The organism is Enterobacter wuhouensis, assembly GCF_004331265.1.
GTDB lineage: Bacteria > Pseudomonadota > Gammaproteobacteria > Enterobacterales > Enterobacteriaceae > Enterobacter > Enterobacter wuhouensis.
Genome location: NZ_SJOO01000005.1, coordinates 55603 through 170945, shown reverse-complemented (window position 1 = coordinate 170945; position 115343 = coordinate 55603). Strand labels below are relative to the sequence as shown.

Annotated in this window: 110 protein-coding genes and 2 pseudogenes (2 of these 112 only partly in view); 53 read left to right on the top strand and 59 right to left on the bottom strand. The window is 55.7% G+C overall.

Annotated features, from left to right (window positions below):
* Window positions 1-532: the 3' portion of a fructosamine kinase family protein gene (locus E0L20_RS13510; RefSeq protein WP_131634389.1), read on the top strand. 329 nt of this gene lie to the left of the window's left edge; 532 of the gene's 861 nt are visible here — the last part of the coding sequence; its start codon lies off the left edge, out of view; its stop codon occupies window positions 530-532.
* A gap of 36 nt (window positions 533-568) precedes the next feature.
* Here E0L20_RS13510 and E0L20_RS13505 read toward each other — a convergent pair whose 3' ends face one another.
* Entirely contained in the window at window positions 569-1105 is a 537-nt protein-coding gene (locus tag E0L20_RS13505; RefSeq protein WP_131634388.1) for a YniB family protein, read from the bottom strand.
* Window positions 1106-1253: 148 nt separating this feature from the next.
* On the opposite strand from E0L20_RS13505, the gene hxpB reads away from it, so the two are divergent.
* The 4 genes from hxpB (at window position 1254) to E0L20_RS13485 (ending at window position 5020) form a co-directional block, all read left to right on the top strand.
* A complete protein-coding gene (gene hxpB / locus E0L20_RS13500; protein WP_131634387.1) occupies window positions 1254-1925 on the top strand; it encodes a hexitol phosphatase HxpB in 672 nt (223 codons plus the stop codon).
* Window positions 1926-2054: 129 nt separating this feature from the next.
* Window positions 2055-2816, top strand: a complete 762-nt coding sequence (gene kduD, locus E0L20_RS13495; RefSeq protein WP_131634386.1) for a 2-dehydro-3-deoxy-D-gluconate 5-dehydrogenase KduD — start codon at window positions 2055-2057, stop codon at window positions 2814-2816.
* Window positions 2817-2910: 94 nt separating this feature from the next.
* A complete protein-coding gene (locus E0L20_RS13490; protein ID WP_131634385.1) occupies window positions 2911-3501 on the top strand; it encodes a metal-dependent hydrolase in 591 nt (196 codons plus the stop codon).
* A gap of 127 nt (window positions 3502-3628) precedes the next feature.
* On the top strand, window positions 3629-5020 hold the full coding sequence (locus tag E0L20_RS13485; RefSeq protein ID WP_131634384.1) for an L-cystine transporter: 1392 nt from the start codon (window positions 3629-3631) through the stop codon (window positions 5018-5020).
* A gap of 59 nt (window positions 5021-5079) precedes the next feature.
* On the opposite strand, the pseudogene E0L20_RS13480 reads toward E0L20_RS13485, so the two are convergent.
* Window positions 5080-6436: pseudogene (locus E0L20_RS13480) on the bottom strand (IS3 family transposase).
* A gap of 76 nt (window positions 6437-6512) precedes the next feature.
* The gene (gene cedA, locus E0L20_RS13475; RefSeq protein WP_131634383.1) at window positions 6513-6836 is read right to left on the bottom strand and encodes a cell division activator CedA; all 324 of its coding nucleotides are present in this window, start codon (window positions 6834-6836) and stop codon (window positions 6513-6515) included.
* Between the two features lie 119 nt (window positions 6837-6955).
* Here cedA and katE point away from each other — a divergent pair, with 119 nt between their 5' ends.
* Window positions 6956-9205 carry a catalase HPII gene (gene katE, locus E0L20_RS13470; RefSeq protein ID WP_131634382.1) on the top strand — a complete coding sequence of 750 codons (2250 nt, stop codon included), beginning with the start codon at window positions 6956-6958 and terminating at the stop codon, window positions 9203-9205.
* 90 nt (window positions 9206-9295) lie between these two features.
* On the opposite strand, the gene chbG is transcribed toward katE, so the two are convergent.
* The 7 genes from chbG to osmE all read right to left on the bottom strand — a co-directional run bounded on the left by chbG (window position 9296) and on the right by osmE (window position 15147).
* Complete coding sequence (gene chbG, locus E0L20_RS13465) at window positions 9296-10045, bottom strand: chitin disaccharide deacetylase (RefSeq protein WP_131634381.1); 750 nt, start codon at window positions 10043-10045, stop codon at window positions 9296-9298.
* Between the two features lie 11 nt (window positions 10046-10056).
* Window positions 10057-11412, bottom strand: coding sequence for a 6-phospho-beta-glucosidase (locus E0L20_RS13460; protein ID WP_131634380.1), 1356 nt, complete (start codon window positions 11410-11412; stop codon window positions 10057-10059).
* A 110-nt stretch (window positions 11413-11522) separates the two neighbouring features.
* Window positions 11523-12365, bottom strand: a complete 843-nt coding sequence (chbR, locus tag E0L20_RS13455; RefSeq protein WP_131634379.1) for a transcriptional regulator ChbR — start codon at window positions 12363-12365, stop codon at window positions 11523-11525.
* A 5-nt stretch (window positions 12366-12370) separates the two neighbouring features.
* Window positions 12371-12718, bottom strand: coding sequence for a PTS N,N'-diacetylchitobiose transporter subunit IIA (gene chbA, locus E0L20_RS13450; protein WP_131634378.1), 348 nt, complete (start codon window positions 12716-12718; stop codon window positions 12371-12373).
* Window positions 12719-12764: 46 nt separating this feature from the next.
* On the bottom strand, window positions 12765-14123 hold the full coding sequence (chbC, locus tag E0L20_RS13445) for a PTS N,N'-diacetylchitobiose transporter subunit IIC (protein WP_010430146.1): 1359 nt from the start codon (window positions 14121-14123) through the stop codon (window positions 12765-12767).
* Window positions 14124-14203: 80 nt separating this feature from the next.
* The gene (gene chbB / locus E0L20_RS13440; RefSeq protein ID WP_032677965.1) at window positions 14204-14521 is read right to left on the bottom strand and encodes a PTS N,N'-diacetylchitobiose transporter subunit IIB; all 318 of its coding nucleotides are present in this window, start codon (window positions 14519-14521) and stop codon (window positions 14204-14206) included.
* Between the two features lie 281 nt (window positions 14522-14802).
* A complete protein-coding gene (gene osmE / locus E0L20_RS13435) occupies window positions 14803-15147 on the bottom strand; it encodes an osmotically-inducible lipoprotein OsmE (RefSeq protein ID WP_010430142.1) in 345 nt (114 codons plus the stop codon).
* A 231-nt stretch (window positions 15148-15378) separates the two neighbouring features.
* On the opposite strand from osmE, the gene nadE reads away from it, so the two are divergent.
* Both nadE and cho read left to right on the top strand, forming a co-directional pair.
* Complete coding sequence (gene nadE / locus E0L20_RS13430; protein ID WP_131634377.1) at window positions 15379-16203, top strand: ammonia-dependent NAD(+) synthetase; 825 nt, start codon at window positions 15379-15381, stop codon at window positions 16201-16203.
* Between the two features lie 148 nt (window positions 16204-16351).
* Window positions 16352-17230: an excinuclease Cho gene (gene cho / locus E0L20_RS13425; RefSeq protein ID WP_207389450.1), complete on the top strand. Its 879-nt coding sequence runs from the start codon at window positions 16352-16354 to the stop codon at window positions 17228-17230.
* Here the strand turns inward: cho and ves are convergent.
* The 7 genes from ves to astC form a co-directional block, all read right to left on the bottom strand.
* Complete coding sequence (gene ves, locus E0L20_RS13420) at window positions 17208-17765, bottom strand: environmental stress-induced protein Ves (protein ID WP_131634516.1); 558 nt, start codon at window positions 17763-17765, stop codon at window positions 17208-17210. The genes cho and ves overlap by 23 nt on opposite strands.
* 296 nt (window positions 17766-18061) lie before the next feature.
* Complete coding sequence (spy, locus tag E0L20_RS13415) at window positions 18062-18553, bottom strand: ATP-independent periplasmic protein-refolding chaperone Spy (RefSeq protein ID WP_131634375.1); 492 nt, start codon at window positions 18551-18553, stop codon at window positions 18062-18064.
* A gap of 342 nt (window positions 18554-18895) precedes the next feature.
* A complete protein-coding gene (gene astE, locus E0L20_RS13410) occupies window positions 18896-19858 on the bottom strand; it encodes a succinylglutamate desuccinylase (protein ID WP_131634374.1) in 963 nt (320 codons plus the stop codon).
* A gap of 9 nt (window positions 19859-19867) precedes the next feature.
* Window positions 19868-21193 carry an N-succinylarginine dihydrolase gene (gene astB / locus E0L20_RS13405; RefSeq protein WP_131634373.1) on the bottom strand — a complete coding sequence of 442 codons (1326 nt, stop codon included), beginning with the start codon at window positions 21191-21193 and terminating at the stop codon, window positions 19868-19870.
* Window positions 21180-22667: a succinylglutamate-semialdehyde dehydrogenase gene (gene astD, locus E0L20_RS13400; RefSeq protein WP_131634372.1), complete on the bottom strand. Its 1488-nt coding sequence runs from the start codon at window positions 22665-22667 to the stop codon at window positions 21180-21182. Before astD ends, astB begins: the two co-directional genes overlap by 14 nt.
* A complete protein-coding gene (gene astA / locus E0L20_RS13395; protein ID WP_131634371.1) occupies window positions 22664-23698 on the bottom strand; it encodes an arginine N-succinyltransferase in 1035 nt (344 codons plus the stop codon). The genes astD and astA overlap by 4 nt, the downstream gene beginning before the upstream one ends.
* On the bottom strand, window positions 23695-24915 hold the full coding sequence (gene astC / locus E0L20_RS13390; RefSeq protein ID WP_131634370.1) for a succinylornithine/acetylornithine transaminase: 1221 nt from the start codon (window positions 24913-24915) through the stop codon (window positions 23695-23697). Before astC ends, astA begins: the two co-directional genes overlap by 4 nt.
* A 433-nt stretch (window positions 24916-25348) precedes the next feature.
* On the opposite strand from astC, the gene xthA reads away from it, so the two are divergent.
* The 6 genes from xthA to E0L20_RS13360 all read left to right on the top strand — a co-directional run bounded on the left by xthA (window position 25349) and on the right by E0L20_RS13360 (window position 31530).
* Window positions 25349-26155, top strand: a complete 807-nt coding sequence (gene xthA, locus E0L20_RS13385; RefSeq protein ID WP_131634369.1) for an exodeoxyribonuclease III — start codon at window positions 25349-25351, stop codon at window positions 26153-26155.
* Between the two features lie 6 nt (window positions 26156-26161).
* A complete protein-coding gene (locus E0L20_RS13380; protein WP_131634368.1) occupies window positions 26162-26845 on the top strand; it encodes a TVP38/TMEM64 family protein in 684 nt (227 codons plus the stop codon).
* A gap of 27 nt (window positions 26846-26872) precedes the next feature.
* On the top strand, window positions 26873-28021 hold the full coding sequence (locus tag E0L20_RS13375; protein ID WP_427854508.1) for an ABC transporter substrate-binding protein: 1149 nt from the start codon (window positions 26873-26875) through the stop codon (window positions 28019-28021).
* Window positions 27994-29529 carry an ABC transporter permease family protein gene (locus E0L20_RS13370; protein ID WP_131634366.1) on the top strand — a complete coding sequence of 512 codons (1536 nt, stop codon included), beginning with the start codon at window positions 27994-27996 and terminating at the stop codon, window positions 29527-29529. The genes E0L20_RS13375 and E0L20_RS13370 overlap by 28 nt, the downstream gene beginning before the upstream one ends.
* Entirely contained in the window at window positions 29529-30149 is a 621-nt protein-coding gene (locus E0L20_RS13365) for an ATP-binding cassette domain-containing protein (RefSeq protein WP_131634365.1), read from the top strand. Before E0L20_RS13370 ends, E0L20_RS13365 begins: the two co-directional genes overlap by 1 nt.
* Before the next feature lie 73 nt (window positions 30150-30222).
* Complete coding sequence (locus E0L20_RS13360) at window positions 30223-31530, top strand: sulfurtransferase (RefSeq protein WP_131634364.1); 1308 nt, start codon at window positions 30223-30225, stop codon at window positions 31528-31530.
* Here E0L20_RS13360 and E0L20_RS13355 read toward each other — a convergent pair.
* Both E0L20_RS13355 and E0L20_RS13350 read right to left on the bottom strand, forming a co-directional pair.
* Window positions 31527-32144: a CDP-alcohol phosphatidyltransferase family protein gene (locus tag E0L20_RS13355; RefSeq protein WP_131634363.1), complete on the bottom strand. Its 618-nt coding sequence runs from the start codon at window positions 32142-32144 to the stop codon at window positions 31527-31529. The two genes, E0L20_RS13360 and E0L20_RS13355, sit on opposite strands and share 4 nt — an antisense overlap.
* Entirely contained in the window at window positions 32137-32706 is a 570-nt protein-coding gene (locus E0L20_RS13350; protein ID WP_131634362.1) for a carboxymuconolactone decarboxylase family protein, read from the bottom strand. Before E0L20_RS13350 ends, E0L20_RS13355 begins: the two co-directional genes overlap by 8 nt.
* A 75-nt stretch (window positions 32707-32781) precedes the next feature.
* Here E0L20_RS13350 and E0L20_RS13345 point away from each other — a divergent pair, with 75 nt between their 5' ends.
* Window positions 32782-33198 (top strand): pyrimidine (deoxy)nucleoside triphosphate diphosphatase, encoded by a 417-nt coding sequence (locus E0L20_RS13345; protein WP_131634361.1) that lies wholly within the window; start codon window positions 32782-32784, stop codon window positions 33196-33198.
* Here the strand turns inward: E0L20_RS13345 and E0L20_RS13340 are convergent.
* The gene (locus E0L20_RS13340) at window positions 33158-33430 is read right to left on the bottom strand and encodes a YnjH family protein (RefSeq protein WP_131634360.1); all 273 of its coding nucleotides are present in this window, start codon (window positions 33428-33430) and stop codon (window positions 33158-33160) included. The two genes, E0L20_RS13345 and E0L20_RS13340, sit on opposite strands and share 41 nt — an antisense overlap.
* Before the next feature lie 214 nt (window positions 33431-33644).
* On the opposite strand from E0L20_RS13340, the gene gdhA reads away from it, so the two are divergent.
* The gene (gene gdhA / locus E0L20_RS13335) at window positions 33645-34988 is read left to right on the top strand and encodes an NADP-specific glutamate dehydrogenase (protein ID WP_131634359.1); all 1344 of its coding nucleotides are present in this window, start codon (window positions 33645-33647) and stop codon (window positions 34986-34988) included.
* Window positions 34989-35059: 71 nt separating this feature from the next.
* Here the strand turns inward: gdhA and E0L20_RS13330 are convergent, their stop codons facing one another.
* The 3 genes from E0L20_RS13330 to E0L20_RS13320 all read right to left on the bottom strand — a co-directional run bounded on the left by E0L20_RS13330 (window position 35060) and on the right by E0L20_RS13320 (window position 38683).
* Entirely contained in the window at window positions 35060-36967 is a 1908-nt protein-coding gene (locus tag E0L20_RS13330) for a DNA topoisomerase III (protein WP_131634358.1), read from the bottom strand.
* 4 nt (window positions 36968-36971) lie between these two features.
* Entirely contained in the window at window positions 36972-38015 is a 1044-nt protein-coding gene (selD, locus tag E0L20_RS13325; RefSeq protein ID WP_131634357.1) for a selenide, water dikinase SelD, read from the bottom strand.
* A 116-nt stretch (window positions 38016-38131) separates the two neighbouring features.
* Entirely contained in the window at window positions 38132-38683 is a 552-nt protein-coding gene (locus E0L20_RS13320; RefSeq protein WP_131634356.1) for an NAD(P)H nitroreductase, read from the bottom strand.
* 166 nt (window positions 38684-38849) lie between these two features.
* On the opposite strand from E0L20_RS13320, the gene sppA reads away from it, so the two are divergent.
* From sppA to chiD, 4 genes are all read left to right on the top strand, one after another.
* Window positions 38850-40706 (top strand): signal peptide peptidase SppA, encoded by a 1857-nt coding sequence (sppA, locus tag E0L20_RS13315; protein ID WP_131634355.1) that lies wholly within the window; start codon window positions 38850-38852, stop codon window positions 40704-40706.
* Between the two features lie 61 nt (window positions 40707-40767).
* The gene (gene ansA, locus E0L20_RS13310) at window positions 40768-41784 is read left to right on the top strand and encodes an asparaginase (RefSeq protein ID WP_131634354.1); all 1017 of its coding nucleotides are present in this window, start codon (window positions 40768-40770) and stop codon (window positions 41782-41784) included.
* Between the two features lie 9 nt (window positions 41785-41793).
* Window positions 41794-42435, top strand: a complete 642-nt coding sequence (pncA, locus tag E0L20_RS13305; RefSeq protein ID WP_131634353.1) for a bifunctional nicotinamidase/pyrazinamidase — start codon at window positions 41794-41796, stop codon at window positions 42433-42435.
* Between the two features lie 218 nt (window positions 42436-42653).
* The gene (gene chiD, locus E0L20_RS13300; protein WP_131634352.1) at window positions 42654-43910 is read left to right on the top strand and encodes a chitinase ChiD; all 1257 of its coding nucleotides are present in this window, start codon (window positions 42654-42656) and stop codon (window positions 43908-43910) included.
* A gap of 60 nt (window positions 43911-43970) precedes the next feature.
* On the opposite strand, the gene E0L20_RS13295 is transcribed toward chiD, so the two are convergent.
* Both E0L20_RS13295 and msrB read right to left on the bottom strand, forming a co-directional pair.
* On the bottom strand, window positions 43971-44249 hold the full coding sequence (locus E0L20_RS13295; RefSeq protein ID WP_131634351.1) for a YeaC family protein: 279 nt from the start codon (window positions 44247-44249) through the stop codon (window positions 43971-43973).
* Between the two features lie 41 nt (window positions 44250-44290).
* Window positions 44291-44704: a peptide-methionine (R)-S-oxide reductase MsrB gene (gene msrB / locus E0L20_RS13290; RefSeq protein WP_131634350.1), complete on the bottom strand. Its 414-nt coding sequence runs from the start codon at window positions 44702-44704 to the stop codon at window positions 44291-44293.
* A gap of 341 nt (window positions 44705-45045) precedes the next feature.
* Between msrB and gapA the strand changes: the two genes are divergently transcribed.
* Window positions 45046-46041, top strand: coding sequence for a glyceraldehyde-3-phosphate dehydrogenase (gapA, locus tag E0L20_RS13285; RefSeq protein ID WP_006174810.1), 996 nt, complete (start codon window positions 45046-45048; stop codon window positions 46039-46041).
* A gap of 74 nt (window positions 46042-46115) precedes the next feature.
* On the top strand, window positions 46116-47000 hold the full coding sequence (locus tag E0L20_RS13280; protein ID WP_131634349.1) for a D-hexose-6-phosphate mutarotase: 885 nt from the start codon (window positions 46116-46118) through the stop codon (window positions 46998-47000).
* Window positions 47001-47062: 62 nt separating this feature from the next.
* On the opposite strand, the gene E0L20_RS13275 is transcribed toward E0L20_RS13280, so the two are convergent.
* Both E0L20_RS13275 and E0L20_RS13270 read right to left on the bottom strand, forming a co-directional pair.
* Window positions 47063-47917, bottom strand: a complete 855-nt coding sequence (locus E0L20_RS13275; protein WP_131634348.1) for an aldo/keto reductase — start codon at window positions 47915-47917, stop codon at window positions 47063-47065.
* Window positions 47918-48007: 90 nt separating this feature from the next.
* Entirely contained in the window at window positions 48008-48754 is a 747-nt protein-coding gene (locus tag E0L20_RS13270) for a MipA/OmpV family protein (protein ID WP_131634347.1), read from the bottom strand.
* 432 nt (window positions 48755-49186) lie between these two features.
* Between E0L20_RS13270 and yeaG the strand changes: the two genes are divergently transcribed.
* The 3 genes from yeaG to E0L20_RS13250 all read left to right on the top strand — a co-directional run bounded on the left by yeaG (window position 49187) and on the right by E0L20_RS13250 (window position 53099).
* Complete coding sequence (yeaG, locus tag E0L20_RS13265; protein WP_131634346.1) at window positions 49187-51121, top strand: protein kinase YeaG; 1935 nt, start codon at window positions 49187-49189, stop codon at window positions 51119-51121.
* 93 nt (window positions 51122-51214) lie between these two features.
* Window positions 51215-52498 carry a YeaH/YhbH family protein gene (locus tag E0L20_RS13255; protein ID WP_131634345.1) on the top strand — a complete coding sequence of 428 codons (1284 nt, stop codon included), beginning with the start codon at window positions 51215-51217 and terminating at the stop codon, window positions 52496-52498.
* Between the two features lie 100 nt (window positions 52499-52598).
* Window positions 52599-53099, top strand: a complete 501-nt coding sequence (locus E0L20_RS13250) for a YbaK/prolyl-tRNA synthetase associated domain-containing protein (protein ID WP_131634344.1) — start codon at window positions 52599-52601, stop codon at window positions 53097-53099.
* 20 nt (window positions 53100-53119) lie between these two features.
* Here E0L20_RS13250 and yoaI read toward each other — a convergent pair whose 3' ends face one another.
* A complete protein-coding gene (yoaI, locus tag E0L20_RS24085) occupies window positions 53120-53224 on the bottom strand; it encodes a small membrane protein YoaI (RefSeq protein WP_242673404.1) in 105 nt (34 codons plus the stop codon).
* A 286-nt stretch (window positions 53225-53510) separates the two neighbouring features.
* Between yoaI and E0L20_RS13245 the strand changes: the two genes are divergently transcribed.
* The 3 genes from E0L20_RS13245 to E0L20_RS13235 all read left to right on the top strand — a co-directional run bounded on the left by E0L20_RS13245 (window position 53511) and on the right by E0L20_RS13235 (window position 57449).
* Entirely contained in the window at window positions 53511-54842 is a 1332-nt protein-coding gene (locus tag E0L20_RS13245) for a glycoside-pentoside-hexuronide (GPH):cation symporter (protein WP_131634343.1), read from the top strand.
* 16 nt (window positions 54843-54858) lie between these two features.
* Window positions 54859-56895 (top strand): glycoside hydrolase family 31 protein, encoded by a 2037-nt coding sequence (locus tag E0L20_RS13240; protein ID WP_131634342.1) that lies wholly within the window; start codon window positions 54859-54861, stop codon window positions 56893-56895.
* 107 nt (window positions 56896-57002) lie between these two features.
* Window positions 57003-57449, top strand: a complete 447-nt coding sequence (locus E0L20_RS13235; protein ID WP_131634341.1) for a DUF441 domain-containing protein — start codon at window positions 57003-57005, stop codon at window positions 57447-57449.
* Here E0L20_RS13235 and E0L20_RS13230 read toward each other — a convergent pair.
* Entirely contained in the window at window positions 57433-58224 is a 792-nt protein-coding gene (locus E0L20_RS13230) for an AraC family transcriptional regulator (protein WP_131634340.1), read from the bottom strand. The two genes, E0L20_RS13235 and E0L20_RS13230, sit on opposite strands and share 17 nt — an antisense overlap.
* A gap of 99 nt (window positions 58225-58323) precedes the next feature.
* On the opposite strand from E0L20_RS13230, the gene E0L20_RS13225 reads away from it, so the two are divergent.
* Window positions 58324-59511, top strand: coding sequence for a CynX/NimT family MFS transporter (locus E0L20_RS13225; protein ID WP_131634339.1), 1188 nt, complete (start codon window positions 58324-58326; stop codon window positions 59509-59511).
* A 32-nt stretch (window positions 59512-59543) separates the two neighbouring features.
* On the opposite strand, the gene E0L20_RS13220 is transcribed toward E0L20_RS13225, so the two are convergent.
* Complete coding sequence (locus tag E0L20_RS13220; RefSeq protein WP_131634338.1) at window positions 59544-60251, bottom strand: CTP synthase C-terminal region-related (seleno)protein; 708 nt, start codon at window positions 60249-60251, stop codon at window positions 59544-59546.
* A 103-nt stretch (window positions 60252-60354) separates the two neighbouring features.
* Here E0L20_RS13220 and E0L20_RS13215 point away from each other — a divergent pair, with 103 nt between their 5' ends.
* Window positions 60355-60699, top strand: a complete 345-nt coding sequence (locus tag E0L20_RS13215; RefSeq protein ID WP_131634337.1) for a DUF488 domain-containing protein — start codon at window positions 60355-60357, stop codon at window positions 60697-60699.
* On the opposite strand, the gene E0L20_RS13210 is transcribed toward E0L20_RS13215, so the two are convergent.
* Complete coding sequence (locus E0L20_RS13210) at window positions 60700-61005, bottom strand: hypothetical protein (protein WP_131634336.1); 306 nt, start codon at window positions 61003-61005, stop codon at window positions 60700-60702.
* Window positions 61006-61085: 80 nt separating this feature from the next.
* Window positions 61086-61340: a putative hemolysin gene (locus E0L20_RS13205; protein ID WP_131634515.1), complete on the bottom strand. Its 255-nt coding sequence runs from the start codon at window positions 61338-61340 to the stop codon at window positions 61086-61088.
* Window positions 61341-61648: 308 nt separating this feature from the next.
* Here E0L20_RS13205 and E0L20_RS13200 point away from each other — a divergent pair, with 308 nt between their 5' ends.
* Both E0L20_RS13200 and E0L20_RS13195 read left to right on the top strand, forming a co-directional pair.
* Window positions 61649-62677 (top strand): sensor domain-containing diguanylate cyclase, encoded by a 1029-nt coding sequence (locus tag E0L20_RS13200; protein WP_131634514.1) that lies wholly within the window; start codon window positions 61649-61651, stop codon window positions 62675-62677.
* Between the two features lie 45 nt (window positions 62678-62722).
* Complete coding sequence (locus E0L20_RS13195) at window positions 62723-62821, top strand: YoaK family small membrane protein (RefSeq protein WP_049003319.1); 99 nt, start codon at window positions 62723-62725, stop codon at window positions 62819-62821.
* Between the two features lie 127 nt (window positions 62822-62948).
* Here the strand turns inward: E0L20_RS13195 and E0L20_RS13185 are convergent, their stop codons facing one another.
* Window positions 62949-63197, bottom strand: a complete 249-nt coding sequence (locus E0L20_RS13185; RefSeq protein WP_006174788.1) for a GlsB/YeaQ/YmgE family stress response membrane protein — start codon at window positions 63195-63197, stop codon at window positions 62949-62951.
* Between the two features lie 281 nt (window positions 63198-63478).
* Complete coding sequence (locus E0L20_RS13180; RefSeq protein WP_131634335.1) at window positions 63479-65005, bottom strand: EAL domain-containing protein; 1527 nt, start codon at window positions 65003-65005, stop codon at window positions 63479-63481.
* Window positions 65006-65219: 214 nt separating this feature from the next.
* On the opposite strand from E0L20_RS13180, the gene E0L20_RS13175 reads away from it, so the two are divergent.
* Window positions 65220-66743 (top strand): EAL domain-containing protein, encoded by a 1524-nt coding sequence (locus E0L20_RS13175; protein ID WP_131634334.1) that lies wholly within the window; start codon window positions 65220-65222, stop codon window positions 66741-66743.
* On the opposite strand, the gene E0L20_RS13170 is transcribed toward E0L20_RS13175, so the two are convergent.
* Window positions 66712-66957, bottom strand: coding sequence for a DUF2543 family protein (locus E0L20_RS13170; RefSeq protein WP_131634333.1), 246 nt, complete (start codon window positions 66955-66957; stop codon window positions 66712-66714). The genes E0L20_RS13175 and E0L20_RS13170 overlap by 32 nt on opposite strands.
* An 800-nt stretch (window positions 66958-67757) precedes the next feature.
* Between E0L20_RS13170 and E0L20_RS13160 the strand changes: the two genes are divergently transcribed.
* Entirely contained in the window at window positions 67758-68870 is a 1113-nt protein-coding gene (locus E0L20_RS13160; RefSeq protein ID WP_131634331.1) for a colicin-like pore-forming protein, read from the top strand.
* Between the two features lie 552 nt (window positions 68871-69422).
* Window positions 69423-69521 (top strand): annotated as a pseudogene (locus E0L20_RS24075) (SOS response-associated peptidase); the annotation flags it as partial.
* Between the two features lie 188 nt (window positions 69522-69709).
* Here the strand turns inward: E0L20_RS24075 and icd are convergent.
* Window positions 69710-70960 carry an NADP-dependent isocitrate dehydrogenase gene (icd, locus tag E0L20_RS13150; protein WP_131634330.1) on the bottom strand — a complete coding sequence of 417 codons (1251 nt, stop codon included), beginning with the start codon at window positions 70958-70960 and terminating at the stop codon, window positions 69710-69712.
* 117 nt (window positions 70961-71077) lie between these two features.
* On the opposite strand from icd, the gene rluE reads away from it, so the two are divergent.
* From rluE to E0L20_RS13110, 8 genes are all read left to right on the top strand, one after another.
* Window positions 71078-71731, top strand: coding sequence for a 23S rRNA pseudouridine(2457) synthase RluE (rluE, locus tag E0L20_RS13145; protein WP_131634329.1), 654 nt, complete (start codon window positions 71078-71080; stop codon window positions 71729-71731).
* Window positions 71732-71740: 9 nt separating this feature from the next.
* Window positions 71741-72214 (top strand): NUDIX hydrolase, encoded by a 474-nt coding sequence (locus tag E0L20_RS13140; RefSeq protein ID WP_131634328.1) that lies wholly within the window; start codon window positions 71741-71743, stop codon window positions 72212-72214.
* A gap of 40 nt (window positions 72215-72254) precedes the next feature.
* Window positions 72255-73367, top strand: a complete 1113-nt coding sequence (mnmA, locus tag E0L20_RS13135) for a tRNA 2-thiouridine(34) synthase MnmA (RefSeq protein WP_131634327.1) — start codon at window positions 72255-72257, stop codon at window positions 73365-73367.
* Window positions 73368-73394: 27 nt separating this feature from the next.
* Window positions 73395-74024: a high frequency lysogenization protein HflD gene (gene hflD, locus E0L20_RS13130; protein WP_119934635.1), complete on the top strand. Its 630-nt coding sequence runs from the start codon at window positions 73395-73397 to the stop codon at window positions 74022-74024.
* A gap of 19 nt (window positions 74025-74043) precedes the next feature.
* Window positions 74044-75414 (top strand): adenylosuccinate lyase, encoded by a 1371-nt coding sequence (purB, locus tag E0L20_RS13125; protein ID WP_131634326.1) that lies wholly within the window; start codon window positions 74044-74046, stop codon window positions 75412-75414.
* Between the two features lie 123 nt (window positions 75415-75537).
* Window positions 75538-76209, top strand: a complete 672-nt coding sequence (gene phoP, locus E0L20_RS13120) for a two-component system response regulator PhoP (RefSeq protein ID WP_131634512.1) — start codon at window positions 75538-75540, stop codon at window positions 76207-76209.
* Window positions 76210-77673, top strand: a complete 1464-nt coding sequence (gene phoQ, locus E0L20_RS13115; RefSeq protein WP_131634325.1) for a two-component system sensor histidine kinase PhoQ — start codon at window positions 76210-76212, stop codon at window positions 77671-77673.
* Window positions 77674-77764: 91 nt separating this feature from the next.
* On the top strand, window positions 77765-78886 hold the full coding sequence (locus E0L20_RS13110; protein WP_131634324.1) for a ribosomal protein uL16 3-hydroxylase: 1122 nt from the start codon (window positions 77765-77767) through the stop codon (window positions 78884-78886).
* Between the two features lie 85 nt (window positions 78887-78971).
* Here E0L20_RS13110 and E0L20_RS13105 read toward each other — a convergent pair whose 3' ends face one another.
* Window positions 78972-79463: an REP-associated tyrosine transposase gene (locus E0L20_RS13105; RefSeq protein ID WP_131634323.1), complete on the bottom strand. Its 492-nt coding sequence runs from the start codon at window positions 79461-79463 to the stop codon at window positions 78972-78974.
* A 98-nt stretch (window positions 79464-79561) separates the two neighbouring features.
* A complete protein-coding gene (gene pepT / locus E0L20_RS13100) occupies window positions 79562-80785 on the bottom strand; it encodes a peptidase T (protein ID WP_131634322.1) in 1224 nt (407 codons plus the stop codon).
* Window positions 80786-81022: 237 nt separating this feature from the next.
* On the opposite strand from pepT, the gene potA reads away from it, so the two are divergent.
* Genes potA through potD form a run of 4 tightly spaced genes read left to right on the top strand, consistent with a single transcriptional unit; the run spans window position 81023 to window position 84831 of the window.
* Window positions 81023-82171: a spermidine/putrescine ABC transporter ATP-binding protein PotA gene (gene potA / locus E0L20_RS13095; protein WP_207389452.1), complete on the top strand. Its 1149-nt coding sequence runs from the start codon at window positions 81023-81025 to the stop codon at window positions 82169-82171.
* Entirely contained in the window at window positions 82155-83012 is an 858-nt protein-coding gene (potB, locus tag E0L20_RS13090; RefSeq protein WP_131634320.1) for a spermidine/putrescine ABC transporter permease PotB, read from the top strand. Before potA ends, potB begins: the two co-directional genes overlap by 17 nt.
* Window positions 83009-83800 (top strand): spermidine/putrescine ABC transporter permease PotC, encoded by a 792-nt coding sequence (potC, locus tag E0L20_RS13085; protein WP_131634319.1) that lies wholly within the window; start codon window positions 83009-83011, stop codon window positions 83798-83800. The genes potB and potC overlap by 4 nt, the downstream gene beginning before the upstream one ends.
* Window positions 83797-84831, top strand: a complete 1035-nt coding sequence (potD, locus tag E0L20_RS13080; protein WP_131634318.1) for a spermidine/putrescine ABC transporter substrate-binding protein PotD — start codon at window positions 83797-83799, stop codon at window positions 84829-84831. The genes potC and potD overlap by 4 nt, the downstream gene beginning before the upstream one ends.
* A gap of 38 nt (window positions 84832-84869) precedes the next feature.
* On the opposite strand, the gene E0L20_RS13075 is transcribed toward potD, so the two are convergent.
* The 6 genes from E0L20_RS13075 to lolC all read right to left on the bottom strand — a co-directional run bounded on the left by E0L20_RS13075 (window position 84870) and on the right by lolC (window position 91255).
* Complete coding sequence (locus tag E0L20_RS13075; RefSeq protein WP_131634317.1) at window positions 84870-86099, bottom strand: EAL and HDOD domain-containing protein; 1230 nt, start codon at window positions 86097-86099, stop codon at window positions 84870-84872.
* Window positions 86100-86314: 215 nt separating this feature from the next.
* Window positions 86315-87136, bottom strand: a complete 822-nt coding sequence (gene cobB, locus E0L20_RS13070; RefSeq protein WP_131634316.1) for a Sir2 family NAD+-dependent deacetylase — start codon at window positions 87134-87136, stop codon at window positions 86315-86317.
* Between the two features lie 15 nt (window positions 87137-87151).
* Entirely contained in the window at window positions 87152-88063 is a 912-nt protein-coding gene (nagK, locus tag E0L20_RS13065) for an N-acetylglucosamine kinase (RefSeq protein WP_131634315.1), read from the bottom strand.
* A 54-nt stretch (window positions 88064-88117) separates the two neighbouring features.
* The gene (gene lolE / locus E0L20_RS13060; protein WP_131634314.1) at window positions 88118-89362 is read right to left on the bottom strand and encodes a lipoprotein-releasing ABC transporter permease subunit LolE; all 1245 of its coding nucleotides are present in this window, start codon (window positions 89360-89362) and stop codon (window positions 88118-88120) included.
* Complete coding sequence (gene lolD / locus E0L20_RS13055) at window positions 89362-90063, bottom strand: lipoprotein-releasing ABC transporter ATP-binding protein LolD (protein ID WP_131634313.1); 702 nt, start codon at window positions 90061-90063, stop codon at window positions 89362-89364. The genes lolE and lolD overlap by 1 nt, the downstream gene beginning before the upstream one ends.
* Complete coding sequence (lolC, locus tag E0L20_RS13050) at window positions 90056-91255, bottom strand: lipoprotein-releasing ABC transporter permease subunit LolC (protein ID WP_131634312.1); 1200 nt, start codon at window positions 91253-91255, stop codon at window positions 90056-90058. Before lolC ends, lolD begins: the two co-directional genes overlap by 8 nt.
* Window positions 91256-91512: 257 nt before the next feature.
* Here lolC and E0L20_RS13045 point away from each other — a divergent pair, with 257 nt between their 5' ends.
* From E0L20_RS13045 to ldtC, 3 genes are all read left to right on the top strand, one after another.
* On the top strand, window positions 91513-92586 hold the full coding sequence (locus E0L20_RS13045; protein ID WP_131634311.1) for an acyltransferase family protein: 1074 nt from the start codon (window positions 91513-91515) through the stop codon (window positions 92584-92586).
* A 148-nt stretch (window positions 92587-92734) separates the two neighbouring features.
* Window positions 92735-96181 (top strand): transcription-repair coupling factor, encoded by a 3447-nt coding sequence (gene mfd, locus E0L20_RS13040; RefSeq protein WP_131634310.1) that lies wholly within the window; start codon window positions 92735-92737, stop codon window positions 96179-96181.
* Window positions 96182-96332: 151 nt separating this feature from the next.
* Window positions 96333-97298 carry a L,D-transpeptidase LdtC gene (gene ldtC, locus E0L20_RS13035; RefSeq protein WP_131634309.1) on the top strand — a complete coding sequence of 322 codons (966 nt, stop codon included), beginning with the start codon at window positions 96333-96335 and terminating at the stop codon, window positions 97296-97298.
* An 80-nt stretch (window positions 97299-97378) separates the two neighbouring features.
* On the opposite strand, the gene bhsA is transcribed toward ldtC, so the two are convergent.
* Entirely contained in the window at window positions 97379-97636 is a 258-nt protein-coding gene (gene bhsA, locus E0L20_RS13030; RefSeq protein ID WP_119934653.1) for a multiple stress resistance protein BhsA, read from the bottom strand.
* Between the two features lie 245 nt (window positions 97637-97881).
* On the opposite strand from bhsA, the gene comR reads away from it, so the two are divergent.
* The gene (comR, locus tag E0L20_RS13025) at window positions 97882-98517 is read left to right on the top strand and encodes a TetR family copper-responsive transcriptional repressor ComR (protein WP_131634308.1); all 636 of its coding nucleotides are present in this window, start codon (window positions 97882-97884) and stop codon (window positions 98515-98517) included.
* A 174-nt stretch (window positions 98518-98691) separates the two neighbouring features.
* A complete protein-coding gene (locus E0L20_RS13020) occupies window positions 98692-100890 on the top strand; it encodes a TonB-dependent siderophore receptor (protein WP_131634307.1) in 2199 nt (732 codons plus the stop codon).
* Window positions 100891-100952: 62 nt separating this feature from the next.
* Here E0L20_RS13020 and E0L20_RS13015 read toward each other — a convergent pair whose 3' ends face one another.
* From E0L20_RS13015 to hinT, 8 genes are all read right to left on the bottom strand, one after another.
* Window positions 100953-101492, bottom strand: coding sequence for a glycine zipper 2TM domain-containing protein (locus E0L20_RS13015; RefSeq protein ID WP_131634306.1), 540 nt, complete (start codon window positions 101490-101492; stop codon window positions 100953-100955).
* Window positions 101493-101671: 179 nt separating this feature from the next.
* Window positions 101672-102976, bottom strand: a complete 1305-nt coding sequence (locus tag E0L20_RS13010) for an NAD(P)/FAD-dependent oxidoreductase (protein ID WP_131634305.1) — start codon at window positions 102974-102976, stop codon at window positions 101672-101674.
* 238 nt (window positions 102977-103214) lie between these two features.
* Window positions 103215-103757, bottom strand: a complete 543-nt coding sequence (ycfP, locus tag E0L20_RS13005; RefSeq protein ID WP_131634304.1) for an alpha/beta hydrolase YcfP — start codon at window positions 103755-103757, stop codon at window positions 103215-103217.
* 32 nt (window positions 103758-103789) lie between these two features.
* Window positions 103790-104815 carry a beta-N-acetylhexosaminidase gene (nagZ, locus tag E0L20_RS13000; RefSeq protein ID WP_131634303.1) on the bottom strand — a complete coding sequence of 342 codons (1026 nt, stop codon included), beginning with the start codon at window positions 104813-104815 and terminating at the stop codon, window positions 103790-103792.
* A gap of 11 nt (window positions 104816-104826) precedes the next feature.
* Entirely contained in the window at window positions 104827-105651 is an 825-nt protein-coding gene (gene thiK, locus E0L20_RS12995) for a thiamine kinase (RefSeq protein ID WP_131634302.1), read from the bottom strand.
* Window positions 105632-106279, bottom strand: coding sequence for a penicillin-binding protein activator LpoB (gene lpoB / locus E0L20_RS12990; protein WP_131634301.1), 648 nt, complete (start codon window positions 106277-106279; stop codon window positions 105632-105634). Before lpoB ends, thiK begins: the two co-directional genes overlap by 20 nt.
* Before the next feature lie 10 nt (window positions 106280-106289).
* Entirely contained in the window at window positions 106290-106664 is a 375-nt protein-coding gene (locus tag E0L20_RS12985) for a YcfL family putative periplasmic lipoprotein (RefSeq protein WP_131634300.1), read from the bottom strand.
* 1 nt (window position 106665) lies between these two features.
* Window positions 106666-107025 carry a purine nucleoside phosphoramidase gene (hinT, locus tag E0L20_RS12980; RefSeq protein ID WP_006809243.1) on the bottom strand — a complete coding sequence of 120 codons (360 nt, stop codon included), beginning with the start codon at window positions 107023-107025 and terminating at the stop codon, window positions 106666-106668.
* Window positions 107026-107377: 352 nt separating this feature from the next.
* Between hinT and fhuE the strand changes: the two genes are divergently transcribed.
* A complete protein-coding gene (gene fhuE / locus E0L20_RS12975) occupies window positions 107378-109594 on the top strand; it encodes a ferric-rhodotorulic acid/ferric-coprogen receptor FhuE (RefSeq protein ID WP_131634299.1) in 2217 nt (738 codons plus the stop codon).
* Between the two features lie 166 nt (window positions 109595-109760).
* On the opposite strand, the gene ptsG is transcribed toward fhuE, so the two are convergent.
* From ptsG to pabC, 6 genes are all read right to left on the bottom strand, one after another.
* Complete coding sequence (gene ptsG / locus E0L20_RS12970) at window positions 109761-111194, bottom strand: PTS glucose transporter subunit IIBC (protein WP_131634298.1); 1434 nt, start codon at window positions 111192-111194, stop codon at window positions 109761-109763.
* A 299-nt stretch (window positions 111195-111493) separates the two neighbouring features.
* Entirely contained in the window at window positions 111494-112288 is a 795-nt protein-coding gene (locus E0L20_RS12965; RefSeq protein ID WP_131634297.1) for a metal-dependent hydrolase, read from the bottom strand.
* A gap of 10 nt (window positions 112289-112298) precedes the next feature.
* Window positions 112299-113303, bottom strand: coding sequence for a DNA polymerase III subunit delta' (gene holB / locus E0L20_RS12960; RefSeq protein ID WP_131634296.1), 1005 nt, complete (start codon window positions 113301-113303; stop codon window positions 112299-112301).
* On the bottom strand, window positions 113300-113941 hold the full coding sequence (gene tmk, locus E0L20_RS12955; protein WP_131634295.1) for a dTMP kinase: 642 nt from the start codon (window positions 113939-113941) through the stop codon (window positions 113300-113302). The genes holB and tmk overlap by 4 nt, the downstream gene beginning before the upstream one ends.
* Window positions 113931-114953: a cell division protein YceG gene (gene yceG, locus E0L20_RS12950; protein ID WP_131634294.1), complete on the bottom strand. Its 1023-nt coding sequence runs from the start codon at window positions 114951-114953 to the stop codon at window positions 113931-113933. The genes tmk and yceG overlap by 11 nt, the downstream gene beginning before the upstream one ends.
* 2 nt (window positions 114954-114955) lie before the next feature.
* Window positions 114956-115343: the 3' end of an aminodeoxychorismate lyase gene (gene pabC / locus E0L20_RS12945; RefSeq protein WP_131634293.1), read on the bottom strand. Its footprint extends 422 nt past the window's final position; 388 of the gene's 810 nt are visible here — the last part of the coding sequence; its start codon lies beyond the right edge, outside the window — the gene reads right to left on this strand; it ends in the stop codon at window positions 114956-114958.

Below are 115343 nucleotides of genomic sequence, written 5' to 3'. Positions count from 1 at the left end.
CGCGCATTTGCACCAGTGGAGCGATCAGCCACAGTTTGGTTTAGATTTCGATAACGATCTGTCGACTACTCCGCAACCCAATACCTGGCAGCGCCGCTGGTCGACGTTTTTCTCTGAACAACGTATTGGCTGGCAGCTGGAGCTGGCTGCCGAGAAAGGCCTGCAGTTTGGCAATATCGATGCGATTGTTGAACATGTTCAGCGGCGTCTAAGCTCGCATCAGCCTCAGCCTTCGCTGCTGCACGGCGACCTATGGTCCGACAACTGCGCACTGGGGCCAAACGGCCCTTACATCTTTGACCCGGCCTGTTACTGGGGCGACAGGGAGTGCGATCTTGCGATGCTGCCCCTGCACCCTGAACAGCTGCCGCAGATTTACGACGGCTATCAGTCGGTTTCACCCCTGCCGGCGGATTTCCTTGAACGCCAGCCGTTGTATCAGCTCTACACGCTGATTAACCGGGCCATCCTGTTTGGCGGCAATCATCTGGTCCAGGCGCAACGCGCGCTCGATCGCATTCTTGCGGCGTAACGGCGAAACGGGTGGCGGCTTGCCACCCGTTTCTCATCACAAAAAACCCAGCAGTGAAAAGAAGAAGTATCCGGCGACAATGATGATAATCGGCAGGATATACAGCGGGAATATCTGCAGGAAAATGGTATGGCGAGGAACCACAATGCGGGATTCAATCTGCTCCCGGGTCAACCCTTCCGCCCCTTTGGCCTTCTCAAGAATCAGCTGATCCTCAACCCCCTCACGCAGGAAGCGCGTCTGGCGGCTCATGCGCGCACCGGACGCCTGCAGCGCCATCGCAATAAAGATCAGCGCATAAATCACCCAAAAGCCAATATTCATCTGCTGATGGAAGTCCGGCGTGGGTGAGTTGAACCAGAAAAAATTCAGGAAGGGTGTGTTAAAACGCATCATCTCGATCATGACATGTGCAAAATCAAGCATTACCGCATTGATACCCGGCTGCTTTTCGCTGTGATCGTACATAAATTTGAGCACAGAAATCAGCGTAGAAATGATGGCTGGAATAAAAATCACCCAACCGGCAATACGTTTCAAGACTGCAATGCGTCCAGCTTGTTGATACGTCATCAGTTCCCCTTCGAATAGACGCGTTATTTGTGCCTAAGTCTACCTGCTGCTCATGATTTTCGCCCGATCTTTGAAGGCAATATGCTAAATTGCAGTCAGTGCTTAGCACTTATCGTCTGTCGTACACCTTAGATAAGGAGACGTTGTGATGTCGACACCGCGCCAGATACTTGCCGCTATTTTTGACATGGATGGATTGCTGATCGATTCCGAACCGCTATGGGATCGCGCCGAACTGGACGTCATGGCCAGCCTGGGCGTGGATATCAGCCGCCGTAATGAGCTTCCGGATACGCTTGGCCTGCGTATCGATATGGTCGTAGAGCTGTGGTATGCCCACCAGCCCTGGGTCGGCCCGGACCGCGATGAAGTGACCGCGCGTATTATCAACCGCGCCATTTCACTGGTTGAAGAGAACAAGCCGCTGCTGCCCGGCGTACGCGAGGCTATCGCCCTGTGTAAAGCGCAAGGCTTAAAAGTCGGGCTCGCCTCCGCCTCACCGCTGCATATGCTGGAAAAAGTGCTAACCATGTTCGATCTGCGCGAGAGCTTCGACGCGCTGGCCTCGGCGGAAAAGCTGCCGTACAGCAAGCCGCACCCGCAGGTTTATATGGACTGCGCGGCCAGGCTGGGTCTTGATCCGCTCACCTGCGTGGCGCTGGAAGATTCCGTTAACGGCATGGTGGCCTCTAAGGCCGCACGCATGCGCTCCATTGTTGTCCCTGCCGAAGAGGGGCGTGACGATCCCCGTTTCGCGCTGGCGGACGTAAAGCTGACGTCACTGTCTGCGCTGACGGCAGAGCACCTTCGCGGCGAATAAACTTCTCCTCAGGCAGCCTCCCGCTGCCTGGCTTTAAAAATAAAACATCATTTCATTTTATTTGCTTTTCTGAAGTTCGCCTCCTATCCTTAGCGTCAGAATGACAATAACCCTACTTCTGAGGCGCGTATGATACTGGATGCTTTCACTCTTTCAGGAAAAGTGGCCGTCGTTACCGGCTGTGATACCGGTCTGGGGCAAGGAATGGCCGTGGCGCTGGCACAGGCCGGGTGCGATATCGTTGGCGTAAACCGCAAGGTGCCTGAAGAAACGGCGCGCCGCGTCACCGCGCTCGGAAGGCGATTTATGGCGATTCGCGCCGATCTCGGTCTGCAGGATAGCCTTCAGAGCGTTGTGGACAGCGCCGTTGCCGAAATGGGCCGCATTGATATTCTGGTGAATAACGCCGGAACCATCCGTCGGGAGGATGCCCTGACGTTCAGCGAAAAAGACTGGGATGACGTCGTTAACCTGAACCTCAAGTCGGTCTTTTTTCTTTCGCAGGCGGTAGCGAAACAGTTTATTCGTCAGGGTCGGGGCGGCAAAATTATCAATATTGCCTCAATGCTCTCTTTTCAGGGCGGCATCCGCGTGCCCTCTTACACGGCGTCCAAAAGCGGCGTTTTGGGCATCACCCGCCTGCTGGCAAACGAGTGGGCGACGCACGGCATCAACGTCAATGCCATCGCGCCGGGTTACATGGCGACAAATAATACCCAGCAGCTGCGCGATGACGAGCAGCGCAGCCGGGAGATCCTTGACCGTATTCCCGCCGGGCGCTGGGGTCTGCCGGAAGATTTGCAGGGTCCGATTGTATTTTTGGCCTCTCAGGCCTCGGACTATGTCAATGGCCATACGCTCGCCGTAGACGGCGGCTGGCTGGCGCGCTAGCGCCGCGCTGTGACAAAGAGTTACACCGTCACCTCTTCCGTGCACTGTATAAAAACCCTATACTGTATGAATCGACAGTTTTGTAGGTTTAATCATGACGGCGGAAGGTCACCTGCTTTTTTCCATTGCCTGTGCAGTGTTTGCTAAAAACGCTGAGCTGACCCCTGTGCTGGCGCAGGGGGATTGGTGGCATATTGTCCCCTCCGCCGTACTGACCTGCCTGCTTCCAGATATCGATCACCCCAAGTCCTTTCTGGGGCAGCGGCTGAAGTGGATATCTAAACCTATCGCCCGGGCGTTTGGGCATCGCGGATTTACCCACAGCCTGCTGGCCGTCTTTGGCCTGCTCACGCTTTTCTATTTGAAAGTGCCTGAAAGCTGGATAGTCCCGGCCGATGCCATTCAGGGAATGGTGCTCGGCTATTTGAGCCATATCCTGGCCGATATGCTGACGCCTGCGGGCGTGCCGCTGCTGTGGCCCTGCCGCTGGCGCTTTCGCTTCCCTATTCTTGCCCCGCAAAAAGGCAACCAGCTGGAGCGCGTATTGTGTATGGCGCTTTTCGCCTATGCCGTCTGGATGCCGCAGACGCTGCCCGAAAACAGTGCAGTGCGCTGGTCATCGCAGATGATAAATTCGCTGCAGTTTCAGTTTAATCGTTTTATTAATCACCAGATTGAACAGTAAACCGACAAAATCATTCCGTTTGTCATAAACCATTCCATTTGGATATAAGCGCTACATCACACTTCTGCTAATCTTGCGCCAACAGGATCGGTAAAAACCGACCGTATAATAAATCAGGAGAACGGGGATGAATTTTCCACTCATCGCGAACATTGTCGTGTTCGTCGTATTGCTATTGCTTCTCGCGCAGGCGCGCCACAAACAGTGGAGCCTGGCGAAAAAAGTACTCGTCGGTCTGGGAATGGGTGTTGTATTTGGTCTGGCATTGCAGGCTATTTACGGCTCAGATAACCCGGTCCTGAAAGACTCTATTCAGTGGTTTAACATCGTCGGTAACGGCTATGTTCAGCTGCTGCAGATGATCGTTATGCCGCTGGTGTTTGCCTCTATCCTGAGCGCCGTCGCCCGTCTGCATAATGCGACCCAACTGGGTAAAATCAGCTTCCTGACCATCGGGACCCTGCTATTCACCACGCTGATTGCGGCGCTGGTGGGCGTGCTGGTAACCAACCTGTTTGGCCTGACCGCAGAAGGTCTGGTTCAGGGGACCGCTGAAACGGCGCGTCTCACCGCGATTCAGACCAACTACGTGGGTAAACTTGCTGACCTGACCGTTCCGCAGATGGTTCTGTCCTTCATTCCGAAGAACCCGTTTGCTGACCTGACCGGTGCAAGCCCAACCTCCATCATCAGCGTAGTGATCTTCGCGGCCTTCCTGGGCGTAGCCGCGCTGAAGCTGCTGAAAGACGACGCGCCGAAAGGTGAACGCGTTCTCACCGCTATCGATACCCTGCAGAGCTGGGTAATGAAGCTGGTCCGTCTGGTGATGCAGCTGACGCCATACGGCGTGCTGGCGCTGATGACCAAAGTGGTTGCCGGTTCTAACCTGCAGGACATCATTAAGCTGGGTAGCTTCGTGATTGCCTCTTACCTGGGCCTGGGCATTATGTTTGTGGTGCACGGTATCCTGCTGGGCGTGAACGGCGTGAGCCCGCTGAAATACTTCCGCAAGGTATGGCCGGTGCTGACCTTCGCGTTCACCAGCCGTTCCAGCGCAGCCTCCATTCCGCTGAACGTGGAAGCGCAGACCCGCCGTCTGGGCGTGCCAGAGTCTATCGCCAGCTTCTCTGCCTCCTTTGGTGCCACCATTGGTCAGAACGGCTGTGCGGGCCTCTACCCGGCGATGCTGGCGGTGATGGTTGCGCCAACCGTGGGGATTAACCCGCTCGATCCGGTCTGGATTGCAACTCTGGTGGGCATTGTGACCATCAGTTCCGCAGGCGTTGCGGGTGTTGGCGGTGGCGCGACCTTCGCTGCGCTGATTGTCCTGCCTGCTCTGGGCCTGCCGGTAACGCTGGTTGCGCTGCTGATCTCCGTTGAGCCGCTGATCGACATGGGGCGTACCGCGCTGAACGTGAGCGGTTCCATGACGGCCGGTACGCTGACCAGCCAGTGGCTGAAGCAGACCGACAAAGCCATTCTGGAAGGTGAAGACGATGCCGAGCTGGCGCATCGTTAATCACTGTTGAAATAAAAAAACCGCCTGAGTGAAGTGAACCCCATATATTGGACACTTTCTTAACTGGCGGCTGACATAGCCTGAGTTCGGTATTGTACTGGACTCAGGCCGTTTAGTTTTAGCTTGATTCGTTCGTTGTTGTAATAATGGATGTACTCTTCCACTACTTTTCGTAGATGGTCCGTATTTTCATACTCTTCGTGGTACCAACATTCTGTCTTCAACAGACCAAAAAAGTTTTCTATCACTGCATTGTCCAGACAGTTTCCTTTGCGCGACATGCTTTGCTCTATACCTTTAACCTTAAGCTTTTCCTGATACCGTGCCATCTGATATTGCCAGCCCTGATCAGAGTGCAGTATCGGTCTTTCATCTGGCTTTAGCCGCTGTATGGCCTTGCTGAGCATGTTGTCGACCAGGTTCATTCCCGGATGCGTCGTCATATGCCAGGCTATTATCTCGCTGTTATACAGATCCAGCACTGGTGACAAATATAGCTTTGTCCCTTTTACGTTGAACTCGGTCACGTCTGTAACCCATTTCTGGTTTGGACTGCTGGCCTTAAAATTACGAGACAGGATGTTTGGTGCGATTTTACCGTAGGTACCTTTGTATGACTGATACTTCTTGCTTCTCAGGCATGAGGCCAGCCCCATCTTACGCATCAGTTTTCGTACTGTTTTATGATTTATGCCGTAGCCTTCATTGCGCAACGCCAGGGTAATGCGGCGGTAACCATATCGTCCTTTATGATAATGAAACAGTGCGGCTATTCTTTGCTGTTCGCCCTCATAGCGCTCTCCACTGTCCTCCGCCCTAACGTGCCAGTAGTAAGTGCTGCGAGGCAATCCTGCTATATGAAGCAGCATCCTCAGGTTATGGTTTTGCCTCAATTCGGTAATTATTTTTGCTTTGTCTTCTGCTTTTCCCGAATCAAGGCCTGAAGCTTTTTTAGGTAGGCATTTTCCGCCCTCAAGTATTCAAGCTCTTCTTCAACGCTCTGAAACGCTGGAGGGGAATTTTAAGTTTTTTATCTGACGTTTCGTTCTTACCAGACTTCACCGGACGCCCTCTGGGTTTATCTTGTAAGGCAATAACACCGCCTTCACGGTAAAGGCGCTCCCACTTGCTGACAGTATAAGCGGTTGCGATGCAAAACTCCGCCGCAGCTTTCCGGGATGACTTGTTGTGTTGCTGCATCCAGAGCACAACAGACTCTTTAAACTCAGCAGAGTAAGCTCTGGTAGGAATGGAAAAACCGTTCACCCCGTTCACTTTCCAGTGTTCAGTCCAGCGTCTGACCGCTCCGTGATCGACGCCGAACAGCCTGGCCGTTTTCTTTGCACCGTCACCACTGTTCAGATAGTGGAGAACAACTTGTTGCTTGAATTCAGATGAATATTTTTTTCTGCCCATTAAAACGCAAAACCCCTAATCGTTGGATGTCCAACTTTCGGGGTTCACTTCATGAAGCGCGGTTTTTTTATGGCTGTTATTCTTCGACTTCTTCATCCTGGCGGATCTGCGCCGCCCACCGCTGCGCGGATTCCGGCACCGTAAAGGTAGGCGAGCGGCGGAAGTGTTCGCCCATCAGTACAAAAGCCACGTATTTACCCCGTAGCTGCCAGACGTCGCGAAAACCATCCACTTTCAGGGCATGGTCAGGCGGCGCGGGCTCAACGCGGGGCACATAGCTAATAACCTGGCGGTTTTGTTGACGAAGAGGTTTCATAAGCGACTGGTTCACTAAAGCAAATTCTTGAAGCAGGAAAATTCTATGATAGCCGATCCTGCCCTCAAACGTCGCGCTCTGCATGCGCCGGATAGCTCCATTCGTTAAGCGTGTCATGTGAAAACTCTTAGTTAACGAGCCATCTCCCGACATTGTTCTATCCTTAATAGGGTTTTTAGCAATGAATCAAGGAGAATCGTGCAATGTCGAACAAAGATAAAACACATCAATCACCCATTCATGGCACTGAAGAATCGCAACCGGGAATGGACTCACTCGCTCCTGCTGACGGGTCTCATCAGCCATCACCGGGCCCATCCGCTCCTGGGGAACAACCTACCGCGCCGGGGAGCGTTAAATCACCCGATGCGGAGAACGAAAAATTAAAATCTCTCGACCCTCACCGTAAAGGCGGAGAAGGCCATGCGCTGACCACCAATCAGGGGGTACGCATTGCCGATGACCAGAATTCACTGCGCGCCGGCACGCGCGGCCCCACCCTGCTGGAAGACTTCATCCTGCGGGAGAAAATCACCCATTTTGACCATGAGCGCATTCCGGAGCGTATCGTGCACGCCCGCGGTTCCGCCGCGCACGGCTACTTCCAGCCCTACAAAAGCCTGAAAGCGATCACCAAAGCCGATTTCCTTTCCGATCCGGATAAGGTCACGCCGGTATTCGTGCGCTTCTCTACCGTACAGGGCGGCGCGGGTTCCGCCGATACTGTGCGCGATATCCGTGGCTTCGCGACCAAGTTTTATACCGACGAGGGGATTTTCGATCTGGTGGGGAATAACACCCCGGTCTTCTTTATTCAGGATGCGCATAAATTCCCTGACTTTGTCCATGCGGTAAAACCGGAGCCTCACTGGGCCGTACCGCAGGGCCAAAGCGCGCACGACACCTTCTGGGACTACGTGTCGCTCCAGCCGGAAACGCTGCACAACGTGATGTGGGCGATGTCCGACCGCGGCATTCCGCGCAGCTACCGCACCATGGAGGGCTTTGGTATTCACACCTTCCGCCTGATTAACGCCGAGGGCAAAGCCACCTTCGTGCGCTTCCACTGGAAGCCGGTGGCGGGTAAAGCCTCGCTGGTATGGGATGAAGCCCAGAAGCTAACCGGGCGCGATCCGGACTTCCACCGCCGCGAGCTGTGGGAATCCATCGAAGCCGGGGATTTCCCTGAGTACGAGCTTGGGCTACAGCTGATCCCGGAGGAGGACGAGTTCAAGTTCGACTTCGATCTACTCGATCCGACCAAACTCATTCCCGAGGAGCTGGTGCCGGTTCAGCTGGTCGGCAAAATGGTGCTCAACCGCAACCCGGATAACTTCTTTGCCGAGAACGAACAGGTCGCGTTCCATCCAGGCCACATCGTTCCCGGTCTGGACTTCACCAACGATCCGCTTTTGCAGGGCCGTCTGTTCTCCTACACCGATACGCAGATAAGCCGCCTCGGTGGACCAAACTTCCACGAAATCCCGATTAACCGCCCTACCTGCCCGTACCACAACTTCCAGCGCGACGGGATGCATCGTCAGGATATCGACACCAACCCGGCAAACTACGAGCCCAACTCAATCAATGACAACTGGCCTCGCGAGACGCCGCCTGCGCCGAAGCGCGGCGGATTTGAGTCGTATCAGGAACGCGTCGAGGGCACCAAAATTCGCGAGCGCAGCCCGTCGTTTGGTGAATATTACGCCCATCCTCGCCTCTTCTGGAACAGCCAGACCCCGATTGAACAACAGCACATCATCGGCGGCTTTAGCTTTGAGCTGAGCAAAGTGGTGCGGACCTATATCCGTGAGCGCGTTGTCGACCAGCTGGCGTATATCGATATCCAGCTTGCGCAGAGCGTTGCTGATAACCTCGGCATCACGCTGACCGACGAACAGCGCAATGCGGCCCCGCCGAAGGATGTTAACGGGCTGAAGAAGGACCCATCCCTGAGCCTCTACGCGGTTCCGGGCGGCTCAATTAAGGGCCGCGTGGTCGCCATCCTGCTGAACGATAAAACTCGGGCCAGCGACGTGCTGAGCATTATGCAGGCGCTGAAAACCAAAGGCGTGCACGCAAAACTCCTTTATTCTCGCATGGGCGAAGTCACAGCTGACGATGGTTCGGTACTGCCTGTCGCCGCCACCTTTGCCGGAGCGCCATCGCTGACCGTGGATGCGGTGATTGTGCCGTGCGGGGATATCGACAGCCTGCTGAACAACGGTGACGCCGTCTATTATCTGCTTGAAGCTTATAAGCACCTGAAGCCTATTGCCCTGGCAGGCGACGCGCGACAGTTTAAGGCGCAGCTGAAGGTAGCCGATCAGGGTGAGGACGGTATTGTTGAAGGTGACAACGTTGACGATGCCTTTATGACGAAGCTGTTTGACTTACTCGCCGCGCACCGCGTGTGGTCGCGCAGCAGTAAGATCGATCGGATCCCGGCGTAAAATAATGCCCGGTGGCGGCTTCGCCTTACCGGGCCTACAAAATCTGCGGAAACGTAGGCCGGGTAAGGCGAAGCCGCCACCCGGCACCTCTTACAGATCCCCAAACGTCCCCAACCGATACCCGCGCTCGGCAATCGCATACTTGAGCGACGCCGACGTCAGCACCTCCAGCTCCGCCAGACGCGGCCAGCAGTAGGCACTTTTCCGCACGATGTTATCGACAAACGCCGGGTGTGCCATCACTTCGAGTGACGTTTCCCCACGCGCGGCGGAATCATCAAGCACCTTCAGGAACAGCGCTTCGTCGATTTCGTCGCCGTAAAATGCGCTGCTGAACCCTTCGGTTGACTTCACCGCGCAGTCCGGCAGTCCGCTCACCTCAGGATCCACTCGCATCGCCCCCCCTTTACGCTTTGCAAATTCCGCGACAATCGGGAAAATCGCCGGGATCATATGCACATGGTGATGGCTGTCGATATGCGTAGGCTCACGACCAAAAACATCCACAAAGCGGTTGAACTGACAGTCCAGCTCGCGGGCGATCTCGTCGAGCGGCAGCGCGTCCTGCTCTGCCTGTTCCCAAATCCATTTCCCCAGCTGGCCGTCGCGCGTCAGGCCGGGCATTGAGGAAAGCGGCACACCAAGCGTGAGCACAAAGTGCATCCCCACGCCCAGCGCAGGCACTTCCTGGCTCAATTGCGCGGCATGTTCAATGGCTTCACCGTTAATCAGTGCCGTTGTTGACGTCACCACGCCCCGACGGCAGGCTTCAATGATGCCGTAGTTCTGCCCCTTCGACAGGCCAAAATCATCGGCATTTACGATCAGCAGGTTTTCCATCGCGCGTCCTCTTAATGCTGTTTGAACTTCAGCGTCTCAACCGTTGCGGCAAAGTTCGGCAGCCACTTTTCGTGCGCCAGAATCATCTCGCTCGCCAGCCGTTCTGCATCACGATCGGAATGCACCAGCGGGCTGAGGTTCAGGGCGAGAAGCACGTCATTCAGCTCGCCGCTCAGCGCCGCGTTGCTTGCCGCCACTTCAAAGCCTTTGATGGTGTGGATCAGGCCCATCACTTTGTCATCAAAATGCGTAATGCGCGGGTGCGGTTTTGCGCCATCGCGGCCCAGAATGCAGGTCATCTCAACGGCCCAGTCCGCCGGAATATTGTCGATGTGCCCGTGATGCGGCACGTTGACGTAGTGCTCGGCCTGCTTGTCGTTGTAAATAGCGTTAATCACTTCGCACGCCGCGTCCGAATAGTACGCCCCGCCGCGCTGCTCCAGCTCTTTTGGTTTGACGTTCAGGTTTGGATCTTTATACAAATCAAAGAGCTGTTTTTCAACCTTCTGCACCACCTGCGCGCGCGCGCCGCCCTTATAGTACTCGCCCATTTCAATCGCCAGCATCTCTTTCTGCTTGAAGTAGTAAAGCAGATACGAGCATGGCAGCAGGTTCAGGGAGCGGATCAGCCCTTCACTGAACGGCAGGTCAAAGATATTTTTCACCGACGCAGCGGTCAGGCGGCCAGACGCAACGCCGTCGAGTAGCTCGTCAAAGCGCGATTTACCGTTCACAATCACATCTTTGATAAATACCATGTGGTTGAGGCCGAACAGGTCGATGGAGAGTTCGTCGTTATCCTTCAGCTCCAGCACGTCGCGGATGAACATCTTCATGCCGATCGGAATATTGCATACCCCGATGAAGCGTTTAAAACCGGTATGACGGTAAACCGCCTCGGTGACCATCCCGGCCGGGTTGGTGAAGTTAATCACCCACGCGTTCGGGCAAATCTCCTCCACGTCCTTGATGATGTCAAAAATGACCGGAATGGTACGCAAACCTTTAAACAGGCCGCCCGCGCCGTTGGTTTCCTGGCCCAGATAGCCGTGGCTCAGCGGAATACGCTCGTCGAGTTCACGCGCTTTCAGCTGGCCAACGCGCAGCTGCGTGGTGACGAAATCGGCATCCTTCAGCGCCAGGCGGCGATCCAGCGTTTTGTGCACGGTTAACGGCACGCCGGCTTTTGCAACCATACGCTGGCAAAGATCGAAGATAATATTCAGCTTCTCCTGGCCTTCCTCCACGTCCACCAGCCATAGTTCGCTGACCGGCAATTCATGATAACGTTTCAGAAAACCTTCCAGTAATTCCGGGGTATAGCTGCTGCCGCCGCCAATGGTTACGACTTTTAATTTCTGTTGCATAAATATCTCCCTTAGCGTATCAGGTTAACCGCCTGCAAAGTGTAGCGTTCTCTTCCCGCTATTTGGGCAAGCAATTACGTCAATATTTGTGGCGGGTCATCCGCCGAAAGTTAATTAATTACCGTTAAATTCTTCCGGTAACTGTTCGGTGTGAATGAGGTAAATTTCTTAAAGGTCTTAATAAACAGGCTGGGGCTGCTGTAACCCGACTCGTAAGCAATATCCGTTACAGAGTAGTTCGTAATTTCCAGCTGTTTTTTAGCAAAGTTAATGCGGATCTCATTAATAATTTGCACAGGCGTTTTACGGTAATAGCGTTGAGTCGCGCGGGTGAGATATTCCTGTGATTTACCGGAGAGTGCCACCATATTTTCCAGCGCATTATCGCTGAACTGGCATTTGTCATGCATCATTTCAACGGTACCTCGCAGCCATTGAGGAATATCATCGCTCACCTGCTGCTCTTCGCGATGATGGCGAAGACGGTTCATCACGTAGAACGTCACGGTTTCAATAAATTCATCGAATTCATTATCGCGAAAGTTAAGCGAGGCAATCACCGTTTCGATCCAGGTCATAAACTCGTTTTTGACGCGATACACCTGAGACGCCACAAAGCAGAACGGTACCAGCGGCAGGTAGTGCTTCTCAAAGAAGCGTTTACTGACGCCAACGTTAAGAATGCGCGTGGCGCCAAATTCGTAAAAGCTCTGGTGATAGGACCCCATCGGCAGGAAGACAAAATCACCGCGCTCCAGCAGGACGCGCTTGCCGTTAATCTCCTGGTAGTAGCGGCCGGTCAGAACAATCGTGAACTCGTAGTAGTCATGCTGGTGCAGACCGCTGGCGCTCTCCGTCTTGTTGTAAATAACCACGTGAAAATTTTTGCCATTAAACAGCTGCTGCTCAAGTGCGGTTTTAATTTCCATCGTGCTGACCTCCTGCTGCTGAATCTGAGTTACTGCATTTTCTCGTGAAGCTCGATAAGCTCTGCCACCAGCTCGCGTGCCAGCATCGAGGTCATCAGGTGATCCTGGGCATGCACCAGCACCAGGCTTACCTTCATCTTCCCTTCACCCTGGTCACCTTCAATCAGCTTAGTCTGTACCAGGTGCGCTTCGTTCAGCGCGGTGCGGGACTGATCCATCATGGTTTTCGCAGCGGCGAAATCACCCTGTTTGGCCTGCTTCAGCGCGGCATAGGCCAGGCTGCGGGCCTGTCCGGAGTTGATGATAAGCCCCATCACCACCTCTTCCAGGTCGTTCTCTTCCGTCTCTTCTGCGACGATACTGTCCAGATCTAACATCTTTACGCTCCTTTTGGCCGGCGCGGGCTGCCCCGCGCCGTGCAATTTAGAATTTCAGTGCGAGGGCGATATCCTCTTCGCTCTCTTCTTCATCGATAACCGTTGCCGCTTTGTTCGCAATCGCCACGAACGGCATGTAGAGCAGCGTTGCAATCCCGAGGTTGAATATCGCCAGCAGGAAGGCGGCTACGCTACCGTTGGTGTTAAAGAACGCCCCCAGACCGGCCGGCATTGTCCAGGGTGCAATGTTAGTCACCGGCGGAATAATGCCCAGGTAGTACGCGGTCAGGGTAATCGCCGCCAGCAGCGGCTGAACCAGGATAAATGGAATGAACATGACCGGGTTCATGATGATTGGCAGACCAAACAGAATCGGTTCGTTAATCTGGAAGATGCCCGACGGCAGCGCCAGCTTCGCCACCTGACGGTGGTCAGCGCGACGAGAAACAATAAAGACCGCGATGATCAGACCCAGCGTCGCCCCGGTACCGCCCAGGAAGATATAGGAGTCAAGCATCGGCTTCGCCCACACATGGAAGGTTTTACCGGCTGCCAGCGCCGCATCAACGGAGCCATACTGCTGGTAGAGCGCAACGTTTTCCAGTGCCCACGGGGTCATGATACCGCTGTCCAGCGCCGCCAGTGCCAGTGAACCATGCACGCCGAAGAACCACAGCAGGGAGGTAAAGATGACATACGCCCACCCGACCACGCCCCCCATCGACGCCAGCGGCGTAGAGATGGAGTCCATAATGATCTGGTGGAAGTTAGTACCCCAGTGAGAGAGCGCCCAGGCAATAATCCCCATGATGGAAAGAATGATGAAGCCTGGAATCAACGCGGAAAATGAACGAGAAACGGACGCCGGTACGCTATCCGGCAGGCGGATAACCCAGTTGCGGCGAATAATAAAGGTAAACATTTCAGCAACCACTAACCCGATAACAATACCGGAAATAATGTTTGCTCCACCCAACCAGTTGGCGCCGACAGCATACGCTTCACCGACGCTATAAGGCGTCACGGTCATAAAAGCGGCCACGGATAATAATCCCGCAGCCAGCGGGTCCACTTTACGTTCTTCTGCCAGCGCCATCCCGATAAAGAAAGGCGCCATCAGCGACATAATCCCCAACGTACCGTTGTATACATTGCCGCCGATGGCTTTAAGACCGTTAAGGGTTTCAATAGTGGAAGCGTCTAACCGAATTCCTAATGAATAAAAGAAGGAACCTTCACCAAAGCTCAGAAAAACGTTGTTAATTAAAACGAACATTGCCCCGGCCAGCGTTAACGGCATTAATTTAATAAAGCCGTTTTTGATGGCATTAACGTGAGGCTGCTTTCCTATTTTAACAGCAAAAGGAAGGAGTACCTTTTCAAGTGAAGCGATGACTTTACTCATAGGAAAATACCCTTAAAAGCCGCAACTCAGGTTACGGCGTATTGTGTGTGAAATAACTCTTTGACGGGAAAAATAAAAAATTAATTAGCAGCTTTTTTAATTGCTGCGACAGCAGCTTTCAATACACCTAAACCATCGATCTTGCCGTACAGCGCCGAGTCGATCACTTCGACCGGTTTATTCGGTAACAGACGTTGAATTTCTGGCAACATGTAAGCGATCTGCGGCCCTAACAATACGACATCGGCCGTCTGGCCCTTTTCGCCCGCCAGCGTCTCAGGAAACGCTTCAATCACCACAGGGACTTCATACTTTTCGGCCTGCGCACGCATCTTGGAAACCAACAGTGAGGTTGACATGCCCGCAGAACAGAACAGATAAATATGTTTCTTTTCCATAGTAACTTCCCTCTTGTATGACCACCCGCCGTCGCGCTATCACTCGACTTGCTATCCCGGCTGACGGGCAGTTTGCTTAACATTGTTTGTCGTTGAAGTGAGTATACGCAATGGTACAAGGAGGGGATAATTCTGAACAGACGCAAATTGTCTCTCATTGACCTGGCTTGTTGACTACCTTCACATTTCGGGCAAATAATTCGCGCAAAGAAATAAGATTCAGGCAGGCATAAAAAAACCGGCGCTCGGGCCGGTTTTTTCATCTGCTCAGGCAAGCACGGTTACTGTGCTTTAGGTGCCTGTGGATCGGTATCGTACTCGGCACAGGTCTGGTAGCCGGAGTTGATCACGTGTCCCGTGTCATCCAGTGCCACAAAGTAAGTCTCTGCCTTACCATCACGTTGACCCAGGATATAGGTCTGGCAGGTGCCTTTGGCATGAATCATGGTCACTTCGGAAGAAGGTTTACCGGCAATCGCAGCAACCTGCGAACGGGTCATGCCTTTCTTGACGTCTTTAACCACTGGCTGTGTGAACTGATCCTTGGTGCGATCGTAAGCCGTACACCCTGCCAGCATAGTCAGTACCGCCGCTGCGCTTAAAATTCCTGCTACGTTCTTGTTCATATTCCGTCCTCTTGTTTATCAGCGTGTTATCTAAGCATGGGATAAAAAATACTATTGTTCAACTTTGCGAGTTCCGCCAGACGAATTTCGGAAAATTCTAATAAAACAACGATAAGCTGCTTTATTGGCGTAAATAAGCGCACACGAAACTGTGATCCTTGTCGTTTTCCCCCCAACGGGTTAGTTTTAAGAGATGACACGTTTTGTTTGATTCTGCATATGGAGGGCGTAATGGCTCTGCAACACGAGATTATTCAGGCGCTGGGCGCGAAGCCCGCGATAGACGCAAATGAAGAGATCCGCCGAAGCGTTGATTTTCTAAAATCCTACCTAAAAACAAATCCTTTCCTTAAGACGCTGGTGCTGGGCATCAGCGGCGGTCAGGATTCCACGCTGGCCGGCAAGCTTAGCCAGATGGCTATTACCGAATTACGTGACGAGACCGGCGACGCCGCGCTGCAGTTTATCGCCGTGCGCCTACCTTACGGCGTGCAGGCGGATGAACAGGATTGCCAGGACGCCATCGCCTTTATCCAGCCTGACCGCGTGCTTACCGTCAATATTAAAGGTGCGGTTCTGGCGAGCGAACAGGCCCTGCGCGAAGCCGGTATTGAACTGAGCGATTTCGTCCGTGGCAATGAAAAAGCGCGCGAGCGCATGAAGGCGCAGTACAGCATTGCCGGGATGACCAAGGGCGTGGTGGTGGGTACCGATCATGCAGCTGAGGCCCTCACCGGATTTTTCACCAAATATGGCGACGGTGGCACCGACATTAACCCCCTGTTCCGCCTGAATAAGCGCCAGGGGAAACAGCTTCTGGCGGCGCTGGGTTGCCCTGAGCATCTCTATAAGAAAGCGCCGACCGCCGATCTTGAAGACGATCGCCCTTCCCTGCCGGATGAAGCCGCGCTGGGCGTCACCTACGAGAATATCGATGATTATCTGGAAGGCAAACAGCTGGATGAGGGTACCGCCAAAATTATCGAAGGCTGGTATCTGAAAACCGAGCACAAGCGCCACACGCCCATTACGGTGTTTGACGATTTTTGGAAATAAACGCATCTCCACAAATTTATGAGAGCAGTGGACAATCCCCTCTCCCCTATGGGGAGAGGGTTAGGGTGAGGGGCAGCCGCCACCCGGCTCTTTTTTAACCAACGCACACCTGCTACACTGTATGTCTGAACAGTACATGGAGCACTATGTGAGCAGGCGTCAATCCGCCCCGCGTCTGGAGTTTGAAGCGGCGGCCATTTATGAATATCCCGAACATCTTCGCCCCTGGCTTGAAGCTCTGCCTAAGCAGCCTGGCGTCTACTTCTTTCACGGCGAGAGCGACACCATGCCGCTCTATATCGGCAAAAGCGTCAATATCCGCAGCCGGGTGTTATCCCACCTGCGAACCCCTGACGAAGCGGCCATGCTGCGCCAGTCCCGGCGAATCACCTGGATTCAGACCGCGGGCGAGCTGGGCGCGCTGCTGCTGGAAGCCCGGCTGATCAAAGAACAGCAGCCGCTGTTCAATAAGCGCTTACGCCGTAACCGCCAGCTCTGCTCGCTGCAGATTAACGCCGGTAAGCCTCAGGTGGTCTACGCGCGCGAAGTCGATTTTTCTCGTGAACCCAATCTGTACGGCCTGTTTGCCAACAAGCGCGCCGCGCTGCAGACGTTACAAACGCTGGCTGACGAATTACAGCTTTGCTATACCCAGCTGGGGCTTGAGGCCACAACGCGCGGACGCGCCTGTTTCCGCTCGGCGCTGAAGCGCTGCGCCGGAGCATGCTGCGGGAAAGAGAGTATCGACGCGCACCATGCGCGACTTCTGGCCGGGCTGGCCTCCATCAGCGTCAACTGCTGGCCGTGGGAAAGCGCCGTGGCGCTGAAAGAGAGCAGAGAGGGAATGACGCACTATCATATTATCCATAACTGGCTCTGGCTGGGGGCGGTTGATCGCATAGACGATGCCGCCAGCCTGCTGCGCGCACCCGCCGGATTCGATCAGGACGGCTATAAAATACTCTGTAAGCCTCTGTTAACCGGCGAGTACGAAATCATTCCACTCAGTGACCCGGCAGCCACTTAATTTCGCCAAATAGCAGGGTACCCACGCTTTCCAGCAAGCGAAGGGTGTGGGTTCCCTCTTCCCAGCAGGCTCCCTGATCGGCCGTCAGCAGTTTTTCACCGAGCTGCCACGCGCCGCTCAGGACGTAAACCACACCGCCGCGCGAGCCAAAGGTGGTAAAGGTTCGATCCGCCACCCGAACCTTTGCCTGACAGTGCTCGCGTCGGGTCATCACGTTGAAATCCATCGACATTTTTCCATCGGTAAGCAGCGCTTTTACCGGCACTTCGCCAGTAAAACTGTAAGGCTGATGGTGCTTCAGGGTATGGCAAAACGTTTTACCCGCATCCAGCGTCACCTCGCCCCCTTCCAGCAGCGTAATCACCCGGTCTACGCCCGGGAAAGACGAGAATTCACCGTTGCTGGCGATGGAAGCAATACTGGCGCGCCAGGAAAAATCGCGCGTCGCCGGAGGAAAACAACAAATTTCGCGCGTCTCGCCAGCGCCGTTGCGCCAGAGGCTGACCGGCATTTTACGGATATCAAAGAACTCCATCATCACTCCTGAAGGGCGCAACAGGCGCCAGAGCAACGGGATCGCACCGCTGCAGTCTCGATTGTTATGGTTAGGTAATCTCAGACGTATTATCGGCAGCAGAACGGGCAGGCCTTAGCAGGGCGTTGAAAAAAATATAACCGCCTGACTCTGCTAAACATTCTCTGAAGCGACCACAGGAGAATACCGCGCTGGCGGCGGCATACAAGGGGGGATGAAAGAAAAACCGCCGGTCCTGTCCACAGCGTTTTCGCTTATGTGAACAGGATCCCGGCGGTCTTAAGAGCGTGAACCGATTATTCGGCTGGTGCTGGCATTTTACCTTCCGGCGCCGGACGTTCTGTCAGACGCTTCTCAAAATTGGCATTAAACTGTTTTTTCTGTTCCGTGGTCAGAATGTTGTAGATCTTATTCTGGGTTTCCATACGGGCCAGCATACCGGCTTTATGCTGCTCGGCCATTTTGTCGATCTGCGCTTCAGCCTTCGCTTTATCGAAGCTGTCGCTGGCGATGATGTCATGCATCGCGCGGCGTTCTTCCAGCGGTGGACGCTTCATCTGGTCGCGCTGGCTTTTCATGATGTCGCGAACCTGCTGCTTCTGCGCATCGGTGAGGTTCAGGTCTTTGAACATCATGTCGTGATGCATACCCGGCTTGCCTTTATGATGCATCATCATTTTGCCTTCAGCAGGCGCGGCAGTCGTGGTTGCGGTATCTGCGGCGAACGCCATGCCGGTAGCGCCCAGAGCCAGGGTAGAAGCAACAAACAGTGCAGTTAATTTACGCATAATGTATTTCCTTACTTTCAGTTATTCTTCGGCGCTATGCCGTGTTGACGATATTAACTTTACGGGGTTTATCGTCAATTAGTCAGAGCAACGGTAAAACAATGAAAGTGTAAAAAACACATTTTCGCCAAATGTGGAGAAATTAAGGAAAAAACGTGGAGAGTTGAAACAAGAATATACAACAAGATGATTTTAAAGAGATTATGAAGAAGTATAACCAGGTGGCGTTTAATAATAAAGCAGTTAACCAGGAATATTCTGCAAAAGAAGCGTAACCGCGCTAATCGCTAAGAAAATAATTTACCGGCATCCCCTCTCAGGTATCGAAAGGGGATGCTGTCATCACATTTTTTCCAGCATCAGCCCCGCCCGCAGGCCAAATGCCACCGACGGGTTGGGGAAAAGAACATATTCCGTGGTTTTCTGCACCTCGTAACGCTCCTCCCCATCTTCCGCCAGCAATACCCCCTGACGAAACGGCGTGAAGTTTAGCGTGTGCGCCGCCATGTGTAGGCGAAACGCATCGCTGCGTCGCGTGATCTGCTGCACAACCCGATAACGCTCGACGGCCCCATGGGCGTAGTCTGACGTCGTGTCCGCCAGCAGGGCTCGAAGCGCAGCGTGCGTCGGCGCAAAGCGCGCGAGATCGTTCTGTCCGAACGGCAGCGCTTTTCCCAGCTCCAGCGTGCAGGCTAATGCCCCAAAATTTTCACAGGTAAAATGGGTAAACGTGCCGCCGGGCGCCTGATGAAATACCAGCGCCTCCAGTCCCGCATCGCCGAGCCAGGTCAGAAAATCTTCGTCCCACGGCTGATTACGCTGCGGCAGCACGCCGAAGCGCACGTGGTAAGAGGCGCGGATCGCCGTATGCAGATCCAGATGCCAGCGGCTTTTACCCGCAGCATCAAAAAACGTTTCCACCGCGCTTTCCAGCCAGCGCGCCCGCGCCGTTTCCTCACATTCCGGGAACTGCGCCCAGCGACCGCCGAACATTCGGTTAATGTCGCTCGTCAGGTAGCGTTTGTTCTGCGCCAGCGCGGGCGGATTCCCCAGCACCACCAGCACCCTGCACCGCAGTGCGATATCCTCGCGATACAGCGCCCGCAGCAGCAGGTCGACAATTTCCACGGGGGCCGTTTCGTTGCCGTGAATGCCGGTAGAGAGCAGGAGCGACATCCCGGTTGCCGTAAACGGCGTCAGCTCGAGTACGCCGCGCCCCAGCCACCGCCAGTGGAACGAGGGGCCGTCGCCCTCGCGCTGTTCAGGGGCGTTATCCGCCAGCGTCAGCGCCAGTAAATTTTCCATTTTCTCTCCTTAGCGCTGGAACGGATAAACCGATCCCAGCTGCAGGATCGTGCTTAACGCATCCAGTGCCTCGCGTCCTTCACGCAGAAGCTGCGGGTCAACCAGATCGGCCTGGGTTAAGCGATCCCGATAGTAGCGATCGACCCAGTCGTTCAGCCGCGCAAAGAGCGTATCGTTCATCATGACCGCCGGGTTTACCGCCTGCATTTCGTCCTGCGTCAACACCACGCGCAGACGTAAACAGGCTGGCCCGCCGCCGTTGGCCATGCTTTCACGCAGATCAAAGACGCGCAGCTCATCAATCGGGTTATCGGCTTGGACCAGTTCGCTCAAATAACGCCACACGCCCTGATGATTACGGGACTCCTGCGGCAGCACCAGCATCATGCTGCCATCGTCACGGCTCAGCAGCTGGCTGTTGAAGAGGTAGGTTTCTACCGCATCCTGTACGCTCACCGCCTGTGTGGGTACCTGAATCGCCGTAAAACCGGGTACGCGCTCATGCAGTGTGGCAAGCAGCCTCTCCTGATGCGCAAACGCCTGTTCATGACAGAACAGCACCTGCCGGTTGGAGACAGCAATCACGTCGTTATGGAATACGCCCTGGTCGATCACCTGCGGGTTTTGCTGGGCAAAAACCACCTGGGAAGGATTAACCTGGTTTAGTCGGGCTACCGCCTGGCTCGCCGCCAGCGTCTGGCGTGCAGGATAGCGCGTGGGCGCGTTGTGACCGCCCTCTTCCCGCCCGTAGATAAACAGCTGCACGGCAGGATCGCCATAATCACCGCCCAGCCGGTTGTGGTTGGCCGCCCCTTCGTCGCCAAACATCGCCACCTGCGGCAGGGCCTGATGCACCTCGAAACGGGCGTCATTCTGGAAAATGGCGCGCAGGACGCGCTCGGTGGTTTCGGCTTCGGTGGCGCGGTGGAATTTGTTGTTCAGGTTCGCGACGGTCAGATGGACCTTGCCATCCAGCGTATCCGCTGACGGCGCGACGGTTGCCGCGTTTGCTACCCACATCGAGGAGGCGGAACTGGCCGCCGAAAGCAGGTGCGGCGTCTGCGTACCCGCTTTTTCCACCACCTGCTCATCCGTACCGCTAAAACCGAGCTGGCGCAGCACGGCGACGTTCGGGCGCTCCTGCGGCGGGATCACCGCCTGCGGGAAGCCGGCATCCGACAGCGCCTTCATTTTCAGCAGCCCCTGCTTTGCCGCCAGCTTTGGGTTCGAGACCTGAAAGCGGTGCTTCGTCGAGGCTTCATTACCAAACGACAGACCGGCGTAGTGGTGCGTCAGCCCCACCAGCCCGTCAAAGTTAACCTCACGCGCTTTCATGGGCGTCTCCCCTGGTAAAATCCAGCCCCGGATTGAGCGTTTCCGGCAGCGTCAGCGCCGGGGTTTCCAGGCTCGCCATCGGCCACGCGCAGTAATCTGCCGCATACCACGCGCTGGCGCGGTGGTTCCCCGATGCGCCCACGCCGCCGAACGGCGCGGTGCTCGCCGCGCCGGTCAGCGGTTTATTCCAGTTCACAATCCCGGCGCGCGCTTCCAGCAGGAGTTGCTCAAACTTCTCGCGATGAGGCGAAATCAGCCCGCTCGACAGGCCGTAGCGGGTGTTATTCGCCATCGCAATAGCCGCATCAAAATCGTCGTAGCGCCAGACGCACAGCAGCGGGCCGAAGACCTCTTCATCCGGCACGTTGCCTGCCGCGCTCATTTCAATAATGCCCGGCGTCAGCAGCGACGTACCCGCCTGCACCTGCTTTGGCTCCAGCAGGGTTTTCGCCCCGCGCGCAACGTGCTCCTGCCAGGCCTTCAGCACGTTCAGCGCCGCCTGCTCGGAGATCAGTCCGCCGATAAACGGCTGCGGATCGGCATCCCATTTTGCCGGTACCAGCCGCGCGCTCACCTCTAACAGACGCTTCAGGAACGCATCCCCCTGTGCGCCGCGCTTCACCAGCAGGCGGCGGGCGCAGGTGCAGCGCTGTCCGGCGGTAATAAAGGCCGACTGAATGGTCAGATGCACGGCGGCGTCGATATCATCGGGATCTTCCACAATCAGCGGATTGTTGCCGCCCATTTCGAGCGCCAGGATTTTTTCCGGCTGCCCCGCCAGCTGGCGATGCAACTGGTAGCCCGTACCGGCGCTGCCGGTAAACAGCAGGCCGTCGATATCGTTCAGCGCGCTCAGCGCCTGCCCGGTTTCACGACCGCCCTGCACCAGGTTCAGCACGCCCGGCGGCAGGCCCGCCTGCTCCCAAAGTTTTACCACCGCTTCACCCGTGAGAGGCGTTAGCTCGCTCGGTTTGAAAATAACGGTATTCCCCGCCAGCAGCGCGGGCACAATGTGCCCATTCGGCAGGTGGCCGGGGAAGTTATACGGGCCAAACACCGCCAGCACGCCGTGCGGACGGTGGCGCAGCGTCGCCGCGCCGTCCGGCATCTCGGTCAGCTGTTCCCCGGTGCGGGTATGGTAGGCCTTCACCGAAATGGCGATTTTATTGATCATCGCCGTTACTTCTGTGGTGGCTTCCCAGCGCGGCTTGCTGGTTTCGGAGGCAATGATGCGCGTGAGCTCGGCTTTATTCGCCTCCAGCAGTCCGGCAAATTTTTCGACAATCGCCTGGCGAGCGGAGAACGGCTGTTTCGCCCAGGCAGGAAAAGCGCGGCGAGCGGCATGGCAGGCCTGTTCTACCTGCGCGACGCTGGCGTCACTTCCCTTCCAGAGCACCTCTTTACCCACCGGATTGGTTTTTACCCGCGGCTCGCCTTCGCCCGTAACCCAGTCACCGTTAATCCATAAAGTCATGCTGTTTTCTCCTCGGGGCAGAGTCGCACCAGGCGAACCATGTCGCCGGCGTTACATTTCAGGGCGTCCAGCTGCGCCGCGGTCAGGACCAGGCGCTCGCATTTTGGGTTGGTCCGCACCAGCATGGCGCGGAAATTGTCATAATGTTCGTTAGAGACCAGGCACGCTGGCCACTCGCCCGGCGCGGGCTGTCCTTCAGACACGCTCACCAGACGGCTCTTGCGGATGGCGCGCACGCGGTCAATGTCACACTCAAGCGTTGGGCCGCCGTCAAAAATGTCGACGTAGTTACGGTAGCGGAACCCCTCTTTTTCCAGCACAGCGCGGGCTGGCGCAGTTTGCGGATGGACTTCGCCAATTACCGCCTGCGCTTCCGGGGTGAGGAAATGGGTATAGATAGGATGTTTCGGCATCAGCTCGGCGATAAAGGCTTTTTGTCCGGTACCGCAGAGATAGTCCGCCCGGCTGAACTCCATGGAGAAGAAGCGCTCGCCCAGGCTTTCCCAGAACGGGGAGTAACCCGTCTCATCGATCACGCCGCGCATCTCGGCAACGACTTTTTCATTAAAGCGGTCGCGGAAGGCGGCCATAAACATAAAGCGCGATTTGGAGAGCAGATAGCCGTTGCCCTCCTTGCGCCACGCCGGGTCGAGGAACAGCGTGCACAGCTCGCTGGCGCCGGTATGGTCGTTACAGAGAAAAAGGGTTGGCAGCGCGTTATAGACGTTTAGCTCTTTCGAGGCGTGAACCATGGTGCCGACGCGGTAGTTGTACCACGGGTCGTTCAGCCCTACGGCCACTTCAATGGCGCAGATCCCGGCCACGGTGCCGGTATCAGTCTCTTCCAGCACGAACACGTATCCCTGCTCGCTTTTTGGCAACGTCCCCTGCCAGGTCTGCAGGGCGCGCTCAATGCGCGCCGACAGCGTGGTTTCATCGGCAGGAAGCGAGGTCAGCCCGCCTCCCGTCTTTCCGGCAAGCTGCATGAGCCCGGCGAGATCGCCGCGCTCAACGGGACGGATAACCATCATGATGACACCCCGGACTTCACCTGTTCGCAGGCCAGCGCAAAACGGTCTAATCCGGTTCTGACCTCTTCTTCGCTCACGATCAGCGCAGGGGCAAAACGCACCACGTTGGCACCGGCAATCAGCACCATCACGCCCATTTTTGCGGCTTCCTGTGAAATAAGTTTAGCTTTTCCGGCAAACTCAGGCGCCAGCTCGCAGCCAATCAACAGCCCAAGACCGCGGATCTCTTTGAACAGCCCCGTCTTGCCGTTAATGGCGTTCAGGCGCTCAACAAACCAGTCGTGGCGCTGCTTCACGCCGTTCAGGACTTCCGGCGTATTGATGATATCGAGCACCTGCCCGGCCACGGCGGAGGCCAGCGGGTTGCCGCCGTAGGTGGTGCCGTGGGTGCCCACGGTCATCACGCTGGCGAATTTATCCGTGGTCAGCATCGCCCCAATCGGGAAGCCGCCGCCCAGCGCTTTAGCGGTCGACAGCACGTCCGGCGTCACGCCGTAGTGCATGTAGGCGTACAGCTCGCCGGTGCGGCCCACGCCGGTCTGCACTTCATCGAAAATCAGCACCGCATCATGGCGATCGCACAGATCGCGCAGCCCCTGCAGGAAGGCTTTTTGTGCAGGAAGCACGCCGCCCTCGCCCTGCATCGGCTCAACGATCACCGCGCAGGTGGTGTCGTCAATCAGCTCGCTGGCGGACTGCAAATCGTTATAGATGGCGTGGCGGATATCCGGCGGCAGCGGGGCGAAATCCTGCGAGTAGGAAGGCTGACCGCCCGCGCTCACGGTAAACAGCGTGCGCCCGTGGAAGGCGTTTTTGAACGCCACGATGCCGCTCTTGTGTGTGCCAAATTTATCGTGCGCATATTTGCGCGCCAGCTTCAGCGCCGCTTCGTTGGCTTCCGCCCCCGAGTTACAGAAAAAGACCTTTTCGGCAAACGTCGCGTCGATCAGTTTTTTGGCCAGACGCAGCGCCGGTTCGTTGGTATAGCCGTTGCCGGTATGCCAGAACTTCGCCGCCTGGTCATTCAGCGCCTGACGCAGCGCCGGGTTAGCGTGCCCCAGCGCGTTAACCGCAATCCCGCCCGCAAAGTCGATATACTCTTTGCCCTGCTGATCCCACAGGCGCGAGCCTTCACCACGAACCGGAATAAAAGCCGCAGGTGCGTAAACCGGCATCATCCATTCATCGAAATTTTCACGCGTAATTGACAGAGACATAGCGACCTCATCCGGTAAATAAAAGGTTGTTTAAATGTTAAATAATTGAGTGTTTGCACTGTGAATGTAGATTGCACGCTTCGTGCCAGCCAGCGATAAAAATGCATAAACGGGGATGGGCGACAGAATATCAACAGGTTACGATATGGAGTTATTCACTGTTATTGCATAAAAAGTGAATATTTTTACGGTAAGCGGCGCTTTGCCGCATGAAAATCAGAAAGACTATGCACAGGCCAAATATAATTCTGGAATTGTGATCGCTCGCGAAATTTATCGGTCGTTTACGCCCCATCCGGGGGCGATGCGCGTCAGAATGGTGCAAATATTGCACCAACGGCATTATCTGTCGCAGTAATTGGATGAAGCGGATAACAGACGGGATAATTTCTGCTACCATCCATGCACTATTCACCTTGCATTGGCAGCGACTATGAAATTTGTCTCTTTTAATATCAACGGCCTGCGTGCCCGCCCTCACCAGCTTGAAGCGATTGTTGAGCAACATCAGCCCGATGTGATTGGCCTGCAGGAGACAAAGGTTCACGACGACATGTTCCCTCTCGAAGAGGTGGCAAAGCTCGGTTACAACGTCTTTTACCACGGTCAGAAAGGTCACTATGGCGTTGCGCTGTTGACCAAAGAGACGCCGGTGTCGGTTCGTCGCGGTTTTCCGGGCGATGATGAAGAGGCCCAGCGCCGCATCATCATGGCCGAGATCCCTTCTCCGCTGGGCAATATCACCGTGATCAACGGGTATTTTCCACAGGGTGAAAGCCGCGACCATCCGACCAAATTCCCGGCTAAAGCGAAGTTTTATCAGGATCTGCAGAACTACCTGACAACGGAATTAAAGAAAGAGAACCCGGTGCTGATCATGGGCGACGTGAACATCAGCCCGACCGATCTGGATATCGGCATTGGTGAAGACAGTCGCAAACGCTGGCTGCGCACCGGGAAATGTTCCTTCCTGCCGGAAGAGCGCGAGTGGATGCAGCGCCTGCTGGACTGGGGCCTGGTGGATACCTTCCGTAGCGCGAACCCTGAAACGCAGGATCGCTTCTCGTGGTTTGACTACCGTTCAAAAGGCTTTGACGACAACCGCGGCCTGCGCATCGACCTGCTGCTGGCAAGCGCGCCGCTGGCAGAACGCTGCGTCGAAACCGGGATCGACTACGCTATTCGCAGTATGGAAAAGCCGTCCGACCACGCGCCGGTGTGGGCTAAATTCAAGCTGTAATTCCGCGTGAACATAAAAAAAATACTCTTCCTGTGCGCCCTTCTGGGCGCATTTTTACTGGCATTCACGCTATTGCCACCGGGCACGCTCTCGCTGGAGGCGGTAAAAACGCATCATCTGGCGTTAATGACGCATGTCGAACAACATCCGCTGCAAAGCCTGATTCTCTATTTTGCGCTCTACGTCGTGGTTTCTGCGCTCTCAATACCCGGGGCCGCGATCCTCACCCTGCTCGGCGGCGCGCTCTTCAGCCTGTGGCAGGGCATAATCGTTGTCTCTTTCGCCTCTACGCTTGGCGCGACGCTGGCGATGCTCGCCAGCCGTTATCTGCTGCGCGACTGGGTACAGCAGCGCTTTTTATCGCAGATGACTACCGTTAACGCCGGCATGGCGCGCGACGGTGCAGGCTATCTTTTTGCCCTTCGCCTGATGCCCGCATTTCCGTTTTTCCTGGTGAATCTCCTGATGGGGCTGACGCGCATTCGGGTCCGCCGCTACTGGTGGGTGAGCCAGATCGCCATGTTACCCGCAACGATTATCTTTCTGAACGCCGGGCGGGAGCTGGGAAACCTGACGTCGCTGCGTGATATTTTGTCGCCGGGAATGCTATTCGCCTTTACACTGTTGGGGTTATTACCTCTGGTCATTCGCTGGCTGCTTTCCCGCTATATCCCTTCTTCCTATAAGTGAGGCATTATGCGCCGTGTGCGTTTTTGCATGTTTTTGACAGCTTTGCTGGTGGCAACTCCGGCATTTTCAGCAGACAGCTGGCAATCCATTCAGCAAGAGGCCAAAGGCCAGACCGTGTGGTTTAACGCCTGGGGCGGCGATCGGGCCGTCAATAGCTACCTCGACTGGGTTAGCGGCGAGGTGAAAACGCACTACGCCATCAATCTCAGGATCGTTCACCTGGCGGATGCCGCAGATGCCGTTAAGCGCATCCAGACAGAACATGCTGCCGGGAAAACCCAGAACGGTTCGGTCGATCTTTTATGGGTGAATGGCGAAAATTTCCGTACCCTGAAGGCGTCGAACCTGCTGCAAACCGGCTGGGCGCAGGCGCTGCCCAACTGGCGATACGTCGATACGCGTAAGCCGGTCACGGAAGATTTCGCTATCCCGACCGAGGGTGCAGAATCCCCGTGGGGCGGCGCTCAGCTGACCTTCATCGCCCGCGAAACCAGCACGCCGACGCCGCCTGCCGATCCGCAGGCGCTGTTGGCTTACGCCCGGCAACATCCCGGCAAGGTGAGCTACCCGCGTCCGCCTGATTTTACCGGGACAGCATTCCTGGAGCAGCTGCTTATCACGCTCACTCCGCAGCCGGCTGCGCTAAAAAAAGCGCCCGATGACAGCTTCGGGCAGGTGACCGGGCCGCTGTGGGCCTATCTGGACGCGCTGCATCCCCTGCTGTGGCGAGAAGGCAAAGACTTTCCACCGTCACCCGCCCGGATGGATGCCCTGCTTGCCGGCGGAAGCCTGAACCTGTCCCTGACGTTTAACCCCTCCCACACGCGGCAGAAGGTCGCCAGCGGTGAGCTGCCCGCCGATAGCTACAGCTTTGGCTTTCAGGACGGGATGATAGGCAACGTGCATTTCGTCGCCATTCCGGCCAATGCCAGCGCCAGCGCGGGGGCGAAGGTGGTCGCCAATTTCCTGCTTTCGCCGCAGGCGCAGATCCGCAAGGCCGATCCTGCCGTCTGGGGCGATCCGAGCATCATTGACGCCCGCACCCTGCCCGCAGATGAGGCGAAAGCGCTACTCGCCCATACGCCCGCCGGGCTACCGGCCATTCTTCCTGAACCCCACGCCGCATGGGTTAACGCACTGGAGCAGGAATGGCTTCGCCGCTACGGCACCCGCTGAGCTGGCTCATAGCCATAGCGATAGCGGCCATCTATCTGCCGCTTTTCCCTGCGGGCGTCATGCTGGCGGTGCCGGCGCTTTCGCTGGCGAACTGGCAGTCCCTGTTTGACGATCCGCAGCTGCCGCAGGCGCTCGCCGCTACGCTGGTCTCCACGCTGATTGCAACGCTGGGCGCGCTGGTGATTGCCCTGGGCTGCATCGCCGCGCTCTGGCCAGGCGAACGGTGGCGTCGCCTGCATACCCATCTCCCCTGGCTGCTGGCCGTTCCCCACGTCGCGTTTGCCACCAGCGCGCTGCTGATGTTTGCCGAGGGCGGCGTGCTTTATCAGATCTGCTCTTTCTGCTCGCCCCGGCTCGATCGCTACGGCATCGGGCTCGGGTTGACGCTTGCCGTCAAGGAGAGCGCCTTCGTGCTGTGGGCCATTTACGCCGCGCTGCCCGAAACGCGGCTGGGGCAACAGAACGTGGTATTACAAACCCTGGGCTACGGTCGCCTGCAGCGGCTGTGCTGGCTGATGCTGCCTACCGTTGCCCCTGCGCTGGGCGCGGTGATGCTGGCGGTACTCGCCTGGTCACTTTCGGTTGTGGATGTATCCCTCATTCTTGGGCCGGGAAATCCCCCGACGCTGGCGGTGCTGGCGTGGCAATGGCTCAGCCAGGGCGATGCGCAGCAGCAGGCAAAGGGGATGTTGCTGTGCCTTCTCTTGCTCCTGCTGCTGGCCCTGCTCGCCGCGCTGGGCTACGGCGCGTGGCGCCTCTGGCGGCGCACGTTACCCAATCTTTCCGGCATCCGTCGTTGCTCAACCGTCGCGATCCCGGAAAAGTCGCTCTCCTGGCTGCTGCCCGGATGCGGGATAATGTGTGCAGTCATTCTGCTTTTCCTGGCGCGACGGGCGTCTTTCGCGTACGACCTTGTGACCACCAGCCTCGCGCTGGGCCTGCTTTCCAGCCTGCTGGCGCTTGGGCTGATCTTCGTCTGGCTGGAGTGGGGGCCACCGCGCGGCGCGCTGTGGGTCTGGCTGCCGCTCGCCCTTCCCGCGCTGCCGCTGGTCTCCGGGCAATATACCGTCGCCTTAGCGCTTGGCATTGACGGGCAGTTTATCGCCGTCCTCTGGAGCCACCTGCTGTGGGTGTTTCCCTGGATGCTGCTGATCGTGCAGCCGGCCTGGCGCAGGCTCGATCCGCGCCTTATCCTTACCGCCAGAACGCTCGGGTGGCGACGCGCTAAGCGGTTCTGGCTGCTGAAATGCCCCCTGCTTGTGCGCCCGGCCCTGCTGGCCTTTGCCACCGGTTTTTCGGTGAGCATGGCGCAGTACATGCCCACGCTCTGGCTCGGCGCAGGACGTTTCGCCACCCTCACGACGGAGGCCGTTGCATTGAGCAGCGGCGGCAGCGTTCCCGTACTCGCTAACCGGGCGCTGGGGCTGCTGCTGATCGCCGGGTTTATATTTGCCGTCGCCGCGCTGCTCTCCCGGCTCGCGGGCCGTTATCGACGAGGATTACGTTAATGCTGGAAGTGAAAAACCTGACCATTACGCCACTCTTTCACGGGGTGAACTTTAGCGTTCAGGCAGGGCAGATCGTTACCCTGATGGGCCCCTCCGGCAGCGGAAAATCAACGCTTTTCACCTGGATGGTGGGGGCACTTTCCGCGGACTTTCAGGCACAGGGCGAACTGTGGCTGGACAACCGGCGCTGCGATACGCTCCCGGTAGAAAAGCGCGGGATCGGCATCCTCTTCCAGGACGCCCTGCTGTTCGATCACTTCAGCGTCGGGCAAAACCTGATGCTCGCGCTCCCTTCGCGCGTAAGCGGGCGCGCCCGCCGGGAAACCGTTGAGCAGGCGCTACGCTCTGCCGGGCTTGAAAACCACTATGGCGGCGATCCTACTACGCTTTCGGGGGGAGAACGCGCCAGGGTAAGCCTGCTGCGCGCCCTGCTTGCCGAACCGCAGGCGCTACTGCTTGATGAACCGTTCAGCCGTCTCGATAAAACGCTTCGCGCCTCGTTTCGGACGTGGGTGTTTGACGTCATCCGTGCACGTAATATTCCAGCGGTGTTGGTCACGCATGACGAGGAGGATATTCCGCCCGGCGGCGAGGTGATTGCGGTTTCTCGCTGGCAATAATGTGCTAACGCAATGTTTTCCGTTCCGGGAGAGACGACAATGCCCCCCTCTTTAACTGACGTCAGGTTTTTCGATGAAACGTGTTTCTCAACTGACCGCGCTGGCCATGCTTTGCGGCCTCGCCTCATTTTCCTCTCTGGCGGCTGATATGCCCCATACCCTTACGCTGGCTCAGCTGCAAGCGCAACAGGGCGCTGCGATCGACACCCGTATCAGCGCCTATTACAACGGCTGGCCGCAAGGGCCCGGCGGAACCTCCGGGCATGAACCTGCCGCGCTAAACCTCTCCGCCAGCTGGCTTAGCGCAATGAGCGACGAACAGCTCTCTGGCTGGGCGAAGCAGCACCGGCTGACGCCATCCTCAGCGCTCGCCCTGTACGGTAACGATGCAGACAACCGGGCGGTAAAAAACCGTCTGGAGAAAGCCGGATTTTCTCATGTCTCGCTTCTCAACGATGCCCTGCAGGCTCCGGACCGTTTGCAGCGGCTGGCGCATTTTGAACAGCTGGTCTATCCGCAGTGGATCTCCCGGCTGCAGCAGGGCAAGCCGGAAACTGCCGCGCCTGCGGGCGACTGGAAGGTCATTGAAGCCGCCTGGGGCGCGCCGAAGTTTTACCTGCTCAGCCATATTCCGGGCGCAGGCTATATCGACACCAACGAGGTCGAGAGCGAGCCGCTGTGGAACAAGGTTTCTGACGACAAGCTGAAGGCGCTGATGGCGAAGCACGGTATCCGCCACGATACCACCGTCATTCTGTACGGTCGCGACGTCTACGCCGCCGCGCGCGTGGCGCAGATTATGCTCTACGCGGGCGTGAAGGATGTCCGCATTCTCGACGGCGGCTGGAAGGCATGGTCCGACGCAAACCTGCCGGTCGAGCGCGGGATGCCAGCAGACGTGAAGCCTGCGCCTGAATTCGGCGCACCAATCCCCGGACAGCCGCAGCTGATGGTCGATATGGCGCAGGCGCGCGGCATGCTTCACCGCAAGGATGCTTCGCTGGTCAGCATCCGCTCGTGGCCGGAGTTTATCGGTGAAACCAGCGGCTACAGCTACATCAAGCCGAAAGGCGAAATTGCCGGGGCGCGCTGGGGCCACGCGGGCAGCGACGCCACGCACATGGAGGATTTCCATAACCCGGACGGCACCATGCGCAGCGCCGACGATATTGCCGCCATGTGGAAGACCTGGAATATTCTGCCGGAACAGCACGTGGCGTTTTACTGCGGGACCGGCTGGCGCGCGTCGGAAACCTTTATGTACGCACGCGCCATGGGCTGGCAGAACGTCGCGGTCTATGACGGCGGCTGGTACGAATGGAGCAGCCACCCGCAGAACCCGGTATCCACCGGCGAACGCGGGCCCGAAAGTTCTCTCTAAGGGGTGAGCGACCTCAGCGTCACGTAACCGCTCCAGATGCGCGTTGTGGTGGTCAGCCAGCACAGCGCGCCAAACGCCCACGCAAGCAGCGCGAAGTGCGCCGGAAACAGGCAGCACAGCACAAACAGCGCGATGGTCTCCGTTCCCTCCGTTAACCCGCCGATGTAGTAAAACGACTTGTGCGCATAGCCGGGGTTATCGATGTTATGCTTCGCCGCCAGCGCCGCAAAGGCCAGAAAGCTGCTGCCGGTGCCGATAAACGCAAACAGCAGCCAGGCCGCGGCCAGCGCATTCTCTGCGGGTGTCGCCAGGGCAAAGCCAAACGGCACCAGGGCGTAGAACAGAAAGTCGAGCGCGATATCGAGAAAGCCCCCCGCGTCAGTCAGGCCTCTGCGCCGTGCGAGCGCGCCGTCCAGACCATCCAGCAGGCGGTTCAGGACAATCGCAATCAGCGCCGCCGGATACCAGCCCAGCGCCAGAAACGGCAGCGCAAGCACGCCGATAGCAAACCCGGTGAGGGTCAGTCCATCCGGCGAAATGCCGGGTTTATCCAGCACGGATGCCAGGCGGTTAAGGGCGGGCTTTAGGCGCGGGTGCAGGTGACGATCAAGCATGGGGTTTCTCTTTAAACGTGGCGCAAAGCCCCTGCGCGGGAATATCGAGCGCGGCGTTAAAGCGCGCGGAGAGATTCTGAAACGCAATCAGGGCCGTCATTTCGGTAATGGCGTCATCGGTAAAGTGGCGTTTGAGCCGTGCTTTTATGTCGTCATCCACCTGCGGCGGCGTGGCGGTGACCGCCTCGGCAAACGCCAGCGCGGCGCGTTCTTCATCGCTGAACAGCGTGCTCTGGTGCCAGCCGCTGACGGCCTGGACCTTATCCAGCGTTCCCGAGCGCTCGGCCAGCCGCAGGCTGTTGGCATCGATACAGAATGCGCAGTGGCACAGCTGCGAGACACGCGTCATCAGCAGCGAGCGCAACGCGGGGCTGAGGCGCGCCTGACGACGCTCCAGAAAGCCCACAAACAGCGCCACCAGCCAGAACAGACGCGGCATGCGCCCCCACCAGCGCGTAGGGTTAAGCACCGCGCCGAAGCGTTTTTTCTGCATAGCGGCAATCGGTTTTAGGCTGGACGGAAGGGTTTCGATGGGGTTAACCCAGGTGGATGTCTCTTTCACCTGATTCTCCTGATGGCTGGACTCTTTGAAAGGGCACGATACTATGTCTTTTTTTGCTATCAAGTATTGACGACCATGCTGAAAACACTCGATGTCGTTGCCGCCATCATCGAAAAAGACGACAACATCTTACTGGCACAGCGCCCTGCCCATGCCGATCAGCCCGGCATGTGGGAATTTGCGGGCGGGAAAGTCGAAGCCGGAGAAACCCAGCCCGAGGCCCTTATCCGCGAACTGCGTGAAGAGTTGGGTATTGAGGCGCAGCCCGCGCAATACGTCGCGAGCCACCAGCGCGAGGTGTCGCAGCGGTTAATCAACCTGCACGCCTGGCACGTTCCCGCGTTTAGCGGAAAACTGACGGCGCACTACCACAGCGCCCTGGTATGGTGTACGCCGGAAGAGGCGTTCGCCTACGACCTGGCCCCGGCGGATATTCCGCTGCTTGAAGCCTTTATTCTTTTACGCGACGCCAGACCAGCGGGTTCGTGCTGATGGTGCGTTCATCGCGCTGGCACTGGAGTAACACGCCGTCCGCTTTTACCACGGCCCCCTCCGAATAGTTCTTATCCTGATAGATGCAGCACTGGTTACAGGGCTGCGCGCGCTGGCCGCTGGAGCTAAACACCTCCGGCGGCACGTTCACTTCCACGTCCGGACGAATGCGATCGGCCTGAGCGCCTGCGGTAAACATCAAACATAACGCGGTCATCACGTAGCGGTTCATAGACTTATCTTCCTGTTGTGTCCTGATACTGACTATAACGGTAATCCAGGCCAGAACCTTTAATTTATCTCGTCATCGTTTTTTGTTATGACGCAACCCGGCTCATTAATTTCCCTTTCGCCCTGCATTTCTGCTTGCCTCGCAAAGCGGTGCGGGTGGTATAGTCAAAAAAACAACACATAACATCTACGCATGATAAGAGGTTCTTATATCTATGGATCAGACACGCTCTCTGGAAAGTTTCCTTGCCCACGTTCAGCAGCGCGACCCGCACCAAAGCGAGTTTGCCCAGGCCGTACGCGAAGTCATGACCACCCTGTGGCCGTTCCTTGAAGAAAATCCGCGCTATCGTCAAATGTCCCTGCTTGAGCGTCTGGTTGAACCCGAGCGCGTCATCCAGTTCCGCGTGGCGTGGGTAGACGATCGCAACCAGGTGCAGGTCAACCGCGCGTGGCGCGTGCAGTTCAACTCGGCCATCGGCCCGTTTAAGGGCGGGATGCGTTTCCACCCCTCCGTAAACCTGTCGATCCTGAAATTTCTCGGCTTTGAGCAGACGTTCAAAAACGCCCTCACCACGCTGCCGATGGGCGGCGGCAAAGGCGGCAGCGATTTCGATCCAAAAGGCAAAAGCGAAGGCGAAGTGATGCGTTTCTGCCAGGCGCTGGTCACCGAGCTGTATCGCCACCTCGGTCCGGACACCGATGTGCCTGCCGGTGATATCGGCGTGGGCGGTCGCGAAGTGGGCTTTATGGCCGGGATGATGAAAAAGCTCTCCAACAACAGCGCCTGCGTCTTTACCGGCAAGGGGCTGTCGTTTGGCGGGAGCCTGATCCGTCCGGAAGCCACCGGATACGGCCTGGTCTACTTTACCGAAGCGATGCTCAAGCGCCATGGTCTGAGCTTTGAGGGGATGCGCGTGGCGGTTTCCGGCTCCGGCAACGTGGCGCAGTACGCCATCGAAAAAGCGATGCAGTTTGGCGCCCGCGTGGTCACCGCCTCTGACTCCAGCGGCACCGTGGTGGATGAAGCCGGCTTTACGGCAGAAAAACTGGCGCGCCTGTGCGAAATCAAGGCCAGCCGCGACGGCCGCGTGGCGGATTACGCCCGCGAGTTTGGCCTGACCTATCTGGAAGGCAAACAGCCGTGGGCGGTGCCGGTGGACATTGCCCTGCCGTGTGCGACCCAGAACGAACTGGACGTGGAAGCCGCCCGCACGCTTATTGCCAACGGCGTGAAGGCGGTGGCGGAAGGGGCAAACATGCCAACCACCATTGAAGCGACCGACCTCTTCCTGGAGGCGGGCGTGCTGTTTGCGCCGGGTAAAGCGGCAAACGCAGGCGGCGTGGCAACCTCCGGCCTTGAGATGGCGCAAAACGCCGCGCGTATGGGCTGGAAGGCCGAGAAGGTGGATGCGCGTCTGCACCACATCATGCTGGATATTCATCATGCCTGCGTGGAGTACGGCGGTGAAGCGTCGCAAACCAACTACGTGCGCGGCGCAAATATCGCCGGGTTCGTGAAGGTGGCGGATGCGATGATTGGGCAGGGTGTGATTTAAGGTTTATATCGTGCGGCCGGGTGCCCTCACCCCGGCCCTCTCCCACGGGGAGAGGGAGAAAACCGGGCGTATCAGGCCGCGCTCTTTTTCTTCTTGAACGGTTTCTTCGCGCCGCTACCGGGTGCAACCATCCCTCTGAACGTTTTCACCGGCGTGCTGCGCGCCTGATCGATCAGCTGGTAAAGCGTCCCGACCAGCGGCTGCATAAAGTCCTGGTAACGGCACTGCTTCTCGCTTATCTGCGTCAGTATCGACTCCCAGTGCGCGGTCATGTCAGGCCTGGCGGCCAGCTCCGGCAAGGAGTGAATTAACGCGCGCCCCGGCTCGGTTGAGTGAATATAGCGCCCTTTTTTCTCCAGGAAACCGCGCTTGAACAACAGCTCGATAATGCCTGCACGCGTCGCCTCCGTTCCCAGACCGTCGGTTGCACGGAGGATCTTCTTCAGATCTTTATCCTGCACAAAGCGGGCGATCCCGGTCATCGCCGAGAGCAGCGTCGCGTCGGTAAAGTGCCGCGGCGGCTGGGTCTGACGTTCCACCACTTCGCCCTTCTCGCACAGCAGCTCGTCGTCTTTGGCAACGACGGGCAGCGGCGTGCCGTCGTTCTCCTCATCGCGCTCTTTGTTGCCCAGCAGCGTGCGCCAGCCCGCTTCCGCAAGAAAACGCGCTTTGGCGACAAACTTGCCCTTGGCTATCTCAAGCTCAATGACGCATTTACGGAACACCGCATCGGGGCAGAACTGCATCAGGTACTGGCGGGCAACCAGGTTATAGACCTTCGCTTCGTTGTCGGTCAGGTTGACGCTGCTGGCGCGCGCCGTCGGGATAATCGCATGGTGGGCATCCACCTTTTTATCGTCCCAGCAGCGGTTATGGGTATCGGGGTTAATCACCGACTGCGGCAGCAGATCCGGCGCGTGTACGCCGATGGCGTTCATCACCGAGTGGCGTCCGGCAAAGTGCTCTTCCGGCAGATAGCGGCTGTCAGAGCGCGGATAGGTGATGAGCTTATGGGTTTCATACAGCTTCTGGCAGATGTCCAGCACGTTCTGCGCGCTTAATCCAAACTTTTTGGCCGCCTCAATCTGCAGAGCAGAAAGCGAAAACGGCAGCGGCGCGGGTTCTGATTCCCGCTTATCGTTATAGCTGGTGACGATCGCGGGCTGGCCGGTAATGCGGTTCACGACGTGATCGGCAAGCGGACGATGAAGCAGCCGCCCCTCTTCATCCTGATAGGATTCACAGGCGTCGCTCGGCTGCCAGACGGCGGTAAAGCGCTCGTCTTTTGGCGTGACGATGTGCGCCTTCACTTCAAAGAAATCTTTGGCAACGAAGTTTTCAATCTCTTCGTCGCGACGCACCACCAGCCCCAGCACCGGCGTCTGCACGCGCCCCACTGAAAGTACGCCCTGATAGCCCGCGTTGCGCCCAAGAATGGTGTAGGCGCGGGTCATGTTGATGCCGTACAGCCAGTCGGCGCGGGCGCGGGCTAAAGCCGAGACGCACAGCGGAATAAACTCGCTGTTGGCGCGCAGGCGCGAAATCGCCCGCTCGACGGCCTGCGGGTTGAGGTCGTTGATCAGGCAGCGCTGCACCTGCTGGCGCTTGTCCGGCGCCAGCTCAAGATAGTCCAGCACCTCGTCAACCAGCAGCTGTCCTTCCCTGTCCGGGTCACCCGCGTGAACGATTTCGGCAGCCTCATGGAGGAAGCGCTTGATCACGTTGAGCTGTTTGGTCACGGACGGACGGGGCTGCAGGCGCCATTTTTCCGGCACGATGGGCAGATCGTTCAGGTTCCAGCGGGCGTAGCGGCTGTCGTAGACGTCCGGCTGCGCCTGCTCAAGCAGGTGACCTATGCACCAGGTGACCACCTGCCCGTTGCCGCATTCGATAAAGCCGTCGCCTTTGCGGTGCGGCTTAGGCAGCACGTCGGCGATGGCACGGGCCAGGCTCGGCTTTTCGGCAATAAACAACCGCATCGAATTAACGGATCTCAATCATCGGTCGGCCACCGCGCGCGGTCACCAGCTCGCCGATGGCCGTCAGGGTAATACCAAACTCGGCGGCGGTCGCCTGAACCTCGGCTTCGGATTCCGGCGTGACCGCCAGCAGCAGGCCGCCGGAGGTTTGCGGATCGCACAGCAGGTTGCGCCACTCCTCAGGCATTTCGCCCATCAGGTGACCGTAGCTGGCAAAGTTGCGCTGGGTGCCGCCCGGCACCGCGCCCTGGGCAATGTAGTCCTCAACGCCCGGCAGCTTCGGCACGTCCTGATACCAGACCTGCGCCTGCACGCCCGCGCCCTGACACACTTCGCTCAGGTGGCCCAGCAGACCAAAACCGGTGACGTCGGTCATCGCCTTCACGCCGTCGATATTGGCGAATGCCGCACCGGCGAGGTTCATCTGGCACATCACTTCCGTTGCCAGGCCTTTGTGCTCGGGTTTCAGCAGGGATTTTTTCTCAGCGGTTGTCAGCACGCCAATACCCAGCGGCTTGGTAAGGAACAATTTGCAGCCCGCCTGCGCGGTGCTGTTGCGCTTCACGCGCTCGGTAGGCACCACGCCCGTCACCGCCAGGCCAAAAATAGGCTCTGGCGCATCAATGGAATGACCACCGGCTAACGCAATACCCGCCTGCTGGCAGGCAAAGCGCCCGCCTTCAATGACGTCGCGCGCAATTTCCGGCGGGATGGTGTTGATCGGCCAGCCCAGAATAGCGATCGCCATGATCGGCTTACCGCCCATCGCGAAGATATCGCTGATGGCGTTAGTGGCCGCAATGCGCCCAAAGTCGAACGGGTTGTCGACAATCGGCATAAAGAAGTCGGTGGTGCTGATAATGCTGGTGCCGTTACCTAAGTCATAAACCGCCGCATCGTCACGCGTTTCGTTACCGACAAGCAGGTTCGGGTCGACAAACTTCGCCTGTTCGCTGTGCAGGATGGTTTCCAGCACCTTCGGGGAAATTTTACAACCGCAACCGGCTCCGTGGCTGTACTGCGTTAAACGAATGGTTTGCTCGCTCATGGACGTCTCCTGTCATCTCAATCGCGCTATGGTAGCGCTCATTCCATAAAGAGGTAAGTATGACTGTCTGAATTCTGCGGCGGATGCTCAGAATCCAGACAGTTTAGCGTGCGTTATCAGAAACGGCTGACGAAAGGCGTGGTATCCGGCACGCTGATGGTGCTGGAAGCTTTGAGCTGCGGCGTGCCGAGATAGAGGAACCCAACGATTTTATCGTGCTCACCGCAGGATAAACCGTCGCGTACCGCCGGGCTGTCGGTCAGCGGGCCGGTGCGCCAGATGCCGTTGAATCCCTGCGCGACGGCGGCCATCTGCATCGCCATCACCGCGCAGCCCGCGGACATCTCCTGCTCCCAGACCGGCACTTTATGGTCGGGCTGGCATTTTGCGACGACGGCGATAATCATCGGCGCGCGGAACGGCGCGTTACGCGCTTTCTCAATGCCTTTCTCATCCTGACCGGCCGCAACGGCGCCCTGCTCCAGCAGCGCGCTAAAGCGCTCGCGGCCTTCCCCTTCAATAATAAAGAAGTGCCACGGCTGAAGCGTGCCGTGATCCGGCGCACGCAGACCGGCACGCAGAATGTTTTCCAGCTGCTCGCCCGCAGGTGCCGGTTCAGCCAGACGTGAAGCGCTACGACGGTTAACAAGCAGTTCAAGTGCGTCCATTGATTAACTCCAGTCTTGAAATTTACTCACAAAATTAACACGACAGCAGATTTTGTTACAGCGCGGCAGGCGATTCCTGCTGACAAGTGGCGGTTGGGTCATTACGATAAGCCAACATTACCGTCCGTGGCGGCGGAAACAGTCATTTTCTGGTTAGGGAGAATACATGCGAACCCTTTGGCGAATCTTTGCCGGTTTCTTTAAATGGACGTGGCGACTGCTCAACTTCGTCCGCAACCTGGTGATGAACATCTTCTTCATCTTCCTGGTGCTGGTATGCGTTGGCGTGTGGATGCACATCAGCAACGCCAATCAGTCTCAGCATTCGACCCGCGGGGCGCTGCTGCTCGACATCACCGGCGTCATTGTTGATAAGCCCTCCACCAGCAATCGTCTGGGCGTGATTGGCCGCCAGCTGTTTGGCGCAACGTCCGATCGCCTGCAGGAAAACTCCCTGTTCGATATTGTCGATAGCATTCGTCAGGCGAAAGACGATCGCAACATCACCGGTATCGTGTTGGATCTGAAAGACTTTGCCGGCGGCGATCAGCCGTCAATGCAGTATATCGGTAAAGCGCTGCGCGAGTTCCGCGACAGCGGCAAGCCGGTAATTGCCGTGGGCGACAGCTACAGCCAGGGGCAATATTATCTGGCGAGCTTCGCGAATAAGATCTGGCTTTCACCGCAGGGCACCGTCGATTTACATGGCTTTGCGACGAACGGCCTGTATTACAAATCTCTGCTCGACAAGCTGAAGGTGAGCACCCACGTCTTCCGCGTCGGCACCTATAAATCCGCCGTTGAGCCGTTTATCCGTGACGATATGTCCCCTGCCGCCCGTGAGGCGGACAGCCGCTGGATTGGCGAACTGTGGCAGAACTATCTGGGCACCGTTGCGGCCAACCGTCAAATTACGGCTGAACAGGTCTTCCCGGGCGCGCGCGGCGTGCTGGACGGCCTGCGTAAGGTTGACGGCGACACGGCGAAATATGCCCTTGATAACAAGCTGGTCGATGCCCTGGGCACCAGCGCGGATATCGAGAAATCGCTGACCAAACAGTTTGGCTGGAGCAAAGAGGATAAAAACTACAGCGCCATCAGCATGTACGACTACACGACGAAAAAACCGGACGACAGCGGAAACAGCGTAGCGGTGGTCTTTGCCAACGGCGCCATCATGGACGGCCAGGAAACGCCGGGTAACGTGGGCGGCGATACGACCGCATCGCAGATCCGCGATGCGCGCCTGGATCCAAAAGTGAAAGCCATCGTTCTGCGCGTAAACAGCCCTGGCGGAAGCGTTAGCGCCTCCGAAGTGATCCGCGCTGAACTGGCAGCAGCCCGCGCCGCCGGCAAGCCGGTCGTGGTGTCGATGGGCGGTATGGCCGCATCGGGCGGGTATTGGATCTCCACGCCAGCGAACTACATTGTGGCCAGCCCAAGCACGCTCACCGGCTCGATTGGCATCTTTGGCGTCATCAACACCGTCGAAAACAGCCTGGACTCCCTGGGCGTGCATACTGACGGCGTGGCCACCTCGCCGCTGGCAGACGTGTCGATCACCAAATCGCTGCCGCCGGAAGTGTCGGAAATGATGCAGCTCAGCATCGAGAACGGCTACAAGCGCTTTATCAACCTGGTTGCTGACTCACGTAAAAAGACGCCTCAGCAAATCGATGAGATTGCTCAGGGCCACGTCTGGACCGGGCAGGATGCGAAAAGCAATGGCCTGGTGGACAGCCTGGGCGACTTTGACGACGCGGTGAAGAAGGCGGCCGAGCTGGCTAAGCTTAAGCAGTGGCACGTTGAGTATTATCAGGACGAGCCGTCGTTCTTTGATATGGTCATGGACAGCATGTCCGGCTCCGTCCGCGCGATGCTGCCGGAGGCGATGCAGGCTTATCTACCAGCACCGGTCGCTACCGCCGCAAAAGCAATGAAAGCCGAGAGCGACAAGCTGGCCACCTTTAACGATCCGCAAAGCCGTTACGCATTTTGCCTGACCTGCGCTAACGTCCGTTAAAACCCGTCCCCTCTTCCCGCAAGAGGGGATTTTTTCTTTTGAAGAACAAGAACTCACTACCATGCAGAAGAAATCGATTTATGTAGCCTACACCGGCGGTACCATCGGTATGCAGCGCTCTGAGAATGGCTATATTCCCGTCTCCGGCCACCTTCAGCGTCAGCTGGCGCTGATGCCTGAATTCCACCGTCCGGAAATGCCCGACTTTACGATCCACGAGTACGACCCGCTGATGGACTCCTCCGACATGACGCCGGAAGACTGGCAACATATTGCGGATGACATCAAAGCCAATTACAACAAATACGACGGTTTCGTGATCCTGCACGGTACCGACACCATGGCGTTTACCGCCTCGGCCCTCTCCTTCATGCTGGAGAATTTGAGCAAGCCCGTTATCGTCACCGGCTCGCAGATCCCGCTGGCGGAGCTGCGCTCCGACGGGCAAATCAACCTGCTCAATTCCCTGTACGTGGCGGCCAACTACCCGATCAGCGAAGTGTCGCTGTTCTTCAACAACCGTCTGTATCGCGGCAACCGCACTACTAAAGCCCATGCCGACGGTTTTGACGCCTTCGCGTCACCTAACCTGCAGCCGCTGCTGGAGGCCGGTATTCATATCCGTCGTCTGGGCACGCCGCCTGCGCCGAACACCGCCGGTGAGCTGATTGTGCATCCGATCACCCCGCAGCCGATTGGCGTGGTCACGATTTATCCAGGCATCTCCGCCGACGTGGTGCGCAACTTCCTGCGCCAGCCGGTGAAGGCGCTGATTTTACGCTCCTACGGCGTCGGCAATGCGCCGCAGAACGGCGAGTTCCTGAAGGAGCTTCAGGAAGCGAGCGACCGCGGGATCGTCGTGGTTAACCTGACGCAGTGTATGTCCGGCAAGGTCAATATGGGCGGCTATGCTACCGGCAATGCCCTGGCGCACGCGGGAGTGATCAGCGGCTTTGATATGACCGTTGAAGCGACGCTGACTAAACTTCACTATTTACTGAGTCAGGATCTGGACATTCAGTCCATTCGCCGCGCGATGATGCAAAACCTGCGCGGCGAACTGACCCCGGACGAATAAGGAGCTCTCATGAAGCAACGCGCCCTGTTATTGGTCGATTTGCAAAATGATTTCTGCGCGGGCGGCGCGCTGGCCGTCGCGGAAGGCGACAGTACCGTAGACGTGGCGAATACGCTGATCGACTGGTGTAAAACACGCGGTGAAGCCGTTGTTGCAAGCCAGGACTGGCACCCTGCCGACCACGGCAGCTTTGCCAGCCAGCACAACGTCGATCCTTTCACTCAGGGGGAGCTCGACGGACTCGCGCAAACCTTCTGGCCCGATCACTGCGTCCAGCAGACGGAGGGCGCAGAGCTGCATCCGCTCCTGAACCAAAAGGCTATCGACGCGGTGTTTCACAAGGGTGAAAACCCGGCGATAGACAGCTATAGCGCGTTTTTCGATAACGGGCATCGGCAGAAAACAGCGCTGGACGAATGGTTACGCCACCATGAAATTACCGAGCTGCTTGTGCTGGGCCTGGCGACGGACTACTGCGTGAAGTTTACCGTACTCGATGCGCTCCAGTTGGGTTACGCCGTGAGCGTCATCACCGACGGGTGTCGCGGGGTGAACATTCAGCCGCAGGACAGCGCGCAGGCGTTTATGGACATGGCCGCCGAGGGCGCGACGCTGTATACCCTCGAAGACTGGCTTGAGACGCAGGCGTAAGCCTTTTTAGCCGGGTGGCGCTGACGCTTACCCGGCCTACCCTTCCCCGTAGGCCGGGTAAGGCGCAGCCGCCACCCGGCAATCCTCCCCTCGGATCTCCCATAAAGTGAACTCCTTCGCATCTCAAGCGAAGCGGCAATGCTATTCTCTTCAGGCTGTTTTTTCGCCACGCTTTTTCTGTGGCGTGGTCACTTTTATTAAGTCAAAGAGGAACGTGTATGAAACGTTTGCCATTACTGGCAGCATTGCCGCTGCTTTGCGCTTCACTTGCCTCCGCCAGTACCCTGATGTCCGTGGGCTACTTCAACGGGGGTGGCGATGTCACCGCCGGTCCGGGCGGAGACATTAACAAACTCGACGTCCGCCAGATCACCCACCTGAACTACTCGTTTGGCCTTGTCTATAACGATGAGAAAGACGAAACCAACGCCGCGCTGAAAGATCCGGCAAAGCTGCATCAAATCTGGCTGTCGCCAAAAGTCGCGTCCGACCTCGCGTTAATTCCTGTCCTGCGTAAACAGAACCCGGACCTCAAGGTGCTGCTTTCCGTTGGCGGCTGGGGAGCGCGCGGTTTCTCTGGCGCAGCAGCAACGAAGGAGTCGCGTGCGGTGTTTATCCGCTCAGCTCAGGAGATTGTCGACAAATATGGCCTGGACGGGATCGACCTCGACTGGGAGTTCCCGGTGAACGGCGCGTGGGGGCTGGTCGCCAGCACGCCTGCCGATCGGGATAACTTCACCGCCCTGCTCAAAGAACTGCGCGACGCCTTCGGACATAAGAAGCTGGTTACCATTGCCGTGGGCGCGAATGCGGAAAGTCCGAAAAGCTGGGTAGACGTGAAGGCGATCGCCCCGCTGCTCGACTATATCAATCTGATGACCTACGACATGGCGTACGGAACGCAGTACTTCAACGCCAACCTGTATGACTCCAGCGCCTGGCCAACGGTTGCGGCTGCCGATAAATACAGCGTCGATTTTGTGGTGAATAACTATCTTGCTGCCGGCCTGAAGCCAGAGCAGATGAACCTCGGGATGGGTTTCTATGGCCGCGTGCCGAAGCGTTCCGTGGAGCCGGGCATTGACTGGACAAAACCGGATGCGCAGAAAAACCCGGTAACGCAGCCCTACTTCGGCCCGCAGGAGATCGGTTTGTTCAAGTCGCTCGGGTATGACCTGACCAAAGATACGTACGTGAAGTACAACGATATCGTCAAAAAGCTGCTGAACGATCCGCAGAAGCGCTTTACCGAGCACTGGGACGACCAGGCGAAAGTGCCGTGGCTTTCGGTGAAGTCCGCCGACGGCAAAGCGCTGTTCGCCATTTCCTATGAGAATCCACGCTCAATCGCGATTAAGGCGGATTACATCAAGGAGAAAGGCCTTGCTGGCGCGATGTTCTGGGAGTACGGGGCTGATGATAACAATCAGTTAGCGAAACAGCTGGCGGAGTCACTCGGGATCCCGCATAAGTAGTAAGATAATCAAGCCCTCTCCCCGTGGGAGAGGGTTGGGTGAGGGCATCAACCCGCACCGTTATTGCATTTTCATCGTCGCAATCGGCTTTGGCGTAATGCCAAACTCTTCCTTCAGCTCGCGCTTGCTCTTCATCACCATCTGCCCCTGGGTGTCGATCGTCATGTGCTGTGCGTCAGTGTTGTTGCGCGCCTGCCATAACATGACCAGCTGCAGGCTGTTCTCTTTTTGCTCGGGCGTCAGCGCAACGCCATCGGGCCATTTTCCCAGCTCAACGGCCGTCACCAGACGCTGGTAAACCTCCGGCGTCATGCCCGCAATCATGTCATCAATATTCATGATGTCTCCCTTTCAAAGGAATAATTTGCTGAATCGTTTTTTCAACCTTTGGTCTGGTCGCCGTTTTCATCGTCGGTGAAGCTCATGGAGGCTGAATTTACGCAGAAACGCTCGCCGGTAGGCTGCGGGCCGTCCGGGAAAACGTGGCCGAGGTGTGCATCACAGTTTCCGCAACGGATTTCGGTACGCACCATGCCGTGCGACGAGTCGGTCAGATAACGGATCGCGTCATCGCTAACCGGCTCATAAAAGCTCGGCCAGCCGCAGCCAGAATCGTATTTTGTTTGCGAATTAAACAGCGGCGCATCGCACACCAGGCAGTGGTAGACACCGTCTCGCTTGTTATGCAGCAAACGCCCGGTAAATGGCGGTTCCGTACCGTGATTCTGCGTCACGTAAAACTGCATTTCTGAAAGGTTTTTTTTCAAATCATCGGGGTTACGTTGGTTCGACATATGCTTACATCTCGCTGTAGAAACAGACATCTTTTAACCCGGATTCTAACAAAACATTAACACCCTTGCGTACACTTTTGTTCTAAACTTATGTGTCGCGAAAAGGCGGTCAGGCAATTGTGATCTATTTCACACTTTTATCCTGAGAGGCCTTTAAAATTCCGGGCGCAGCCCCCATGTGGTTGCTAGCTCAAAGGGAAAGTGAGGCGAGTCAGTCGCACAAACGTTAGTCACAGGATTGATTTGTCGCAATGATTGACACGATTCCGCTTGACGCTGCGTAAGGTTTTTGTAATTTTACAGGCAACCTTTTATTCACTAACAAATAGCTGGTGGAATATATGACTATCAAAGTAGGTATCAACGGTTTTGGCCGTATCGGCCGTATTGTTTTCCGTGCTGCTCAGGAACGTTCTGACATCGAAATCGTTGGTATCAACGATCTCCTGGACGCTGAATACATGGCGTACATGCTGAAGTACGACTCAACTCACGGTCGTTTCAACGGCACCGTTGAAGTGAAAGACGGCCACCTGGTTGTTAACGGCAAAACCATCCGCGTTACTGCTGAAAAAGACCCAGCTAACCTGAAATGGAACGAAATCGGTGTTGACGTTGTTGCTGAAGCAACCGGTATCTTCCTGACCGACGAAACCGCGCGTAAACACATCACCGCGGGTGCGAAAAAAGTTGTTCTGACTGGTCCATCCAAAGACAACACCCCAATGTTCGTTCGTGGTGCTAACTTCGAAACTTACGCTGGCCAGGATATCGTTTCTAACGCATCCTGCACCACCAACTGCCTGGCACCACTGGCTAAAGTTATCAACGACAACTTCGGTATCGTTGAAGGCCTGATGACCACCGTTCACGCAACTACCGCTACTCAGAAAACCGTTGATGGCCCGTCTCACAAAGACTGGCGCGGCGGCCGTGGCGCAGCTCAGAACATCATCCCATCTTCTACCGGTGCTGCTAAAGCTGTAGGTAAAGTACTGCCAGAACTGAATGGCAAACTGACGGGTATGGCGTTCCGCGTTCCAACTCCTAACGTGTCCGTTGTTGACCTGACCGTTCGTCTGGAAAAAGCTGCTTCTTATGAAGAAATTAAGAAAGCAATCAAAGCTGCTTCCGAAGGCGCAATGAAAGGCGTTCTGGGCTACACCGAAGACGACGTTGTTTCTACCGACTTCAACGGCGAAGTGTGCACTTCCGTGTTCGATGCTAAAGCTGGTATCGCGCTGAACGACAACTTCGTTAAACTGGTTTCCTGGTACGACAACGAAACCGGCTACTCTAACAAAGTACTGGACCTGATCGCTCACATCTCCAAATAAGTTGAGATGAGAACCTGATCCAAAAAGGCGACTTCGGTCGCCTTTTTTATTGCTTCAAGACAGAGGATTGCTTAATGATTAATAAAATTTTTGCACTTCCGGTAGTCGAACAACTTACCCCTGTGCTCTCCCGCCGCCAGATTGATGGCGCTGACGTTATTGTCGTTGACCACCCGCGCGTAAAAGCCTCCGTGGCCCTGAACGGTGCCCATCTGCTCTCCTGGAAACCAGAAGGCGAAGAAGAAGGCCTGTGGCTGAGCAATGCGACCTCGTTCAAAAAAGGGGCCGCCATTCGTGGGGGCGTACCGATCTGCTGGCCGTGGTTCGGCCCGGCAGCACAGCAGGGCCTGCCCGCGCACGGTTTTGCCCGTAACCAGCAGTGGACGCTGAAAGCCCATAACGAAGATGAAAGCGGCGCAGTGCTGACCTTTGAGCTGCAGGCGAACGATGAAACCCGCGCCCTGTGGCCGCACGATTTCACGCTGTACGCCCGCTTCAAGCTGGGCAAAACCTGCGAGATCGAACTGGAAGCACACGGTGATTTTGAAACCTCTTCCGCCCTGCACACCTATTTCAACGTCGGTGACATTAATGCAGTTAAAGTGAGCGGCCTTGGCGATACCTTTATCGACAAAGTGGATAACGCCAAAGAAGGAAAACTGAGCGACGGCGTTCAGACGTTCCCTGACCGTACCGACCGCGTGTATCTGCATCCGGAAGCCTGCAGCGTGATCCACGACGGCGCCCTGAACCGCGGCATTGAGGTGGTTCATCACCATCACAGCAACGTTGTGGGATGGAACCCAGGCCCGGCGCTTTCTGTCAGCATGGCAGACGTCCCTGACGACGGTTATAAAACGTTTGTCTGCGTGGAAACCGCGTGCGTGACTGAACTGCAGAAAACGAGTGAAGAGAAACCGTCTCGCCTGGGGCAGACGATTAAGATTGTGAAGCGCTAAGAGAAAAGCGCCCCTCACCCTGGCCCTCTCCCCATAGGGGAGAGGGGATAGTCGGTGCAGGCTTAAACTACGTCTAAAGGCGTTTTAACGGCGGGTACTGGGAAGGCATTATCTAAAAGGCGTAACTCTTCGCCGGTCAGCGTGATATCTAGCGCTCCCGCATTCGCTTTGACGTGTTCAATGGATGCCGCCTTCGGGATGGCCATCACGCCCTGATGACGTATCACCCACGCCAGCAGGATTTGCGCGGCGGTTGCGTTATGGTTACGGGCAATCTCGTTGACGACCGGGTGATTCATCAACCCTGTTCGCAAGCGTCCGGCCTGGGCCAGCGGGCAGTACGCCATCACCGGAACATCGTGCTGCTGACACCAGGGCAGCAGATCGTATTCAATGCCGCGCGATGCAAGGTAATACAGCACCTGATTGGTCGCACAGGCAGAGCCGCCCTCCTCACGCCACAGCGCCTGCATGTCGTCGACGTCAAGATTCGACACGCCCCAGCGGCCAATTTTGCCCTGCTGCTGAAGTTTGTTCATCAGGTCGATGGTTTCATCGAGCGCAAAATTGCCCCGCCAGTGCAGCAGGTAAAGGTCGATACGATCGGTCCCCAGACGTCGCAGGCTGGCTTCACACGCGGCCTGTCCTTTCTGGCCGCCCGCATTCCACGGGTACACTTTGGACACCAGAAACACCTTGTCGCGCTGGCCTTTTATCGCCTCGCCGACCACCTCTTCCGCCCCGCCTTCAGCATACATTTCAGCGGTATCGATCAGCGTCAGCCCAAGATCGATGCCCGCCCGCAGTGCATCGACCTCTGTTTTACGCAGGCTCGCCTTTTCGCCCATATACCAGGTGCCCTGCCCAATCGCGGGGACTGAACGGCTGCCGGAAAATGCCACGGTTTTTACGCTCATATCACTCTCCTGTTTAGTTGCACCACGCTAAAGCAAACGGGGCGCAAGCGCCCCGTTATCATGCACAGATTGCACTGTAATAATGCACAATCAGAATTTGTAGGTGACACCCACTGAGAAGATCCCAGCCCAGGACTTATCGACCATCGGGCTATCTTTAACTTCATCGCTCAGACGGGAGTAACGGCCGGTGCCGTAAACGTTCCAGTCACCGAGGAAGTTATAGCTTGCGGTCAGCTCAAGGTACGGGTCCCAGCCATCGTCTGCGCTATAGCTTTTCAGACCACTGCGGCGAGACTCATTTTTAGACACGCCATAGTAGTAGTCGTTGTAGTTTTCGCTGCTGTACTGCACGCCAATACCCGGCGTCAGGGTCAGCGCGCCGTTGGTGTAACGGTAGAGCCAGGCCAGATCCCAGATGAAGCCGTTGCTGTTATCCAGCGTATCGCCCGCCAGCGCGGTGCGCAGGAAGCCGTACTGCGTGTTATGAACGTAAGAGAGACCCGCCATCATCGAGCTCTTACGTTTGTCGAGCTGGCGCAGCGCGTGGCTGTCGCTGTCACCCGGCTTGAAGTGCGTCGGATCGTAGTACGCCATGATCGAAAGCTTGTCAGCCGTGTCGTTCCACAGATAGTAGCCGCCGCCTAAACCGCGGAACCAGAAGTTATCGCCTTCATAGGTGACAACGGGAACGGGATACACATCGCGGTCATACTGCTTATACGGGCTGTTAATGACACCCGCGCCCGCGCCAACAGTCCACTGACCTTCCGCCTGCGCGGTGCTTACTGCGGTAGCGGCAAGGATGCCCAATGCCAGAAGTTTGAGTTTGGTCACAATCCATTCTTTCCTGTAGTCAAATAATCAGCGGGTGAAGTGTAACCGCCATTCCCGAACATCCCAAAACTTTTTGCCCACTAATGAGTTTGATTAACCCGTTATTTTTCACTTTTCAGATGACAACCCGCTTTCATTTATGTGACCAGAGAATGAAAACTCCGGTTTGGCCTTATAACAAGGGTGGAAATTTTTGGATGAGTTATTGATATGTCATTGAAATTGGATTTTATCGACATGCAAGTTTTGCAAATGCCATCTACGCTTTAATTTAAGAAGAGGTTTTGCTGAACACCCTGCGGTTCTTAGCCTTCGACCTGGCACACAGGTTGCTGCTCTGGCAGTGAGGTGCGAGAAATTCTCTTCCGGGAGCCTCCACTACTCATACGAACGGCTCTTATCCTGTGCTAAAAAACGAAAGGACGGCATGCCATGAATATATTCGATCACTATCGCCAGCGCTATGAAGCTGCCAAGGACGAAGAGTTCACACTGCAGGAGTTTCTTACCATTTGTCGGCAAGATCGCAGTGCCTATGCCAATGCGGCAGAACGGCTATTGATGGCTATCGGTGAACCAAACATGGTTGACACTGCCCTGGAGCCTCGGCTTTCCCGTCTCTTTTCGAATCGGGTAGTTGCCCGATATCCGGCGTTTGAAGAGTTTTATGGCATGGAAGATGCTATCGAACAGATTGTCTCCTATCTGAAACACGCTGCCCAGGGTCTGGAAGAGAAGAAGCAGATCCTCTATTTACTGGGCCCCGTCGGCGGCGGTAAATCGTCGCTTGCCGAACGCCTGAAAGCATTGATGCAGCGCGTGCCTATTTACGTGCTGAGCGCCAACGGCGAGCGCAGCCCGGTCAATGACCATCCGCTGTGCCTGTTTAATCCGCAAGAGGATGCGCAGATTCTGGATAAAGAGTTTGGCATTCCGCACCGCTACCTCGGCACAATTATGTCGCCGTGGGCGGCAAAACGACTGCACGAGTTCGGCGGGGATATCACCAAATTCCGCGTCGTTAAAGTGTGGCCGTCGATTCTGGAACAGATCGCCATCGCCAAAACGGAACCGGGTGACGAGAACAACCAGGATATTTCTGCCCTGGTCGGTAAGGTCGATATCCGCAAGCTGGAACACCACGCGCAAAACGACCCGGATGCCTACGGCTATTCCGGTGCGCTGTGCCGCGCAAACCAGGGGGTGATGGAATTCGTGGAGATGTTCAAAGCACCGATCAAAGTGCTGCATCCCCTGCTGACCGCCACCCAGGAAGGAAACTACAACGGCACGGAAGGCATTTCTGCCCTGCCGTTTAACGGCATCATCCTTGCCCACTCTAACGAATCAGAATGGGTGACCTTCCGCAATAACAAGAACAATGAGGCGTTCCTTGACCGCGTATACATCGTCAAAGTGCCTTATTGCCTGCGGATCTCCGAAGAGATCAAAATCTACGAGAAGCTGCTTAACCACAGCGAGCTGGTGCATGCGCCATGCGCCCCCGGCACCCTGGAAACGCTGTCACGCTTCTCCATTCTGTCGCGCCTGAAAGAGCCGGAAAACTCCAGCATCTACTCAAAAATGCGCGTCTACGATGGTGAAAGCCTGAAGGATACCGATCCGAAAGCCAAGTCATACCAGGAATACCGCGACTACGCCGGCGTCGACGAAGGGATGAACGGTCTTTCAACGCGCTTCGCGTTCAAGATCCTCTCCCGCGTCTTTAACTTCGACCATGCGGAAGTGGCGGCCAACCCGGTTCATCTGTTCTACGTGCTGGAGCAGCAAATCGAACGTGAGCAGTTCCCGCAGGAGCTGGCCGAGCGCTACCTGGAGTTCCTCAAAGGCTACCTGATCCCGAAATACGCCGAGTTCATTGGCAAAGAGATCCAGACCGCCTATCTGGAATCCTATTCCGAATACGGGCAGAACATCTTCGACCGCTACGTGACCTATGCCGACTTCTGGATCCAGGATCAGGAGTACCGCGACCCGGATACCGGCCAGCTGTTTGACCGTGAATCCCTGAACGCGGAGCTGGAAAAAATCGAGAAGCCTGCCGGGATCAGCAACCCGAAAGACTTCCGTAATGAGATTGTGAACTTCGTCCTGCGCGCCCGCGCGCACAACAACGGACGCAATCCAAACTGGACCAGCTACGAAAAACTGCGCACCGTTATTGAGAAGAAAATGTTCTCCAATACCGAAGAGCTGTTGCCGGTGATTTCGTTTAACGCCAAAACCTCAACCGACGAGCAGAAAAAGCACGACGATTTTGTCGACCGTATGATGGAGAAAGGCTATACCCGCAAGCAGGTTCGCCTGCTCTGCGAATGGTATCTGCGCGTGCGTAAATCGTCTTAAAACAAGTGCCCGGTGGCGCTTGCGCTTACCGGGCCTACAAAATGTCCGGCACTTTCGGACGCTGCAAGTTGGCAAATGCAGTACGGGGGATATATGACCTGGTTTATTGACCGGCGTCTTAACGGCAAAAACAAGAGCACGGTAAACCGCCAGCGCTTCTTGCGCCGTTATAAATCGCAAATTAAACAGTCGATCTCCGAGGCCATCAACAAACGCTCGGTGACCGACGTCGACAGCGGCGAGTCTGTCTCCATCCCTACCGATGACATCAGCGAACCGATGTTCCATCAGGGGCGAGGCGGCCTGCGCCATCGCGTTCATCCAGGCAATGACCACTTTGTGCAGAACGACAGAATCGAGCGCCCGCAGGGTGGCGGCGGCGGTTCGGGAAGCGGTCAGGGCCAGGCCAGCCAGGACGGCGAAGGCCAGGATGAGTTTGTCTTCCAGATTTCCAAAGATGAATATCTCGATCTGCTCTTCGAGGATTTGGCCCTGCCGAATCTGAAAAAGAACCAGCATCGGCAGCTCAACGAATATAAAACCCATCGCGCGGGCTATACCGCCAACGGCGTGCCCGCTAACATCAGCGTCGTGCGTTCGCTGCAGAATTCCCTGGCGCGGCGCACGGCGATGACGGCAGGTAAACGGCGCGAGCTTCGCGAGCTGGAAACCAGCCTCAAGGTTGTGGAAAACAGCGAACCGGCGCAGCTGCTTGAAGAGGAGCGCCTGCGTAAAGAGATCGCTGAGCTACGGGCGAAGATCGACCGGGTGCCGTTTATCGACACCTTCGACCTGCGCTACAAGAACTATGAAAAACGCCCGGAACCTTCCAGTCAGGCGGTCATGTTCTGCCTGATGGACGTCTCCGGCTCGATGGATCAGGCCACCAAGGATATGGCGAAGCGTTTTTATATCCTGCTTTATCTGTTCCTGAGCAGAACCTATAAGAACGTCGAGGTGGTGTATATCCGCCACCACACCCAGGCCAAGGAGGTCGATGAACATGAGTTCTTCTACTCGCAGGAAACCGGTGGGACCATCGTCTCCAGCGCCCTCAAGCTGATGGATGAAGTGGTGAAAGAGCGTTACGACCCCGCGCAGTGGAACATCTATGCCGCGCAGGCGTCGGACGGTGATAACTGGGCAGACGACTCCCCGCTGTGTCACGAAATCCTGGCGAAGAAAATTCTGCCGGTGGTGCGTTACTACAGCTATATCGAAATTACCCGCCGGGCGCACCAGACGCTATGGCGCGAATATGAGCATCTGCAGTCCATGTTCGATAACTTTGCGATGCAGCATATCCGCGATCAGGACGATATCTATCCGGTATTCCGGGAGCTGTTCCACAAGCAGTCCAGCACCAGCAGCGCATAACCCAACGGCCAGCGGATTCGCTGGCCGTTTTCTTTCTGCCCTTCTCTCCCCGTGATAATGTAGAGCGTTATGTACTGGCATTTAACAGGGGAAAAACGCGATGTCTGAACAGGTTAGTGGGACAGCTACGCACGCTCGGCTGATTACGTTACTCACCGAACAGGGCGCCCGGTTTCGCGTGATGGAGCATGACGCAGTGGGGAAATGCGAAGCGGTAAGCGAAATTCGCGGCACCGCTCTGGGGCAAGGGGCGAAAGCCCTGGTCTGCAAAGTGAAGGGAAACGGAGTAAAAAAACATGTTCTGGCGATCCTCGCCGCCGACCTTCAGGCCGACCTGAGCCGGCTGGCCAGCCACTTCGGTGGGTTAAAAGCCTCTCTCGCCAGCCCGGCTGAAGTCGACGCCCTCACGGCCTGCGTGTTTGGCGCTATCCCGCCCTTTAGCTTCCACCCTGATTTAGCGCTGGTCGCCGACCCGCTGCTGTTCGAGCGTTTCGACGAGATCGCGTTCAACGCCGGCCTGCTTGAGAAATCCGTCATTATGGATACTCAGGATTACCTGCGTATCGCCCGGCCTGAGCTGGTGACGTTCCACAGAGCGTAACCGAGACGGCTGGCGTTCTGTCAGCCGTTTCTTTCAATTAAGAGAACCGACGCGACCAGAATAATTGCGATGGTCAAAAACGTTGAGGAGATAATCAGCGTTTCAACAAACATGTGATCGTTCATGATATCGCTCCTTGTGCCTCGTATATCCCTTTTTATCCCTTAATAATGACGGTGAGATGACAGCTGCGGGTCATCCAAATGAATATTAAGCGCGCTGAAACGATTCGCGAAAAATAACCCCGCAAGTGCAAGATAATTAGCATTCTCAGTAAATTGTTACCGGTATCACGAAAAGCAGTTTCCATAAGCCTGTTGGCAGATCTCGTAATTGTGAACGCCCGTGAGGTGGTTAAACATGTTTAACAGAGCATCTCAACAACACACCTTAACGGGCAAGGCGATAACAATGACCGAGACGATTACCCGCAAAGAAAAAATCAGCTACGGATTAGGGGATATGGCCAGCCATATTGGGCTGGATAACGTGATCATTTTCCTGACATTTTATTATACGGACGTCGTTGGGCTACCGGCAGCCTTTGTGGGAACCATGTTCCTGCTGGCGCGCACGGCAGATGCCATTATCGACCCGGCAATGGGCTATATTGCAGACCGAACCCGCACCCGCTGGGGGAAGTTCCGCCCGTGGATGCTGTGGCTGGCGCTGCCCTTTGGGGCAAGCTGCCTGCTCACCTATGCCGTACCGGAATCTCTGGATCTGCACGGTAAAATGATCTTCGCTACCGTCAGCTATACCCTGATGATGCTGATGTACACCGCCATTAATATTCCCTATTGCTCAATGGGCGCCGTCATTACCCCTGATAACGACGCGCGTATTTCCCTACAGTCGTATCGTTTTTTCCTCGCCACATTAGGAGGCGCACTCTCGACCTTCTTTATGATGCCGCTGGCGGAATTTTTAGGGGGCGACGATAAATTAATGGGTTACCGCTGGGCAATGGCCATTATGGCAACCGTTGCGGTGATTATGTTCTGGATCTGTTTTGCCAATACCCGCGAGCGAATTAATGCTCCTGCTACCCATAATAATTACCTTTCAGAACTAAAGGATTTATTGCGAAACGATCAGTGGCGCGTTGTCGCCGTGCTGGTATTAACCAATATCGGCTTTGGGGTTATTCGCCTCGGCGCGATGATGTATTTCGTCACCTATTATCTCGGCAGCGCCAGCTATTTTATGTGGATGCTGGGGGCGCATATTTTGGGGAAAGCGGCTGGCAGCGCGCTGGCAAAACGTTTAACCCAGAATTACAGCAAAGTGCAGATGTTTGGCTACTGCTCCGTCATTGCGGGCGTGCTGAGCATCGCGCTGTTCTTTGCGCCTAAATCGGTATTCATCCTCGTCCCGCTAACCTTTATCGTCTCAACGCTCTACCAGGCGACCACCACGCTCATGTGGGTAATGATGGCGGACGTGGCCGACTACGGAGAATACAAGCAGGGCAAACGCATGGACGGCGTGATTTTCTCTACCTTCCTCGCCGTACTGAAGCTGGGAATGGCCATCAGCGGCGCGATCGTGGGCTGGACGCTGGGCTTTAGCGGCTATGTCCCCAACGCGCCAGAACAGACCTCCACGGCGATGTACTGCATTATCGCCCTCTTTACCATCGTGCCCGGCGTGCTGTCGCTTTGCGCTTTCGCCACGCTGCGCTGGTACAAGCTTGACGACAGCACGATGAAATCGATCCAACTCGCCAAACACACGGTTTAAAAAGGACGCGTTATCCATGAGTGAACTGATTCAACATTCCAACAGTATCGAATGGCGTTTTGAACGTCAGATCCTGCGCATCGAACCCTGGGGAGAAAACAGCCTGCGCGTCCGGGCGACCTGCTCCCCGGAATTCAGCGATGCGGAGCATGCGTTACTCCCTGCCGACCCCTGCCACGCCGAAATTACGGCAGAAGCGGAAAGCCTGACGCTGCGTAACGGCAACATCACCGCGACGCTGAACCTCAAAGGACAGCTGGCCTTCTATAACCAGCGCGGCGAACTGCTGCTGGAAGAGATGTGGCGACAGCGCTCTACCGTCGGGATCGGCGCCAGCGAAAAGAGCCAGGATAAATACGTCAGCGCTCTCAAGCTGGATGGTCGTGAATTTAAGCCGCTGGCAGGGGGTAAATATCAGCTCACCGTCCGGTTTGAATCTCGTCCGGATGAACGTATCTACGGCATGGGGCAATACCAGCAACCCTGGCTGGATTTGAAAGGCTGTACGCTTGAGCTGGCGCAGCGCAACTCTCAGGCCAGCGTCCCCTTTATGCAGTCCAGCCTTGGCTATGGTTTGCTGTGGAATAATCCGGCCATTGGCGAAGCCAGCTTTGCCAAAAACCAGACGGAATGGCGCGCCCGCGTGACGGGTGAGATGGACTACTGGATCACCGCAGCCGATAGCGTGGTGGACATCACCCGCCAGTACGTGAAAGCCACCGGCACCCCGCCGCAGGCGCCGGACTTTATCAGCGGGCTGTGGCAGTGCAAGCTGCGCTATCGCACGCAGGAAGAGGTGTTAGAGGTCGCGCGTGAATACCGCCGCCGCAATCTGCCGCTCTCGGTGATGGTCATCGACTTCTTCCACTGGCCGAATCAGGGTACATGGTGCTTTGATCCCGTCGACTGGCCCGACCCGAAAGCGATGGTCGACGAGCTGCGCGAGCTGGGCATCGCGCTGATGGTCTCCGTCTGGCCTACGGTGGAAGCGCGCAGCCCGCTCTATCCGCTGATGAAGGCCAAAGGCTGGCTGGTCAGCAGCGAACGCGGCGTACAGGTGAACCTCGACTTTATGGGCAACACCACCTTCTTCGACGCCACCCACCCGCAGGCGCGGCAGTTCGTCTGGGACACGGTGAAGAAAAACTATTATGACCTGGGGATTAAGCTGTTCTGGCTCGACGAGGCGGAGCCCGAATACCGCGCCTATGATTTCGATAACTATCGATATCACGCTGGCCCGGTGCTGGAGGTCGGCAACCGCTACCCGCGCGATTTTGCACAGGGGTTTTACGATGGCCTCCAGGCCAACGGTGAGACGGACATCGTAAACCTGGTGCGCTGCGCCTGGGCGGGCAGCCAGCGCTACGGCGTGCTGGCCTGGTCAGGCGACGTTCACTCCTCGTTCCACGCGTTTCGTAACCAGCTCGCCGCCGGGCTGAATATGGGGCTGGCGGGGATTCCGTGGTGGACCACCGATATCGGCGGTTTCCAGGGCGGCAACGTTGAGGATCCGGCGTTCCACGAGCTGCTGATCCGCTGGTTCCAGTGGGCGGTGTTTACCCCCGTACTGCGCATGCACGGCTACCGCGAACCGCAGATCCAGCCGCCGGAGCGCTACCGGGACGGTATTCCGCAGTGCAACAGCGGCTCGCCGAATGAGCTGTGGAGCTACGGGGAAGAGAACTTTGCCATCATGCAGCGCTGGCTCGCCGTGCGCGAAACGCTGCGTCCCTATATTGATGCCCTGTACGAAAACGCCCATCGGAACGGCGATCCGCTAATGCGTCCGCTGTTCTGGCACTACCCGAATGAAGCGCAAAGCTGGGAAACGGAGGATCAGTATCTGTTCGGCCAGGACCTGCTGGTTGCGCCGGTAATGCATGCAGGCCAGCGTGAACGTCAGGTTTGGCTGCCAGCCGGAAATCGCTGGGTTGCCCTGAACGGTGAACGCTATGCGGGCGGCGAGCGGATCGCGGTGCAGGCAGCGCTTGATACCATTCCGGTATTCATTCGTGAAGGCAGTCCGCTGGTGCAGCAGCTAGTGAGCTAAATTCAGGCAAGCGCCCAAAAAATAGAGGAATTTTTGATAAAAGCCTGTTTGCCCTCGCGTTTGCGCGTAAAGTAAGCAGGCTTACTATTTTTGGCAAGGATCTCCTCATGTTCGACCCGACTCTGCTTATCCTTCTGGCGCTGGCCGCGCTCGGCTTTGTGAGCCACAACACCACCGTTGCTATTTCAATTCTGGTGTTGATCATCGTGCGTGTGACCCCGCTCAACGCCTTCTTCCCGTGGATAGAAAAACAGGGCCTCACCATCGGGATTATCATCCTGACCATCGGCGTGATGGCCCCCATCGCCAGCGGGACGCTACCCGCCTCGACCCTCCTGCACTCCTTCGTGAACTGGAAATCACTGATCGCTATCGCGGTAGGCGTATTTGTCTCGTGGCTGGGCGGCCGGGGCGTCACACTGATGAGCAGCCAGCCCTCGCTGGTGGCCGGCCTGCTGGTAGGAACCGTGCTCGGCGTAGCGCTGTTTCGCGGAGTGCCGGTTGGCCCGCTTATCGCTGCCGGGCTGGTGTCGCTGTTTATTGGGAAGTCGTAGTCAGGCTGGCGATATAGCGCGCTGGCGTTTGCCCCAAACCCTTCTTAAACATGGTGATAAACGCGGTGGTAGAGTCATAACCCAGTGACTGCGCCACCTGCTGCACCGACTTCCCGCTAATCAATAGCTGTAGGGCAACAATGAGCTGCAGCTGATGCCGCCAGCGGCGAAAATTCAATCCGGTCTCTTTCACCACCAGCCGCGCCAGGTTGCGCTCGCTCATGGCAAAATGGCTCGCCCACTGCGCCAGGGTCTGCCAGGCGGCGGGCTCCTTCGCCATGGTCTCGCTCATCAGCCGAATTTTGGGATGAGGTGAAACGGGTAGCTGCAGATGTTCCTGAGGCTGTAAAGGCAGCTCGTCAAACAGCACGCCGACAAGCCGCGCGGTGGTGGGTTCATTCAGCTGCACGCGCGATTTTTCTGCCAGAGATAAAATCAGCTCGCGTACCAGCGGCGATATTTTCAGCGTGCAGCAGCGTTCGGGCAAACCCAGCGCGCCGGGTTCAATAAACAAAAAGCACAGCTGCGCGCCCGGCGTAGCCTTGTTGCTGTGCGGCATCTGCCCCGGGATCCACACCGCATACTGCGGTGGCACCATCAGCATGGCGTTTTCCACTTCGCAGGTGATTGCCCCGCCCAGCGCCAGGATCAGCTGGCCCTTGCGGTGCTGATGCTCCGGAATATGCTGCTCTTCCGCCACCACGCGGATGCGGAATGCCACTGCCGCATCGCGCTGGCTATCGGGATCGTAACCTTCCAGCCCAAGACCAATCATTAAGTTGTCCGATATTAGCGATAAACTGTCATTTTAGCTTGATTTCAACGGCCGTTAAAATCGGTATGGTGTGCGCTCGCTTGAACGTAAGAGAAAATAATGACTACTGCTATTCGACCTTCAGGGAAACAGGGTGCATTGCTGATCGCGGGCATCCTGATGATTGCCACGACGCTTCGCGTGACCTTTACCGGTGCCGCCCCGCTGCTCGACACGATCCGACATGACTATGGGTTAACGACCGCGCAAACCGGCATGCTCACCACGCTGCCGCTGCTGGCCTTCGCGCTCATCTCCCCGCTTGCCGCCGGGGTTGCCCGGCGCATTGGCATGGAGCGCAGCCTGCTTATTGCCCTGCTGCTGATCTGCGCCGGCATCGGCATGCGCTCCCTCCCCTCTGCAACGTGGCTGTTTATCGGTACTGCGGTAATCGGGTGCGGAATTGCGCTGGGTAACGTGCTGTTGCCTGGGCTTATCAAACGGGATTTTCCGGGCCAGGTCGCCAGACTCACCGGCGCGTATTCCCTGACGATGGGCGCGTCTGCCGCGCTAGGGTCGGCGATGATTGTTCCTCTGGCGCTGGGGGATGCCGGCTGGCACGGCGCGCTGCTGATGCTGATGGTCTTTCCGCTGGCGGCATTGCTGCTGTGGCTGCCACAGTGGCGTCAGGCGCCTGCCGCGACGGTGACGGGCGCCGGTGCGTTACACAATCGTGCCATCTGGCGCTCTGCGCTTGCCTGGCAGGTCACGCTCTTTCTGGGCATTAACTCCCTGATTTACTATGTCGTTATCGGCTGGCTTCCCGCCATACTGCTCAGTCACGGCTACAGCGAAACGCAGGCGGGTTCGATGCACGGGCTCCTTCAGCTTGCCACGGCCATTCCCGGGCTTGCCGTCCCGCTGATCCTGCATCGACTGAAAGATCAGCGCGGCATCGCCGGGTTTGTGGCACTGATGTGTGCGGTAAGTGCGGCTGGCTTCTGGTTTGCACCTGATATGGCTGTGGTATGGACGTTGGTGTTTGGCTTCGGTTCCGGCGCAACGATGATCCTCGGCCTGACGTTTATCGGCCTGCGCGCCAGCTCAGCCCATCAGGCTGCCGCCCTGTCCGGCATGGCACAATCGATTGGCTATCTGCTTGCCGCCTGTGGGCCCCCGCTGATGGGCAAAATTCACGACGTGGTGGGAGACTGGCGGATTCCACTCTTAGCCTGCGCGCTGGCGTCGATGGTCATGGCCGTCTGCGGCGTACTTGCCGGGCGTGACCGGGAGATCGCGCCCCGCTAACCACCATGGCAGACCCGCAGGTCTGCCTTTTTTTATTCGCGCGCCGCGCGCAGCATCGCCTGCACCAGCACCACCGGACGCCCCTGCAGCGCAGCACGCTCATGCTGGAACAGCGTGATCACAAAGAAAGGATGCGTGATCAGCTCGGCGGCACGGATTTCTCCCCCATCGTCCCAGCCCGTCACGCGCAAATCGCCCGCTTCAAGCTCCAGGGCAAATTCTGGCGATACGCCATAATTGCAGTGATAGCCTTCCTCAATTTCCAGCCTGCCATAGGCTTTGGCAATGAGGGTATTATTGCGCAGCTCGATCGCGTCGGTTTTTTCCACCAGCGAGCAGCTCAGCGGAGCAATGACCATCGTCCCTTCGGTATCGGTTTCAGCATGCGCGGCATCCCGCCAGCCCAGCACATTTCGCGCGTACTCAATTAATGCATGCTGGAACCCGCCGCAGGTTCCGAGGAAGGGAACGCTGTTTTCACGCGCATAGCGTGCGGCGATAAAGGCCGCTTCACTGTTTTTATAGGGACTGGCAGGAACCAGCCAGATGGCATCGTAACCCACCAGGTCTTCGGGACTGGTCAGTTCCGTGGTGGCAAGCCAGTCGTAGTCTGCGGTGAGATCCAGTACGGCTGCGGCGTCGTCGATAGCCAAAGGGATCGCCTGATGCGCAATCACATCGGGATTGTAATCGCCAACCAGGGCAATGCGCAGCGTCGTTTTAGCCGGGAGGTGTTCCATGAAGGGTTCCTTATGCCAGAATATTATCAGGTAACATAAGGAACCTCAGACTACCGATCTTTTGTAATTATCACAATACTTTAAATTGGGGGGTAAAAAGCGAATGATTCAGTGTAAACGAGTCTACGAAGAGGCAGAAAAGGAAGACGGGTATCGGGTGCTGGTGGACAGACTCTGGCCTCGCGGCGTAAAAAAAACCGACCTCGCCTGTGATGAATGGTGCAAAACGCTTACACCGTCGAACGCGCTGCGCAAGGCCTTTCATAGCGACACGCTCGACTTTGAACATTTCGGCAAGGCGTATCGGGAAGAGCTGGCACAACATCAGGACGAAGGTTTGCGGCTTGCGGCACTGGCAAAAAAACAGACCGTCACGCTACTCTATGGCGCGAAAAACACGGAGCAAAACCACGCCCTGGTGTTAGCTAACTGGCTGCGCGACCTGTAATCAGCCGAGCATCAGTTCATCGAGCGTCTGGGATGCTTCATCTGGCGTCAGCGGCAGCAGATGTTCCGGACGGACAAAGGCAAAGCCGTGCTGATTATCGAAGGCGTAAACGTCCCCGGTCACCAGCCATAGCGCACGATCTGCGGTTGCCGGTAGCTGCGTGACGACCCCATTAACCGGGTTAACAAACTGCATCCCAGGCTGGCACAGGCCAAACAGCTCGACAGATTTTCCGATGTTACGACGGCCGGCCGTCGTACGGGCACCCACGATAATGGCCAGGCTGCCCGGTTTTAACTGAAACATACTTCTCTCGCGGTAAAAGGTGCCAGAAACTGGCTAAGAATAATCCTAAAGAGAAGTGTATCGCAGTCAACCTCCCGTTGTCACCTGGCAGGTTGAGGGTGGTCGCGACGGTAGAGTTCCCATTCGTCGATCGTTTCCCCGCCCGGTAATTTGCACTCGGTGCGTACGCCCTGCGGGCTTTGAATCGGGATCTGCTGCCCCCCTTTTTCCAGGCAGTACACGGAAGCGGGGTTAGCCATGCCGATGGCGTGAGGCGGCTTAGGCGCATCCGGCGGTGTCGTCTTTGCGGTACAGGCAGCGAGGGGTAACGCCAGCGCCAGAAGTAAATATCTCATCATGTTGATCCTTTTGAACTCTTCAAAATCATAAGGGTAACGACTCGTCGTCGTTTTCTCCATGATTTCTCCATCTTAACTGCACTTTTCAACACTATAGTTCGGCTGTTCTCGATATGACCAGAGAACATCATTCCGTAATCAAGATGTCTTTGCCCCGCGCTCAACAACGGGGCTTTTTTTCTCCCCTGCATTACTCTGCAGAATATATTAAATTTTTTATATTCATGTTTTACTATGGCTGAAGCCGAAAATTTCAGCACAACATGCAGATGCAGACGTCTTCTGTATGGGAGTCCACCTACGTCATGTCGGATATTATCCTTGCCCGAGTTTCAGAAACTCTCGCCACCGAGCAATCTCTCGAAAGCCTCGTTCGTCAACTCCTGGAAATGCTGGAGATAGTGACCGAGATGGAGTCGACCTACCTCACGAAGGTCGATATTAATGCGCGATTGCAGCATATCCTCTATGCCCGCAACAGCAAGCAGATGCAGATCCCTGAAGGGCTGAGCGTGCCCTGGGGAGACACGCTCTGTAAGCGCGCTATTGATAGCAATACTTTTTACAGTAGCGAGGCCTCAGAGCGCTGGGCGGATTGCGACGCGGCAAAAGCGCTTGGCATCACCACGTACATGAGTATTCCGATTCATCTTGCAGATGGCTCCCTTTACGGCACCCTGTGCGCCACCAGCACGGAAAAGAAGCAGCTTAGCGAACGCGGTGAGCAGGTCCTTAAACTGTTTGCCGGGCTGATCGCCCAGTACATTCAGAAAGAGTCCTTGGTCGCCCAGCTTCGGGAAGCGAACGCCGCGCTTATCTCGCACTCTTATACCGATGCGCTTACGGGCTTGCCTAACCGCCGGGCGATTTTCGAGGATCTCACCACCCTCTTTTCTCTTGCACGCCACCTCAAACGCAACGCGATGATTGCCTTTATCGATCTTGATGATTTTAAACTTATCAATGACCGCTACGGACATGAGGCTGGCGACCAGTTTCTGATTCAAGTCGGTCAACGGTTGAGCGTTGAAAAGACGCAGGACGATATTATTGGCCGCCTGGGTGGGGACGAGTTTATGGTCGCCTGCCTGAGTAAAAGCGGCAACGAGGGTAAAGACGCTCAGTTAAACCTGCTGAAAACGCGGCTCAGCGCCTGTATCGCCGGCGACTACTGGCTGGGTGACGTCCATATTGTTTACCCGGGCGCAAGCCTCGGCGTGATTGAAGTTGACCCTTCCACCACCGATGCGGACGGCGCGCTACGCTCTGCTGACGTTGCGATGTATCAGGATAAAAAGGGAAAAAGCAAAACACGCTTTGTCACGATGGATTAACCCCGTACACTCTACGGCATAATGTGAACCGAAACAGGTGATGGCATGAGAATAGGAATCCTCTTTCCGGTCGTTATTTTTATAACGGCGGTGGTATTTTTGACATGGTTTTTTGTCGGCGGTTACGCAGCGCCGGGGGCATAAGTGAGAAAAACAACCATTATTATGCTGATTGTCGCCATCGTAGCCGTTGCCGGTACACAGTTCGGCTGTTGGTAAACGGGCAGTAAAAAGGCCGCCATCCGGCAGCCTTTTTCAACACTTATCAGTTTTAGCTTTTGATTTTTCTGTAGATAAACAGAACAACCAGCGCACCGATGACCGCGACGGCAAAGCTGCCAAAGTTGAAACCATCAACTTTGCCAAAGCCGAACAGCGTACTGATCCAACCACCGACGACCGCGCCGATAATCCCCAGTATAACGGTGACGATAAACCCACCGCCATCTTTGCCCGGCATAATCCACTTCGCCAGGATACCCGCAATCAGCCCAAAGATAATCCAGGATAAAATTCCCATAACTTTCCTCTCTGTATGGTTTTTGTCATTAAATCAACGACACAGAAAAGGATAGCACAGGTTCCAGAAAAGGAAATTTGTGATAAGCATCACACTGCCCGTCTGATGATTTATTAATCACAAAAAAATCACGGCCCACATTAAACGTGGGGTTGCATATTTTGTTGAGAAAGATTATCTTTCTCAACACTGAATAGTTGAGCAAAACACTCAGGTATTCAGTACGACATTGCTCACATTGCTTCCAGTATTTCTTGCCCACTTTTCAGTGGGCTTTTTTTTTACCCCTGCACCACCCTCATCTCCCGGGGTTTGGACAACAGCACCTTGATGAAATCGACGTAAGAGACGGGTTTGCCAAAATAGTAGCCCTGCAGCAGGGTTATCTCATTACGGTTGAGATAATCCAGCTGCTCTTTCGTTTCAACGCCCTCAGCGACAATGCGTAACGAGAGTTTCTTAGCCAGCTCAATGACGCAGTCCAGCAGGATCGTTGAGTCTTTTTCCCCTGAAACCCTGTTCACAAAGCTTTTATCGATTTTGATGTAATCGATAGCGAGCGCATTCAGGCAGGATAGTCCGGAATAGCCGGTACCAAAATCATCCAGCGCAATCACAAAGCCGGCCTTATGCAACGCATTAAGATTTTCCACCAGATGAGGATTATCAATCAACGGCTCGCGCTCGGTGACTTCCAGAACCAGCTTGACCTTTTTGCCCCCGAAACCTTCCTCAAACACGCTGCAGTCCGCGATAAAAGACGGCGCATTGATATGCCTGGCGCTTATGTTTACCCCAATGTGGAATCCCTCCGGCAGCTTGGGCAAAAGCGGTTGAAGCTGGTTAACCACTTTTGCCATGAGTCCGGTAGTTAATGGAATAATTAAGCCACTGCGTTCAGCAATCGGGATAAACACGTCCGGTGGAATGAAACCAGATTTGGGGTGCTTCCACCTCGCCAGCACTTCGACACCGTACAGCCCACCGGTATCCCCATTCACTATCGGCTGATAATACGGAACGATTTGCCCGTTCATAATGGCCTTGCGCAGGTCGTCTTCAAAAGAGGTGTTTTTCCCCCGGTAATGGCGGATGAGCACCCCGACCGCCACTGACAGAACAAGAATAAGGAGCATCAGGCTCCACCCTTGCTGCAGCAGGCGCGGCAGGCTGAAAAAGGCGGGAGGCTGCCAGACCATGCTGAACGGAAAGTAGCGTGACGGCATCATCAACAGTGAGGATTGAGCAGCAGGAGCCCCGGTAATCAGCCCGTTGCGCTGAATCATCCGCCCGCCGACAGCCAAAGCCAGGGCAGTTTCATCCGGCACGCCGGCGAGAACATCGTGAAGATGCGCATCGCTAATGCTGACAATGACCCGTCCTTCCGGGATCGGCATCTGAAAAATCAACACCGGCAGACCGTTCACCGTCAGGCTTCCCGGTAAAAGCATCAGACGTTCATGGGGGAGGCGTTCAGGGTGGACGAGCAGCAGTCCATTCCCCGGCAGAGAAGTGCACACAATTGAATCGTTCTGCTGGATCATGATGGCGCGCAAATGCGGTTTCAATGCGGCTTCGGTGCCTAAATCCAGCTGTCCGGCACGGGTACATCCTAGCGCCGCAACCTCCTGCGCCGTTTTTGCTGCGCTCACCGCTTCAGCGAGCATGTTATCAATTTTTCGACTGCTGATGCTGGCAGCATCTGCGCTACTCCGGGTCGCCATATGCCACAGCTGCCAGTTGAGAATAAGCATGCCGGCTAAAAAAAGAATAATGGCGCTTGCCAGGGGAATAATTACGTTTCGCACGATTTTTCCTTAGGAGAAAAAACAAGCGGTTATGACTTGTTGAATTAGACGTAAAAGCTAATTCAGCGCCGCACACTTTACTCTTAAGAGCGTAGTTAAGGTTAATCTTAAATCACTGATACTTTTGTATTAGGCAGCGTTATTGTCAGGCTTGTTCCCTGCCCTGCCTGTGTTAAGATTCTTGAAAACAGGGACCTGACGGGACAACAGGAAAATGAAAAAGATCATTACCGTTGCGATCATTTCAACGCTTCTGGTCATCCTGTCTCTGTTTGCGGTCAATGCGGTGATTACCGGGCAGCAAAAGAATAAACAGCGTGAGATATCCCATACGCTGCTGCATTACTCGGAGGACTTATCTCAGAGCGTGGCGCTGGCCCTGAAAAGCATTACTACCCAGGGATGCGACAAACGCAGCCTGGATAACTACAGAAAAAGTAAGCTGGAAAGCGCCTATTTTGGCGATGTTGGCTATATCGAAAAAGGAAAAATCGCCTGTACGGCGTTTTGGGGAAAGCTGGCAACTCCCGTCGCTTTGCCTTCCGGGCTGCATCATACCGAGAATGGTTTTACCCTCGCACAGTTTTCTCAAAGGGATTTTTTTACAGGCAACGCCGCAATTTACAATAGCGTGATTATTTTCACCTCTCGCAATGCCTATGACAAATTCACGCCGGTCACGGCCAGTTACTCGCTCACTTCGACAACAAAAGACTTCGGCAGAACATTTTTCTCCGTCTCACCAGACTTAGAGCAGCGGAGCTGGCTGCAGTCGTCCTTATTCACGCTTACCGTGACGCAGTGCAGCACCCGATGGGATTTGTGCGTTACGGTGAAACATCACGATTCGGGACTGGCATCATTATCTGCCGTCGTATTTATTCTTCTTTGTGCGTTCTTATATTTTATCTGGATTTCCCTGTCGCTCTTTTCCGTTCGGCTCTATGAAGATCGTTTTTCTCTGGAGAGAAAGCTGGTCAGTGCGGTGAAGCACAACACCATAAGCGCGAACTACCAGCCCATTATCCGGGTGCAGGATAAAAAAATCGTGGGTATAGAAGTGCTGTCGCGCTGGCGCGACAATAATCATATGAATGTCTCCCCTGAGCTTTTTATTCCGCTGATAAAAAAAATTGGGCTCTACACTATTTACTATTCCAATATGATTCACAAAGCCCTTTCAGAAATAGGCGCGCTTGCCAGCCAATATCAGCTGGTCATTTCCATCAATGTTGGCAGAACAGAGATTGAAGATGGCCGTTTCATGAGCGTGCTGCGCCGCGCGTGTACGCTCAATAACCTACCCTTATCGCTGATTAAGGTCGAGCTGTCGGAAAATGCCGTCTCCAGCGCGGGCATACTCGAAGGGTTCTGCGAAGAGTTAAAAATGGCAGGCGTCAAAATATCCATCGATGATTTTGGCGTGCAAAACTCCAACCTCGCCAGGCTGTCACACCTTCAGTACGACGAGATCAAAATCGACAAGTCGCTGGTGGATGGGATCAGCGAAGATTATAAGCAGAATATCTTTGCTATCTTTAGCGACGCCCTCTCCCGTCTGAACAAAACGCTCGTGTTTGAGGGCGTGGAGAGTGCGGCGCAGTTCAACTTTATTGCTGAACGCTATCCAGACGCGCTGATCCAGGGCTGGTTCTTTTCAAAATCATTGACCCGAAGCGAACTGGCGGAAGTCCTCGCGGGCAACGTTACTCGTTGCCCCACTGATTCAGGAAGTTAGCAACATCGTCAACGCGATGCGCCTGGATACCCGCTTCCTGAGCCATCTCCAGCTGTGCCTCCTCACTGATTTCCTCATTGTTGCTCAAGCGGGTAATCAGCAGCTGAAAATAGTGCGCCAGCGGATCGCGCTCTGGCTCGCCTACCGGCCGTTCGGTTTCAGAAGCATATTCATCAACGATGTCATAAAATTTTAGCGGGATGGCGTTATTCATGGTGTGTCTCTCGTCTGACGTTCTAATAATGAAGCACGTAGTATATAGAATGGCATAAAAAAACGGGAACCTTTCGGCTCCCATTCTCGTCTTACACAGCAGGTGGACGACCTATTCGCAATAATCGCGTCGTCAAACTCATAGCATTTCAGCAGCTTAGCGCCTTCCATACCTTTGACGTCCAGTTCTGCGGCATCAAACCATTCCAGATGGCGCAGCGGTGTTTCCTGGTACAACCATTACTCGCTGGTTTTTGTGTAAAAAAACACAAATCTTGCCTTCAATTTTCACCTCATCGCATTATCACTACCACAGTGATTAAGTTGAGATATCTTTTGGATTTTGATCACCATTTTCCGCTATAAGCATAAACATTCCTATTGTAAAATAGGCTAGTTCACAGGGGATGAAATCATGGGTATTATCTATATATCATTCACTTAGCATTTTCACGCCATCAATCTTCTTTTTTATTTATCGTCAGTAGAATCATTTAGGAATTTAGACATTTTGTAATAGCGAAAGGTTATCTTCAATAAAATTGAATTAGAGACTGAAGTTTTTATTACCAATGAATCCCACTATCCCTAAGGGATTTTCACAAGGAAAATAATATCCCCCCGCAGACAAGCACCTATTAATTTTAGTAGTTAGTTAATAATAGACGTTGACTAAAAAAATAGGCGAGTGTAAATTCAATACAGCTGTATATACATACAGCATCATTGCAATTTTTATTCTTCCCCAAAAAGACAATTAAATTTATTTTTAAAATTTCAAATAATTAGAGGGATATAGTTATGGCGTGGACGGGTTTTGGTGGTTCCTGGAATGATGGTGTTCATTCAGGTGGAGATGACTCCGGCAGCATTGGCGGTGGTGGTATCAAATTAGACGGAAAAGGTAACCCGACAGGCACCCGGGCACCTTCAGCATCAGATATTGCGGCTCAATTTAATAGTTTTGGCGGTACTCAGATTAGTCCCTCACAAGTATCTAACATTCGCAGTGATGGCGACGGAGGCTTTCAGGCAAATATCGCTGGTGAGAATCATGGCGTGAGTGTAAACGGATCTAATCTTAATTCGAATGTATCAAGTGGTTTCACCGGCGTTTCGACACCTGCCAGCAATGGTGGGAAAGGTGTAGATGGAGGTGTCAGTAACTGGAATGATGCTGCAAGTTTGGTTAGGAAAGGAACCATTCCATCAAACTTCAAACTGCAAGATGGTAAAATTGGTATCATGACGCCAGTTTACCGTGAAAGCGGTGTAGGCCACGGAACACAAATTGAGGTGTTCACTGGAAAGTATAAATTTGTTGAAGTGCCATCACTGACCAAGGCTTATAACGAAGGCGTAAAAGAGCGTGGTGAGTATGCCGCCGCTGTCAAAATCACGGCTGATTTTTATAAGGAAGTTGGGGCGAAGTATGGTGCACAGCAAGCTGCTATAGCCAAAGAATTGGCGGCGGCAGCTAAAGGGAATGCAATGATGGATGTAAACAAAGCTATTGCTGCGTTTACAAAAAACCAAGCTATCCTGGATGCTAATTTAACAGTTTCCAACCGGACAGCTATTGCTAATGCTTTGGCAGCGACCAACCGAGCTCAAGTTGCAAGTAATTTGAAAATGTTTGGTAAGACATTTGGAATTGTCGGTATTACGATGGATGTTTATGACCTGACTAACTCTCTTGTAAATGCAATCAAAACTGGCGATTGGCGTTCATTTTTCGTAAAAGCAGGTTCAATGATCCTGGCTCATGATGCAGGGATTGTGGCAGCCTGGGCGTTTAGTATTATCCTTGGCACTCCACTCGGTATTTTAGGTTACATCGTAGTTATGACTGCAGTTTCTGCTTTAGTAAATGAAAGCCTGGTAAATAAAACTATAGCTTTACTTTCTAAGTAATATTACACGGCCACTATTTTGTGGCCATTCTTTTTAAAACAAGAATTATAAACGTAATTATGCATATGGGTATTGACATAAAGAAAACAAACATATAATACATTGCATATATGCCATTTTTCATGGGTGTTTCTGTATAAAAACCTTTCGTCCAATACTCTTTACTATAATATCTACGAGAAAAATTCTCTAAAAAACCCTTAGCCACTGGGAAAGTAAAGACACTTATAAAGCCTATTACAAGAAACAATCTTGCCAATGGATTATCAAAATCGTCCCGTAATACAAATACAAGAACGAGGTACACTAAAAGGCCCCAGTGAATATTTTTCGCGTAATACTTCATGCTCACATCCCATCTCAAAATTCATATTATCCGTTAGTAATAGCCTATCTCGTAACGCGGATATTGCGAAAAATATTTTGATGTATTATCAGCCATTATACGCGGTTTTACTAGTGATAGTAAAATCGCGTGCTGAGTCTTAATTAATGCGCACGGCATCTCACCCTGCCCGATACTTTCTGTCATGGCTTTGACTGGAGGTTTATCTGTGTGGACGTTTTGCACAAGCCCAAACCCGTGAAGAGTATCTAACATACCTAGCCAGTGAAGCCGAGCGCGAAATAGCATATGACCCGGAATCAATTTGTGTTTTTGAACCTGATTATTGAAATAATCAGCTGCATGAGTTTAGTTCTTAAGCAAAGCTTGAAGAGAGAAACATCGTAACCCTCTGTTATTAAAAATTTTTGATAAATTTTTAATAACCATTCAGGAGGTAATAATAAAAACGGGAACCCACTGGCTCCCGTTCTTGTTTAACCCAACTCGTGGATTACATATTCGCGATAATCGCGTCGCCAAACTCTGAGCATTTCAGCAGCTTAGCGCCTTCCATCAGACGTTCGAAGTCATAGGTGACGGTTTTCGCGTTAATCGCGCCTTCCATACCTTTAACGATCAGGTCTGCGGCTTCGAACCATTCCATATGACGCAGCATCATCTCTGCGGACAGGATGATAGAGCCCGGGTTCACTTTGTCCTGGCCCGCATATTTAGGCGCAGTGCCGTGGGTCGCTTCGAACAGGGCGCACTCGTCACCGATGTTCGCGCCCGGAGCGATACCGATACCGCCAACCTGCGCTGCCAGGGCGTCAGAGATGTAGTCACCGTTCAGGTTCATACAGGCGATCACGTCATATTCAGCAGGACGCAGCAGGATCTGCTGCAGGAACGCATCGGCGATCACATCTTTAATGACGATCTCTTTGCCGGTGTTCGGGTTCTTAATCTTCTGCCACGGGCCGCCGTCGATCAGCTCGCCGCCGAACTCTTCGGTCGCCAGCTGGTAGCCCCAGTCTTTGAACGCGCCTTCGGTGAACTTCATGATGTTGCCTTTGTGAACCAGGGTCACAGAGTCGCGATCGTTGGTGATAGCGTATTCGATGGCCGCACGCACCAGACGCTTGGTCCCGTCTTCGGAGCATGGCTTAATGCCGATACCGCAATGCTCAGGGAAGCGAATCTTCTTCACGCCCATCTCTTCGCGCAGGAATTTAATCACTTTTTCTGCATCTGCAGAGTCCGCTTTCCATTCGATACCCGCGTAGATATCTTCTGAGTTTTCGCGGAAGATAACCATGTCGGTCAGTTCTGGGTGCTTAACCGGGCTTGGAGTACCCTGGTAGTAACGCACCGGACGCAGGCACACGTACAGATCCAGTTCCTGACGCAGGGCTACGTTCAGGGAACGAATGCCGCCGCCAACTGGCGTGGTCAGCGGGCCTTTAATAGCTACGCGGTAATCGCGGATCAGGTCCAGCGTTTCAGCTGGCAGCCAAACGTCCTGGCCATAAACTTGAGTAGATTTTTCACCGGTGTAAATTTCCATCCAGGAAATTTTACGCTCGCCTTTGTAGGCTTTCTCAACAGCGGCATCAACCACTTTCAGCATTGCCGGGGTAACGTCTACACCGATACCGTCGCCTTCAATGAACGGGATGATCGGGTTGTGAGGAACGTTAATCTTGCCGTTTTGCAGGGTGATCTTTTTACCTTCCGCCGGAACAACTACTTTGCTTTCCATTAACCTCTCCTTCGAGCGCTTCTGGTTGTTACTGATCTTATGTTAATAAATTGTAATGAGCCTTTCGATACTACCTGATTGTCTGCCGCCATGAAAGGTCTTCGTTATTAGGCTATAATGCGGCAATTGATAACGCCTGAAAATACCATGAAGAAAACTTCTTTTAGAAAACACCGGGTTGAGCGATTCAGCTCGCGACAAGCCGCCAAAAAGCCGCAAGAAACCCAGCCAACGCGGGTGATTCTGTTCAATAAACCCTACGATGTTTTGCCGCAGTTCACCGACGAGGCCGGGCGCAGCACGCTGAAGGACTACATCCCCGTTCAGGGCGTCTACGCCGCCGGGCGACTGGACCGCGACAGCGAAGGGCTGCTGGTCTTAACCAACGATGGTGCGTTACAGGCAAAACTCACCCAGCCGGGCAAACGCACCGGGAAAATCTATTTCGTGCAGGTGGAAGGCGAGCCGGACGACGAAACCCTGGCAAAACTCCGCGCCGGGGTCACCTTAAACGACGGTCCAACCCTGCCGGCAGGTATTGAACGCGTGAATGAGCCGGAGTGGCTGTGGCCGCGCAATCCGCCGATTCGCGAACGCAAATCCATTCCGACAAGCTGGCTTAAAATCACCCTTTATGAAGGCCGCAACCGCCAGGTTCGCCGCATGACCGCCCACGTGGGCTTCCCTACCCTGCGCCTGATCCGCTATGCCATGGGCAACTACACGCTGGATTTGCTGGCAAACGGCGAATGGCGCGACGTTGCCCCTTAAGGAGAGAGTATGTTTAAACCTCACGTCACCGTCGCCTGCGTGGTTCACGCGCAGGGCAAATTTCTGGTTGTTGAAGAGAGCATCAACGGTAAGGCGCTGTGGAACCAGCCCGCCGGACATCTTGAAGCCAACGAAACGCTGCTGCAGGCCGCAAAGCGCGAGCTCTGGGAAGAGACGGGGATCCACGCTGAACCGCAGCAATTTATTCGCATGCACCAGTGGATTGCCCCTGACCAGACCCCTTTCCTGCGCTTCCTTTTTGCCGTTGAGCTTAGCGATACGTGCGCCACTGAGCCGCATGATGACGATATCGATCGCTGCCTATGGGTCACTGCCGAGGAGATCCTGAACGCGCCAAACCTGCGCTCGCCGCTGGTTGCGGAAAGCATTCGCTGCTGGCAGTCAGGCACGCGCCTGCCGCTTGACGTCATCGGCGAATTTAACTGGCCGTTTACAGAGGGTGCCAATGGTGGGGGGGCGTGATAGAATATGCCGCCTTGAAGTTCAATGTCGTGAGTATTCCATGTCAGATAACAGCCAGAAAAAAGTGATCGTCGGCATGTCCGGCGGTGTCGATTCCTCCGTTTCCGCCTACCTGTTGCAACAGCAGGGCCATAAGGTGGAGGGCCTGTTCATGAAGAACTGGGAGGAAGACGATGGCGAGGAATACTGCACTGCCGCTGCGGATCTCGCCGATGCGCAGGCCGTGTGCGACAAGCTCGGCATTGAACTGCACACCGTTAACTTTGCCGCAGAATACTGGGACAACGTCTTTGAACTCTTCCTCGAAGAGTACAAAGCGGGCCGCACGCCGAACCCGGATATCCTGTGCAACAAAGAGATTAAATTCAAAGCCTTCCTGGAATTCGCTGCGGAAGATTTGGGCGCAGACTACATTGCGACCGGTCACTACGTGCGTCGCGCAGATGTGAATGGCAAAAGCCAGCTGCTGCGCGGCCTGGACGGCAACAAAGATCAGAGCTATTTCCTCTATACGCTGAGCCACGAACAGATCGCCCAAAGCCTGTTCCCGGTCGGCGAGCTGGAAAAACCGGAAGTGCGAAAAATCGCCGAAGAGCTGGACCTGATCACCGCGAAGAAAAAAGATTCTACCGGCATCTGCTTCATCGGCGAGCGTAAATTCCGCGAATTCCTCGGACGCTACCTGCCTGCGCAGCCGGGCAAAATTGTGACCGTCGATGGCGAAGAGATTGGTCAGCATCAGGGCCTGATGTACCACACCCTGGGCCAGCGTAAAGGTCTGGGTATCGGCGGTACGAAAGAAGGTAGCGAAGATCCATGGTACGTTGTCGACAAAGATGTCGAAAACAATATCCTGATTGTCGCGCAGGGCCACGACCACCCGCGTCTGATGTCCATTGGGCTTATCGCACAGCAGCTGCACTGGGTCGACCGCGAACCGTTGGAGGGCACGCTGCGCTGCACGGTTAAAACGCGCTATCGTCAGACCGACATCCCCTGCACCGTCACCGCGCTGGATGACGACCGCATTGACGTGCGTTTTGACGAGCCGGTTTCTGCCGTCACGCCAGGCCAGTCTGCCGTCTTCTACAGCGGCGAAATCTGCCTGGGCGGTGGGATCATTGAACAGCGCCTGCCGCTGCCCGCTGTTTAACCCGATTGCACACATAAAGGAGACCGTGTGGCGAAGAACTATTACGACATCACCCTGGCACTGGCCGGAATTTGCCAGTCTGCCCGTCTGGTGCAACAGCTTGCGCATCAGGGTCATTGCGACGCTGACGCCCTGCACGTTTCGCTCAACAGCGTGATCGATCTTAACCCAGGCTCCACGCTGGGCGTTTTCGGCGGCAGTGAAACCAATCTTCGCCTCGGTCTTGAAACCTTACTCGGCGTCCTCAACGCCAGCAACCGTCAGGGGTTGAATGCGGAACTGACCCGCTACACCCTCAGCCTGATGGTGCTGGAACGTAAGCTGAACGGCGCGAAAGGCGCGATGGACACGCTCGGGGATCGCATTGCCGGCCTGCAGCGCCAGCTGGATCACTTCGATCTGCAGTCCGAAACGCTGCTGAGCGCGATGGCCGGTATTTATGTCGACGTGATTAGCCCGTTAGGGCCACGCATTCAGGTCACCGGTTCCCCTGCCGTATTGCAAAGCCCGCAGGTTCAGGCGAAGGTTCGCGCCTCGCTGCTGGCGGGCATTCGCGCCGCCGTGCTGTGGCACCAGGTTGGCGGTGGCCGCCTGCAGTTAATGTTTTCTCGTAATCGCCTGACGACTCAGGCAAAACAAATTCTTGCTCATTGTTAACCTCCCGGAGTTGCCAATTATGGAATTATCCTCACTGACCGCCGTATCCCCTGTCGATGGACGCTACGGCGATAAAGTCAGCGCGCTGCGCGAGATCTTCAGCGAATATGGTCTGCTGAAGTTCCGTGTTCAGGTTGAAGTACGCTGGCTGCAAAAGCTGGCTGCCCAGACAGCAATCAAGGAAGTTCCTGCTTTGGATGCAAAAGCAAACGATTACCTTGATAAAATCGTTGCTGACTTTAACGAAGAAGATGCCGCCCGCATCAAGACCATTGAACGCACCACCAACCACGACGTGAAGGCGGTTGAATACTTCCTTAAAGAGAAAGTGGAAAGCGTTCCTGCCCTGCACGCGGTGTCTGAATTCATTCACTTTGCCTGCACGTCTGAGGACATCAACAACCTGTCTCACGCCCTGATGCTCTCCACCGCGCGTAAAGACGTTGTTCTGCCTTACTGGCGTAAAATCATTGATGCGGTGAAAGCCCTGTCAGTGGAATACCGCGACATTCCGCTGCTGTCCCGTACCCACGGCCAGCCGGCCACCCCGTCCACCATGGGTAAAGAGATGGCGAACGTGGCGTACCGTATGGAGCGCCAGTTCCGTCAGTTAGAGCAGGTTGAGATCCTCGGCAAAATCAACGGTGCCGTGGGTAACTACAACGCCCACATTGCCGCCTACCCGGAAGTGGACTGGCACCAGTTCAGCGAAGAGTTCGTGACCTCGCTGGGCATTCAGTGGAACCCGTACACCACTCAGATCGAGCCGCACGACTACATCGCAGAGCTGTTTGATTGCATCGCGCGCTTTAACACCATCCTGATCGACTTCGACCGTGACGTGTGGGGTTACATCGCCCTGAACCATTTCAAGCAGAAAACCATCGCCGGTGAGATTGGTTCTTCTACTATGCCGCACAAGGTAAACCCAATCGACTTCGAAAACTCCGAAGGCAACCTGGGCCTGGCGAACGCCCTGCTGCAGCATATGGCGAGCAAACTGCCGGTTTCCCGCTGGCAGCGCGACCTGACGGACTCCACCGTGCTGCGCAACCTTGGCGTGGGCATTGGCTATGCGCTGATCGCGTATCAATCGACCCTGAAAGGCGTGAGCAAGCTGGAAGTAAACCGCGACCGTCTGCTGGACGAGCTGGATCACAACTGGGAAGTGCTGGCCGAGCCTATTCAGACCGTCATGCGTCGTTACGGCATCGAAAAGCCGTACGAGAAACTGAAGGAGCTGACTCGCGGCAAGCGCGTTGACGCCGAAGGCATGAAGCAGTTTATCGACAGCCTGGAACTGCCAGAAGATGAGAAAACGCGCCTGAAGGCCATGACGCCTGCCAACTACATTGGCCGTGCCGTTACCATGGTCGACGAGCTGAAGTAACGCCCCTCCCCCCTTTCCGCCCGGAAAGGGGGCTGCTTTTCCCCCGGTTTACTCAATGTTTATCCCCACAACAACATAATCAGCGTTAAACTATTCATACAATTATTTCTGGGAGAAAAGATGATGCGCGTTTTGGTTGTTGAGGATAACGCATTGCTACGCCATCACCTGAAGGTTCAGCTTCAGGAGATGGGACATCAGGTGGACGATGCTGAAGACGCAAAAGAAGCCGATTATTATCTCAATGAACACTTACCTGATATCGCCATCGTTGATTTAGGATTACCTGATGAAGACGGTCTTTCGCTGATTCGCCGCTGGCGCAGCCATGACGTCTCGCTCCCGGTACTGGTGTTAACCGCCCGTGAAGGCTGGCAGGATAAGGTGGAAGTCCTCAGCGCGGGTGCGGATGATTACGTCACCAAGCCGTTTCATATTGAAGAGGTCGCCGCGCGCATGCAGGCATTGCTGCGCCGCAACAGCGGTCTTGCCTCACAGGTTATCTCCATCCCGCCTTTCCAGGTTGACCTCTCGCGCCGTGAATTCTCCATCAACGATGAGGTGATCAAGCTGACCGCCTTCGAATACACCATCATGGAAACCCTGATCCGTAATAACGGCAAAGTGGTGAGTAAAGACTCCCTGATGCTCCAGCTCTATCCGGATGCTGAACTGCGGGAGAGCCACACCATTGACGTGCTGATGGGGCGTTTACGTAAAAAAATCCAGGCGCAGTACCCGCAGGATGTGATCACGACCGTGCGTGGTCAGGGCTACCTGTTCGAACTGCGCTAAATGAAAGGGATTTTGCGCCATATCCTGCCCCTGTCTCTGCGGGTTCGCTTTTTACTGGCGACAGCCGCCGTCGTGCTGGTGCTGTCGCTTTCTTACGGCATGGTGGCGCTGGTCGGGTATAGCGTCAGCTTTGACAAAACCACCTTTCGCCTGCTGCGCGGTGAAAGCAACCTGTTTTACACCCTGGCGAAATGGGAAAATAACCATATCACCGTCGATTTGCCGGACAATCTGAACCAGCAAAGCCCGACGCTGGCGCTCATTTACGATGAAAAAGGGAAACTGCTCTGGGCACAACGTGACGTTCCGTGGCTGGTTAAGAGCATTCGTCCTGAATGGCTAAAGACCAACGGTTTCCATGAAATTGAGGCCGATCTTAATACCACCAGCTCGCTGCTGCGTGAGGATCGCTCCCTGCAGCAAAAGCTGAATGAAATCCGCGCCGATGATGCCGAAACGGAGATGACGCACTCCGTTGCGATCAACCTCTACCCGGCGACGATGGGTATGCCGCAGCTGACCATCGTGGTGGTCGATACCATTCCGGTAGAGCTTAAACGCTCTTATATGGTCTGGAGCTGGTTCGTTTACGTTCTGGCCGCCAATTTGCTGCTGGTGATCCCGCTGCTGTGGATCGCGGCATGGTGGAGCTTGCGCCCGATTGAATCTCTGGCAAAAGAGGTTCGCGAGCTGGAAGAACATCACCGGGAAAAACTCAATCCGGACACGACGCGTGAACTGACCAGCCTGGTACGTAACCTCAACCGCCTGCTAAAAAGCGAACGCGAGCGTTACGATAAATATCGCACCACCCTTACCGATCTCACCCATAGTCTTAAAACGCCGCTCGCCGTGATGCAAAGTACCCTGCGCTCAATGCGCAGCTCAAAACTTAGCGTCGACGATGCCGAGCCTGTAATGCTCGAGCAGATCAGCCGTATCTCGCAGCAAATTGGCTACTATCTGCACCGGGCCAGCATGCGTAGCGGCAGCGCGCTCATGAGCAGGGAACTGCATCCTGTCGCGCCTTTGCTGGATAACCTGACCTCCGCGCTCAACAAGGTATATCAGCGCAAAGGGGTCAACATCAGCCTTGATATCTCGCCTGAAATCAGCTTTGTAGGCGAGAAAAATGATTTCATGGAAGTGATGGGCAACCTGCTCGATAACGCCTGTAAATACTGCCTGGAATTCGTGGAGGTTTCCGCGCGGGTGACGGATAACGAGCTGCATATTATCGTCGAGGACGATGGACCCGGCATTCCACGCAATAAGCGTGAGGTTGTATTTGACCGCGGCCAGCGTGCCGATACGCTGCGCCCCGGTCAGGGCGTTGGCTTATCGGTGGCACTTGAAATTGTCGAGCAGTACGACGGCAAAATTGAGACGGAAGAAAGCCTGCTGGGCGGTGCCAGAATGGAGGTGATTTTTGGTCGACAGCAGCCCACATCGAACGAGAGTTAACCTGATATGTGAAAAATGCGCGGATCTCGCACCCAGGCTCCTGCGCTTCCGTTATAATCCGACTCAATAAGAGCCTGCGGAATAATATAATATGGAATATCACTTAGCACTTAACTGGCCCGAGTTTATTGAACGTTACTGGCAGAAACGCCCGGTGGTTCTTAAACGCGGGTTCAGCAATTTTGTCGACCCTATCTCACCTGACGAACTGGCCGGTCTGGCCATGGAAAACGAAGTGGACAGCCGCCTGGTAAGCCACCAGGACGGGAAATGGCAGGTCAGCCACGGTCCATTCGAAAGCTACGATCACCTGGGCGAAAACAACTGGTCGCTGCTGGTGCAGGCGGTCAATAACTGGCATGAACCCACTGCCGCCCTGATGCGTCCTTTCCGCGCCCTGCCGGACTGGCGCATGGACGATCTGATGATCTCCTTCTCCGTGCCGGGCGGAGGCGTTGGCCCCCATCTCGATCAGTACGACGTATTTATCATTCAGGGGACGGGCCGCCGTCGCTGGCGCGTCGGTGAGAAAGTGCCGATGAAGCAGCACTGCCCGCATCCCGATCTGCTTCAGGTCGATCCGTTTGAAGGCATTATCGACGAGGAGCTGGAGCCGGGTGATATTCTCTATATCCCGCCAGGATTCCCGCACGAAGGTTACTCCCTGGAAAATTCCCTGAACTATTCGGTCGGATTCCGCGCGCCGAGCGGGCGCGAGATGATCAGCGGCTTCGCAGACTACGTTCTGCAGCGCGAGCTGGGCAGCTACCGCTATAGCGATCCGGACGTGCCATCGCGCGAACATCCCGCCGACATTCTGCCGGAGGAGCTGGATAAGCTGCGCGGCATGATGCTGGACCTGATCAACGAGCCTGAGCACTTTAAACAGTGGTTTGGTGAGTTTGTCAGCCAGTCACGTCACGAGCTGGACGTTGCGCCGCCGGAGCCGCCATACCAGGCAGACGAGATTTACGATGCGCTGCAGCAGGGTGACAAACTGGTTCGCCTCGGCGGCCTGCGCGTACTGCGCATTGGCGAAGACGTTTTCGTTAACGGCGAGAAACTGGACTCACCGCACCGCCCTGCGCTCGACGCCATCGCCGGTCATATGGTATTGACTGCCGATATCTTTGGCGACGCGCTGGAAGACCCGTCTTTCCTTGCGATGCTGGCCGCGCTGGTGAACAGCGGGTATTGGTTCTTTGAGGACTGAGTCGCCTTAACGCCCGGTGGCGCTACGCTTACCGGGCCTACGATCCGTATGTAGGCCGGGTAAGGCGTAGCCGCCACCCGGCTTTTTACTTCCGCTCCCCCGCCGCAAAATCCTCGATCTCTCCGGCCCAATCCTCCGGATATAACCCTTCCCGTACGTCCCGATGAAACGTTGAATACGGCCAGTCGCTAACCTTACTGACGTAGCCATGCTTTAGCGGATTGATGTAGACATAATCCATATGGCGACGGTAGTCCTCTTCGTTACGGATGGTGTGTTCCCAGAATCGCGGCTGCCATATGTAGCGCATGTCGATGTTACGACTAAACGTTTTTTTGATATCCCGCCAGCGGGCCGAAAAATCACTGTCGCCGTCCGGTAAGGTCCAGATGCAGTGCATATGTTCGGGCAGGATAACCCAGGCATTAATGGTAAAAGGTTTTGAGCGTTTAACCATTGAGGTGGCAGCACGCAGGCTATCAATGTGACGGGTAAGCAAATCGCTTTGGCGGTTTTGCAGATTAACGGTGAAAAACCAGGTTCCACCCGGGACGTAATGGCGACGGTAGTTTGACATAGCGCTCCTTGCCTTTCTGCCCGGTGGCGCTTCGCTTACCGGGCCTACAATCCGAACGTAGGCCGGGTAAGGCGCAGCCGCCACCCGGCTTAAAGCGGCTACCGCTTCGCGGTCAACTCCGCTATCCGCACAATCACCTTCACCGCTTTTTCCATCCCTTCCAGGGTCACGAACTCATGCTTGCCGTGGTAGTTGTAACCGCCGGTAAACAGGTTTGGGCAAGGTAAGCCCATGAACGACAGCTGCGAACCGTCGGTACCGCCGCGAATCGGTTTCATCAGCGGTTCGATATCGCAGTCGCGCATCGCCTGCTGGGCGATGTCGAGGATATGCGGATGCGCCATCACCTTGTCGCGCATGTTGTAGTAGCTGTCTTCGATGATCAGCTCAATGTAGCAATCCGGGTGCAGCCCCTTGCCGACCTTCTTGGCAATCTCCATCATCTTGCGTTTGCGCGCTTCAAAGTTTTTGCGGTCAAAATCGCGGACGATGTAATGCATCTGCGCGCTGTCAACGGTGCCCTTAATGCTGGTCAGGTGATAGAAACCTTCATAGCCTTCCGTCTGCTCCGGGCTCTCTTCCGCCGGTACTTCGGCGTGAATGCGCGAAGCCAGCGAAAGGGCGTTGACCATCACGCCCTTTGCAGAACCGGGATGAACGTTATTGCCGACGATTTTGATCGTGACAGAGGCTGCGTTAAAGTTTTCAAACTCCAGCTCCCCCACGCCGCCGCCGTCGACGGTGTAGGCCCACTGCGCGTTAAAGGCCTCAACGTCAAAGTGCTTCGCACCTTTGCCCACCTCTTCATCCGGCGTGAAGGCGACGCGAATATCACCGTGCGGAATGTTTTTGCCTTTGAGCACCGCCAGCGCCGTCATGATCTCCGCGACGCCCGCCTTGTCATCCGCCCCCAGCAGCGTTTTACCGTCGGTGGTGATCAGCGTCTGCCCCAGCAGCTGGTGCAGCACCGGGAACATCACCGGCGACAGCACTTCATCGCCAATCCCCAGCGCAATGTCGCCGCCGCGGTAGTTTTCCACAATCTGCGGATTCACATGTTTTCCGCTAAAATCCGGAGAGGTGTCAACATGGGAGATGAAGCCAATCGCCGGGATATCCCCGCTAACGTTGGCTGGCAGCGTTCCCATCACAGTGCCTTTATCGCTTAACGTGACGTTGACCAGCCCCATGGCCTCAAGCTGCTCTTTGAGCAGATTTAATAACTTCCACTGGCCTTCAGTGCTTGGCACCTGTCGGACACCCGGCTTAGATTGGGTATCCAGCGAAACGTACTGTAAAAAACGCTCAAGTAATTTATCCATGCAGTCACCCTCACTTTTTGTGACAACATTATCAATAAGCATCAAAACGCAAATATTGCGTCAGGTCACTTTTATCCCGCAAACGAGAACTTTTTTCGTTTATGTCATCGTGTGTTTATAAATGTAGCTTATGAATCAGTGACAAGGATTGGCGATTGAAAGGTATTGCCGTAGAATGTCCGCCCTCATTACGAGTCACCAAGGTGGTTACACACAAACCCCGCTTCAGTCTGCTGCCTGAGGCGTCTATATGGGACAGCGCGAAAATTGAATACACAACCCCGTTCACGTTCACCGCTGGTGCAACTGGAACGAATTCGTAAAAGTTTTGATGGTAAAGACGTTATTTCCGACCTCAGTCTGACCATCAATGACGGTGAGTTCCTCACGCTGCTTGGCCCTTCTGGCTGCGGCAAGACAACCGTACTGCGCCTTATCGCCGGGCTTGAGAGCGTCGATAACGGCCACATCCACCTTGAACATCAGGACATAACTCAGGTTCCTGCCGAAGATCGTCACGTTAATACCGTTTTCCAGAGCTATGCCCTCTTCCCGCACATGACCGTGTTTGAGAACGTGGCGTTTGGGCTGCGGATGCAAAAAACGCCTGCGGCCGAAATTCCGCCGCGCGTCACGGAAGCCCTGCGCATGGTGCAACTGGAAGAGTTTGCCCAGCGCAAGCCGCACCAGCTTTCCGGCGGCCAGCAGCAGCGCGTCGCCATTGCGCGCGCCGTCGTGAACAAGCCGCGGTTACTTTTGCTGGACGAATCCCTCTCCGCGCTGGACTACAAGCTGCGCAAGCAGATGCAGAACGAGCTTAAGGCGCTGCAGCGTAAGCTCGGCATTACCTTTGTCTTTGTGACCCACGATCAGGAAGAGGCGCTGACCATGTCCGATCGGATCGTGGTGATGCGCGACGGTAAAATCGAGCAGGACGGCACCCCGCGTGAAATCTATGAAGAGCCGAAGAACCTGTTTGTCGCCAGCTTCATCGGCGAGATCAATATCTTCAACGCCACGGTCATCGAGCGTTTGGACGAACAGCGCGTGCTCGCTAACGTTGAGGGCCGGGAATGCCCTATTACCGTTAACTTCCCGGTTGAAAAGGGACAGCGGCTTAACGTCCTGCTGCGCCCGGAAGATCTGCGCGTCGATGAAATCCACGGCAGCGCCGAGGCTGAAGGGCTTATCGGCTATATCCGCGAACGTAACTATAAAGGCATGACGCTGGAATCGGTGGTTGAGCTGGAAAACGGCAAAATGGTAATGGTCAGCGAGTTCTTCAATGAAGACGACCCGGACTTTGACCACTCCCTCGACCAGAAAATGGTTATCAACTGGGTAGAAAGCTGGGAGGTTGTGCTGGCTGATGAAGAACACAAGTAAATTCCAGAATGTGGTGATCGCCACGATCGTCGGTTGGCTTGTGCTGTTCGTCTTTCTCCCCAACCTGATGATCGTTGCCACCAGCTTCCTGACCCGCGACGACGCAAGCTTCGTTTCGCTGGTCTTTACGCTGGACAACTATGCGCGCCTGCTCGATCCGCTCTATTTCGACGTGCTGATGCACTCGCTCAATATGGCGCTGATCGCCACCGTCGCCTGCCTGGTGCTGGGGTATCCCTTCGCATGGTTTCTGGCGCGTCTCCCGCAAAAGGTGCGTCCGCTGCTGCTGTTTTTGCTGATTGTTCCCTTCTGGACGAACTCGTTAATCCGCATCTACGGGCTGAAAATTTTCCTCAGCACCAAAGGGTATCTGAACGAGTTTCTGCTCTGGCTCGGCGTGATTGATACGCCGATTCGCATCATGTTCACCCCGAGCGCGGTAATTATTGGTCTGGTCTATATCCTGCTGCCGTTTATGGTGATGCCGCTCTACTCCAGCATCGAGAAGCTCGATAAACCGCTCCTCGAAGCAGCAAAAGATCTGGGTGCCAGCAAGCTGCAGACCTTTATCCGCATCATCATTCCGCTGACCATGCCCGGTATTATCGCCGGCTGTCTGCTGGTGATGCTGCCAGCGATGGGGCTGTTCTACGTAGCGGACCTGATGGGCGGCGCGAAAAACCTGCTGATCGGTAACGTGATCAAAAGCCAGTTCCTCAACATCCGCGACTGGCCGTTTGGCTCGGCCACCAGCATTACGCTCACGGTGGTGATGGGGCTCATGCTGCTGGTCTACTGGCGCGCTTCTCGCCTGCTCAACAAGAAGGTGGAACTCGAATGATCGGTCGACTGCTTCGCGGCGGTTTTATGACCGCCATTTACGCCTATCTCTATATCCCGATCGTTATCTTGATCGTGAACTCGTTTAACAGCTCGCGCTTTGGGATCGGCTGGCAAGGGTTTACCACCAACTGGTACAGCCTGCTGATGAACAACGATAGCCTGCTGCAGGCCGCCCAGCACTCGCTGACGATGGCGATCTTCTCCGCCACCTTCGCCACGCTGATTGGCTCACTCACCGCCGTCGCGCTGTACCGCTATCGGTTTCGCGGTAAGCCATTCGTCAGCGGCATGCTGTTTGTGGTGATGATGTCGCCGGATATCGTCATGGCAATTTCGCTGCTGGTGCTGTTTATGCTGCTGGGCGTCCAGCTTGGCTTCTGGTCTCTGCTGTTTTCCCATATCACCTTTTGCCTGCCGTTTGTGGTGGTGACCGTCTTCGCGCGTCTGAAAGGGTTTGACGTGCGCATGCTCGAGGCGGCAAAAGATCTGGGTGCCAGCGAAATGACCATCCTGCGTAAAATCATCCTGCCGCTGGCGATGCCTGCCGTCGCCGCCGGATGGCTGCTCAGCTTTACGCTGTCGATGGATGACGTGGTGGTCTCTTCCTTCGTGACCGGCCCAAGCTATGAAATTCTGCCGTTGAAAATCTATTCGATGGTAAAAGTCGGCGTGTCGCCCGAGGTGAACGCGCTGGCGACCATTCTGCTGGTGTTTTCGCTGGTTCTGGTGATCGCCAGCCAGGTTATTGCTCGTGATAAAACAAAATCTCAGGGGACAATGAAATGAAAAAAATGCTCGCCGCTGCGGCACTGGTGCTCGGCATGGGTGCCGCGCACGCTGATGACGGTAAAACGCTCTACTTCTACAACTGGACCGAGTACGTGCCGCCGGGCCTGCTGGAACAGTTCACCAAAGAGACGGGCATCAAGGTTATCTATTCCACCTACGAGTCGAATGAAACCATGTACGCCAAGCTTAAAACCTACAAAGACGGCGCGTACGATCTGGTGGTCCCCTCAACTTATTTCGTCGACAAGATGCGTAAAGAGGGCATGATCCAGAAGATCGATAAAACGAAGCTCACCAACTTCGGCAACCTCGACCCGGAAATGCTCAACAAGCCGTTCGATCCGAACAACGACTACTCCATCCCGTATATCTGGGGGGCGACGGCGATTGGCGTCAACAGCGATGCGCTTGATCCCAAAACGGTGACCAGCTGGGCCGATTTGTGGAAACCAGAATACAAAAGCAGCCTGCTGATGACCGACGACGCGCGCGAAGTGTTCCAGGTCGCGCTGCGCAAGCTGGGCTATTCCGGCAACACCACCGACCCGAAAGAGATAGAAGAGGCCTACAGCGAGCTGAAAAAGCTGATGCCCAACGTGGCGGCGTTCAATTCCGATAACCCGGCAAACCCTTACATGGAAGGTGAAGTGAATCTGGGGATGGTGTGGAACGGTTCGGCGTACGTTGCGCGTCAGGCCGGTACGCCGCTTGAGGTGGTATGGCCGAAAGAAGGCGGTATCTTCTGGATGGACAGCCTCGCAATCCCGGCCAATGCGAAGAACGTTGAGGGCGCGATGAAGCTGATTAACTTCCTGCTGCGCCCTGACGTGGCCAAGCAGGTAGCAGAAACCATCGGCTACCCCACGCCAAACCTGGCGGCGCGTAAGCTGCTGAGCCCGGAAGTCGCGAACGATAAATCGCTCTATCCCGATGCCGAAACCATCAGCAAAGGCGAATGGCAGAACGACGTCGGCGACGCGAGCCGCCTCTATGAAGAGTATTATCAGAAGCTAAAAGCGGGCCGCTAAGCCCCCGCGTCCTCACGCCGCTTTGCCGTGAGGACGCGTCAACTCACCGCATTCTCTCCTGCCCAGATCGTTGCCATTCGCATCGCTTCGACAACATCCTCCTCGGACAGGCGCAGAGCCTGACCCATTCTGAGCGCCTCATCCCAGTTCTGCTGTTCATAGTAGCGGCACAGCGTAACGATATCGGCTAACACTCCCTCCTGGTGACACAGCGCATTACTCACGCTCTGCGGCACCGCAATTTGCTTCATAAGCTCAACCATCGGCAAATCCAGGAGAGTATCAAGCAGCGAGAACAAACCGCAGATAAAAGCATTTTCAGCCAGCAGCGGCTTATCCATCTTCTGCGCAATCAGCTCGCAGAATTTACCCCGCATCATGCTCAAGGGATATAGCTCGTTCACGGTGTCATTGCCCGCGCAGGCCAGAACCACCACCGCCACAAATCTGCGGATCTGATTCTCACCGAGATACATAAGCACTTCGCTCAGGGTTAGCTTACTGAAGTTGATGCTGCCGCCATATTTAAACGCGGTATGCTTCATATAGCGCATGATTTTATAGGACAAGGTGAGATCGGTTTTTATCAACGACTCGATGATCCTAAAATCGGGTTTATTGCGCCCCACCTCCATCTGCAGGCGGAAAATCGCAAGCTGGTTCTGCGACAGCCGTTTATATTTTATTACCTCGGGCCGACAAAAGAAGTAACCCTGAAAAAGAGTAAAACCTGCATCGCGGTATATTTTAAATTCCTCTTTAGTCTCAACTTTTTCAGCGAGATACTGAACGTGAGCGGTCTGAGCATTACGCGATTGCAGATAACCTTGAATTTGCGCCAGGGTATTATTTTGTACATCGAATTTCAGTATCGAAATATAGGGTAAAAAAACATCCCACTCCGGTGCAAGGGTAAAATCATCCAGCGCGAAGCGATATCCGCGAGCGCTCATCTCTTTAACCGCCTGCAGAAGCTCGGCGCCGGGAACCGCATCCTCAAGGATCTCAATCACGACGCTGTCTTTGTCCAGCGCTTCACCGCTCCCGTCGATTACCATTCGTGAAGGAAAGTTGATAAACGAGGTGTGTGTTCCCGCGATACGCTGAGACGGAACGCATAAAAACTGGTCCGATATCATCCGGGAGGTGGCGTATTCTGCCGACACATCGGGAAAGCGGTTCGTCATTCCATCTCTGAAAAGCAGCTCATATGCAACCGTATTCATGTCCGTGTTAAAAATGGGCTGTCGCGCGATAAATGCATACATTCCCCATCCTCCTTATCGATTCTTTATGGCGTAGCATCCTCTTTTTTCTGAGTGATAACGAGCATTATTGAAATCTATTTTGAATTTATCCACAAAACAAAAAGTATCCACACTAATTAACCGGATTCCGGTCAGGGAAATTTAATTTAAATAAACGATTTGCGTGTGGAAATAAAAAAGCACTCCGCTAAGAGTGCTTTTTTAATGGAAAGCCGCTATAGCCCTTTCAACAGCTTATCAACGAATTCGGGTACCACCGTACTTGCCAGACCATAGTGCTTTTCTTCGAACTCGCTGCCCACCTGGCTGGGCTCAAGGTTAAGCTCCACGGTGTGCGCACCCTGCAGTTTGGCCTCGTGGACAAATCCCGCCGCCGGATAGACGTGTCCTGACGTGCCGATGGCGATAAACACGTCCGCCATTGCCAGCGCGCTGTAGATCTCATCCATGCCCAGCGGCATTTCGCCGAACCACACCACGTGCGGGCGTAAACGCGCAGGAAACTGGCAGCAGTGGCATTTGTCTTCCGGCAGTACGTCCTCTTTCCAGTCCAGCACCTGACCGCTCCAGGCGCAGCGCACCTTGAGCAGTTCACCGTGCATGTGGATGATGTTCTTGTTGCCGGCCCGCTCGTGCAGGTTGTCGATATTCTGCGTGACCAGCAGGAAACGATCGCCCAGCGCCTCTTCCAGCTTTGCCAGCGCCAGATGCGCCGCGTTCGGCGCAATCTCAGGCTGCTGAAGCTGGCGACGGCGGGCATTATAGAATTCCTGCACCAGGTCCGGGTCACGGGCGAAACCTTCCGGCGTCGCCACATCCTCAACGCGGTGCTCTTCCCATAGCCCGTCCGCCGCGCGGAAGGTTCGAATTCCTGACTCGGCGGAGATCCCCGCCCCGGTCAACACCACGACTCTGGGTTTATCCATCGCTTCTGGCATCATTCTGTCTCTGAAAAAGATCCGCTGGCGCAAACGCTCACGCAGGCGGCGTTTATTTTTGCGAAAACGGCTGAGTCGACCCTGGCGACGCGACAGCATAGTAACCTCGTAAGACTAATCGGTAAGATGAAGGAATGCGGCTCCGCGCATGCCTCCCGCGTCCCCGTGCCGCGCGCGTTCGATACGCGGCACGCGGGCGACCGGCAGTAAATGTCGGGGCAATCGCCCGGACAACCGTTCCGTAATCGCGGTAAAGTTTGACAGCCCGCCGCCAAGCACCAGCAGATCCGGATCGACGATGGTCAGGATAGTGCCCAGACACACCGCCAGCAGATCCAGATAGCGCTCAACGTGCTCGCGCGCCTGTTCATCCCCTTGTTCCCACAGGGTGATGATCTGGGGGGCCTCAAGTTTCTGATGATAGAAGTGTTCGTAAAGCCATGCAAACCCGCGTCCTGAGAGATAATTCTCGATGCAGCCGTGTTGGCCGCAGCCGCAGCGGGTAAGCGGGAAATCACGTCCAACGACCTCCAGCGCATCCACCGGCAGGCGGATATGCCCGAATTCCCCGGTGATATAGCTGCGACCGGTTATCGGTTTACCGTTAATGACAATCCCTCCGCCGACTCCCGTGCCGAGGATCAGCCCCATGACCAGCGGGTACTGGCGAAACTCATCGTCCCAGGCCTCGGAGAGAGCGAAACAGTTGGCATCGTTATCTAAACGCACGTCGCGTTCAAGGAGGGCAGAGAGATCGGCGCGCAGCGGTTTGCCGCTGGCGGCAGGCACGTTGGCAGCGTACAGCGTGCCGTCATCGGTTTCGGGCATACCCGGGATCCCAATGCCGACGCTGCCTTTGACACCAAAGCGTTCATCCGCCTGCGCCACCAGCGCGGCGATAGTGGTTAAAAACGCGTCGTAGCTTTCGCGCGGCGTGGGAACGCGGGTTTCCCACTGCAGTTTGAGATCGTTATCAAACGCGCCGAGCGCAATTTTGGTGCCGCCAATATCAAATCCGTAATACATAACGCATTCCTCTTTCTGACATAGCGGCCCCGGGACCGCTACGCCATGACGTAATTACTGGCCACTTAGTACCCTCGCCGGATCAATTCGGCTTGCGCGACGCGCCGGATACCAGCTTGCCAGCAGACTCAGTAAAAGTGCTGTAACCAGCACGTAAAAGACGTCCAGCCAGTGCAGTTCAGACGGCAGGAAGTCAATAAAATAGATATCGCCCGACAGGAACTGATGGCCGATAAGCTTTTCAATCCCGTTGATAATTGGCGTCAGCTGGAGTGAAACCACCACGCCGATCGCCACGCCGCAGAGGCTGCCGAACAGCCCCGCCAGCAGACCGTACCAGACGAAAATGGCGCGAATAAGACCGTCTTTCGCCCCGAGGGTACGCAGCACGGCGATATCGCCGCTCTTGTCCTTGACCGCCATCACCAGCGTTGAAACGATATTAAAGCACGCGACACCAATCACCAGCACCATCGCCAGGTACATAATGGCGCGGATCATCTGGATATCACGGTACATATACCCGTAAGTGCCGATCCAGCTTTTGATGTAGACATAGTTATTGGTCACGCCGCCCGCATCGCGCACCAGCTTATTGGCGTTAAAGACGTCGTTCACCTTAATGGCAATACCCGTCACGCTATCGCCCATGTCGAGGTACTGTCGCGCATCTTCCATCGGCACCATCGCAAAGCTGTGGTCAAGCTGGCCGCTCAGCTGCAGGATGCCGGTGACGTGCAGGCGCACGCGCTTAGGCTGCTGCAGCTTGTGGTCGGCGCTGGCGTTCGGGATCATGATCGACACCCAGTCGCCCTGCTTCACCTTAAGGGCATCGGCAACGCCTTTACCCATGATGATCTGCTGCTCGCCGGCCTTAAAGTTGGCCCATGCGCCGTTCTGCACATAGTTTGGCAGCGCGCTAAGACGCGCCTCCTGAGCGGGATTGACCCCTTTCACCTGAATGGCACGCAGGTTAACGCCGCTCTCCACCAGCCCGGTAAAGTTGATGTAGGGTGCAGCGGCTACAATGCCCGGCACTTTTTCCATTTTGGACAGGGCATCGCTCCAGTTGGCCCACGGCTGGTTAACCGGTTCGATTTCACCGTGCGGCACTACCGCAAGAATGCGGTTGTTCAGCTCACGCTCAAAGCCGTTCATGGCGCTAAGGCCCACGATCAGCACCGCCACGCCCAGCGCGATACCCACGGTGGAGATCACGGAGATAAGCGAGACCATGCCGCCGCGACGTCGACCGCGGCTAAAGCGTAACCCGATGAGTAACGATAACGGTGAAGCCATTACTCTGCCCCCATCAGGGTCAGTTCCGCGTTCAAATGACCGTCGCGCATCTCAAGCTGGCGACCCATCCGTTTTGCCAGCTGCAGATCGTGGGTCACCACCAGAAACGCGGTGCCCTGCGAGGCGTTCAGTTCACCTAAAAGCTGGAAAATACTGTCCGCATTGCGCGCGTCCAGGTTACCGGTAGGTTCATCCGCCAGCACCAGACGCGGATTATTCACCAGCGCACGGGCAATCGCCACACGCTGGCGCTCGCCGCCGGAAAGCTCTGAGGGACGGTGGTTCCCACGGTGGCCCAGCCCAACCGCCTTCAGCATGTCGGTCGCGCGGGCGTTAATTTCAGCCGGTTTCTTTTTGCCGATCAGCAGCGGCATCGCCACGTTTTCCAGCGCCGTGAAGTCCGGCAGCAGATGGTGGAACTGGTAGATAAAGCCCAGCTCGCGGTTACGCAGTTCGGCTTTTGCCGCAGAGGACATCTTGCTCATCGGCTGACCGGAGAAAATCACGTCACCTTCGGTCGGCGTATCAAGGCCGCCCAGCAGGTGCAGCAGCGTGCTTTTACCGGAGCCCGAGCTGCCGACAATCGCCATCATCTCGCCTTCACCCACGCTAAAGCTCACATTGTGCAGCACGTCGGTCTGCACATTGCCTTCCTGATAGCGTTTGGACAGGTTGTCGCATTGCAACAGGATCTTATTCATAACGTAAAGCCTCTGCGGGTTGAGTGGCGGCGGCGCGCCAGGAAGGATAAAGCGTAGACAGCAGCGCAATGGCCATCGCGGCCAGCGCAATCCCGACCACCTGCAGCGGCTCAATGGCGACCGGCAGCGCCGCGCCGTCAAGCAGTGCACCGATAATCGGCATTAAGTTGTTGAGCTGGCTGGCAAGCAGCGCCCCCAGCACGGCGCCGAGCAGCGCCCCGATGATCCCGGCGCTGGCGCCCTGAACCATAAACACCGCCATAATCTGGCGCGGCGTCAGCCCCTGGGTTTGCAGAATGGCGACTTCGCCCTGCTTTTCCATCACCATCAGGCCAAGGGAGGTAATGATGTTAAACGCGGCAACCGCCACGATCAGGCTCAGCAGCAGCCCCATCATGTTCTTTTCCATGCGCACGGCCTGGAAAAGCTCGCCTTTGCGGTCGCGCCAGTCCTGCCATTTAGTGCCGTCCGGCAGTTTTTGCTGGCTGAGGGTATCGACCTTCAGCGGCGCGTCGAGCCACAGTCGCCAGCCGGTGATGTTCCCCGCCGGGTAGCGCATCAGGCGCGAGGCGTCCTGAATGTTGACCAGCATCTGGTAGCCATCGACTTCGCTGTTGGCGGCAAAGGTGCCAATCACGTTAAACAGACGCTGGCTCGGCAGACGGCCCATCGGCGTAAACTGGCTGGCAGACGGCACCATTACACGCAGCTGGTCGCCACGGTTGACGCCAAGCTGCCCGGCAAGCTGCTCGCCGAGGATCACGTTGTATTTGCCAGGCTCGAGGTCCGTCTGTTTGACGTTCACCAGGTACGGCGTCAGCGGGTCATTTTGCGCCGGGTCAATCCCCAGCATCACGCCGACCGCCACGCTCCGCGCGCTTTGCAGCACCACGTCACCCGTGGTTAACGGCGCAACGCGCGTGACGCCCTGCAACTTCGCCGCGCTTTCCGGCAGCTGTTGCGGGTTAACGGAACCGTTGTTCGATGAGAGAACGGCCTGCGGCATCAGCCCCAGGATGTTGTTTTGCAGCTCGCGTTCGAAGCCGTTCATGACGGAAAGCACCGTCACCAGTGCCATCACGCCAAGCGTAATGCCAATAGTCGAAAGCCAGGAGACAAAGCGACCGAAGCGGTCCGCGGCGCGCCCACGCATGTAACGTAAGCCTATGAAAAGTGCGACAGGTTGGTACATGAAATCCGTCTGGTTGCTGATAGCAGACCCACGAGTATATAAGCGAATCCGCTAAGCGTAAATGACTGAAACCGTAAGCTTTGGTAATCATTTTTCCGAAAAAATCAGATAAATCAGGATACTACTCGTCAATCGCCACTCAATCAGCCTCCACCTTTTCCGAAAAGCGTCCTGATACAGACTGTTACCCGTTACATCGGGGCTGGGTTTTACAACAATTGCTCCTTCGTTTATGGCAAAACAGGTCTTCGTAACCGATGAAACAAAAAGCATTATGGATTAACCAGATAAAAGGGCTGTGCATCTGCCTGGTGGTGATTTACCACTCGGTGATCACCTTTTATCCTCATCTGGACGGGCTGCAGCACCCGCTGTCCGGGCTGCTCGCCAAATGCTGGGTCTATTTTAATCTCTATCTCGCCCCGTTCCGCATGCCGGTATTCTTCTTTATCTCTGGCTATCTTATCCGTCGTTACATTGACGAGGTGGACTGGCGCACCAGCCTCGACAAACGGATCTGGAGCATCGTCTGGGTGCTGGCGCTGTGGGGCATCTTACAGTGGCAGGCCCTGAGCCACCTGAACGCCTGGCTTGCGCCGGAGCGTGAACTGGCAACCTCGTCGAATGCCGCCTATGCCGATTCAATAACCGGCTTTCTCCGCGGCATGCTTACCGCCAGCACCAGCCTGTGGTATCTCTACGCGCTGGTGGTCTATTTCACGCTGTGTAAACTGCTGAGCCGCTGGAAGCTGCCGATGCTGGGTATTCTGGCGTTAGCCAGCGTTGCGATTAACTTCCTTCCGCTGCCGTGGTGGGGCATGAACAGCGTGGTGCGCAATATGATCTACTACAGCATGGGCGCCTGGTACGGGGCACAGCTGATGACGTGGATGAAGGGGCTGGTCATGCGCCGCGTCTGGCTGCCGACGCTCGCGTTTGGCGCGGTGTCCGTGGTGCTGTGGTTTGCGAATGTTCCTCTCCTGCTCTCCCTGCTGTCGATAGTGCTGATCATGAAGCTCTTCTACAGCCTCGAGCAGCGTTATGCCGTGCATCCCAGCAACCTGCTCAACGTGGTGGGGTCAAATACCATTGCGATTTATACCACCCACCGCATCTTAATCGAGGCGTTTAGCCTGATCCTGATCGGTGAAATGAACGCCGCGTACTGGCCGGTGTGGGCCGAGCTAACGCTGATTCTGGTCTATCCATTTGTCAGCCTGCTTGTCTGCACGCTGGTGGGCCTGGGCGCGCGTAAGCTCTCTACCGCGCTGTTTGGCGATCTCTTTTTCTCGCCGCCAACGCGCCTCTCCGCGGCTCCGGCTACCCGCTAATACCCTCCCTGCCCCCTTTCGGGGGCAAAATCTCTTCCCGTGCGGTTACGATTTGCTAATGCAAAACGATCGCGGATAATAAAGGCATTGCGTATCAGAGATATGCCCCAATACTGTGGATATATCCATAAGAGAATCTGACATAGCCATGCCTGAACACTATCGTTATTCCTTGCCTGTGAAAGCGGGCGATCAGCGCCAGCTGGGCGAACTCACGGGCGCAGCCTGCGCCACGCTGGTGGCAGAAATTGCCGAGCGCCATCCGGGCCCGGTCGTACTGGTTGCGCCGGACATGCAAAATGCCCTGCGCCTGCACGATGAAATTCGCCAGTTCACCGATAGCCTGGTGTTCAGCCTGGCCGACTGGGAAACGCTGCCGTACGACAGTTTCTCCCCGCATCAGGAGATTATCTCCTCGCGCCTGTCGACGCTGTATCAGCTTCCAACCATGCAGCGCGGCGTGCTGATTGTGCCGGTCAACACGCTGATGCAGCGCGTGTGTCCGCACAGCTATCTGCACGGCCATGCCCTGGTGATGAAAAAAGGCCAGCGTTTGTCCCGTGACGCCCTGCGCGCGCAGCTGGACAGCGCTGGCTATCGTCACGTCGATCAGGTTATGGAGCACGGCGAATACGCCACGCGCGGCGCGCTTCTCGATCTCTATCCGATGGGCAGCGACCAGCCGTATCGCCTGGATTTCTTCGATGATGAAATCGACAGCCTGCGGGTGTTTGACGCCGACACCCAGCGCACGCTGGAGGAAGTTGACTCCATCAATTTACTGCCCGCGCATGAATTCCCGACGGACAAAACCGCCATTGAGCTGTTCCGCAGCCAGTGGCGCGATAAATTCGACGTCAAGCGCGATGCTGAACATATCTATCAGCAGGTCAGCAAAGGCACGCTTCCTGCCGGGATCGAATACTGGCAGCCGCTGTTCTTTAACGAGCCGCTGCCCGCCCTGTTTAGCTACTTCCCGGCCAATACGCTGATTGTGAATACGGGGGATATCGACGCCAGCGCCAGCCGCTTTGAAAGCGAAACACGCGCCCGCTTTGAGAACCGGGGCGTTGACCCGATGCGCCCGCTGCTGCCGCCGGAAACGCTGTGGCTGCGCACCGACGAGCTGAACGCGGAGCTGAAGCGCTGGCCGCGCATGCAGCTCAAAACCGACTCGCTGGCCGATAAAGCCGCCAATACCAACCTGGCCTTCCAGACGCTGCCCGACCTGGCCGTACAGGCGCAGCAAAAATCCCCGCTGGATAATTTGCGCAAGTTCCTGGAGTCCTTTACCGGACCGGTTGTGTTCTCCGTCGAGAGCGAAGGCCGCCGTGAAGCGTTGGGTGAACTGCTGGGGCGCATCAAAATCGCGCCGAAGCGTATTCTGCGCCTGAGCGAGGCCAGCGGTAACGGCCGCTATCTGATGATCGGTGCCGCCGAGCACGGGTTTATCGATACGATCAATAACATCGCCCTGATCTGCGAGAGCGACCTGCTGGGCGAGCGCGTCGCGCGCCGTCGTCAGGACAGCCGCCGCACCATTAACCCGGACACGCTGATCCGCAACCTGGCCGAACTGCACCCGGGCCAGCCGATCGTACACCTTGAGCACGGCGTCGGGCGCTATCAGGGGATGACCACTCTGGAAGCGGGCGGCATCAAAGGCGAATACCTGATGCTCACCTACGCCAACGACGCAAAACTCTACGTGCCGGTGTCGTCCCTGCACCTGATCAGCCGGTATGCGGGCGGTGCAGAAGATAATGCCCCGCTGCACAAGCTGGGCGGCGACGCCTGGGCGCGCGCGCGTAAGAAGGCGGCGGAAAAAGTGCGTGACGTGGCGGCGGAGCTGCTGGACATCTACGCCCAGCGCGCGGCGAAAGAGGGCTTCGCCTTTAAGCACGACAAAGAACAGTATCAGCTGTTCTGCGACAGCTTCCCGTTTGAAACCACGCCGGATCAGGCTCAGGCCATCAATGCCGTCCTGAGCGACATGTGCCAGCCGCTGGCGATGGACCGATTAGTGTGCGGTGACGTGGGCTTCGGTAAAACCGAAGTGGCGATGCGCGCCGCCTTCCTGGCCGTGGAGAATAACAAGCAGGTGGCGGTGCTGGTCCCGACCACCCTGCTTGCCCAGCAGCACTTCGACAACTTCCGCGACCGCTTCGCCAACTGGCCGGTGCGCATCGAGATGCTCTCGCGTTTCCGCAGCGCCAAAGAGCAGACGCAGATTCTGGAGCAGGCCGCTGACGGCAAAATCGACATTCTGATCGGCACCCACAAGCTGCTGCAAAGCGACGTGAAGTGGAAGGATCTGGGGCTGCTGATCGTCGACGAAGAGCACCGCTTCGGCGTGCGCCATAAAGAGCGTATCAAAGCCATGCGCGCCGACGTCGATATCCTGACCCTGACCGCTACGCCAATTCCGCGTACGCTGAACATGGCGATGAGCGGCATGCGCGATCTGTCGATTATCGCCACGCCGCCTGCCCGCCGTCTGGCGGTAAAAACCTTCGTCCGCGAGTATGACAATCTGGTGGTGCGCGAGGCGATCCTGCGCGAAGTGCTGCGCGGTGGCCAGGTGTATTACCTCTACAACGACGTAGAAAATATCCAGAAAGCAGCAGACAGGCTGGCGGAGCTGGTGCCGGAAGCGCGGATCGCCATCGGTCACGGACAGATGCGCGAGCGCGAGCTGGAGCGGGTGATGAACGACTTCCACCACCAGCGCTTTAACGTGCTGGTGTGTACCACCATCATCGAAACCGGTATCGACATTCCGACCGCGAACACCATCATTATCGAACGCGCGGATCATTTTGGTCTGGCGCAGCTTCATCAGCTTCGCGGCCGCGTCGGACGTTCGCACCATCAGGCCTACGCCTGGCTGCTGACCCCGCATCCGAAAGCGATGACCACCGACGCACAAAAGCGTCTGGAAGCGATCGCCTCGCTGGAAGATCTCGGTGCGGGCTTTGCGCTGGCGACCCACGATCTCGAGATCCGCGGCGCCGGAGAGCTGCTGGGCGAAGACCAGAGCGGCTCGATGGAAACCATCGGCTTCTCGCTGTACATGGAGCTGCTGGAAAACGCCGTCGATGCCCTGAAAGCGGGGCGCGAGCCGTCGCTGGAAGATCTCACCAGCCAGCAGACGGAGGTGGAATTGCGCATGCCTTCCCTGCTGCCGGATGATTTCATTCCTGACGTGAATACTCGCCTGTCGTTCTACAAGCGTATCGCCAGTGCAAAAAAGGAAAATGAGCTGGAAGAGATCAAGGTGGAGCTGATCGACCGCTTCGGGCTGCTGCCGGATGCGGCGAGAAATCTGCTGGATATCGCCCGGCTGCGGCAACAGGCGCAGAAGCTGGGTATTCGCAAGCTTGAGGGGAACGAAAAAGGCGGCACGATCGAGTTTGCAGAGAAAAACCACGTCGACCCGATGTGGCTGATTGGCCTGCTGCAAAAACAACCTCAGCATTTCCGCCTGGACGGCCCAACGCGCCTGAAGTTCACTCAGGAGCTGGCGGAGCGCAAGACCCGTATGGACTGGGTGCGGAACTTTATGCGCCAGCTTGAAGAAAACGCGATCGCGTAATCCTCCTTCACCCCCGCTAGCGTCATGCTACCGGGGGTGACAATTTACAAAGTCTTTGCATTTCACCCGATCTTCCCGACACGTACATTCGCCATAATTATCATTAACGCCTTATAAAACAATAACCTTAATATTTATATGGATTATGGTGATGATGACCTCTTCGCGTTTTACTCGCTGGATAACCCTGTTTGCGCTGGCTGCCACCGTCGCGATGGCGCTTCCGGCTCGTGCAAATACCTGGCCGCTTCCGCCTGCCGGCAGCAACGTCGTCGGACAAAATCGTTTTCATGTGGTTGAAAACAACGGTGGTTCACTGGAAGCGATTGCAAAGAAATATAACGTTGGGTTCCTGGCCTTGCTGCAGGCCAATCCCGGCGTTGATCCGTATGTCCCGCGCGCGGGTAGCGTACTGACCATTCCGCTGCAGACCATTTTGCCCGCCGCGCCGCGCGAAGGGATCGTCATTAATCTCGCAGAACTGCGCCTTTATTACTATCCGCCAGGCAAGAGCGAAGTCACCGTCTACCCTATCGGTATTGGTCAACTGGGCGGCGACACGCTCACGCCGACGATGGTAACGACGGTATCCGATAAGCGTGCCAACCCGACATGGACACCAACGGCCAACATACGCGCGCGTTATAAAGCGCAGGGTATTGACCTCCCGGCAGTGGTGCCGGCAGGGCCCGATAACCCGATGGGGCACCACGCGATCCGCCTTGCCGCTTACGGTGGCGTTTATCTTCTGCACGGAACCAATGCGGATTTCGGGATCGGGATGCGCGTCAGCTCTGGCTGTATTCGCCTGCGCGATGACGATATCAAAACGCTCTACAAGGTGATTACCCCGGGCACGAAGGTAAATATCATCAACACGCCAATCAAGGTATCTGAAGAGCCGGGCGGCGTACGCCTGGTCGAGATCCATCAGCCGTTATCGAAAAACATCGGTGACGATCCGCAAACCCTGCCGATTAACCTGAATGCGGCCATGGTAAACTTCAAAACGCACGCCGCAACCGACGGCGCGGTGATGGAACGCGCGATGGAAGCGCGCTCCGGTATGCCGACGGATGTCACCAGGCACCACGATATTGCCCAACAGTCGATGTAAGAGACAGCGAAAAACGCCCTGCATGTGCAGGGCGTTTTTTATTGCAGTGGCATAAAACGTAGCGGAGGGTTTCGTTACGCTTATTTGTAGATGACGGCAGTACCGTGCAGGGTGTTCGGACCGGTCACTGAGGTGATGCGGAACGATTTGGCACCCATAGCTTCAGCTTTCTGAGCCAGCTGGTCTTCCAGTGAGCCCAGGTTAGTGCCTGCGCTTGCAGAGATGGTCCCCACTTTATGCTGGTCAACCGGCGTAGATTGCACTTCTACAGCGGCAAAGCTTGCGAATGACATTGAGCTCAGTACAGCGGCAGCGATCAGGGTTTTTACGTTTTTCATGATTTTTTACCTTTAGGCAGATGAATTTGGGGTCGCAAGTTATTTACTTAACGATCGATAGGTAAATGATAGATGTGATCCAGGTCACACGTCAACATCTTTTTATAACGACCGTTAACTTATTTTTAATTTCGTTAATTTTCATAACCATAGGATTAATTTATTTTTAAGAAAACAGCGCTGGTTACGAATGTGGTTTATTTTTATAATGGTCATTCACTAAACCAACAGAGGACCAACGGCAAATGACAACCGACGTCACGAGTTGCGCGAAGAAAAGCCGTGGCCGACCAAAAGTGTTCGACAGGGATGCAGCGCTTGATAAGGCCATGACACTCTTCTGGCAACATGGGTATGAAGCGACCTCGCTCTCCGATCTGGTGGAAGCCACCGGAGCCAAAGCGCCGACGCTGTATGCAGAATTTACGAATAAAGAGGGGCTGTTCAGGGCAGTACTGGACCGGTACATTTCGCGCTTTGCGGCGAAACACGAAGCCCAGCTCTTCTGTGAAGAAAAAAGCGTCGAGCAGGCGCTGCAGGATTATTTCTGCGCCGTCGCCACCTGCTTTACCAGCAAAGATACGCCCGCGGGCTGTTTTATGATTAACACCTCCGCCACCCTTGCGGCCTCCTCTAAAGAGATCGCTAATACGGTGAAATCACGCCACGCCATGCAGGAAGAGACGCTGAGCACGTTCCTGGCGCAGCGCCAGCAGCGCGGCGAAATTCCGGCGCACTGCCGTCCGCAGGAGCTGGCGCAATACCTGAGCTGTATTTTGCAGGGTATGTCGATCAGCGCTCGTGAAGGCGCATCGCTGGAGAAACTGCAAAGCATAACCCGGACCACGCTGCGCCTGTGGCCCGAGCTTCTCAAAATCTAATCCTCAGGGCGGCTTGCCGCCCTTTTTGCTTCTTCCCTACTGAGTTTTCGCAACCCCTAATTTCTCTCAGGTTGATAATGCTTTTTATTATCGGCAGTATTCGCATTTGCATATTTTTTGTTTGCTTTTCTACGACCTGCCAATAAAAGAGCGAATGCTCAATAAGGAATGATGATGAAAAAGAGCCTCTGGGTGCTCAATCCGGTATTGCTGGCTATGGCAATGCCGCTTTACGCTGAACAAACCACTGAAGAAAACCTGATCGTCAGCGCCAACCGCAGCCACCGCACCGTGGCGGAGATGGCGCAAACCACGTGGGTGATTGAACGTCAGGAAATTGAACAACAGGTTCAGGGCGGCAAAGAGTTCAAGGACATTCTTGGGCAATTGATCCCGGGGATGGACGTCAGCAGCCAGGGGCGAACTAACTACGGCATGAATATGCGCGGCCGCGTGATCGTCGTGCTGGTGGATGGCGTACGCCTTAACTCCTCGAGAACCGACAGCCGCCAGCTCGATTCCATCGATCCCTTTAACATCGATCATATTGAAGTCATTTCCGGTTCAACAGCCCTCTACGGCGGCGGCAGTACGGGCGGGCTGATCAATATCGTGACTAAAAAAGGGCAGCCAGAGACGCAGGTCGATCTGGAACTGGGGGGCAAAACCGGCTTTAACAACGGTAACGATCGCGACGAACGTGTTGCCGCAGCCGTCAGCGGCGGAAATGACCACGCCTCGGGACGCCTGTCCGTGGCCTATCAGCGTTTTGGCGGATGGTACGACGGTAACGGCGATGCCCTCACCTTCGACAATACCCAGACTGGTTTACAGCACTCCGATCGTCTGGACGTGATGGGAACCGGTACGATCGAGATCGACGAGACGCGCCAGCTTCAGGTCGTGACCCAGTACTATAAAAGCCAGGGCGACGATGATTACGGGCTTTACCTGGATAAAAACATGAGCGCGGTGCTTGGGAACGGAACGGCGCGCACCCGCAGCGGGTTCAGCTCCGACCGCATTCCGGGCACCGAGCGCCACCTGATCAGCCTGCAGTATTCAGACTCTGATTTCTGGGGGCAGGAGCTGGTCGGGCAAATTTACTATCGCGACGAATCCCTGCGCTTTTACCCCTTCCCGACCGTCGATCAAAAGAAAAAAACCATCACCAGCTTCTCGGCCTCGGAGCAAAACACCGATCAGTACGGCGCAAAGCTGACGCTGAACAGCACGCCGCTGGACGGCTGGCAGATGACCTGGGGGCTTGATGCCGACCACGAAACCTTTAATTCCAACCAGATGTTCTTTGACCTGGCGAACTCAGTGCCGTCAGGCGGGATGAACAACGCGTCCAAATACACAACGGGCCGTTACCCGGGCTACAGCATCACCAACGTTGCGCCATTCCTGCAAAACAGCTACGACATCAATGATGTTTTCACCCTGAGCGGCGGCGTTCGCTATCAGTGGACCGAAAATCGGGTTGATGATTTTGTTGCTTATTCACAGCAGCAGGCAATCGCTAACGGAACGGCCAGGTCGGCAGACGCCATCCCGGGCGGCAAAACCGATTACGACAACCTGCTGTTTAACGCCGGGATCCTTGCGCATATCACGGAGCAGCAGCAGGTCTGGTTTAATTTCTCACAGGGCGTTGAGCTGCCGGACCCGGGCAAATACTACGGCAACGGTTCCTATGCAAAACCGGATGCCCAGGGTCACTTGGCGTTAATCAAGAGCGTGAATCCTGGCGACGCGCAGCTCGAAGGTATCAAGGTGGATTCCTACGAGCTGGGCTGGCGCTTTACCGGGAATAACCTGCGCACCCAGATTGCGGCCTACTACTCCCTCTCTGACAAGTCTATCGACATCAACCGCGCCGATATGACTATCGACGTTAACCCGCAGGAACGGCGGATCTATGGCGTGGAAGGCGCGGTGGATTACTTTATTCCTGATAGCGTATGGAGCGTTGGCGGTAACGTTAACGTGCTGAAATCGGAGATTAAGACCAACGGCTCGTGGGAAAAATGGGACGTGACGCAGGCGTCGCCGTCGAAGGCGACGGCCTACGTCGGCTGGGCGCCCGAGCCGTGGACCCTGCGTCTGCAAACTCAGCAGACCTTCGATCTGAGCGACGCGGCAGGGAACAAAATTGACGGTTACAACACCGTTGATTTCCTGAGCAGCTATCAGCTGCCGCTGGGCAAACTGTCGTTCAGCATCGAAAACCTGCTGGATAAACAGTACACCACCGTGTGGGGGCAGCGCGCGCCGCTATTGTATAGCCCAAACTACGGCAACGCAGCGTTATATGAGTATAAAGGCCGGGGCCGCACCTTTGGTCTGAACTACGCGCTGACGTTCTAAGCGGCAAAAAAAAAGCTCCTCAGCCTGAGCGCTTGAGGAGCTAAGTTCAGAGAACCGCTTTTTTACACTTTATTGTTCAGTATCAGCTGACCGTTGCTGTCCAGCGGGATCTGGGTGCCCGGGTCTTTGTCCATGCGGATTTTGCCCTGCTGGTCGCCAATTTTGTAAGTTACGTCGTAACCCAGCATTTTTTCCGACTTGTCATAGACGGTTTTGCAGCGCTGCTGAGTGGTGGTGTAGGTGTCGTTATCCTGCATCGCGCCCTGCACCTGGTTACCGGCATAGCCGCCGCCCAACGCGCCAACTACGGTCGCAACGTCTTTACCCCGGCCGCCGCCAAACTGATGGCCAATGACGCCACCGGCTACCGCACCCAGCACAGAACCGGCAATGCGGTTTTCATCCTGAACCGGACGACGGTGCGTCACCGCAACGTTGCGGCACTCCTGACGCGGCGTTTTAACACTTTCTTTAATCGGGGTTGCGGACACAACCTGCGCATACTGCGGGCCACGATCAAGTACGTTGAGACTGGCAACGGCAGCCACACCTAACGCAGCAGCGACGCCAATCCCTATACCCGCCAACATTGATTTATTCACGGGACTTCCTCCTTTGTTGCTATTGGTAACAATTTTGCAATGAAGGACGGTGTTCGCCAATCAGATAAAGGATCAAAACGGAGGGGGGATTTGTATTTAAGAGAACTCTTAAGCACTCAATGGGCGATGTGCAGCACGATATGCTAAAAACCCCTCCGGAAGCCCGGAGGGGGAGAGGATTAATGCAGCTTCAGGCGCGGGCGGATAACGCGGTTGATGCGGCCAACCAGCATCATCAGGCCGGTTTTAAAGTAGCCGTGCAGCGCAATCTGGTGCATACGGTACAGTGAGATGTACACGAAGCGAGCGATGCGCCCTTCCACCATCATCGATCCGCGCATCAGGTTGCCCATCAGGCTACCGACGGTGGAGAAGTTAGAGAGCGACACCAGCGAGCCGTGATCTTTATAGACGTACGCCTTCATCGGTTTGCCTTTGCTCTGCGCCAGAATGTTGTGCAGCACGAGGCTTGCCATCTGGTGCGCCGCCTGCGCGCGCGGAGGCACAAATCCGCCTTCCGGACGCGCGCAGGACGCGCAGTCGCCGATGGCGTAAATGTCCGGATCGCGCGTGGTTTGCAGCGTCGGCTCGGTCACCAGCTGGTTGATACGGTTCGTTTCCAGGCCACCGATATCCTTCATGAAGTCAGGTGCCTTAATACCCGCCGCCCAGACCATCAGGTCTGCTTCGATGTACTCACCATCTTTGGTATGCAGGCCACCGGCATCCGCGCTGGTCACCATGGTTTGCGTCAGAACACGTACGCCCAGTTTGGTCAGCTCGCTGTGGGCTGCGCCAGAGATACGCGGCGGCAGTGCAGGCAGAATACGCTCGCCCGCTTCCACCAGCGTCACGTTCAGCGCGTCGTTGGTTAAGCCCTTGTAACCGTAGCTGTGCAGCTGTTTTACCGCATTGTGCAGCTCGGCAGACAGCTCCACGCCCGTCGCGCCACCGCCGACAATGGCAATGTTCACCTTGCCGTTCGCGCCCATGTTACTGGTGTACTTCAGGAACAGGTTCAGCATTTCCTGATGGAAACGACGCGCCTGGTGCGGGTTATCCAGGAAAATGCAATGCTCTTTCACACCCGGCGTGTTGAAGTCGTTAGAGGTACTGCCCAGCGCCATCACCAGCGTGTCATACGGCAGCTTGCGTTCAGGCACCAGCAGCTCGCCTTTTTCGTCACGCAGCTCGGCCAGGGTAATGGTTTTGCTTTCACGGTTGATGTCCACCACGGAACCCAGCTGGAACTGGAAATGGTGATTGCGCGCGTGCGCCAGATAGCTTAGCGCATCCACGCCTTCATCCAGAGATCCGGTCGCCACTTCGTGCAGCAGCGGCTTCCACAGGTGGCTGTGGTTACGATCCACCAGCGTAATTTTGGCTTTCTTACCGCGACCGAGCTTCTTGCCCAGCTGTGTCGCCAGCTCCAGCCCGCCAGCACCACCGCCTACAATCACTATCTTTTTCAATGGCGTAGTCAACGTGACCCCCTCAAATTATTAACCAATTGTTAATTAAAAGTTATAAAAATAACCCTTAATTAACAACAGGTTACAGCACTGAAACCATTCAGGTGAATTGAGAATAACACGTCAGGCGCATTGGTCATACCAAAATTGATATGCATCAAGTTTTGATGGCTTAAAAGTAGACAATTCTGGACAAAAAGAAAGCCCGGCTCGCTTACGCGGCCGGGCTTGTACATTTTCAGTGCGGATCTTAGCCCAGCGTTTTAAAGGCCTTAATGCGCTGCAGATGCGGGGATATGTTCTTGAACTTGTGGCTCTGCTCTTCGTCCCAGACAATTTCATAATAGTGGTGCAGCAGTTCCGCGGCGCGGGTGCTGCTGAGCGCTTCGTCATTGCGGGAAAGGATCACCAGACAACGGTCGCGGTTCTTTTCCCGGAAGTTGCTCACGCATTTTGTGGCAATATCGGCATACTCTTCCGGGCGGTCGATTTTGCCCTCCATGTTCTCATTCGGGAACAGGTTCGGGTTGAAAATCACCTGGCGCATATCGCATAAAAAACCGATACGCTCAGCCCAGTATCCGCCCAGACCGACGCCGCAAATCAGCGGACGATCGTCGACGTTGAGCTGCAGCATCTTGTCCACTTCTTTGAGCAAATGCTGCATATCATGCTTCGGATGGCGCGTGCTGTAGCTAATCAGCCGTACATCCGGATCGATGAACTGCAGCTGTAACACCTTCTCATGATTACCTGGGCTGTTTGAGTCAAAACCGTGCAAATAGATGATCATTGTCTTCTCACCACGCTACGCCTTCCGGGGGTTTACAGGCTGGCCTTGTGTGCCTGCCAGCGCTCATTCAGTGCTTCAAGCTGGGCGTTGATCGTTTTCCAGCGCGCCGAGTCCATCAGCTCCTGACGGCTAAATGAACCTTTATGATACAATTGTGTAACACGCTCTGCATTGATCGGCGACAGGTTATCCAGCACGCTGACCGCACCTTTACGATTATTGCAGACGAGGATCATATCGCAACCCGCATCCAGCGACGCCTGGCCGCGCTCCGCGTAGCTGCCCATAATCGCCGCCCCTTCCATCGACAGATCGTCAGAGAAAATAACGCCGTTGAACCCAAGCTCCTGGCGCAGCACCGTCTTCAGCCAGTGCGGAGAGCCGCTGGCCGGACGCGGGTCCACGTCGCTATAGATGACGTGCGCCGGCATGATGGCATCCAGCTTGTTATCGGTTATCAGCGAGCGGAACACGGACATATCTTTAGCGCGGATCTCTGCCTCAGGGCGCGGGTCGCGCGGCGTCTCTTTGTGCGAATCGGCCGTTACGGCGCCATGTCCCGGGAAGTGTTTGCCGGTGGTTTTCATGCCTGCATCGTGCATACCGTCAATAAAGCGGGTCGCCATCGCCAGCGCAATGCGCGGATCGTCGTGGTAAGAGCGCTCGCCAATCGCGGCGCTAATATGTCCCACGTCCAGAACCGGCGCAAAGCTGATGTCGATATCCATGGCGATCATCTCGCTCGCCATCAGCCAGCCGGCATCCTGCGCCAGCCTGCCGCCCTCTTCCGTACCCAGCAGCGCCGCAAAGGATTGTGCTGCTGGCAGCCGCGTAAAGCCTTCGCGGAAGCGCTGAACGCGTCCGCCTTCCTGATCGACGGCAACCACCAGACGGTTGCGCGACGCTGCGCGGATCTGGCGAACCAGTTCGCGCAGCTGCTCCGGATCGTGATAGTTGCGGGTAAACAGAATCAGGCCGCCTACCAGCGGGTGCGCCAGAATGTCACGCTCCTCCGCATCCAGCTCAAACCCTTCGACATCCAACATGACTGGACCCACACGAACCTCTCTTATCCTTTGATGTGTAACTGACGCCAGGCGTTATCTGCCAGCGCAATAAAGTGTTTGTCTTTAGACTGCGCAAAGCGCATTTCAAACCAGCCCGCCATTAGCATCAGCACCCACGGCTGCCAGCGTCTGACCTGACGCGCCAGCATGGCGGGATCCATCTGCGATCGGCGGGCATAGTCCACAACCAGCTGCTCGCGCGAGGCTTCATCCGGTACCCAGACCGCAGCCAGCTCCAATGCCGCATCGCCATCGCCGGCATATTCCCAGTCGATCAACCTGACGCCCGCTGGCGTATGAACAATATTCCCGGCATGAACATCCATATGCAGCGGCGAGAGCCGCAACGGCTGCGGCTCCCCCCGTTTGCGCAGCCGCTTAAGCTGAGCAAGCCAGAGGGGCGTTCGCCTGTCCGGTGAGGCATGCTGCCAGTACTGTTCCAGAAGTGGAAGGAGCCTAACTCGCCATCCCAGGCGCGGCTGGCGGTGCAGATGATACAGGATTGTCGCGAGGGTTGGCGTGTCCGGCAGCGCGCTTTTGACCTCGCCCGCAAGATACTCCACGGCCATCCAGCCCTTCATAAAGAAGCGCGGTTTCGGCACGACATCCGACGGCAGACGTTTGAGAGCGCGATACTGACGGCGGAAGTGGGAAGCGGGCGCGCTGAGATCGTGATTCTGGCGCAGCACCAGACGGCGCTCGCCCTGCGCGATAATGCAGCTCGCGCCGCCAAGCCCGGCGTGGGCATGGGGCGCGATAAGGCGATACTGAGGAAAATAGCGCGTCAGGATCTCGTCGCGCGTGCAGTTATTGTTGCGTAACGGCACCTTTACCCGACCAGATAATTTCGCCCGTCTGAACCAGCATCAGCTGCATCTGCAGCGCTGGCGTATTTACGTTCCCGGTGGCGTTAGAGTACAGCACGTACTGTGCGCCAACGTTACGCGCGATACCGATCGCCTTGCTGCGCGAACCGAGGCTGTCCTGCGGGGACAGGCCGAGCTGCTGTTTGGCGACCGCCAGCTGCTGGGTCGAAACCAGCGTGAATTTACCGTTGTTTGCCAGCGCATTGCGCAGCGTATCCGTCGCTTCACCGGCGTTCAGGGAGCCGTTAGTGCGGTTATTAACGCTGTCCACCAGCAGGACGCTACCCGCCGTTACGCCCTGCGCCTGCAGCATTTTGCCCACCATCGGCTGCATTGCGCCATTCCAGTCATAATGACGCACGCGTGGTGCTGGCTGAGACGTCTGGTCCGGATGTTCAATCGGGCCAGGCTGTGCCGGAATGGACGGTACGGACGGCACGGTTGGCTGCGGCTGCGTTGGCTGCGTCGGCTGTTCCGTCCCCGGCTTAGCCTGATCCACAGGTGCAGGTTCTTCCGTGCGCGTCACGCACCCAGCAAGGAACAGTGCAAAAGCTGTCACGAGCGCATAGCGGCTCATATTTTTAATCAAGGTTCACCCCTTAGAGATAAAGATAAAGTCTTACCTTATGCGCACCCAGATAGTTGGCGCTGCCATAGAGCGTTACCGATTTTCCAGCCGGAACGGTGACGCTGCGCGGCGCTTCAAGCGGGTGCATTTCAAGACCTCTTACGTCGTACCAGTAGAAACGATAGTGCACCGTCACGGGTTCGTGTCTTTCGTTAAAGAGCGTAGAGGAGGCAGAAGACTCGATTTCACTGATGGTCAATGCGGGTTGTTCCGCCGTAATACCCGCAGCCAGCACGGAAGATTCCATTACCAGCGTTTGTTCATCACTGACCGGGATCGCCGGACGTGCGCTGCACCCAACGATCGTCATTGTTACTATCATCGCCGCAATACGCCCTTTAAGCATGTTAAAGACCTTTATGTGCCAGCATCGGTCCCAGAGGACGTCCGCCCAGCAGATGCATGTGAATGTGATAAACTTCCTGGCCGCCGTGGCGATTGCAGTTCATGATCAGCCGGTAACCGTCTTCAGCAATGCCTTCCTGCTCGGCAATTTTCGCGGCCACTGTCAGCATACGGCCTAACGCCACTTCATGCTCAGTTTTTACGTCATTCACGGTCGGAATCAGAATGTTGGGGATAATAAGGATATGCGTCGGTGCCTGCGGGGAAATGTCCCGGAAGGCCGTCACCAGTTCATCCTGATAAACAATATCCGACGGGATTTCGCGGCGAATAATTTTACTGAAAATGGTTTCTTCAGCCATGACCTTTTCCTTTTTTGATTAATCTGGCGTGGTGCGTCCGCTATTAGCACACATTGTCTTTATTACCGTGTGACATAACTCAAGAGTATGAGCGAGATTCTCCTGTCCTTTCAACCTTCTCCCACGATTTCTTTCCTGTTTGCCCTGTAGCTGGCTGGAGAGTAACCGCTCCCGCAACAGATTTCCCTGAAACAATATTTCAGTTCCGCCTGACACATCTGTTTACAGCGATAATCACAATGCGTATATTTCGCATTTGCATTTTCATGCGCATTTTTAACATAGAAAACGACCTCAGCCCGTGCTAGCGGGACTGATGCATATAACCTTCACCATTATTAAGGGTTTGATGATGTCTTTCATTAATCACACCAGGGATGGGCAACGTCAGCCTGTCGCAACGCCTTCGTTGCTGGCAGCCTGTATTGCTATGGCATTGACGCCAACCGTAAGTTTCGCCGCCACCGCTGACGAAGATACCGTGGTGGTTGATGGCGGTTTTGATAACGCTCAGGATCCTTCCACTGGACAGGATCAAGACTACAGCGTCAAAACCACCACCACCGGGACCAAGCTGTTACTCGTTCCACGCGATATCCCGCAGTCAGTTAGTGTGATTAGCCAGCAACGTATGCAGGACCAGGAGCTGAACACCATTGGGCAGGTTCTGGATAACACGACTGGCGTGAGCGCATCCCGCATCGATACCAGCCGTACAAACTATTATGCACGCGGCTTCTTCATCAGTAACTTTGCCTATGAGGATATGCCGACGTTCCTGGATAACCGCTGGAACTTTGGTGATACGGCGGGCGATACCGCAATCTTCGATAAGATCGAAGTGGTTCGAGGCGCTGCAGGCTTAATGAGCGGTACGGGGAACCCTTCTGCTTACGTCAACATGGTGCGCAAACACGCCGACAGCAAAGAATTCAAGGGCTCGGTATCCGCCACCTACGGCAGCTGGGATAAACAGCGCTATGTGCTGGATCTCCAGGCTCCTCTCACCGAATCAGGCAACGTGCGCGGTCGCGTCATCACGGGCTATGAGGATAAAGACTCCTGGGTTGAGCGTAATCACTACCGTAAGAAGTTTGTGTACGGCGTTGTCGATGCCGATTTGACTGACTCTACAACGCTTTCTGTGGGCTATGACTATCAGGAAAGCGAAGAGGATAGCCCTACCTGGGGCGGTTTCCCTTCGATGTTTAGCGACGGCAGTAAAACAGATTTCCGCCGCGGCTTTAACACCGCCGCCGACTGGACGTACTCGAACCAGGACTCCACTAAGGTCTTTGCCAACCTGACGCAGCGTTTTGACAACGGCTGGGAGGCAAAGGTTAACGCCATGCATGCCGAAACCAATTTCGACAGCAAGCTGATGTACATTGATGGTTATCCGGACAAAGCAACCGGCCTGTACGATGCTTCCCTCTTCCAGGGCGCATGGGGCGGATGGAACCGCGGCGAACGCAAGCAGGACTCCGTAGACGCATTCGTTCGTGGTGGATACGATCTGCTGGGTCGCCAGCATGAGCTGATGTTGGGCGGGAGCTACAGCCGTCAGCGTAACAGCTATGACAACTCCTATCCGGTCAATGATAACTACGGTTTGATGGATGTCGGCAGCATTTACGACTACAACGGTAAGCTGGCGAATCCAACCTGGTCGGATTTTGCGCTTTACCAGCGCGATGTTATTCGTCAAAAATCCGCGTATGCCGCAACCCGCCTCTCTCTTGCTGACCCACTGCATTTGATTCTGGGCGCGCGTTACACCGAATGGAGCGCAAAATACAACCTTGAGCGCAAGCCGGATGAGATCCGTAACGCGAAATTCCACGACGTCACCCCTTATGCGGGGCTGATTTATGATATCGACGATACCTGGTCCGTCTACACCAGCTACACCTCCATCTTCCAGCCTAGCGGCCAGCGGGATGTGAACAGCAAGTTCATCGATCCCACGACCGGCAAAAGCTACGAAGCGGGTGTGAAAGGCGACTGGTTTAACACCCGCCTCACCGCAACAGTGTCGGTATTCCGTATCGAACAAGACAACGTGGCTGTTTCAACAGGCACGACTATTCCTGGCTCCGGCGGTCAAACGGCGTATAAATCCATTGATGGTACCGTGAGTAAAGGTATTGAGTTCGAGCTGAACGGCGCGCTGACCGACAACTGGCAGTTAACCTTCGGCGGGAGCCGCTACATTGCTGAAGATGAAGACGGTAACGCGGTGAACCCACAGCAGGCGCGTACTTCACTTAAACTGTTTACGCGCTATCAGCTGCCGATGCTGCCGGAACTGGCGGTTGGCGGCGGCGCTCGCTGGCAGAATAAAACCTGGTATGATTTTGAAACGCCGGGGCCTCAGGGCGTCAAGCAGATCGCTCAGGATGGGTATACCGTTGTCGACCTGTTTGCGCGTTACCAGATTACCAAAAACTTTTCGGTGCAGGGCAACCTGAACAACGTCTTCGACAAAGAATACTATGACTATCTGGGAACCTACGGCGTTTATGGCGCACCGCGTAACTTCTCCGTGAGCGGAACCTATAGTTTCTAAGCTGTCCGTTGTAACAAAAGGAGCCGAAGGGCTCCTTTTTTTTGTGCGCGCTTTTTGCCGGGTGGCGGCTACGCCTGACCCGGCCTACAAATGTCGTCCGGATCTCTGAACCGCACCCAATAAAAAAGGCAGCCATTCGGCTGCCTCAGTCTCCCCACATCACAACTTAGTTGTTGCGGATGTACTCATCCATTTCGGTTTTCAGGTTATCGGATTTAGTCCCGAAGATTGCCTGAACACCAGAACCTGCAACAACGACGCCCGCTGCGCCCAGCTTTTTCAGCCCAGGCTGGTCAACTTTTGCGACGTCAGCAACGCTCACACGCAGACGAGTGATACACGCGTCCAGGTTAGTGATGTTGTCTTTACCGCCGAAGGCTGCGATCAGCGCTGGAGCCATTTCGCTGGTTGCGCCAGCTTTGCTGTCTTCAGACGCATCTTCACGACCTGGGGTTTTCAGGTCCAGTGCTTTGATCAGCACGCGGAAGATGGTGTAGTACGCAACCGCGTAGCACGCACCCACGATTGGGAACAGCCACAGCTTGCTGCTGTTACCGGACAGCACGATAAAGTCGATCAGGCCGTGAGAGAAGGACGTACCGTCACGCATACCCAGCAGGATACAGATTGGGAACGCCAGGCCAGCCAGTACCGCGTGAATGATGTACAGGATCGGCGCAACGAACATGAAGGAGAACTCGATCGGCTCGGTGATACCGGTCAGGAACGAGGTCAGCGCTGCGGAGATCATGATACCGCCCACTTTTGCACGGTTCTCTGGTTTAGCAGAGTGCCAGATTGCAATCGCAGCGGCTGGCAGACCGTACATTTTGAACAGGAAGCCACCAGACAGTTTGCCTGCAGTTGGGTCGCCTGCCATGTAACGTGGGATATCGCCGTGGAATACCTGACCTGCTGCGTTGGTGAATTCACCAATCTGCATCTGGAAAGGAACGTTCCAGATGTGGTGCAGACCAAATGGTACCAGGCAACGCTCGATGAAGCCGTAGATACCGAACGCCACAACCGGGTTCTGATAAGCAGCCCACTGAGAGAAGGTCTGGATGGCGGAACCGATTGGTGGCCAGATGAAGGACAGGATCACGCCAGTGAAAATCGCTGCCAGACCAGAGATGATCGGAACGAAACGCTTGCCCGCGAAGAAGCCCAGATACTCAGGCAGCTTGATGCGATAGAAGCGGTTAAACATATACGCGGCAATCGCACCGGAGATAATACCGCCGAGAACACCGGTATCGGCCAGGTGTTTTGCAGCGATCTCTTCAGCCGGTAAATGCAGAACCAGCGGCGCAACCACAGCCATGGTTTTCACCATAATGCCGTAGGCAACAACAGCGGCCAGTGCAGATACACCGTCGTTATTGGTGAAGCCCAGAGCAACACCGATAGCGAAGATCAGCGGCATGTTAGCAAAAACAGAACCGCCTGCTTCGGCCATCACGTGGGAAACTACGGCTGGCAGCCAGCTGAAGTTAGCAGAACCGACGCCCAGCAGGATACCTGCGATAGGCAGTACGGATACTGGCAGCATCAGCGATTTACCGACCTTTTGCAGGTTAGCAAATGCATTCTTAAACATAATTGAGAGTGCTCCTGAGTATTTGTGCTTTTTTTACGCTTTTCACGCATTGGCTCGGGGGGAGTACCGCGCCGTGGACAGGACATCTAAGCGCCCTTTATTTATTACACAGAGTAAAATAAATCACTCCAGGTTTGTTTGACGGCTATCACGTTTCAGCTTAAGACGGCCGAAAAACTTTCAGTAATTTACAAAAAGGATGTCTGGATGTGTCTAAAAACACCATCACCGCCCCAAATGAGGCGGTGAACTTTACTCGCTTTGCTTATTAATTACGAGCCTAAAAAAAAACAGGTGTATCAGACAGATTGCAGGCGGGCGGGGTCTATGTGGAACAGATTTGCGAAGTTTTCCGTCGTGATGTGGGCCAGCTCATCGATGCTGACGCCTTTCAGAACGGCCATATACTCTGCAACATCTCTCGTCATGGCTGGCTGGTTCTCTTTACCGCGATGCGGTACCGGTGCCAGGTACGGCGAGTCGGTTTCCACCAGGATACGATCGAGCGGAACATAGCGCGCTGCATCACGCAGCTGTTCTGCGTTACGAAACGTCACGATCCCCGAAAACGAGATATAAAAGCCCAAATCAAGCAGCTTGCCCGCGGTTTCTCTGTCTTCTGTGAAACAGTGTAGTACGCCACCGCAATCCGTCACCTTTTCTTCCTGCAGGATCGCCAGCGTATCCGCGCGGGCGTCGCGGGTATGCACGATAACCGGCTTGTTCAGCTCGCGGCCAATACGGATATGGTTGCGGAAGGACTCCTGCTGGCGGGGTTTTGTTTCCGGGGTGTAAAAATAGTCCAGCCCGGTTTCACCCATTGCGACCACGCCCTCTTCCGCCGCCAGGCGGCGTAAGTCTTCCACGTCGTAGGCTTCATCCTGATTCAGCGGATGGACGCCGCAGGAGAACGCCACGTTATCGCGCTCGCCCACCAGGTCACGCATGGCACGATAGCCCGGCAGCGTGGTCGCTACGGCCAGGCAAAATTTCACATCGCGGGCGGCGGCTTTCGCCAGCACATCGTCCACGTTTTTATGCAGGGATTGATAATCCAGGCCATCAAGATGGCAGTGTGAGTCGACTAAAAACATAATGTCTCTCTCAGAGGTGGGAAACGGGCGGTATTACGCCGGGTTGCAGATAGTGTTCAATACTCAGCAGCCGATCGGTCAGCACAAGCTCGCGGTTAAGCCCCGTCACGCTCAAGAGCTGTTCGCGGCTCTGGCAAACCTCATGAAGGATTGCGCGCAGGGAAGTACCTGACAGGCGGTTCGCCAGCGTATTCACCAGGGGCCAAACGTCAGGGTTGCTCAGCAGCGTGGCTCCCTGCTGCAGCTTAAGCGAATCCAGCAAAAGTGCGGCCAGCCAGTGCAGACGCTCTGCGGCCTGGTCGCTGTTCAGCGCAGGCAGCACACTCAGCCAGTCACCGCTGTCCAGTGCAGTTTCAACAGCCCGGCAGAGCGCCTCGCGCTGCGACCAGACGTCTTTCTGCAGCAAAGCCAGCGCCGCAGCCGGTGCACCGCTGCTCAGGCGCAGCGCAGCCAGCATGACTTCTTGTGACGCCGTCACTTCACGTGAAAGCCAGGTCAGGGACCAGGCTTCCTGAGGTGCGGCAAGGTGGTGAAGACGGCAGCGGCTGCGCAGCGTCGCGAGTAATCGTCCGGGCTCACGGCATGACAGGAAGAACCACGTCTTTTCCGGCGGCTCCTCCAGCGTTTTCAGCAGCGCGTTGGCCGCCGCCTCGGTCAGTATGGCCGCATCTTTCAGCCACACCACTTTTGCACCGCCCAGCCGCGCGTGTTCATATAATTTCTCGCTGACTTCACGCACGGCGTCAATCCCGAGCGTGCTTTTACCCTTTTCAGGCTCCAGCGTGTAGTAGTCAGGATGCGTACCCGCCTGCATCAGCTGGCAGCCGCGACATTTACCGCAGCTTTTGTGCCCTTCCGGCTGCTGGCACATCAGGAAGCGGGTGATGGCGTAAATCAACGCATCGTCACCCATTCCCGGCAGCGCCTGAATCAGTAACGCATGATGCCCCCGCCCGGCCTGATAGCTGCCGATCAGCTGTTCAAAATGCGGGCGCAACCATGGATACCATTTCATGCCTGCTGCTCCTCTACCCACTGCATGACGGTACGCTGAATATCCCGCGTAACGTCTTCCAGGGATTGCGTCGCATCGATGGTGCGAATGGAGCGGTCCTTACCGGCAAGTTCAAGATAGCGTGCTCGTGTACGATTGAAGAAGTCGAAAGACTCTTGCTCAATGCGGTCCAGCTCGCCGCGCGCGCGGGCGCGTTTCAAACCCACTTCTGGCGTCACGTCCAGATAGAGCGTCAGATCGGGACGAAAATCGCCGAGAACGGCGTCACGCAGCGTGGCCAGCATGGTCTGGTCAATACCACGGCCCCCGCCCTGATAGGCCTGGGTCGACAAATCATGACGATCGCCAATCACCCATTTGCCTTCCGCCAGGGCCGGTTTGATAACCGTCTCAACCAGCTGCACGCGCGCCGCGTAAAACATCAGCACTTCAGCCTTGTCAGTGATAACTTCGTCGCCAACGGATTTAATATCCAGCACCAGGCTGCGCAGCTTTTCCGCCAGCTGAGTACCGCCCGGCTCGCGGGTGAAAACCATCTCCGCGACGCCAAGCGTTTTAAGGGTATCGACCACCACGTTGCGGGCGGTGGTCTTACCCGCCCCTTCAAGTCCCTCAATGACAATGTATTTACTGCGCATTTTTTTCCTTAAGTGCCTTCAGATAGTCCTGAACAGAGCGATTGTGGCTGGCAAGGTTGGTGTTAAAGGTATGTCCCCCTTTTCCATCCGCCACAAAATAGAGATACGGTGTTTTAGCCGGATGCGCGGCGGCGTTGAGCGACGCTTCGCTCGGCGTGGCGATCGGGCCCGGCGGTAAGCCGCTAATCACGTAGGTATTATACGCCGTTGGCGTCTCCAGATCTTTTCTGGATATCTTGCCGCTGTAGCTCTCGCCCATGCCGTAGATAACGGTCGGGTCGGTCTGCAGCCGCATACCGATGCGCAGGCGGTTGATAAACACCGAGGCGACCCGATCGCGCTCTGCCGCAACCGCCGTCTCTTTTTCGATGATGGAAGCCATCGTCACAAACTGGTTTTGATCGTTATACGGCAGGCCGTCAGCGCGCCCTTTCCATGCAGACTCCACCGCCGCAACCATCTTTTTGTGTGCACGCTTCAGGATAGCGACATCCGTTGTGCCTGCGGTGTACATCCAGGTATCCGGCCAGAACCAGCCCTCCACCCACTCGGGATGCTCGAACTTCAGCACCTCAGCCACCGTCTGATAGCTATCATCCTTCAGCGTGTGCTTGATATACGGCGCGTCGCGCAGCTGTTTGAGGTAATCGCTCAGGCGCATGCCTTCAACAAAGCGCAGCGGAAACTGTGCTTCTTTACCGCTTTCCAGCAGCTGCAGCATCTCCCTCACCGTCATACCCGGGGTGAAGCGATACGTACCGGCTTTGAAGTGAGAAAGCTCGGGTTCAATGCGCAGTAGCCACTGGAATACGCGTGGACGATTGATAATTTTGTCCCCGTAAAGCTGCTCGCCCAGCGCCATTCGCCCGGTGCCGGCTTTAAGGGTAAAAATCGTCTCGTCTTTAATCAGGATTTTACTGTCCGCCAGCTGGCGAACCTTCCACATTCCTGCTCCGCCAGCAATAACCAGCACGACGATGAGAAGGAGGACAAAGCGCAACATTTTCTTCATGACTATAGAGTGTGCTCACATATCGGGGCTAAAAACTGAAACAGCTCACGCGAAGACCAGCAGCGTTGGCCATACGCACGAACGGGAACAACGGGCATCAGCGCGTTGCAGATGATAACTTCATCAGCGGCCAGCAGCGCGTCTTCCCCTGCGCTAACTTCGACAACGCGAAAACCAGAGTGTGCCAGATACCGTAAACAAAACTGGCGCATAATACCTTCCACCCCAGCCTGCTTCAGGGAAGGCGTGAATACGTCACGGCCCTTCCGCCAGAGTAAATTAGCCGCACAGCATTCCGTAATGCACCCTTCGCTGTCAAGAACCAGCGCCTCATCGGCGTCCGTCTGTTCAAGATGAGTACGGATCAGTATCTGTTCCAGCCGGTTAAGG

Excerpts from the sequence above, each read along its gene's own strand:
- E0L20_RS13505 (WP_131634388.1), bottom strand. The coding sequence starts at position 1,105 with ATGACGTATCAACAAGCTGGACGCATTGCAGTCTTGAAACGTATTGCC.
- hxpB (WP_131634387.1), top strand. The coding sequence starts at position 1,254 with ATGTCGACACCGCGCCAGATACTTGCCGCTATTTTTGACATGGATGGA.
- kduD (WP_131634386.1), top strand. The coding sequence starts at position 2,055 with ATGATACTGGATGCTTTCACTCTTTCAGGAAAAGTGGCCGTCGTTACC.
- E0L20_RS13490 (WP_131634385.1), top strand. The coding sequence starts at position 2,911 with ATGACGGCGGAAGGTCACCTGCTTTTTTCCATTGCCTGTGCAGTGTTT.
- E0L20_RS13485 (WP_131634384.1), top strand. The coding sequence starts at position 3,629 with ATGAATTTTCCACTCATCGCGAACATTGTCGTGTTCGTCGTATTGCTA.
- cedA (WP_131634383.1), bottom strand. The coding sequence starts at position 6,836 with ATGCAGAGCGCGACGTTTGAGGGCAGGATCGGCTATCATAGAATTTTC.
- katE (WP_131634382.1), top strand. The coding sequence starts at position 6,956 with ATGTCGAACAAAGATAAAACACATCAATCACCCATTCATGGCACTGAA.
- chbG (WP_131634381.1), bottom strand. The coding sequence starts at position 10,045 with ATGGAAAACCTGCTGATCGTAAATGCCGATGATTTTGGCCTGTCGAAG.
- E0L20_RS13460 (WP_131634380.1), bottom strand. The coding sequence starts at position 11,412 with ATGCAACAGAAATTAAAAGTCGTAACCATTGGCGGCGGCAGCAGCTAT.
- chbA (WP_131634378.1), bottom strand. The coding sequence starts at position 12,718 with ATGTTAGATCTGGACAGTATCGTCGCAGAAGAGACGGAAGAGAACGAC.
- chbC (WP_010430146.1), bottom strand. The coding sequence starts at position 14,123 with ATGAGTAAAGTCATCGCTTCACTTGAAAAGGTACTCCTTCCTTTTGCT.
- chbB (WP_032677965.1), bottom strand. The coding sequence starts at position 14,521 with ATGGAAAAGAAACATATTTATCTGTTCTGTTCTGCGGGCATGTCAACC.
- osmE (WP_010430142.1), bottom strand. The coding sequence starts at position 15,147 with ATGAACAAGAACGTAGCAGGAATTTTAAGCGCAGCGGCGGTACTGACT.
- nadE (WP_131634377.1), top strand. The coding sequence starts at position 15,379 with ATGGCTCTGCAACACGAGATTATTCAGGCGCTGGGCGCGAAGCCCGCG.
- ves (WP_131634516.1), bottom strand. The coding sequence starts at position 17,765 with ATGGAGTTCTTTGATATCCGTAAAATGCCGGTCAGCCTCTGGCGCAAC.
- spy (WP_131634375.1), bottom strand. The coding sequence starts at position 18,553 with ATGCGTAAATTAACTGCACTGTTTGTTGCTTCTACCCTGGCTCTGGGC.
- astE (WP_131634374.1), bottom strand. The coding sequence starts at position 19,858 with ATGGAAAATTTACTGGCGCTGACGCTGGCGGATAACGCCCCTGAACAG.
- astB (WP_131634373.1), bottom strand. The coding sequence starts at position 21,193 with ATGAAAGCGCGTGAGGTTAACTTTGACGGGCTGGTGGGGCTGACGCAC.
- astD (WP_131634372.1), bottom strand. The coding sequence starts at position 22,667 with ATGACTTTATGGATTAACGGTGACTGGGTTACGGGCGAAGGCGAGCCG.
- astA (WP_131634371.1), bottom strand. The coding sequence starts at position 23,698 with ATGATGGTTATCCGTCCCGTTGAGCGCGGCGATCTCGCCGGGCTCATG.
- astC (WP_131634370.1), bottom strand. The coding sequence starts at position 24,915 with ATGTCTCTGTCAATTACGCGTGAAAATTTCGATGAATGGATGATGCCG.
- xthA (WP_131634369.1), top strand. The coding sequence starts at position 25,349 with ATGAAATTTGTCTCTTTTAATATCAACGGCCTGCGTGCCCGCCCTCAC.
- E0L20_RS13375 (WP_427854508.1), top strand. The coding sequence starts at position 26,873 with ATGTTTTTGACAGCTTTGCTGGTGGCAACTCCGGCATTTTCAGCAGAC.
- E0L20_RS13370 (WP_131634366.1), top strand. The coding sequence starts at position 27,994 with ATGGCTTCGCCGCTACGGCACCCGCTGAGCTGGCTCATAGCCATAGCG.
- E0L20_RS13365 (WP_131634365.1), top strand. The coding sequence starts at position 29,529 with ATGCTGGAAGTGAAAAACCTGACCATTACGCCACTCTTTCACGGGGTG.
- E0L20_RS13360 (WP_131634364.1), top strand. The coding sequence starts at position 30,223 with ATGAAACGTGTTTCTCAACTGACCGCGCTGGCCATGCTTTGCGGCCTC.
- E0L20_RS13355 (WP_131634363.1), bottom strand. The coding sequence starts at position 32,144 with ATGCTTGATCGTCACCTGCACCCGCGCCTAAAGCCCGCCCTTAACCGC.
- E0L20_RS13345 (WP_131634361.1), top strand. The coding sequence starts at position 32,782 with ATGCTGAAAACACTCGATGTCGTTGCCGCCATCATCGAAAAAGACGAC.
- E0L20_RS13340 (WP_131634360.1), bottom strand. The coding sequence starts at position 33,430 with ATGAACCGCTACGTGATGACCGCGTTATGTTTGATGTTTACCGCAGGC.
- gdhA (WP_131634359.1), top strand. The coding sequence starts at position 33,645 with ATGGATCAGACACGCTCTCTGGAAAGTTTCCTTGCCCACGTTCAGCAG.
- E0L20_RS13330 (WP_131634358.1), bottom strand. The coding sequence starts at position 36,967 with ATGCGGTTGTTTATTGCCGAAAAGCCGAGCCTGGCCCGTGCCATCGCC.
- selD (WP_131634357.1), bottom strand. The coding sequence starts at position 38,015 with ATGAGCGAGCAAACCATTCGTTTAACGCAGTACAGCCACGGAGCCGGT.
- E0L20_RS13320 (WP_131634356.1), bottom strand. The coding sequence starts at position 38,683 with ATGGACGCACTTGAACTGCTTGTTAACCGTCGTAGCGCTTCACGTCTG.
- sppA (WP_131634355.1), top strand. The coding sequence starts at position 38,850 with ATGCGAACCCTTTGGCGAATCTTTGCCGGTTTCTTTAAATGGACGTGG.
- ansA (WP_131634354.1), top strand. The coding sequence starts at position 40,768 with ATGCAGAAGAAATCGATTTATGTAGCCTACACCGGCGGTACCATCGGT.
- pncA (WP_131634353.1), top strand. The coding sequence starts at position 41,794 with ATGAAGCAACGCGCCCTGTTATTGGTCGATTTGCAAAATGATTTCTGC.
- chiD (WP_131634352.1), top strand. The coding sequence starts at position 42,654 with ATGAAACGTTTGCCATTACTGGCAGCATTGCCGCTGCTTTGCGCTTCA.
- E0L20_RS13295 (WP_131634351.1), bottom strand. The coding sequence starts at position 44,249 with ATGAATATTGATGACATGATTGCGGGCATGACGCCGGAGGTTTACCAG.
- msrB (WP_131634350.1), bottom strand. The coding sequence starts at position 44,704 with ATGTCGAACCAACGTAACCCCGATGATTTGAAAAAAAACCTTTCAGAA.
- gapA (WP_006174810.1), top strand. The coding sequence starts at position 45,046 with ATGACTATCAAAGTAGGTATCAACGGTTTTGGCCGTATCGGCCGTATT.
- E0L20_RS13280 (WP_131634349.1), top strand. The coding sequence starts at position 46,116 with ATGATTAATAAAATTTTTGCACTTCCGGTAGTCGAACAACTTACCCCT.
- E0L20_RS13275 (WP_131634348.1), bottom strand. The coding sequence starts at position 47,917 with ATGAGCGTAAAAACCGTGGCATTTTCCGGCAGCCGTTCAGTCCCCGCG.
- yeaG (WP_131634346.1), top strand. The coding sequence starts at position 49,187 with ATGAATATATTCGATCACTATCGCCAGCGCTATGAAGCTGCCAAGGAC.
- E0L20_RS13255 (WP_131634345.1), top strand. The coding sequence starts at position 51,215 with ATGACCTGGTTTATTGACCGGCGTCTTAACGGCAAAAACAAGAGCACG.
- E0L20_RS13250 (WP_131634344.1), top strand. The coding sequence starts at position 52,599 with ATGTCTGAACAGGTTAGTGGGACAGCTACGCACGCTCGGCTGATTACG.
- yoaI (WP_242673404.1), bottom strand. The coding sequence starts at position 53,224 with ATGAACGATCACATGTTTGTTGAAACGCTGATTATCTCCTCAACGTTT.
- E0L20_RS13245 (WP_131634343.1), top strand. The coding sequence starts at position 53,511 with ATGACCGAGACGATTACCCGCAAAGAAAAAATCAGCTACGGATTAGGG.
- E0L20_RS13240 (WP_131634342.1), top strand. The coding sequence starts at position 54,859 with ATGAGTGAACTGATTCAACATTCCAACAGTATCGAATGGCGTTTTGAA.
- E0L20_RS13235 (WP_131634341.1), top strand. The coding sequence starts at position 57,003 with ATGTTCGACCCGACTCTGCTTATCCTTCTGGCGCTGGCCGCGCTCGGC.
- E0L20_RS13230 (WP_131634340.1), bottom strand. The coding sequence starts at position 58,224 with ATGATTGGTCTTGGGCTGGAAGGTTACGATCCCGATAGCCAGCGCGAT.
- E0L20_RS13225 (WP_131634339.1), top strand. The coding sequence starts at position 58,324 with ATGACTACTGCTATTCGACCTTCAGGGAAACAGGGTGCATTGCTGATC.
- E0L20_RS13220 (WP_131634338.1), bottom strand. The coding sequence starts at position 60,251 with ATGGAACACCTCCCGGCTAAAACGACGCTGCGCATTGCCCTGGTTGGC.
- E0L20_RS13215 (WP_131634337.1), top strand. The coding sequence starts at position 60,355 with ATGATTCAGTGTAAACGAGTCTACGAAGAGGCAGAAAAGGAAGACGGG.
- E0L20_RS13210 (WP_131634336.1), bottom strand. The coding sequence starts at position 61,005 with ATGTTTCAGTTAAAACCGGGCAGCCTGGCCATTATCGTGGGTGCCCGT.
- E0L20_RS13205 (WP_131634515.1), bottom strand. The coding sequence starts at position 61,340 with ATGAGATATTTACTTCTGGCGCTGGCGTTACCCCTCGCTGCCTGTACC.
- E0L20_RS13200 (WP_131634514.1), top strand. The coding sequence starts at position 61,649 with ATGTCGGATATTATCCTTGCCCGAGTTTCAGAAACTCTCGCCACCGAG.
- E0L20_RS13195 (WP_049003319.1), top strand. The coding sequence starts at position 62,723 with ATGAGAATAGGAATCCTCTTTCCGGTCGTTATTTTTATAACGGCGGTG.
- E0L20_RS13185 (WP_006174788.1), bottom strand. The coding sequence starts at position 63,197 with ATGGGAATTTTATCCTGGATTATCTTTGGGCTGATTGCGGGTATCCTG.
- E0L20_RS13175 (WP_131634334.1), top strand. The coding sequence starts at position 65,220 with ATGAAAAAGATCATTACCGTTGCGATCATTTCAACGCTTCTGGTCATC.
- E0L20_RS13170 (WP_131634333.1), bottom strand. The coding sequence starts at position 66,957 with ATGAATAACGCCATCCCGCTAAAATTTTATGACATCGTTGATGAATAT.
- E0L20_RS13160 (WP_131634331.1), top strand. The coding sequence starts at position 67,758 with ATGGCGTGGACGGGTTTTGGTGGTTCCTGGAATGATGGTGTTCATTCA.
- icd (WP_131634330.1), bottom strand. The coding sequence starts at position 70,960 with ATGGAAAGCAAAGTAGTTGTTCCGGCGGAAGGTAAAAAGATCACCCTG.
- rluE (WP_131634329.1), top strand. The coding sequence starts at position 71,078 with ATGCGGCAATTGATAACGCCTGAAAATACCATGAAGAAAACTTCTTTT.
- E0L20_RS13140 (WP_131634328.1), top strand. The coding sequence starts at position 71,741 with ATGTTTAAACCTCACGTCACCGTCGCCTGCGTGGTTCACGCGCAGGGC.
- mnmA (WP_131634327.1), top strand. The coding sequence starts at position 72,255 with ATGTCAGATAACAGCCAGAAAAAAGTGATCGTCGGCATGTCCGGCGGT.
- purB (WP_131634326.1), top strand. The coding sequence starts at position 74,044 with ATGGAATTATCCTCACTGACCGCCGTATCCCCTGTCGATGGACGCTAC.
- phoP (WP_131634512.1), top strand. The coding sequence starts at position 75,538 with ATGCGCGTTTTGGTTGTTGAGGATAACGCATTGCTACGCCATCACCTG.
- phoQ (WP_131634325.1), top strand. The coding sequence starts at position 76,210 with ATGAAAGGGATTTTGCGCCATATCCTGCCCCTGTCTCTGCGGGTTCGC.
- E0L20_RS13110 (WP_131634324.1), top strand. The coding sequence starts at position 77,765 with ATGGAATATCACTTAGCACTTAACTGGCCCGAGTTTATTGAACGTTAC.
- E0L20_RS13105 (WP_131634323.1), bottom strand. The coding sequence starts at position 79,463 with ATGTCAAACTACCGTCGCCATTACGTCCCGGGTGGAACCTGGTTTTTC.
- pepT (WP_131634322.1), bottom strand. The coding sequence starts at position 80,785 with ATGGATAAATTACTTGAGCGTTTTTTACAGTACGTTTCGCTGGATACC.
- potB (WP_131634320.1), top strand. The coding sequence starts at position 82,155 with ATGAAGAACACAAGTAAATTCCAGAATGTGGTGATCGCCACGATCGTC.
- potC (WP_131634319.1), top strand. The coding sequence starts at position 83,009 with ATGATCGGTCGACTGCTTCGCGGCGGTTTTATGACCGCCATTTACGCC.
- potD (WP_131634318.1), top strand. The coding sequence starts at position 83,797 with ATGAAAAAAATGCTCGCCGCTGCGGCACTGGTGCTCGGCATGGGTGCC.
- E0L20_RS13075 (WP_131634317.1), bottom strand. The coding sequence starts at position 86,099 with ATGTATGCATTTATCGCGCGACAGCCCATTTTTAACACGGACATGAAT.
- cobB (WP_131634316.1), bottom strand. The coding sequence starts at position 87,136 with ATGCTGTCGCGTCGCCAGGGTCGACTCAGCCGTTTTCGCAAAAATAAA.
- nagK (WP_131634315.1), bottom strand. The coding sequence starts at position 88,063 with ATGTATTACGGATTTGATATTGGCGGCACCAAAATTGCGCTCGGCGCG.
- lolE (WP_131634314.1), bottom strand. The coding sequence starts at position 89,362 with ATGGCTTCACCGTTATCGTTACTCATCGGGTTACGCTTTAGCCGCGGT.
- lolD (WP_131634313.1), bottom strand. The coding sequence starts at position 90,063 with ATGAATAAGATCCTGTTGCAATGCGACAACCTGTCCAAACGCTATCAG.
- lolC (WP_131634312.1), bottom strand. The coding sequence starts at position 91,255 with ATGTACCAACCTGTCGCACTTTTCATAGGCTTACGTTACATGCGTGGG.
- E0L20_RS13045 (WP_131634311.1), top strand. The coding sequence starts at position 91,513 with ATGAAACAAAAAGCATTATGGATTAACCAGATAAAAGGGCTGTGCATC.
- mfd (WP_131634310.1), top strand. The coding sequence starts at position 92,735 with ATGCCTGAACACTATCGTTATTCCTTGCCTGTGAAAGCGGGCGATCAG.
- ldtC (WP_131634309.1), top strand. The coding sequence starts at position 96,333 with ATGATGACCTCTTCGCGTTTTACTCGCTGGATAACCCTGTTTGCGCTG.
- bhsA (WP_119934653.1), bottom strand. The coding sequence starts at position 97,636 with ATGAAAAACGTAAAAACCCTGATCGCTGCCGCTGTACTGAGCTCAATG.
- comR (WP_131634308.1), top strand. The coding sequence starts at position 97,882 with ATGACAACCGACGTCACGAGTTGCGCGAAGAAAAGCCGTGGCCGACCA.
- E0L20_RS13020 (WP_131634307.1), top strand. The coding sequence starts at position 98,692 with ATGAAAAAGAGCCTCTGGGTGCTCAATCCGGTATTGCTGGCTATGGCA.
- ycfP (WP_131634304.1), bottom strand. The coding sequence starts at position 103,757 with ATGATCATCTATTTGCACGGTTTTGACTCAAACAGCCCAGGTAATCAT.
- E0L20_RS12985 (WP_131634300.1), bottom strand. The coding sequence starts at position 106,664 with ATGCTTAAAGGGCGTATTGCGGCGATGATAGTAACAATGACGATCGTT.
- hinT (WP_006809243.1), bottom strand. The coding sequence starts at position 107,025 with ATGGCTGAAGAAACCATTTTCAGTAAAATTATTCGCCGCGAAATCCCG.
- fhuE (WP_131634299.1), top strand. The coding sequence starts at position 107,378 with ATGTCTTTCATTAATCACACCAGGGATGGGCAACGTCAGCCTGTCGCA.
- ptsG (WP_131634298.1), bottom strand. The coding sequence starts at position 111,194 with ATGTTTAAGAATGCATTTGCTAACCTGCAAAAGGTCGGTAAATCGCTG.
- E0L20_RS12965 (WP_131634297.1), bottom strand. The coding sequence starts at position 112,288 with ATGTTTTTAGTCGACTCACACTGCCATCTTGATGGCCTGGATTATCAA.
- holB (WP_131634296.1), bottom strand. The coding sequence starts at position 113,303 with ATGAAATGGTATCCATGGTTGCGCCCGCATTTTGAACAGCTGATCGGC.
- tmk (WP_131634295.1), bottom strand. The coding sequence starts at position 113,941 with ATGCGCAGTAAATACATTGTCATTGAGGGACTTGAAGGGGCGGGTAAG.
- yceG (WP_131634294.1), bottom strand. The coding sequence starts at position 114,953 with ATGAAGAAAATGTTGCGCTTTGTCCTCCTTCTCATCGTCGTGCTGGTT.